This is a genomic window from Blastococcus sp. KM273128 (genome assembly GCF_021698975.1).
In the GTDB taxonomy this organism is placed as follows: domain Bacteria; phylum Actinomycetota; class Actinomycetes; order Mycobacteriales; family Geodermatophilaceae; genus Blastococcus.
The window spans coordinates 1-115,343 of record NZ_SSXA01000014.1; the positions used below are offsets into that span (position 1 = coordinate 1).

At 74.2% G+C, this 115,343-nt stretch carries 100 protein-coding genes, 2 tRNA genes and 3 pseudogenes (1 of these 105 running past the window's edge); 70 read left to right on the forward strand and 35 right to left on the reverse strand.

What is annotated here, in order from left to right:
• The first annotated feature begins 166 nt into the window (after window positions 1-166).
• Window positions 167-1,636 (forward strand): NAD(P)/FAD-dependent oxidoreductase, encoded by a 1,470-nt coding sequence (locus E9529_RS06220; RefSeq protein WP_236830257.1) that lies wholly within the window; start codon window positions 167-169, stop codon window positions 1,634-1,636.
• Between the two features lie 109 nt (window positions 1,637-1,745).
• Here E9529_RS06220 and E9529_RS06225 read toward each other — a convergent pair whose 3' ends face one another.
• A complete protein-coding gene (locus E9529_RS06225) occupies window positions 1,746-2,627 on the reverse strand; it encodes a hypothetical protein (protein WP_236830258.1) in 882 nt (293 codons plus the stop codon).
• 189 nt (window positions 2,628-2,816) lie between these two features.
• Between E9529_RS06225 and E9529_RS06230 the strand changes: the two genes are divergently transcribed.
• The 3 genes from E9529_RS06230 to E9529_RS06240 all read left to right on the forward strand — a co-directional run bounded on the left by E9529_RS06230 (window position 2,817) and on the right by E9529_RS06240 (window position 6,081).
• Window positions 2,817-3,332 (forward strand): MarR family winged helix-turn-helix transcriptional regulator, encoded by a 516-nt coding sequence (locus E9529_RS06230; RefSeq protein ID WP_236830259.1) that lies wholly within the window; start codon window positions 2,817-2,819, stop codon window positions 3,330-3,332.
• A 39-nt stretch (window positions 3,333-3,371) separates the two neighbouring features.
• The gene (locus tag E9529_RS06235; protein ID WP_236830260.1) at window positions 3,372-5,051 is read left to right on the forward strand and encodes a methylmalonyl-CoA mutase; all 1,680 of its coding nucleotides are present in this window, start codon (window positions 3,372-3,374) and stop codon (window positions 5,049-5,051) included.
• A 67-nt stretch (window positions 5,052-5,118) separates the two neighbouring features.
• Window positions 5,119-6,081, forward strand: a complete 963-nt coding sequence (locus E9529_RS06240; RefSeq protein ID WP_236830261.1) for a tetratricopeptide repeat protein — start codon at window positions 5,119-5,121, stop codon at window positions 6,079-6,081.
• Window positions 6,082-6,090: 9 nt separating this feature from the next.
• On the opposite strand, the gene E9529_RS06245 is transcribed toward E9529_RS06240, so the two are convergent.
• The 5 genes from E9529_RS06245 to E9529_RS06265 form a co-directional block, all read right to left on the reverse strand.
• Window positions 6,091-7,482, reverse strand: a complete 1,392-nt coding sequence (locus tag E9529_RS06245) for a hypothetical protein (protein WP_236830262.1) — start codon at window positions 7,480-7,482, stop codon at window positions 6,091-6,093.
• 118 nt (window positions 7,483-7,600) lie between these two features.
• Complete coding sequence (gene glgB, locus E9529_RS06250) at window positions 7,601-10,453, reverse strand: 1,4-alpha-glucan branching protein GlgB (protein WP_236830263.1); 2,853 nt, start codon at window positions 10,451-10,453, stop codon at window positions 7,601-7,603.
• A 52-nt stretch (window positions 10,454-10,505) separates the two neighbouring features.
• On the reverse strand, window positions 10,506-11,888 hold the full coding sequence (locus tag E9529_RS06255) for a hypothetical protein (protein WP_236830264.1): 1,383 nt from the start codon (window positions 11,886-11,888) through the stop codon (window positions 10,506-10,508).
• The gene (treS, locus tag E9529_RS06260; protein ID WP_236830265.1) at window positions 11,885-13,702 is read right to left on the reverse strand and encodes a maltose alpha-D-glucosyltransferase; all 1,818 of its coding nucleotides are present in this window, start codon (window positions 13,700-13,702) and stop codon (window positions 11,885-11,887) included. The genes E9529_RS06255 and treS overlap by 4 nt, the downstream gene beginning before the upstream one ends.
• A gap of 94 nt (window positions 13,703-13,796) precedes the next feature.
• Window positions 13,797-15,830, reverse strand: coding sequence for an alpha-1,4-glucan--maltose-1-phosphate maltosyltransferase (locus E9529_RS06265; protein WP_236830266.1), 2,034 nt, complete (start codon window positions 15,828-15,830; stop codon window positions 13,797-13,799).
• Between the two features lie 148 nt (window positions 15,831-15,978).
• Between E9529_RS06265 and glgP the strand changes: the two genes are divergently transcribed.
• The 3 genes from glgP (at window position 15,979) to E9529_RS06280 (ending at window position 20,197) form a co-directional block, all read left to right on the forward strand.
• Window positions 15,979-18,528, forward strand: a complete 2,550-nt coding sequence (gene glgP / locus E9529_RS06270; protein WP_236830267.1) for an alpha-glucan family phosphorylase — start codon at window positions 15,979-15,981, stop codon at window positions 18,526-18,528.
• A 122-nt stretch (window positions 18,529-18,650) separates the two neighbouring features.
• A complete protein-coding gene (locus E9529_RS06275) occupies window positions 18,651-19,604 on the forward strand; it encodes an FHA domain-containing protein (RefSeq protein ID WP_236830268.1) in 954 nt (317 codons plus the stop codon).
• Window positions 19,605-19,684: 80 nt separating this feature from the next.
• Window positions 19,685-20,197, forward strand: a complete 513-nt coding sequence (locus E9529_RS06280) for a hypothetical protein (protein WP_236830269.1) — start codon at window positions 19,685-19,687, stop codon at window positions 20,195-20,197.
• On the opposite strand, the gene glgX is transcribed toward E9529_RS06280, so the two are convergent.
• Window positions 20,198-22,348: a glycogen debranching protein GlgX gene (gene glgX / locus E9529_RS06285; protein WP_236830270.1), complete on the reverse strand. Its 2,151-nt coding sequence runs from the start codon at window positions 22,346-22,348 to the stop codon at window positions 20,198-20,200.
• 70 nt (window positions 22,349-22,418) lie between these two features.
• Between glgX and E9529_RS06290 the strand changes: the two genes are divergently transcribed.
• From E9529_RS06290 to ligA, 11 genes are all read left to right on the forward strand, one after another.
• Window positions 22,419-23,225 carry an ABC transporter ATP-binding protein gene (locus E9529_RS06290; RefSeq protein ID WP_236830271.1) on the forward strand — a complete coding sequence of 269 codons (807 nt, stop codon included), beginning with the start codon at window positions 22,419-22,421 and terminating at the stop codon, window positions 23,223-23,225.
• A 10-nt stretch (window positions 23,226-23,235) separates the two neighbouring features.
• Window positions 23,236-24,024 (forward strand): enoyl-CoA hydratase/isomerase family protein, encoded by a 789-nt coding sequence (locus E9529_RS06295; RefSeq protein WP_236830272.1) that lies wholly within the window; start codon window positions 23,236-23,238, stop codon window positions 24,022-24,024.
• Between the two features lie 5 nt (window positions 24,025-24,029).
• Complete coding sequence (locus E9529_RS06300) at window positions 24,030-25,142, forward strand: PLP-dependent cysteine synthase family protein (protein WP_236830273.1); 1,113 nt, start codon at window positions 24,030-24,032, stop codon at window positions 25,140-25,142.
• A gap of 117 nt (window positions 25,143-25,259) precedes the next feature.
• The gene (locus E9529_RS06305; RefSeq protein WP_236830274.1) at window positions 25,260-26,039 is read left to right on the forward strand and encodes an electron transfer flavoprotein subunit beta/FixA family protein; all 780 of its coding nucleotides are present in this window, start codon (window positions 25,260-25,262) and stop codon (window positions 26,037-26,039) included.
• Window positions 26,040-26,073: 34 nt separating this feature from the next.
• Window positions 26,074-27,036, forward strand: coding sequence for an electron transfer flavoprotein subunit alpha/FixB family protein (locus E9529_RS06310; protein WP_236830275.1), 963 nt, complete (start codon window positions 26,074-26,076; stop codon window positions 27,034-27,036).
• A gap of 166 nt (window positions 27,037-27,202) precedes the next feature.
• Window positions 27,203-28,618 carry an MFS transporter gene (locus E9529_RS06315; RefSeq protein WP_236830276.1) on the forward strand — a complete coding sequence of 472 codons (1,416 nt, stop codon included), beginning with the start codon at window positions 27,203-27,205 and terminating at the stop codon, window positions 28,616-28,618.
• On the forward strand, window positions 28,615-29,820 hold the full coding sequence (locus E9529_RS06320; RefSeq protein ID WP_236830277.1) for a cysteine desulfurase family protein: 1,206 nt from the start codon (window positions 28,615-28,617) through the stop codon (window positions 29,818-29,820). The genes E9529_RS06315 and E9529_RS06320 overlap by 4 nt, the downstream gene beginning before the upstream one ends.
• Entirely contained in the window at window positions 29,817-30,902 is a 1,086-nt protein-coding gene (gene mnmA / locus E9529_RS06325; RefSeq protein WP_236830278.1) for a tRNA 2-thiouridine(34) synthase MnmA, read from the forward strand. Before E9529_RS06320 ends, mnmA begins: the two co-directional genes overlap by 4 nt.
• Window positions 30,903-31,046: 144 nt before the next feature.
• Window positions 31,047-32,900 carry a bifunctional UDP-sugar hydrolase/5'-nucleotidase gene (locus E9529_RS22600; protein WP_236830279.1) on the forward strand — a complete coding sequence of 618 codons (1,854 nt, stop codon included), beginning with the start codon at window positions 31,047-31,049 and terminating at the stop codon, window positions 32,898-32,900.
• A gap of 50 nt (window positions 32,901-32,950) precedes the next feature.
• Entirely contained in the window at window positions 32,951-33,961 is a 1,011-nt protein-coding gene (locus tag E9529_RS06335; RefSeq protein WP_236830280.1) for a methionine synthase, read from the forward strand.
• Window positions 33,962-34,021: 60 nt separating this feature from the next.
• Window positions 34,022-36,160: an NAD-dependent DNA ligase LigA gene (gene ligA, locus E9529_RS06340; protein WP_236830281.1), complete on the forward strand. Its 2,139-nt coding sequence runs from the start codon at window positions 34,022-34,024 to the stop codon at window positions 36,158-36,160.
• Window positions 36,161-36,228: 68 nt separating this feature from the next.
• Here ligA and E9529_RS06345 read toward each other — a convergent pair whose 3' ends face one another.
• Complete coding sequence (locus tag E9529_RS06345) at window positions 36,229-38,541, reverse strand: HNH endonuclease signature motif containing protein (RefSeq protein ID WP_236830282.1); 2,313 nt, start codon at window positions 38,539-38,541, stop codon at window positions 36,229-36,231.
• Window positions 38,542-38,660: 119 nt separating this feature from the next.
• Window positions 38,661-39,335, reverse strand: coding sequence for an ACT domain-containing protein (locus E9529_RS06350; protein WP_236830283.1), 675 nt, complete (start codon window positions 39,333-39,335; stop codon window positions 38,661-38,663).
• Window positions 39,336-39,506: 171 nt separating this feature from the next.
• Between E9529_RS06350 and gatC the strand changes: the two genes are divergently transcribed.
• The 5 genes from gatC to E9529_RS06375 are packed head-to-tail and all read left to right on the forward strand — an operon-like array spanning window position 39,507 to window position 43,581.
• Window positions 39,507-39,824, forward strand: a complete 318-nt coding sequence (gatC, locus tag E9529_RS06355) for an Asp-tRNA(Asn)/Glu-tRNA(Gln) amidotransferase subunit GatC (RefSeq protein WP_236830284.1) — start codon at window positions 39,507-39,509, stop codon at window positions 39,822-39,824.
• Complete coding sequence (gatA, locus tag E9529_RS06360; RefSeq protein ID WP_236830285.1) at window positions 39,821-41,347, forward strand: Asp-tRNA(Asn)/Glu-tRNA(Gln) amidotransferase subunit GatA; 1,527 nt, start codon at window positions 39,821-39,823, stop codon at window positions 41,345-41,347. The genes gatC and gatA overlap by 4 nt, the downstream gene beginning before the upstream one ends.
• Window positions 41,344-41,538, forward strand: a complete 195-nt coding sequence (locus E9529_RS22605) for a hypothetical protein (protein ID WP_236830286.1) — start codon at window positions 41,344-41,346, stop codon at window positions 41,536-41,538. The genes gatA and E9529_RS22605 overlap by 4 nt, the downstream gene beginning before the upstream one ends.
• A complete protein-coding gene (gatB, locus tag E9529_RS06370) occupies window positions 41,535-43,034 on the forward strand; it encodes an Asp-tRNA(Asn)/Glu-tRNA(Gln) amidotransferase subunit GatB (RefSeq protein WP_236830287.1) in 1,500 nt (499 codons plus the stop codon). The genes E9529_RS22605 and gatB overlap by 4 nt, the downstream gene beginning before the upstream one ends.
• A 10-nt stretch (window positions 43,035-43,044) precedes the next feature.
• Window positions 43,045-43,581, forward strand: coding sequence for a GNAT family N-acetyltransferase (locus tag E9529_RS06375; protein WP_236830288.1), 537 nt, complete (start codon window positions 43,045-43,047; stop codon window positions 43,579-43,581).
• Between the two features lie 3 nt (window positions 43,582-43,584).
• On the opposite strand, the gene E9529_RS06380 is transcribed toward E9529_RS06375, so the two are convergent.
• Entirely contained in the window at window positions 43,585-44,715 is a 1,131-nt protein-coding gene (locus E9529_RS06380; protein WP_236830289.1) for a sorbosone dehydrogenase family protein, read from the reverse strand.
• Between the two features lie 62 nt (window positions 44,716-44,777).
• Between E9529_RS06380 and E9529_RS06385 the strand changes: the two genes are divergently transcribed.
• The gene (locus tag E9529_RS06385; RefSeq protein WP_236830290.1) at window positions 44,778-45,722 is read left to right on the forward strand and encodes a 2-hydroxyacid dehydrogenase; all 945 of its coding nucleotides are present in this window, start codon (window positions 44,778-44,780) and stop codon (window positions 45,720-45,722) included.
• Here E9529_RS06385 and E9529_RS06390 read toward each other — a convergent pair.
• Both E9529_RS06390 and E9529_RS06395 read right to left on the reverse strand, forming a co-directional pair.
• Window positions 45,716-46,102 (reverse strand): PH domain-containing protein, encoded by a 387-nt coding sequence (locus E9529_RS06390; protein ID WP_236830291.1) that lies wholly within the window; start codon window positions 46,100-46,102, stop codon window positions 45,716-45,718. The genes E9529_RS06385 and E9529_RS06390 overlap by 7 nt on opposite strands.
• Window positions 46,103-46,125: 23 nt before the next feature.
• The gene (locus E9529_RS06395; RefSeq protein ID WP_236830292.1) at window positions 46,126-46,944 is read right to left on the reverse strand and encodes a helix-turn-helix transcriptional regulator; all 819 of its coding nucleotides are present in this window, start codon (window positions 46,942-46,944) and stop codon (window positions 46,126-46,128) included.
• Window positions 46,945-47,038: 94 nt separating this feature from the next.
• Here E9529_RS06395 and ilvD point away from each other — a divergent pair, with 94 nt between their 5' ends.
• From ilvD to ilvC, 5 genes are all read left to right on the forward strand, one after another.
• Window positions 47,039-48,763: a dihydroxy-acid dehydratase gene (gene ilvD, locus E9529_RS06400; RefSeq protein ID WP_236830293.1), complete on the forward strand. Its 1,725-nt coding sequence runs from the start codon at window positions 47,039-47,041 to the stop codon at window positions 48,761-48,763.
• A gap of 63 nt (window positions 48,764-48,826) precedes the next feature.
• Window positions 48,827-51,664: a bifunctional diguanylate cyclase/phosphodiesterase gene (locus E9529_RS22610; protein ID WP_236830294.1), complete on the forward strand. Its 2,838-nt coding sequence runs from the start codon at window positions 48,827-48,829 to the stop codon at window positions 51,662-51,664.
• Between the two features lie 234 nt (window positions 51,665-51,898).
• Complete coding sequence (locus E9529_RS06410) at window positions 51,899-53,782, forward strand: acetolactate synthase large subunit (protein ID WP_236830295.1); 1,884 nt, start codon at window positions 51,899-51,901, stop codon at window positions 53,780-53,782.
• A gap of 96 nt (window positions 53,783-53,878) precedes the next feature.
• Window positions 53,879-54,406 carry an acetolactate synthase small subunit gene (gene ilvN, locus E9529_RS06415; RefSeq protein WP_236830296.1) on the forward strand — a complete coding sequence of 176 codons (528 nt, stop codon included), beginning with the start codon at window positions 53,879-53,881 and terminating at the stop codon, window positions 54,404-54,406.
• A 67-nt stretch (window positions 54,407-54,473) separates the two neighbouring features.
• Entirely contained in the window at window positions 54,474-55,502 is a 1,029-nt protein-coding gene (gene ilvC / locus E9529_RS06420) for a ketol-acid reductoisomerase (RefSeq protein WP_236830297.1), read from the forward strand.
• 55 nt (window positions 55,503-55,557) lie between these two features.
• Here the strand turns inward: ilvC and E9529_RS06425 are convergent, their stop codons facing one another.
• Window positions 55,558-56,124, reverse strand: coding sequence for a hypothetical protein (locus tag E9529_RS06425; RefSeq protein WP_236830298.1), 567 nt, complete (start codon window positions 56,122-56,124; stop codon window positions 55,558-55,560).
• A gap of 118 nt (window positions 56,125-56,242) precedes the next feature.
• Window positions 56,243-56,992: a hypothetical protein gene (locus E9529_RS06430; RefSeq protein WP_236830362.1), complete on the reverse strand. Its 750-nt coding sequence runs from the start codon at window positions 56,990-56,992 to the stop codon at window positions 56,243-56,245.
• A 176-nt stretch (window positions 56,993-57,168) separates the two neighbouring features.
• Between E9529_RS06430 and E9529_RS06435 the strand changes: the two genes are divergently transcribed.
• Complete coding sequence (locus E9529_RS06435; RefSeq protein ID WP_236830299.1) at window positions 57,169-58,191, forward strand: 3-isopropylmalate dehydrogenase; 1,023 nt, start codon at window positions 57,169-57,171, stop codon at window positions 58,189-58,191.
• A 1-nt stretch (window position 58,192) separates the two neighbouring features.
• Here the strand turns inward: E9529_RS06435 and E9529_RS21865 are convergent, their stop codons facing one another.
• Window positions 58,193-58,318, reverse strand: coding sequence for a hypothetical protein (locus E9529_RS21865; RefSeq protein WP_255708408.1), 126 nt, complete (start codon window positions 58,316-58,318; stop codon window positions 58,193-58,195).
• A 481-nt stretch (window positions 58,319-58,799) separates the two neighbouring features.
• On the opposite strand from E9529_RS21865, the gene cimA reads away from it, so the two are divergent.
• Window positions 58,800-60,395, forward strand: coding sequence for a citramalate synthase (gene cimA / locus E9529_RS06440; protein WP_236830300.1), 1,596 nt, complete (start codon window positions 58,800-58,802; stop codon window positions 60,393-60,395).
• Window positions 60,396-60,419: 24 nt separating this feature from the next.
• Here the strand turns inward: cimA and E9529_RS06445 are convergent, their stop codons facing one another.
• The 3 genes from E9529_RS06445 to E9529_RS06455 form a co-directional block, all read right to left on the reverse strand.
• Complete coding sequence (locus E9529_RS06445; RefSeq protein WP_236830301.1) at window positions 60,420-61,142, reverse strand: glutamine amidotransferase; 723 nt, start codon at window positions 61,140-61,142, stop codon at window positions 60,420-60,422.
• Between the two features lie 4 nt (window positions 61,143-61,146).
• The gene (locus tag E9529_RS06450; RefSeq protein ID WP_236830302.1) at window positions 61,147-61,473 is read right to left on the reverse strand and encodes a putative quinol monooxygenase; all 327 of its coding nucleotides are present in this window, start codon (window positions 61,471-61,473) and stop codon (window positions 61,147-61,149) included.
• Between the two features lie 224 nt (window positions 61,474-61,697).
• Window positions 61,698-62,078 (reverse strand): VOC family protein, encoded by a 381-nt coding sequence (locus E9529_RS06455; RefSeq protein ID WP_236830303.1) that lies wholly within the window; start codon window positions 62,076-62,078, stop codon window positions 61,698-61,700.
• Between the two features lie 42 nt (window positions 62,079-62,120).
• Between E9529_RS06455 and E9529_RS06460 the strand changes: the two genes are divergently transcribed.
• The 7 genes from E9529_RS06460 to galK all read left to right on the forward strand — a co-directional run bounded on the left by E9529_RS06460 (window position 62,121) and on the right by galK (window position 68,233).
• A complete protein-coding gene (locus tag E9529_RS06460) occupies window positions 62,121-62,933 on the forward strand; it encodes a fumarylacetoacetate hydrolase family protein (RefSeq protein WP_236830304.1) in 813 nt (270 codons plus the stop codon).
• Window positions 62,930-64,405: a glutamate--tRNA ligase gene (gene gltX / locus E9529_RS06465; RefSeq protein WP_236830305.1), complete on the forward strand. Its 1,476-nt coding sequence runs from the start codon at window positions 62,930-62,932 to the stop codon at window positions 64,403-64,405. Before E9529_RS06460 ends, gltX begins: the two co-directional genes overlap by 4 nt.
• Window positions 64,406-64,636: 231 nt before the next feature.
• Entirely contained in the window at window positions 64,637-65,605 is a 969-nt protein-coding gene (locus tag E9529_RS06470; RefSeq protein ID WP_236830306.1) for a CPBP family intramembrane glutamic endopeptidase, read from the forward strand.
• A gap of 78 nt (window positions 65,606-65,683) precedes the next feature.
• Window positions 65,684-65,755: transfer RNA gene (locus E9529_RS06475), tRNA-Gln, on the forward strand.
• Window positions 65,756-65,790: 35 nt separating this feature from the next.
• Window positions 65,791-65,863 (forward strand) — tRNA-Glu (locus E9529_RS06480).
• 130 nt (window positions 65,864-65,993) lie between these two features.
• Window positions 65,994-67,079 (forward strand): galactose-1-phosphate uridylyltransferase, encoded by a 1,086-nt coding sequence (gene galT, locus E9529_RS06485; protein ID WP_236830307.1) that lies wholly within the window; start codon window positions 65,994-65,996, stop codon window positions 67,077-67,079.
• Window positions 67,076-68,233, forward strand: a complete 1,158-nt coding sequence (gene galK, locus E9529_RS06490) for a galactokinase (RefSeq protein WP_236830308.1) — start codon at window positions 67,076-67,078, stop codon at window positions 68,231-68,233. Before galT ends, galK begins: the two co-directional genes overlap by 4 nt.
• 12 nt (window positions 68,234-68,245) lie before the next feature.
• Here galK and E9529_RS22615 read toward each other — a convergent pair whose 3' ends face one another.
• The 3 genes from E9529_RS22615 to E9529_RS06505 are packed head-to-tail and all read right to left on the reverse strand — an operon-like array spanning window position 68,246 to window position 70,301.
• Window positions 68,246-69,040, reverse strand: coding sequence for a M23 family metallopeptidase (locus E9529_RS22615; RefSeq protein ID WP_236830309.1), 795 nt, complete (start codon window positions 69,038-69,040; stop codon window positions 68,246-68,248).
• A complete protein-coding gene (locus tag E9529_RS22620) occupies window positions 69,037-69,555 on the reverse strand; it encodes a helix-turn-helix domain-containing protein (RefSeq protein ID WP_236830310.1) in 519 nt (172 codons plus the stop codon). Before E9529_RS22620 ends, E9529_RS22615 begins: the two co-directional genes overlap by 4 nt.
• Window positions 69,556-69,599: 44 nt before the next feature.
• Window positions 69,600-70,301, reverse strand: coding sequence for an IclR family transcriptional regulator (locus E9529_RS06505; protein ID WP_236830311.1), 702 nt, complete (start codon window positions 70,299-70,301; stop codon window positions 69,600-69,602).
• Window positions 70,302-70,374: 73 nt separating this feature from the next.
• Here E9529_RS06505 and leuC point away from each other — a divergent pair, with 73 nt between their 5' ends.
• The gene (gene leuC, locus E9529_RS06510) at window positions 70,375-71,781 is read left to right on the forward strand and encodes a 3-isopropylmalate dehydratase large subunit (RefSeq protein WP_236830312.1); all 1,407 of its coding nucleotides are present in this window, start codon (window positions 70,375-70,377) and stop codon (window positions 71,779-71,781) included.
• Between the two features lie 3 nt (window positions 71,782-71,784).
• Complete coding sequence (gene leuD / locus E9529_RS06515) at window positions 71,785-72,390, forward strand: 3-isopropylmalate dehydratase small subunit (RefSeq protein WP_236830313.1); 606 nt, start codon at window positions 71,785-71,787, stop codon at window positions 72,388-72,390.
• Here leuD and E9529_RS06520 read toward each other — a convergent pair.
• Genes E9529_RS06520 through cofC form a run of 3 tightly spaced genes read right to left on the reverse strand, consistent with a single transcriptional unit; the run spans window position 72,387 to window position 76,021 of the window.
• Window positions 72,387-73,313, reverse strand: coding sequence for a bifunctional NUDIX hydrolase/histidine phosphatase family protein (locus E9529_RS06520; RefSeq protein WP_236830314.1), 927 nt, complete (start codon window positions 73,311-73,313; stop codon window positions 72,387-72,389). The genes leuD and E9529_RS06520 overlap by 4 nt on opposite strands.
• Window positions 73,297-75,369 carry an RNA degradosome polyphosphate kinase gene (locus E9529_RS06525; protein ID WP_236830315.1) on the reverse strand — a complete coding sequence of 691 codons (2,073 nt, stop codon included), beginning with the start codon at window positions 75,367-75,369 and terminating at the stop codon, window positions 73,297-73,299. The genes E9529_RS06520 and E9529_RS06525 overlap by 17 nt, the downstream gene beginning before the upstream one ends.
• A gap of 4 nt (window positions 75,370-75,373) precedes the next feature.
• Entirely contained in the window at window positions 75,374-76,021 is a 648-nt protein-coding gene (gene cofC / locus E9529_RS06530) for a 2-phospho-L-lactate guanylyltransferase (RefSeq protein WP_236830316.1), read from the reverse strand.
• A 115-nt stretch (window positions 76,022-76,136) separates the two neighbouring features.
• Between cofC and E9529_RS06535 the strand changes: the two genes are divergently transcribed.
• Genes E9529_RS06535 through E9529_RS06545 form a run of 3 tightly spaced genes read left to right on the forward strand, consistent with a single transcriptional unit; the run spans window position 76,137 to window position 79,086 of the window.
• Window positions 76,137-76,946: a 1-acyl-sn-glycerol-3-phosphate acyltransferase gene (locus E9529_RS06535; RefSeq protein WP_236830317.1), complete on the forward strand. Its 810-nt coding sequence runs from the start codon at window positions 76,137-76,139 to the stop codon at window positions 76,944-76,946.
• Window positions 76,943-77,938, forward strand: coding sequence for an NAD(P)H-dependent glycerol-3-phosphate dehydrogenase (locus E9529_RS06540; protein WP_236830318.1), 996 nt, complete (start codon window positions 76,943-76,945; stop codon window positions 77,936-77,938). The genes E9529_RS06535 and E9529_RS06540 overlap by 4 nt, the downstream gene beginning before the upstream one ends.
• Window positions 77,939-77,952: 14 nt before the next feature.
• A complete protein-coding gene (locus tag E9529_RS06545; RefSeq protein WP_236830319.1) occupies window positions 77,953-79,086 on the forward strand; it encodes a cystathionine gamma-lyase in 1,134 nt (377 codons plus the stop codon).
• Here the strand turns inward: E9529_RS06545 and E9529_RS06550 are convergent.
• Window positions 79,057-79,857 (reverse strand): phosphatidylcholine/phosphatidylserine synthase, encoded by an 801-nt coding sequence (locus E9529_RS06550; protein WP_236830320.1) that lies wholly within the window; start codon window positions 79,855-79,857, stop codon window positions 79,057-79,059. The two genes, E9529_RS06545 and E9529_RS06550, sit on opposite strands and share 30 nt — an antisense overlap.
• Before the next feature lie 98 nt (window positions 79,858-79,955).
• Between E9529_RS06550 and E9529_RS06555 the strand changes: the two genes are divergently transcribed.
• Both E9529_RS06555 and E9529_RS06560 read left to right on the forward strand, forming a co-directional pair.
• Window positions 79,956-81,092 (forward strand): D-alanine--D-alanine ligase family protein, encoded by a 1,137-nt coding sequence (locus E9529_RS06555; RefSeq protein ID WP_236830321.1) that lies wholly within the window; start codon window positions 79,956-79,958, stop codon window positions 81,090-81,092.
• Complete coding sequence (locus E9529_RS06560) at window positions 81,089-81,763, forward strand: hypothetical protein (protein ID WP_236830322.1); 675 nt, start codon at window positions 81,089-81,091, stop codon at window positions 81,761-81,763. Before E9529_RS06555 ends, E9529_RS06560 begins: the two co-directional genes overlap by 4 nt.
• A gap of 14 nt (window positions 81,764-81,777) precedes the next feature.
• Here the strand turns inward: E9529_RS06560 and E9529_RS06565 are convergent, their stop codons facing one another.
• A complete protein-coding gene (locus tag E9529_RS06565; RefSeq protein ID WP_236830323.1) occupies window positions 81,778-82,341 on the reverse strand; it encodes a DUF3515 domain-containing protein in 564 nt (187 codons plus the stop codon).
• A gap of 11 nt (window positions 82,342-82,352) precedes the next feature.
• Window positions 82,353-82,586, reverse strand: coding sequence for an Lrp/AsnC ligand binding domain-containing protein (locus tag E9529_RS06570; protein WP_236824589.1), 234 nt, complete (start codon window positions 82,584-82,586; stop codon window positions 82,353-82,355).
• 92 nt (window positions 82,587-82,678) lie between these two features.
• On the opposite strand from E9529_RS06570, the gene E9529_RS06575 reads away from it, so the two are divergent.
• From E9529_RS06575 to E9529_RS06585, 3 genes are read left to right on the forward strand one after another with little or no spacing between them, the layout of a single operon-like run.
• Window positions 82,679-83,719, forward strand: coding sequence for a thiamine-phosphate kinase (locus E9529_RS06575; protein ID WP_236830324.1), 1,041 nt, complete (start codon window positions 82,679-82,681; stop codon window positions 83,717-83,719).
• On the forward strand, window positions 83,703-84,227 hold the full coding sequence (locus E9529_RS06580; RefSeq protein ID WP_236830325.1) for a GNAT family N-acetyltransferase: 525 nt from the start codon (window positions 83,703-83,705) through the stop codon (window positions 84,225-84,227). The genes E9529_RS06575 and E9529_RS06580 overlap by 17 nt, the downstream gene beginning before the upstream one ends.
• Window positions 84,215-84,841, forward strand: a complete 627-nt coding sequence (locus tag E9529_RS06585) for an AAA family ATPase (protein WP_236830326.1) — start codon at window positions 84,215-84,217, stop codon at window positions 84,839-84,841. The genes E9529_RS06580 and E9529_RS06585 overlap by 13 nt, the downstream gene beginning before the upstream one ends.
• 327 nt (window positions 84,842-85,168) lie before the next feature.
• Here E9529_RS06585 and rpmB read toward each other — a convergent pair whose 3' ends face one another.
• Window positions 85,169-85,360, reverse strand: coding sequence for a 50S ribosomal protein L28 (gene rpmB / locus E9529_RS06590; RefSeq protein WP_104523111.1), 192 nt, complete (start codon window positions 85,358-85,360; stop codon window positions 85,169-85,171).
• Between the two features lie 172 nt (window positions 85,361-85,532).
• Between rpmB and E9529_RS06595 the strand changes: the two genes are divergently transcribed.
• The 12 genes from E9529_RS06595 to smc all read left to right on the forward strand — a co-directional run bounded on the left by E9529_RS06595 (window position 85,533) and on the right by smc (window position 97,977).
• Window positions 85,533-87,131 (forward strand): DAK2 domain-containing protein, encoded by a 1,599-nt coding sequence (locus E9529_RS06595; protein WP_236830327.1) that lies wholly within the window; start codon window positions 85,533-85,535, stop codon window positions 87,129-87,131.
• 1 nt (window position 87,132) lies between these two features.
• A complete protein-coding gene (recG, locus tag E9529_RS06600; RefSeq protein ID WP_236830328.1) occupies window positions 87,133-89,319 on the forward strand; it encodes an ATP-dependent DNA helicase RecG in 2,187 nt (728 codons plus the stop codon).
• Window positions 89,316-89,870, forward strand: coding sequence for a 16S rRNA (guanine(966)-N(2))-methyltransferase RsmD (rsmD, locus tag E9529_RS06605; protein ID WP_236830329.1), 555 nt, complete (start codon window positions 89,316-89,318; stop codon window positions 89,868-89,870). The genes recG and rsmD overlap by 4 nt, the downstream gene beginning before the upstream one ends.
• Window positions 89,867-90,352 carry a pantetheine-phosphate adenylyltransferase gene (coaD, locus tag E9529_RS06610; protein ID WP_236830330.1) on the forward strand — a complete coding sequence of 162 codons (486 nt, stop codon included), beginning with the start codon at window positions 89,867-89,869 and terminating at the stop codon, window positions 90,350-90,352. The genes rsmD and coaD overlap by 4 nt, the downstream gene beginning before the upstream one ends.
• On the forward strand, window positions 90,349-91,029 hold the full coding sequence (locus E9529_RS06615; RefSeq protein WP_236830331.1) for a hypothetical protein: 681 nt from the start codon (window positions 90,349-90,351) through the stop codon (window positions 91,027-91,029). The genes coaD and E9529_RS06615 overlap by 4 nt, the downstream gene beginning before the upstream one ends.
• A 150-nt stretch (window positions 91,030-91,179) precedes the next feature.
• The gene (locus E9529_RS06620) at window positions 91,180-91,806 is read left to right on the forward strand and encodes a DUF177 domain-containing protein (RefSeq protein WP_236830332.1); all 627 of its coding nucleotides are present in this window, start codon (window positions 91,180-91,182) and stop codon (window positions 91,804-91,806) included.
• Between the two features lies 1 nt (window position 91,807).
• Window positions 91,808-91,987: a 50S ribosomal protein L32 gene (rpmF, locus tag E9529_RS06625; protein ID WP_014377519.1), complete on the forward strand. Its 180-nt coding sequence runs from the start codon at window positions 91,808-91,810 to the stop codon at window positions 91,985-91,987.
• 14 nt (window positions 91,988-92,001) lie between these two features.
• Window positions 92,002-92,781: a ribonuclease III gene (gene rnc, locus E9529_RS06630; RefSeq protein ID WP_236830333.1), complete on the forward strand. Its 780-nt coding sequence runs from the start codon at window positions 92,002-92,004 to the stop codon at window positions 92,779-92,781.
• Window positions 92,782-92,785: 4 nt separating this feature from the next.
• Window positions 92,786-93,661 (forward strand): bifunctional DNA-formamidopyrimidine glycosylase/DNA-(apurinic or apyrimidinic site) lyase, encoded by an 876-nt coding sequence (mutM, locus tag E9529_RS06635; RefSeq protein WP_236830334.1) that lies wholly within the window; start codon window positions 92,786-92,788, stop codon window positions 93,659-93,661.
• Window positions 93,658-93,927, forward strand: a complete 270-nt coding sequence (locus tag E9529_RS06640) for an acylphosphatase (RefSeq protein WP_236830335.1) — start codon at window positions 93,658-93,660, stop codon at window positions 93,925-93,927. Before mutM ends, E9529_RS06640 begins: the two co-directional genes overlap by 4 nt.
• Before the next feature lie 149 nt (window positions 93,928-94,076).
• On the forward strand, window positions 94,077-94,268 hold the full coding sequence (locus E9529_RS06645; protein WP_236830336.1) for a hypothetical protein: 192 nt from the start codon (window positions 94,077-94,079) through the stop codon (window positions 94,266-94,268).
• Window positions 94,269-94,410: 142 nt separating this feature from the next.
• Complete coding sequence (smc, locus tag E9529_RS06650) at window positions 94,411-97,977, forward strand: chromosome segregation protein SMC (RefSeq protein WP_236830337.1); 3,567 nt, start codon at window positions 94,411-94,413, stop codon at window positions 97,975-97,977.
• 73 nt (window positions 97,978-98,050) lie between these two features.
• On the opposite strand, the gene E9529_RS21885 is transcribed toward smc, so the two are convergent.
• The 3 genes from E9529_RS21885 to E9529_RS06660 form a co-directional block, all read right to left on the reverse strand.
• Window positions 98,051-98,176 carry a hypothetical protein gene (locus E9529_RS21885; protein ID WP_255708411.1) on the reverse strand — a complete coding sequence of 42 codons (126 nt, stop codon included), beginning with the start codon at window positions 98,174-98,176 and terminating at the stop codon, window positions 98,051-98,053.
• Between the two features lie 424 nt (window positions 98,177-98,600).
• Entirely contained in the window at window positions 98,601-98,927 is a 327-nt protein-coding gene (locus E9529_RS06655; protein WP_236830338.1) for a hypothetical protein, read from the reverse strand.
• A gap of 74 nt (window positions 98,928-99,001) precedes the next feature.
• Window positions 99,002-99,457: an ISAs1 family transposase gene (locus tag E9529_RS06660; RefSeq protein WP_236830339.1), complete on the reverse strand. Its 456-nt coding sequence runs from the start codon at window positions 99,455-99,457 to the stop codon at window positions 99,002-99,004.
• 32 nt (window positions 99,458-99,489) lie between these two features.
• Here E9529_RS06660 and E9529_RS06665 point away from each other — a divergent pair.
• From E9529_RS06665 to E9529_RS22950, 4 genes and pseudogenes are all read left to right on the forward strand, one after another.
• A pseudogene (locus E9529_RS06665) lies at window positions 99,490-100,047 on the forward strand (transposase); the annotation flags it as partial.
• Between the two features lie 582 nt (window positions 100,048-100,629).
• Window positions 100,630-101,367, forward strand: a complete 738-nt coding sequence (locus E9529_RS06670; protein WP_236830340.1) for a hypothetical protein — start codon at window positions 100,630-100,632, stop codon at window positions 101,365-101,367.
• Window positions 101,368-101,424: 57 nt separating this feature from the next.
• Complete coding sequence (locus tag E9529_RS06675; protein WP_236830341.1) at window positions 101,425-102,435, forward strand: hypothetical protein; 1,011 nt, start codon at window positions 101,425-101,427, stop codon at window positions 102,433-102,435.
• Window positions 102,428-103,081 (forward strand): ABC transporter ATP-binding protein, encoded by a 654-nt coding sequence (locus E9529_RS22950; protein ID WP_374201315.1) that lies wholly within the window; start codon window positions 102,428-102,430, stop codon window positions 103,079-103,081. The genes E9529_RS06675 and E9529_RS22950 overlap by 8 nt, the downstream gene beginning before the upstream one ends.
• 1,483 nt (window positions 103,082-104,564) lie before the next feature.
• On the opposite strand, the gene E9529_RS06680 is transcribed toward E9529_RS22950, so the two are convergent.
• Window positions 104,565-105,992 carry an IS1380 family transposase gene (locus tag E9529_RS06680; RefSeq protein ID WP_236830342.1) on the reverse strand — a complete coding sequence of 476 codons (1,428 nt, stop codon included), beginning with the start codon at window positions 105,990-105,992 and terminating at the stop codon, window positions 104,565-104,567.
• Between the two features lie 149 nt (window positions 105,993-106,141).
• Between E9529_RS06680 and E9529_RS22955 the strand changes: the two are divergent.
• Window positions 106,142-106,324 (forward strand): annotated as a pseudogene (locus E9529_RS22955) (hypothetical protein); the annotation flags it as partial.
• Here the strand turns inward: E9529_RS22955 and E9529_RS06685 are convergent.
• Window positions 106,291-106,491, reverse strand: a complete 201-nt coding sequence (locus E9529_RS06685; RefSeq protein WP_236830364.1) for a hypothetical protein — start codon at window positions 106,489-106,491, stop codon at window positions 106,291-106,293. The pseudogene E9529_RS22955 and the gene E9529_RS06685 overlap by 34 nt on opposite strands.
• A gap of 76 nt (window positions 106,492-106,567) precedes the next feature.
• Here E9529_RS06685 and E9529_RS06690 point away from each other — a divergent pair.
• Window positions 106,568-107,210, forward strand: a pseudogene (locus tag E9529_RS06690) (integrase core domain-containing protein); the annotation flags it as partial.
• On the opposite strand, the gene E9529_RS06695 reads toward E9529_RS06690, so the two are convergent.
• Both E9529_RS06695 and E9529_RS06700 read right to left on the reverse strand, forming a co-directional pair.
• Window positions 107,207-108,007 (reverse strand): endonuclease/exonuclease/phosphatase family protein, encoded by an 801-nt coding sequence (locus E9529_RS06695; protein WP_236830343.1) that lies wholly within the window; start codon window positions 108,005-108,007, stop codon window positions 107,207-107,209. The pseudogene E9529_RS06690 and the gene E9529_RS06695 overlap by 4 nt on opposite strands.
• A 12-nt stretch (window positions 108,008-108,019) precedes the next feature.
• Complete coding sequence (locus E9529_RS06700) at window positions 108,020-109,699, reverse strand: alkaline phosphatase D family protein (RefSeq protein WP_236830345.1); 1,680 nt, start codon at window positions 109,697-109,699, stop codon at window positions 108,020-108,022.
• A gap of 86 nt (window positions 109,700-109,785) precedes the next feature.
• On the opposite strand from E9529_RS06700, the gene ftsY reads away from it, so the two are divergent.
• From ftsY to E9529_RS06720, 4 genes are all read left to right on the forward strand, one after another.
• On the forward strand, window positions 109,786-111,000 hold the full coding sequence (gene ftsY, locus E9529_RS06705) for a signal recognition particle-docking protein FtsY (protein ID WP_236830347.1): 1,215 nt from the start codon (window positions 109,786-109,788) through the stop codon (window positions 110,998-111,000).
• 223 nt (window positions 111,001-111,223) lie between these two features.
• Window positions 111,224-112,558, forward strand: a complete 1,335-nt coding sequence (locus tag E9529_RS06710; RefSeq protein ID WP_236830349.1) for an ammonium transporter — start codon at window positions 111,224-111,226, stop codon at window positions 112,556-112,558.
• Entirely contained in the window at window positions 112,555-112,893 is a 339-nt protein-coding gene (locus E9529_RS06715; protein ID WP_026856120.1) for a P-II family nitrogen regulator, read from the forward strand. The genes E9529_RS06710 and E9529_RS06715 overlap by 4 nt, the downstream gene beginning before the upstream one ends.
• Before the next feature lie 100 nt (window positions 112,894-112,993).
• Window positions 112,994-115,343 carry the 5' portion of a [protein-PII] uridylyltransferase gene (locus E9529_RS06720; protein ID WP_236830351.1) on the forward strand. Its footprint extends 23 nt past the window's final position, so only the first 2,350 of its 2,373 coding nucleotides appear in the window; its start codon is at window positions 112,994-112,996; its stop codon lies beyond the right edge, outside the window.

Here is a 115,343-nt window from a genome sequence, read left to right on the forward strand (position 1 = left end):
GGTTGGGAACGGCGACGTCAAGCACCGCCACTCCTGCCGGAGGTCTCCGCCGTGATCAAGCCACCACGCCGACTGTCAACAACGTCCCTGGTCGCTACATCTAGCCGCTGACCGAGCAGGTCGGGCGCCCACCGGCCAGGATGGGACGGGTGAACGGACTGCGGCAGTGAACGGCACGCCGGACGCCGTCGTCGTCGGGGCCGGGCCCAACGGGCTGGCCGCCGCGCTGCGCCTGACCGCCGCGGGCCTGCGGGTGCAGGTGGTCGAGGCGGCCGGGCGGCCCGGTGGCGGGATGCGCACCGAGGAGCTGATCCGCCCGGGGTTCCACCACGACGTCTGCTCGACGGTGCAGCCGCTGGCCGCCGCGGCCCCGTTCTTCCGCGAGTTCGACCTGCAGGCTCGCGGGGTGCGCCTCGTCCACCCGGACGTCAGCTTCGCGCACCCGCTGGACGGCGGCCGGGCGGCGGTCTCGCACCGCTCCCTCGAGCGGACCGCGGCCGGGCTCGGCGCGGACGCCGACGCCTACCGCCGGTTGTTCGAGCCGCTGGTCGAGCGCGGCGGCGACATCGTCGACTTCTTCCTCACCAGCCGGCTGCGCAGCCTGCCCACGCGCAGCCCCCTGCAGATCGCCCGGTTCGGGCTCACCGGCCTGCCCGACGTCCGCTGGCTGGCGCACCGGTACTTCGACACCGACGAGGCGCGGGCGCTGCTGGGCGGTGCCGCGGCCCACGGGATGCTCGACCTGCGCCGCCCGCTGACCTCGGCGCTGGGCATGCTGCTCGCGATGCTGTCCCACCACGTCGGGTGGCCGCTGGTCGAGGGCGGGTCGCAGAAGCTCGCCGACGCGATGGTCGGTGCCCTCGAGGAGCAGGGCGGCGAGGTCGTCACCGGGCACCTGGTCACCGACCTGCGCGAGTTCGAGGGCGTGCCCGCCGTCCTGCTCGACACCACGCCCGACGCGTTCGTGGCGATGGCCGGCGACCGGGTGCACGAGGGCTACCGCCGCTGGGTGCGGCGCTACCGGCACGGCGCCGGCGTCTTCAAGATCGACTGGATCCTCTCGGAGCCGGTGCCGTGGGCGAACGCCGACACCCGCCGCGCCGGGACCGTCCACGTCGCCGGCACCCTGGCCGAGACGATCGAGGGGGAGCGGGCACCCAACGAGGGGCGGGTCACCGACCGGCCCTACGTGCTGGCCGTGCAGCCGACGGTGCCCGACCCCAGCCGCGCACCGGACGGTGGGCACGTCTTCTGGGCCTACGTGCACGTCCCGCACGGCTCCGACGTCGACATGACCGACGCGATCGAGCGGCAGATCGAGCGGTTCGCACCCGGGTTCCGCGACACCGTCGTCGACCGCCACACCAAGAACGCCGTCCAGATGGAGCAGTGGAACCCGACCTACCTGGGCGGCGACATCTCCAACGGGCAGACCACCCTCCGGCAGATGCTGGCTCGGCCGGTCCCGCGCTGGAACACCTACAAGACGCCGGTCCCGGGGGTGTACCTGGCCTCGTCGGCGACCCCGCCCGGCCCCGCCGTGCACGGCGCCTGCGGTGACCAGGCCGCGCGCGTCGCCCTGCGCGAGGTGTTCGGGGTGCGGCACGTCCCGCCGCTGCGCCCGCCGCTCCGCTGAGCCCGCCGCTCTGCTGAGCCCGCCGCTCTGCTGAGCCCGCCGCTCTGCTGAGCCCGCCGCTCCGCTGAGCATGCGGATGTACGCGGTTATCGCGCCCGCAGAACCGCGGTCAGACGTATCGCTGTGTCCGCAGCGCGGCCCAGATGCGGCCGACGAGCGCAGCCGGGTCTCGCAGATCCGCCGCCGTCACGAAGACGACCGTCCATCCGGCCGCGGTCAGCCGGTTCAGCCGTCGTCGGTCCTTGCCCACCTGCTGGGCCTCGCCGTGCCACACGCCGTCGTACTCGAGGGGGACCCTCTGCGCGGGCCACCCGAACGGAAGGACCTCGCTGCCCCCCACCACTCGCAGGCTCGCCGTGGGACCCTGCAGGAAGGCCGTGCGCTGCAGCAGCAGGCGCAGGCGCGTCTCCTGGGGGGACTGCGCGAGCCCGTCGGCGCGGTCGACCGCCCGGCGGACCAGGCGGCACCCGGGACCGGTCGCGCCTGCGGCCGCAGCGCGGAGCTCGGCCAGGGTGACCAGCCCGGTCTGCAGGAACTGGTCGACGCGGACCACCGCCTCGTCCGCCGGTTCGGTGCGGGCCAGGTCCAGCGCCGTCCGCAGGGGAGTCGTGACGAGGACGCCGTGCCGCTGGACGACGGCGTCGTCGGGCAGGTGGCGGCGGCTGACCAGGACGCCGCGGACGGCGCCGCAGCGCCGGTCCGGAGCCAGCGTGCACTCGACCGGGTCGTCCCTCGCCGCCGCGTCGGCTCCCCAGAGGACGGCGGCGCTGCGCCCGCTGAGCACCGCGCCGGGGAGCAGCAGCCGGGCCACCGCCCGCGCGCGGCGGTGGTGGGTGATCGGCAGCGAAGCGCAGGCGTACACGTCCGGGAACAGCCGCTGCCACGCCGAGCTGCGCAGCTGGGCAGGAGTCAGGACGCCGGCGCGGACCTGCTCGGAGCCGCGGAACATCGTGCCGCGGAGGGCCGGTGGGCGGGCAGGGGTGCGGGTCACCGGGGCACTGTGCCGCGGGTGGGCGCCGGCGCGCGGACGTCGTCCACAGGCCTGCTCCGCCCGGCGACGCCCGCGTGCGCACGGCCGTCGTTCTGCGGGCCGGATACCGACGTCCGTGCGCGTGCCGGCGGCGCGGCGGACCGGCCAGGGGCCGGATCGGCGGGGCACCGCCCCGGTACCGTGCCGCGCATGGTCCGACCGCTGGGGCTGCCGTTCGACCCGATCGAGCGCGCCGGGGAGAAGTGGGAGAAGCACTTCGGCCCGTCGTCGGCGATGCGGGCGGCGACGTCGGTGTTCCGCGTGCAGCAGATCCTGCTGGCCCGCTTCGACGAGGTGCTGCGCCCGCTGGAGCTGACCTTCGCCCGCTACGAGGTGCTGGTGCTGCTCACCTTCAGCCGGTCGGGCGAGCTGCCCCTGAAGGTCATCGGCAGCCGGCTGATGGTGCACCCGACCAGCATCACCAACGCCATCGACCGGCTGGCCGCCGCCGGGTACGTCGACCGCCGCCCGAACCCGGCCGACGGGCGCGGTGTCCTCGCCGCGATCACCGACCGGGGGCGCGCCGTGGTGGAGGAGGGGACCCGGGCGCTGACCGTGCTCGACTTCGGGCTGGCGGACCTCGCGGTGGACGAGCAGGAACTCCTGTTCACGACGCTGCGCCGTGTCCGGCTGGGGGCCGGGGACGTGGCCGACGACGTCCCGTGACGCTCGACACATGATAGTTGGACGTCCTAGCATCTCGGCATGAGCGACGACGCCCGTCAGCGGTGGCAGCAGCGGTACGACGCGGCGCTGGCCGCGGGCCGGGTCCGCGACGCGGACTTCACCACGCTCTCCGGGGTGGAGGTCGACCCGGTGTACGGCCCGGCCGTCGAGAGCGCCGTCGAGGGCTTCGAGCGGATCGGCTACCCGGGCGAGTTCCCGTTCACCCGGGGCCTGCACGCCACCGGCTACCGCGGCCGGGCCTGGACGATCCGCCAGTTCGCCGGCTTCGGCAACGCCCGGCAGACCAACGAGCGCTACAAGATGATCCTGGCCGAGGGCGGCGGCGGGCTCAGCGTGGCCTTCGACATGCCCACGCTCATGGGGCGCGACTCCGACGACCCGCGCAGCCTCGGCGAGGTCGGGCACTGCGGCGTGGCCGTGGACACCGCCGTCGACATGGACGTGCTCTTCGACGGCATCGACCTCGGGGCCACCACGACGTCGATGACCATCAGCGGCCCCGCCGTCCCGGTGTTCTGCATGTACCTGGTCGCCGCCGAGCGCCAGGGCGCCGACATCGGCCGGCTCAACGGCACGCTGCAGACCGACATCTTCAAGGAGTACATCGCGCAGAAGGAGTGGCTCTTCCCCCCGGAGCCGCACCTGCGCCTCATCGGCGACCTCATGGAGTACTGCGCCGAGAACATCCCGGCGTACAAGCCGATCAGCGTCTCCGGTTACCACATCCGCGAGGCCGGCTCGACGGCCGCGCAGGAGCTCGCCTACACGCTGGCCGACGGCTTCGCCTACGTGGAGCTCGGGCTCTCCCGCGGCCTGGACGTCGAGCAGTTCGCCCCCGGGCTGTCGTTCTTCTTCGACGCGCACATCGACTTCTTCGAGGAGATCGCCAAGTTCCGCGCCGCCCGCCGCATCTGGGCCCGCTGGCTGCGCGATGTCTACGGGGCGACGACGGAGAAGGCGCAGCAGCTGCGGTTCCACACCCAGACCGCCGGGGTCAGCCTCACCGCCCAGCAGCCGGACAACAACATCACCCGGACGGCGGTGGAGGCGCTCGCCGCGGTCCTCGGTGGCACCCAGTCGCTGCACACCAACGCCCTCGACGAGGTGCTGGCGCTGCCCAGCGCCAAGGCCGCCCAGATCGCGCTGCGCACCCAGCAGGTCATCGCCGAGGAGACCGGCGTCATGAACGTCGCCGACCCCCTCGGCGGCTCCTGGTACGTCGAGGCGCTCACCGACGAGCTGGAGCGCCAGGCGGAGGAGATCTTCGCCCGCATCAAGGACATGGGCACCGACGGGACGATGACCAGCGGCATCCTGCGCGGGATCGAGGACGGCTGGTTCACCGGGGAGATCGCCGAGGCCGCGTTCGTCTACCAGCGGGCCCTGGAGAAGGGCGACAAGAAGGTCGTCGGCGTGAACACGCTGGTCGGCTCGGTGGACGCCCACGACAAGCTCGACATCCTCCGGGTGAGCCACGAGGTGGAGGTCGAGCAGAAGGCCGAGCTGGCCGGCCGCCGGCAGCAGCGGGACGACGACGCCGCCCGTGCCGCGGTCGCGCGCATGGTGGAGGTCTCGCGGACCGACGCGAACATGGTGCCGGCGATGCTCGACGCCGTGCGCGCCGAGGCCTCCCTCGGCGAGATCTGCGACGCCCTCCGCACGGAGTGGGGCGGCTACACCGAGCCCGCCCGCTTCTGAGGGGGCCGGGTGGAGCGCTGAGCCCCGCCCCGGACGCACCCGGACCTGCGGTGGGATGATCGAGGTCATGCAGCCCACCCGCCCCGGACGTCCCGACCCGCGCGCGCAGGCCCAGCAGGCGCAGATGGCCGCCGCCATGGCCGGCGCCGTCGACCTCGCCGCCGTCAAGGCGCGCTCGGAGGCCGCCGCGCGCGCCCAGGCCGCCCCGCCGCCGAGCGCCACCGCGCCGGCCGGTGCCCCCGGTGGTGCGGTCGTCGACGTCACCGAGGCGACCTTCCAGGCCGAGGTGCTGGACCGGTCGTTCCAGGTGCCGGTCGTGCTCGACCTGTGGGCCGAGTGGTGCGGGCCGTGCAAGCAGCTCTCCCCGGTGCTGGAGCGGCTGGCCGTCGAGGGTGGCGGCTCGTGGGTGCTGGCGAAGGTCGACGTCGAGGCGAACCCGGCGCTCGCGCAGGGGCTGCGCGTCCAGGGCATCCCCGCCGTCAAGGCGGTGTGGCAGGGGCAGCTGGTCGCGGAGTTCACCGGGGCGATCCCCGAGGAGCAGGCGCGGCAGTTCGTCACCGAGCTGGTCCAGGCCACCACCGGCGGGGCCGTCCCCGGCGCGGAGCCGCAGGCCGAGGTGGAGGACCCTCGCCTCGACGCCGCCGAGGCCGCGCTGGAGCGCGGTGACCTGGCCGCCGCGGAGGCCGCGTACCAGGCGATCCTCGCCGAGGAGCCCGACCACCCCGACGCCGGCATCGCGCTGCGCCAGGTGCAGCTGTTCCGGCGGGCCGAGGAAGCCGGCCCCGATGCGCTGGCCGCCGCGGACGCCGCGCCCGACGACGTCGCCGCGCAGACGCGGGCGGCCGACTTCCTCCTCGGCACCGGCGACATCGAGGGGGCGTTCGACCGGCTGCTGGACGTGGTCCGCCGCACGGGGGGAGAGGACCGGGACGCGGCCCGCAAGCACCTCGTGGAGCTCTTCGCGGTCGTCGGTGACGCCGACCCCCGCGTGGCGACCGCCCGCCGCCAGCTCACCGCCGCGCTCTTCTAGGCGGCGGGGTCAGCCGCCGATCCCGCAGGCCACCCCGCCGTCCAGGAACCCGTTGCGGAAGGCGCCGACCAGCTCGAAGCCCGAGGCGTCGGTGCCGGGGAAGACGTCGTCCTCGACGCCGTACCGCAGCAGGAACTGGACGGCCTCGTCGAGGTCGCCGGGGCTGATCTCGGCCCCGACGACGTCGGTGAACTCGGCGTTGTACCACTGGGCCTGGTACCAGCCGGTGAGGCAGACCGCCGAGCGGATCGCCTCGCCGTCCTCCACCGAGAGGCCGGCCTGGTCGCGCACCGCCAGCGCGTACGGCAGGGCCACGGCCGTGGCGAGCGCGAAGTCGCCGATCTCGTCGTAGGCGGGCACCGCCAGGTCGGTCTCGTCGATGTAGACGGTGCGGTCCTCGGCGCAGTAGCCGAGGTCCCGGCCGTCGAACCCGGCACAGCCCGGCGCGGAGCCGTCGAAGCCGGCGATCCCGGGCTCGTCGAACTCCCCGCCGAACGCGACCGGGTAGACCTCGCCCCAGAAGGCCGGCAGCGTGGCGCCGACCCAGTCGACGATGTCGTCGAACGCGGCGTTGCCCTGGTCCAGGTCGTAGGGGGTGAACTCCGCGGCGGTGAACAGCCGGTCCTCGCCGAAGGCGTCGCGGCAGGTGTCCAGGCCGCGCTCGAAGCCGTCGTAGAACGCCGAGACCCGGTCGAAGTAGGAGCCGTGCGCCTCGACGTCGTCGGGATCGCTGCCCACGTCGTCGCGGAGCAGGAGGAACCCGCGCACGACGTCGTCGAGTTCGGGCTCGCGCAGCGAGAGGTGGGTGGCCTGCCCGTCGGCGACCCAGCGCGTCCACGCGCCGGCCAGGCAGTCGGCCTGGGTCTCGTCCTGGATGCTGCGCCCGGACTCGGCGAACCCGAAGCGGCCCTGCATGGCGTGCCCGAACTCGTGCGCCATGACCACGGGCACCAGGAAGCGGCCGTAGTCGTCGGAGAGCTCCTGGAGCAGGGCGCGGTCGTAGGCGATCACGTCGCAGGCGGGGTCGTAGAACGCGTTGCCGGCGACCTCCTCCGGCGCGGTGTAGGAGTCCTCGCAGCCGATCCCGGTCTCCGGGTAGGCGCTCTCGTCGAGGCCCTCGGAGTCGACCGAGAAGTAGCCGCCCCGCAGCGGCGTGAACTCCTCGCCGAAGTGCTCCGGGTAGGCGTCGGTCCAGAAGTCGACGAGGTCGGCCAGGGCGTTGCGGGCGAACTGGTCGATCGGCTCGTCCCCGGCCCCGGTGACGGCGAACCCGTCCTCCGCGACGTCGACCGGCCCGCCGTCCGGCGGGGTCGCCTGCCCGCGCACGGTGGCGGTGGCGCAGCCGGTGAGCACGAGCCCCGCGACGACCGCGGGGGCCACCCGGTGCAGCAGGCGTCTCATCGGGTGGTTCCTCCACGGGCGGGCGGGCGTGCGCCGCACAGCATGCCCGGTGCGCCCGCGGACCGGCCACCACCCCGGCCGCACCGGAGCGGCGCGGGCCGGGTGGGTCGGCGTGGGATCAGCCTTCGTGCAGGAACCAGACGGTGCCCAGCGGCGGGGCGGAGATCGTCGCCGAGTACGGCTGGCCGTGCCACGGCTCGGGCTCGGCCTCGACGCCGCCGTAGTTGCCGACGCCGGAGCCGCCGTACCCCTCGGCGTCGGTGTTGAGCACCTCTCGCCAGTGGCCGGGGCGGGGCAGCCCGATCCGGTACTCGTGGTGCGGGGAGCCGGAGAAGTTGACGACGCAGGCCAGCACCGAGCCCTCCGCGGCTCCGGCGTCCTGCGTGGCCTCGGTGGCCTCGGCGGTGCCGGCGGCCTGCGGAGCGGCGCCGTAGCGCAGGAACGAGAGCACGTTGCCCGATGCGTCGTTGGCGTCGATCCACTGGAACCCGGCCGGGTCGACGTCCTGCGACCAGAGCGCGTCGCACGCCTTGTACCGGCCGTTGAGGTCGGTGACCAGCTGCAGCATGCCGCGGTGCGCGGGGTCGTCGAGATGCCACCAGTCCAGCGACCGGCTCTCCGCCCACTCCGAGTCCTGGGCGAACTCCGAGCCCATGAACAGCAGCTGCTTGCCGGGGTGGGCCCACATGTAGGCCAGGTAGGCGCGCAGGTTGGCCAGCTGCTGCCACCGGTCCCCGGGCATCTTCCGGAGCATCGAGCCCTTGCCGTACACGACCTCGTCGTGGCTGATCGGCAGGACGTAGTTCTCGCTGTACGCGTAGTGCATCGAGAACGTGAGCTGGCCGTGGTGGTAGCTGCGGTAGATCGGCTCGCGCTCCACGTAGGAGAGCGAGTCGTGCATCCAGCCCATGTTCCACTTGAAGCCGAAGCCCAGGCCGCCCAGGTGGGTGGGCCGGGTGACGCCCGGCCACGCGGTGGACTCCTCGGCGATCGTCATGACGCCGGGGACCTCGCGGTAGACGGTGGCGTTGAACTCCTGCAGGAAGGCGACCGCCTCCAGGTTCTCCCGCCCGCCGTACTTGTTGGGCACCCACTCGCTGCGCGAGTAGTCCAGGTAGAGCATCGAGGCCACCGCGTCCACGCGGATGCCGTCGACGTGGAATTCCTTGCACCAGTACAGCGCGTTGGCGACGAGGAAGTTGCGGACCTCGGACCGGCCGAAGTCGAAGACGTAGGTGCCCCAGTCCAGCTGCTCGCCCCGGCGCGGGTCGCCGTGCTCGTAGAGCGACGTGCCGTCGAAGCGGGCCAGCGCCCACTCGTCCTTGGGGAAGTGGGCGGGCACCCAGTCGACGATGACGCCGATGCCGGCCTGGTGCGCCCGGTCGATCAGGTAGCGCAGGTCGTCCGGGCTGCCGTAGCGGGACGTCGGCGCGTAGTACGAGGTGACCTGGTAGCCCCAGGAGCCGCCGAAGGGGTGCTCGGCGAGCGGCATGAACTCGATGTGGGTGAAGCCGGCGTCGCGGACGTAGTCGACGAGCTGGTCGGCCATCTCGCGGTAGCTGAGGCCCTGGCGCCAGGAGCCGGCGTGCACCTCGTAGACGCTCATCGGCCGCTGGTGCCACCCGGCCTCGGCGCGCTGCTCGAGCCAGGCGTCGTCGGCCCACTCGTAGCTGGACTCGGTGACGACGGAGGCGTTCAGCGGGGGGACCTCGGTGGCGAAGGCGAGCGGGTCGGACTTCTCCCGCCACGTGCCGTCGGCGCCCAGGACGTGGTAGCGGTACCGGGTGCCCACCTGCACGCCCGGGACGAAGATCTCCCAGACGCCGGAGGAGCCGAGCATCCGCATCGGGTAGGCGCGGGCCTCCCAGTAGTCGAAGTCGCCGGTGACCTTGACGCCCTGCGCGCCGGGCGCCCAGACGGCGAAGGAGACGCCCTCGACGGTGCCGCGCGGGGTCTCGTAGCGCCGCACGTGCGCGCCGAGCACCTCCCACAGCCGCTCGTGGCGCCCCTCCCGGATCAGGTGCTCGTCGACCGGCCCCAGGGTGGGCATCCAGCGGAAGGGGTCGTCGACCGTGTGCGTCGTCGTCCCGCCCTGGCCGTCGCCGTAGACGACCTCGATCCGGTAGTCCCCGGGCTGGCGGAGGAGGGCGGCCTCGTAGATGCCGCCGCCGTGGACCTGCTCGGCCTCGTGGCGGCTGCCGTCCTCGTCCAGGACGGCGACGCTGACCGCGTCCGGGCGCAGCGTGCGCACCGCCCAGCCGTCGGCGGTGCGGTGGGCGCCGAGGATGCGGTGCGGGTCGCGCGACCAGCCCTCGACGATCGCCCGCAGGTCCTCCTCGTCGAACTCCTCGACGCCGCTGTCCCCGGCCGCACCGGCGGTGGTCCCGCCGGCGGGCGCGGCGTCACCGGTGGGCGCGGCTACGCCGACGGGGGCGACCGGAGCCGCGGGGGCGACCGGCGCTGCGGGCTCCGCGGAGCCGTCCGAGCCGGCCCGGTCCTCGTCCGGCGCCTGCGGCGTGGGCGGCGTCGCGGGGTCGGGGTCGGGCGCCTCGGGCTGACCGGCCGGCGCGCCGGAGGGGGAGCCGGGCTCCGCGATCGGCGCGGGCGCGACCACCGGGTTGGCGGTGACCGGCGTGTCCTCGCCGCCCTGCTCGGGGGTGGCCTCGGTGGCGGTGGGCACGGCGGCGACCTTCTTGGCCGTCGCCCGCTTCGCAGCGGCGGGCTTGCTGTCGGCCGCGGCCTTCGCCGGAGCCGCCTTCTTCGCCGGGGCAGCCTTCTTGGCGGCCGCGGTCTTCTTCGCGGGCGCTGCCTTCTTGGCCGCGGCGCGCTTCGTCGTCTTCTTGGCCGGCTCGGCGTTCACCGGCGGTTCGCTGCCCGCGGCCGCCTCCGCCTGCGCCACCTTCTCCTCCACGGCGCGCTGCAGATCGTCCTTGCCGGCCACGGGGCTGTCGCCTCGGTCGTCGGTCGTCATCGTCTCGCCGTCCTCGTCGCTTCTCGGTGCTCTGGTCCGTCGGTTCGGGGGCTCAGTCGTGGCCGGCGAGCCGGGCGATCGACTGGAGCGGGATCATCAGCCAGTGCGGACGGTTCCTCGCCTCGTAGACGCATTCGTAAACCGCCTTGTCGGCCTCGAACGCCCGAAGGAGTGGTGAGTCACCGCACGGGTCCATCCCGCTCGCCTCCGAGTAGCCCGCGCAGAACGCCGCCCGGTTGCGGGCCGCCCACTCCTGGGCCCGGTACTCGCGCTGGGAGTCCTCCGGCAGCTCGACGAGCAGGTGGCGGGCGGCGTAGTCGAAGCTGCGGAGCATGCCCGCGACGTCGCGCAGCGGGCTGTCGAGCTCGCGACGGGCGGCCAGCGGGCGGGCCGGCTCGCCTTCGAAGTCGAGGATGATCCAGCCGGTGGCGGTGCGCAGCACCTGCCCGAGGTGGAGGTCGCCGTGCACGCGCTGGCGCACCACCGGCTCCTCGCTGCCGGCGACGGCGGCGTACACCTGCCGCAGCGCGTCGGCGTGCTCCCGCAGCTGCGGCACGATCTCCACCGCGGCGTCGAGCCGGTCCGACATCTGCTGGGCGGTGGCGCCGAGCCAGCCCGGCTCGGCCTGCTCGGTGGGCAGGACCCGCGCCAGGTCGGCGTGCACCGAGGCCGTCGCGGCGCCCAGCCGCTCGCTGTCGGCCGCGAAGTCGCCGCCGACCTCGTCGGCGTGCAGGTCGCCCTCGGCGTAGAGGTCGCGGACGCTGGCGGTGGCCAGCCGCCAGCCGTCGCTGGCGTTGGGGACGAAGGTCTGCAGCATCGCGACCGTGGCGGGGGCGCCGCCCTGCGGGTCGTCGATCTCGATGTGGCCCAGCAGCGCGGCGATGTGCGGGTTGTCCGCCTGGCGCAGCGCGTCGTGGATCTCGACGTCGGGGTTGAGCCCCGGCTCCAGCCGGCGGAAGAGCTTCATGATCGCCTCCTGGCCGTAGACCAGCGAGGTGTTGCTCTGCTCGGTGGAGACGATGTCGCCCGGGAGGCCCTCGGGGATGTCGCCCTCACCGGCCGGCGTGAACCGCATCGGCCCGATGGCCGAGCCCTGCGCGAGGTGGATCAGCCACGGTGCGGTGGACTCCCGGTCGCGCATGGCGTCGTAGGCGTAGGTCTCGGTGCCCTCGTTGGAGACCGCCCCGACCAGCGCGGTCTCCAGGTCCTCGGCCGGGTGGTCGCGCCAGGACAGCGGCACCAGGTAGGTCTCGACGACGTCGTCGGTGTACCGGATGCGCACCCGGTGCACCGAGAGGACCGGGTTGCCGCGGTCGAGGAAGAAGCCGTCCTCGGTGACCTCGGCCCACTCGCGGCCCTTCCCGCCGAACCACCGCTGGTGCGGGATCCAGTCGCGGAACAGGTCGGTCAGCGCGGTGCGGGAATCGGCGCTCATCGGGGCGCTCCGGACTCGTCGGACGGCTCGTCGGCGGCGCTGACCACGCCCGCGGCCAGCAGGGTGTCGGCCACCGCGCTGGACGTCGCGCTGGCCCAGTCCTCGTGCTCGTCGGGAGCCGGTTCGGTCGGCTTGGAGAGCTCGAACCAGTAGAAGCCGTGCCCGGCGAGGGTGAGCATGTACGGCAGGACGCCGATCTGCGGGAACTCCACCCGCCCGGTCAGCTCGACCGGCGTGTAGCCCTCGAACTCGCGCAGGTCCAGCTCCACCGGCTGCGGGAAGCGCGACAGGTTGTTGACGCACAGCACGATGTCGTCGCCGAACCTGCGGACGAAGGACAGCACCGTCGGGTTGCGGGAGCCGACCTCCTCGAAGGTGCCCAGGCCGAAGGTGGGGTGCTGGCCGCGGACCTGGATCATCCGCCGCACCCACTGCAGCAGCGAGTTGGTGTTCCGGAGCTGCGACTCCACGTTGGTGACCTGGTAGCCGTACACCGGGTCCTGGTTCAGCGGCAGGTACATGCGCTGCGGGTCGGCGGTGGAGAAGCCGCCGTTGCGGTCCGGGGTCCACTGCATCGGCGTCCGGACGCCGTCGCGGTCACCGAGCCAGATGTTGTCGCCCATGCCGATCTCGTCGCCGTAGTACAGGACCGGCGACCCGGGCAGCGACAGCAGCAGCGCGTTGAACAGCTCGAGGGTGTTGACGTCGTTGTCCAGCAGGGGGGCCAGCCGGCGGCGGATGCCGATGTTGGCCTTCATGCGGGGGTCCTTGGCGTACTCGGCCCACATGTAGTCGCGTTCCTCGTCGGTGACCATCTCGAGGGTCAGCTCGTCGTGGTTGCGGAGGAAGACACCCCACTGGCAGTTGTCGGGGATGTCCGGCGTCTGCGCCATGATCTCCGAGATCGGGAACCGCTGCTCCCGCCGCACGGCCATGAACAGGCGCGGCATCACCGGGAAGTGGAAGGCCATCTGGCACTCGTCGCCGTTCTCGCCGAAGTACTCGACGACGTCGGCGGGCCACTGGTTGGCCTCGCAGAGCAGCACGCGGTCGGGGTAGTCCGCGTCGACGACCTTGCGCACCTCCTTGAGGAACTCGTGGGTGCGCGGCAGGTTCTCGCAGTTGGTGCCCTCCTCCTCGAAGAGGTAGGGCACGGCGTCCAACCGGAAGCCGTCGATGCCGAGGTCGAGCCAGAAGCGCAGGGCGTCGACGATCGCCTCCCGCACCTTCGGGTTCTCGAAGTTGAGGTCGGGCTGGTGGGAGAAGAACCGGTGCCAGAAGTACTGCTTGCGCACCGGGTCGAAGGTCCAGTTCGAGCTCTCGGTGTCGACGAAGATGATCCGCGCGTCGGCGTAACCGCTGTCGTCGTCGGCCCACACGTAGAAGTCGCCGTAGGGGCCGTCGGGGTCGCTGCGGCTGGCCTGGAACCAGGGGTGCTGGTCCGAGGTGTGGTTCATGACGAAGTCGATGATCACGCGCATGCCGCGGGCGTGGGCCTCGTCGAGGAACTCCTTGAAGTCCTCGATGGTGCCGAACTCGGGCAGCACCGCGGTGTAGTCGCTGACGTCGTAGCCGCCGTCGCGCAGCGGGGAGGCGAAGAACGGCGGCAGCCAGAGGCAGTCGACGCCGAGCCACTGCAGGTAGTCGAGCTTGTCGCGCATGCCGCGGAGGTCGCCGACGCCGTCGGCGTTGCTGTCGGCGAAGCCGCGGACGAGCACCTCGTAGAAGACGGCGCGCTTGTACCACTCGGGGTCGGTGCCCGGCGGGGGCAGGGCGGAGCGGCTCGCGGGTGCGTCGGGGACGGGAACGGACATCGGGAGCGGGTTCCCCTCTCGGTGGGAGGACCCCGTCGTCCCACCCCTCGGAGGCTCGGGGTGGGACCCGGGACGGGGCCGGAGATCGATCTCGCTAGGCGACGGGCGGGGGGAACTGGACGGAGCGCGGGAAGCTCAGCGCGAACACGTGCGCCGGCTCCCGGTAGGGGTCGAGCTCCACGTAGTTGAACTGGCCCCAGTCGTACCGGGCGCCGGTCAGCTCGTCGGTGACCCCGAAGCGCTCGTGCCAGTCCAGGCCGAGCGACGGGAGGTCCAGCGACGTCGTCCCGATCTGCGTGTCCCTGCTCGACAGGTTCACGACGACCAGGACGGCGTCGTCGGACGCCGGGTCGGTCTTGGAGAAGCAGAGCAGGTTGGGGTTGTCGACCTGGTGGAACCGCAGCGTGCGCAGCTGCTGCAGCGCCGGGTGGGCCCGCCGCACCTCGTTGAGCCGCCGCAGGTACGGGGCCAGGCTGCGGCCCGACGCCTCGGCGCCGGCCCAGTCGCGGGGGCGCAACGAGTACTTCTCGCTCTCGTAGTACTCCTCGCTGCCGGGCTTCACGGCCACGTGCTCGAAGAGCTCGAACCCGGAGTAGACGCCCCAGGTGGGGCTCATCATCGACGCAAGGACGGCTCGGATCTTGAACATCGGCGGGCCACCGAACTGCAGCGACTCGTGGAGGATGTCCGGGGTGTTCACGAAGAAGTTCGGCCGCATGTAGTGGCTGTTGGACGCCAGCTCCCGGCCGTACTCCTCCAGCTCCTCGCGGCCCGTGCGCCAGGTGAAGTAGGTGTAGGACTGCGTGAAGCCGAGCCGGGCGAGCTGGTGCATCATCGCCGGCCGGGTGAAGGCCTCGGCGAGGAAGAGCACGTCGGGGTGGCTCTGCTTGACGTCCCAGATCAGCCAGTGCCAGAAGTTCAACGGCTTGGTGTGCGGGTTGTCGACGCGGAAGATCTTCACCCCGGCGTCGATCCACACCTGGACCACCCGGCGGCACTCGGCGTAGATGCCCTCGGGGTCGTTGTCGAAGTTGACCGGGTAGATGTCCTGGTACTTCTTCGGCGGGTTCTCCGCGTAGGCGATCGTGCCGTCGGGCTTGGTGGTGAACCACTCGGGGTGCTCGGCCACCCACGGGTGGTCCGGGGCGGCCTGCAGCGCGAAGTCCAGCGCCACCTCCATGCCCAGCTCGCGGGTGCGGGCGACGAAGGCCCGGAAGTCGTCCATCGTCCCGAGCTGCGGGTGGACGGCGTCGTGCCCGCCCTCGGCGCTGCCGATCGCCCACGGCGAGCCGACGTCGTCCGGGCCGACCTCGTGCGGGTTGCCGCCGGGGAACTGGCTGGAGTTCGGGCCCTTGCGGTTGACCGTGCCGATCGGGTGGATCGGCGGCAGGTAGACGACGTCGAAACCCATGCCGGCGACGGCGGGCAGCCGGTCGGCGGCCGTGGTGAAGGTGCCGTGGGTCGGCCTCCCGGCCACCACCGGGCCCTCCGACCGCGGGAAGAACTCGTACCAGGAGCCGAACAGCGCCTCCTTGCGGTCCACCCAGACCTCGTAGGGCTGCGAGCGGGTGACCAGCTCGCGCACCGGGTGCTCGTGCAGGTAGCGCTGCAGGCCGGCGGCGAGCGCCGGGGCGATCCGGACGGTGAGCTCCTGCGAGGTGTCCCGCAGAGCGGCGGCGGCGGCCTCGACGCGGCCGCGCCAGTCCTCCTCGGCCTCGGCGGCCACCCGGTCGAGCAGCCGGGCGCCCTCCTCGAGGTCGTTGGCCAGCTCGTCGGGGCCCTGCCCGGCTTCGACCTTCACCTCGACGTGGTGCCGCCAGGTGGCCAGCGGGTCGCTCCACGCCTCGATGCGGAAGGTCCACAGACCCTCGCGGTCGGGCACGACGGTGGTCAGCCACCGGTCGGGCTCCGGCGGCAGCTTCGCCATGCGGAGGAAGGGCCCGGTCGCCTCGTCGCCGCCCGGCGGCGTCCAGACGACGTTGGCCGCGACGGCGTCGTGGCCCTCGCGGAAGACGGTGGCCGTGATCGGCACGTGCTCACCGATCACGGCGCGGGCGGAGAAGGACCCGCAGGACACGACGGGGGCGACATCGGTGATGCCGAGGCGGAGATCAGCGCGGCCAGTCATCGCCGACCACGCTACTGAGCTGCCGCCTCACCAGCATCTCGGCGGCCGATCCGGCCCCCGCGGCTCACCCGTCCGGGCTGGGGGGTGGGCCCGCGCGGCCGTGCGCGACGCACCTGCCGGTGGGCCCGGGACTGGTTAGGCTCGCCCGGTGCGAGCACTCCGCCGGTTCACCGTCCGCGCGGCTCTGCCGGAGCCGCTCCTCCCGCTGTCCCAGCTGGTGTCGAACCTCCGCTGGTCCTGGCACGCGGAGTCCCGCGACCTGTTCGAGGCGCTGGACCCCGACCTGTGGCGCCGCTGCGGCGGCGACCCGGTCAAGGCGCTCGGCGAGGTCTCGGCCGAGCGGCTGGCCACCCTGGCCAAGGACCGGCGCTTCGTCCGCCGGCTCACCGACGCCGTCGACGACCTGCAGGAGTACCTCTCCACGCCCCGCTGGTACCAGTCGCTGGGCGACGAGGCGCCGCGGAGCATCGCCTACTTCTCCGCCGAGTTCGGCATCACCGAGGTCCTGCCGCAGTACTCCGGCGGGCTCGGGATCCTCGCCGGTGACCACCTCAAGGCCGCCTCGGACCTGGGGGTCCCGCTGATCGGTGTGGGCCTGCTCTACCGGGCCGGCTACTTCAGCCAGGGGCTGTCCGCCGACGGCTGGCAGCTCGAGCACTACCCGTCGCTGGACCCGCACGGCCTGCCGATCAAGCTGGTGCGCCAGGCCGACGGCTCGGCCGTGGTCATCACCGTGCCGCTGCCCGAGGGGCGCACGCTGCACGCGCACGTCTGGCGGGCGCAGGTGGGGCGGGTGTCCCTGCTCCTGCTCGACAGCGACATCGAGGAGAACGCGCCGGCCGAGCGGCTCGTCACCGACCGGCTCTACGGCGGCGACGAGGACCACCGCCTCCGCCAGGAGATGCTGCTGGGCATCGGCGGGGTGCGGGCGGTGCGCGCCCACTGCTCGCTGACCGGCACGCCGCAGCCGGAGGTCTTCCACGCCAACGAGGGCCACGCCGGCTTCCAGGGGGTCGAGCGCATCCGCGAGCTCAGCGAGGCGCACGGCCTGGGCTTCGGCGAGGCGCTCCAGGCCGTCCGCGCGGGCACCGTCTTCACCACGCACACCCCGGTGCCGGCGGGCATCGACCGGTTCCCCAAGGCGCTGATCGAGCGCTACTTCGCCGGGTTCGGCGTCCCGATGGACCAGCTGCTGCCGCTGGGCGCCGAGGACGACCCGGCGAAGTTCAACATGGCGCACATGGGGCTGCGCCTGGGCCAGCGGGCCAACGGCGTCAGCCAGCTGCACGGGCACGTCAGCCGCGGCATGTTCAAGGACCTGTGGCCCGGGTTCGACGAGGGCGACGTGCCGATCGGCTCGATCACCAACGGGGTGCACGCCCCCACCTGGACCGCGCGCGAGCTGGTCGAGATGGGCACGCAGACCTCCAGCCAGGGCGACCCGGTGGAGGTGGACGGCGAGGTGCACTTCGACGGGGTCGACCGCATCCCGGCCGCGGAGCTGTGGGGCACCCGCAGGATGCTGCGCGCCCGCCTGGTCGAGGAGGTGCGCCGCCGCGTCCGGGAGACCGCGCTCTCGCGCGGGGCCACCGAGGCCGAGGTCGGCTGGACCGACCACGTCTTCGACCCCGACGTGCTCACCATCGGCTTCGCCCGGCGGGTGCCCTCCTACAAGCGGCTCACCCTGATGCTGCGCGACCCCGCGCGGCTCAAGGCGCTGCTGCTGGACCCCGAGCGGCCGGTCCAGCTGGTCATCGCCGGCAAGAGCCACCCGGCCGACGACGGCGGCAAGAAGCTGATCCAGCAGATGGTCACGTTCGCCGACGACCCGGAGATCCGGCACCGCATCGCCTTCCTGCCCGGCTACGACATCGGCATGGCCCGCTACCTCTACTGGGGCTGCGACGTCTGGCTGAACAACCCGCTGCGCCCGCTGGAGGCCTGCGGCACCTCGGGTATGAAGGCGGCGCTCAACGGGGGGCTGAACCTCTCCATCCGCGACGGGTGGTGGGACGAGTGGTTCGACGGCCAGAACGGCTGGGCGATCCCGACCGCCGACGGCGTCGCCGACCCCGACCGCCGCGACGAGGTCGAGGCCCGGGCGATCTACGACCTGCTCGAGACCCAGGTGCTGCCGCGGTTCTACGGGACCGACCACGACGGCATCCCGGGGCGGTGGGTCGAGATGGTGCGGCACACGCTGCGGGAGACCGGCCCCCGGGTGCTGGCCACCCGCATGGTGCGCGACTACGTCCGCGACCTGTACGTGCCGGCCGCGGGCTCGGCCCGGGCGATGGCCGCGGAGGGGTACGCGCCGGCGCGCACCGAGGCCTCATGGCGGGCGCACCTGCTGGCCCACTGGCACGACGTCCGGGTCGCGCACGTGGAGGCCACCGGCGCCGGCGACACCCCGGAGATCGGCTCGACGCTGGCGCTGCGCGCGGAGGTGGAGCTGCCCGGGCTGCAGCCCGACGACGTCGAGGTGCAGGCCGCCTACGGCCGGGTCGACGACGCCGACGGGCTGCACGAGGTGACCACGGTGCCCATGAGCCACGAGCACACCGACGGTTCGCGGCACTGGTTCACCGCCACGCTGCCGCTGGAGCGGACGGGTGCCTTCGGCTACACGGTGCGGGTGCTCCCGCACTCCGAGCACCTGGCCGACCCGGCGGAGCTCGGCGTGGTCAGCACCGCCTGAGGGGGAACCAGCGGGCACTCGGGCCACGCCGGTCACAGTGACCTCGTGTGACGTCGTCGCGCCCCGGCGTGGCGGTGGCCCGCGGCCAGCCAGAACGCTCGGGCATCACTAGGCTGGACGCCATGCCCGACCGCTGTGAAGTCCTCCCCGGAGATGCCGTCGTCGCTCGCCGTGGCGGCGGCCTGCTGTGGGTCGACGCTCCCGGCTCGCCCGCCCTCGTGTCGGCCCTGCACGCCTGCCTGGGTGTGTCGGGCCCCGGGGCCGACCGGGTGCTGGCCGCCGTGGCCGGTGAGGTGAGCTCCCTGGCCTCCGGCGGCGCCTCGTTCGCCCTCGTCCTCACCTCCGACTCCGGCACCGGCGTCGCGCTGTGGGCGGGCAAGGGCCAGCCGGCCGTCGACGGCGTCCCGGTCTCCGGCTCGTCGATCGAGGGGGGCACCCTCGCCACCGGCTTCTCGCTGGGGCAGTCGCTGTACGTGGGGCCCGGCCAGTCCGCGCCGCGCACCCCGCCGGGCGTGAGCTTCGACCTGGTCGAGGGCACCGTGCCCGGCGGTGGTGCCACGCTGCACCTGGCCGGCGCGGCGCCCGCCGCCGCTGCTGCGACGGCGGCCCCGGCCCCGGCGCAGTCGTTCTCGGCGAGCACGGACTCCGGCTTCGGCGCCGGCCGGGGCTCCTCCGCGGCCCGCCCCGACTCGGGCGAGCAGACCGCCTTCTGGCGGCCCGAGGCGAACGAGGCGGCGCCGATCCTGCGCTTCGACGACGGCATGGTCGTCACCATCGACGAGGACCTGGTGCTCGGCCGGCGTCCCGACAACCACGAGATGGTCTCCAGCGGCTCGGCCCGCGCGGTGCCGATCGCGGACACCCAGAACGTCCTCTCGTCGGCCCACGCGGCGCTCACCCGCAACGGCCGCGAGGTGTCGCTGGTGGACCTGGGCTCGCTCAACGGCACCCACGTCGCCGGCCCGGAGGCCACCGAGTGGACCCAGCTCGAGCCGGGGGTGGCCCACCCGCTCTCCGACGGCGACCGTCTCCTCCTCGGCTGGACCGTCATCACCTTCGAGCAGCCCCAGGACTGACGCGGAGCGTTGCACGCCGGAGGCCCGGAACCGACCAGGTTCCGGGCCTCCGGCGTTCAACGGTGCCGGACAATCACGGCGTGCACCTGGACTCCGCCCACGAGCTCGCGCTCAGCTCGCCCACCCGGCTCCCGGCAACCGCCCGCCGGCTCTCGCAGACGGTCCTGCTGGTGCTGCTGTCGGGGCGGATGTGGGTGCGGGACACCAGGGGGCGACGCCGCGACATCACGGGACCGACGTGGGTGGTCTGGTACCCCGGCGAGACGCTGGAGTACGGCGCCCACGGTGCCACGGTGCACTGGCTGTTCGCCGCACCGACCGGGCCGGTGCCGCCCGGATCGCCGCGACCGGGGTCGTCCGTGCGGCTCGCCGGCGACGGCGGGGAGGTCGAGGACGCACGGCTGATCCACTACCTGGACGACTCCCCGGACGGGTCCGGTCCGCTGTCCCTGGTCGCGGACGCCGCCGGCAGCGGCATCGGGATCAACGCCCTCACCGACGTCGTCGAGGTCGTGGAGGAGTCAGACGAGGACCTGTACCCCTGGGACTTCGGCCCGGGCCTGGACCACCCCGTTCGCCTGGGCCCGCGCTGATCAGGGACGGCGCTCGACCCGCAGCAGCCAGACGCACCGGCCGGGCAGCTCCACCGGCCCCGGGGGCAGGAAGGTGAGCGCCGGCGGGGTGCCACGGGCGTACTCCGTGGCGACCACCAGCTCGTAGCCGTCGGCCCACGGCGGGCCGGGCAGCTCGACGGTCACCGGGTCGGGCCCGGCGTGCAGCTCCACCAGGTAGGAGTCGTCGACCACCGGGTGGCCGTGCTCGTCGCGGTGCCGGATGCCGCGGCCGTCGAGGTACATGCCGATCGTCTGCAGCCCGGTGTCGAACCAGTCCCCGGTGGTCAGCTGGCCGCCGCCGGGGGCGAACCACGCCAGGTCCCGCGTGCCGCCGGTGCCCGCCAGCTCGTGCCCCTCGAAGAACGCTTCCTGCCGCAGCACGGGCGCCCCGCGGCGCAGCCGGACCAGCCGGGTGACGAAGGCCAGCAGGTCCTCGTCGGTGGCCGCCCAGTCCAGCCACGAGATCTCGTTGTCCTGGCAGTAGGCGTTGTTGTTGCCGCCCTGCGTCCGGCCCAGCTCGTCGCCGGCGGTGAGCATCGGCACCCCGGTGGACAGCAGCAGCGTGGCCAGCATGTTGCGCACCTGACGGGCCCGCAGCGCGACCACCTCGGGGTCGTCGGTGGGGCCCTCGACGCCGCAGTTCCAGTTCCGGTTGTGGCTCTCGCCGTCCCGGTTCTCCTCGCCGTTGGCCTCGTTGCGCTTGTGCTCGTAGGTGACGAGGTCGGCCATGGGGAAGCCGTCGTGCGCCGTCACGAAGTTGATCGAGGCGAACGGCCGCCGGCCGTCGGAGCGGTACAGGTCCGAGGAGCCGGTCAGCCGGTAGGCGAGGTCACGGACGCCGACGTGTGCTCCCGACCAGACGTCGCGGACGGTGTCGCGGTACTTGCCGTTCCACTCCGTCCACGGCGGCGGGAAGTTGCCCACCTGGTAGCCACCGGGGCCGACGTCCCACGGCTCGGCGATCAGCTTCACCTGGCTGACCACCGGGTCCTGGTGCACGACGTCGAAGAAGGCCGACAGCCGGTCGACGTCGTGCATGGAGCGGGCCAGCGCGGAGGCGAGGTCGAAGCGGAAGCCGTCGACGTGCATCTCGGTGACCCAGTAGCGCAGCGAGTCCATGAGCAGGCCCAGCACGGCCGGCCGGCGCACGTCGAGGGTGTTCCCGCAGCCGGTGTAGTCGGTGTAGCGGGCGGGGTTGCCGCCGTCGAGCCGGTAGTAGCCGGGGTTGTCGATGCCCTTGAACGACAGCGTCGGGCCGGTGTGGTCGCCCTCGGCCGTGTGGTTGTAGACGACGTCGAGGACCACCTCGATCCCCGCGGCGTGCAGCTCCTTCACCATCGTCTTGAACTCGGTGACCTGCTGGCCGCCGCTGCCCGAGGCGCTGTAGGCCGCGTGCGGCGCGAAGTAGCCGAGCGTGTTGTAGCCCCAGTAGTTGGTCAGCCCGCGGCGCAGCAGGTGCGGCTCGCTGACGAAGTGGTGCACCGGCAGCAGCTCCACCGCCGTCACCCCCAGCGCCAGCAGGTGCTCGACGAACGCCGGGTGCGCGAGGCCGGCGTAGGTGCCGCGCAGGTGCGGCGGCACGCCGGGGTGCCGGGCGGTGGCGCCCTTGACGTGCACCTCGTAGACGACGGTGTCCGACCAGGAGCGCCGGAGCGGGCGGTCGCCGTCCCAGGGGAACGGGTCGTGGACGACGACGCCGCGGGGCACGTGGGGCGCGGAGTCCTGGTCGTCGGCTACGGCGGAGTCGGGGTGGTCGAACGGGTGCCCGAACAGCGCGGGGTGCAGCCGCAGCTCACCGTCGACGGCCCGCGCGTAGGGGTCGAGCAGCAGCTTCGCGGGGTTGTACCGGTGGCCGGAGGCCGGGTCGTAGCCGCCGTGCACGCGGTAGCCGTAGCGCTGCCCCGGGCCGACGCCCGGCAGCCGGCCGTGCCACACCTGGTGGGTCGTCTCCTCCAGGCGGTGCCGGTGCTCGGTCCCGTCGGGGTCGAACAGGCACAGGTCGACGGCGGAGGCGCCGGCCGACCACAGCGCGAAGTTCGTCCCGCGGCCGTCCCACACCGCGCCGAGGGGGGCGGGCGCGCCGGGCAGCACGTCGGGGACCAGGTGTCCGGCCGCTGCGTGTTCGGTCACCGGGCGATCGTGCCTGGTCCTGGCCCGGAGCGGGCGCACCGACCGGCGCGGGGGTTGGTTGGATGGGGGCGTGCCGAATGCTGACGCCCTCGCGGGGGCGGTCGTACGGATGACCGGCGTCGACGTCGTGCGGGGCGGGAACCACCTGCTCCGCGGCGTGGACTGGGCGGTGGAGGGGGACCACCGCTGGGTGGTGCTCGGCCCCAACGGGGCGGGGAAGACCACGCTGCTGCAGCTCGCCGCCGCGCAGCTGCACCCGACGCAGGGCGAGGTGCGGCTGCTGGGCGAGACGCTCGGCGCCGTCGACGTCTTCGAGCTGCGGCCGCGCATCGGGCTGACCAGCGCGTCGCTCGCCCAGCGCATCGGGCCGGCGGAGAAGACCGGTGACGTCGTCGTCTCGGCCGGCTACGCGGTGGTCGGCCGCTGGCGGGAGCGCTACGACGTCCACGACCTGACCCGGGCCGGGATGCTCATGGCGCAGTGGGGCGTCGCCCAGTACGCGCACCGGCCGTTCGGCACCCTGAGCGAGGGCGAGCGCAAGCGCACCCAGATCGCCCGCGCGCTGATGCCCGACCCGGAGCTGCTGCTGCTCGACGAGCCCGGCGCCGGGCTGGACCTCGGGGGGCGCGAGGACCTCGTCTCCCGCCTGTCGGACCTGGCCCGCTACCACTACGCGCCCGCGCAGGTGCTGGTCACCCACCACGTCGAGGAGATCCCGCCGGGCTACACCCACGCCCTGCTCCTGCGGGAGGGCGAGGTCGTCGCCTCCGGCGCGGCCGACGACGTCCTCACCGCCGGGCACCTGTCGGACACGTTCGGGCTCCCCCTCGAGCTGACCCGCACCGACGGGCGGTTCACCGCACGGCGGGCTCGCTAAGGTGCGCTCCATGGCATCGACGCCCGAGTTCGTGACCCTGCAGGTGGCCGACGGGGTGGGCACGATCCGCCTCGACCGGCCGAAGATGAACGCCATCGACGAGCAGCTGCACCTGGAGGTCCGGGCGGCGGCGCTCGAGGCCGGCGAGCGGGCCGACGTGCGCGCCGTCGTCCTCTACGGCGGCGAGCGGGTCTTCGCCGCGGGCGCCGACATCAAGGCGATGTCGCAGCTGGACGGCCGGTCGATGGTCGCCTGGGGCCGCGAGCTGCAGGACTCCTTCCGCGCGGTGGCGCGCATCCCGAAGCCGGTCATCGCCGCGGTCACCGGCTACGCCCTCGGTGGTGGCTACGAGCTCGCGCTGTGCGCGGACTTCCGGGTGCTCGGCGCGGGCGCGAAGGTCGGCCAGCCCGAGATCCTGCTCGGCGTCATCCCGGGTGCGGGCGGCACGCAGCGGCTGGCCCGGCTGGTCGGCCCGGCCCGGGCCAAGGACCTGGTCTTCACCGGCCGCCACGTCGGTGCGGAGGAGGCCCTGGAGATGGGGCTGGCCGACGCCGTCGTCCCCGACGCGGAGGTCTACGACACCGCGCTGGCCATGGCGCGCAAGCTCGCCGCCGGCCCGCCGCTGGCCCTGGCCGCCGCCAAGCGCGCCATCGACGAGGGGCTCGACCTGTCGCTCGACGAGGGGCTGGACCTGGAGAGCCGGCTGTTCGCCGAGCTGTTCGACACCGAGGACCAGAAGGCCGGCATGCGCTCGTTCCTGGACAGCGGTCCGGGCCAGGCCGAGTTCTCCGGCCGCTGACCCCGGTGGACGACGTCGTCGACCGGTCCGACCCGGGCGGGCGGGAGTGGGTCGACCGGGCGGTCGCCGTCGTCGAGGCCGACGCCCGGCGCAGCGCGGACACCCACCTGCTGGTCTACCCGCTGCCGCCCGAGTGGGGCGTCGACCTCTACCTCAAGGACGAGTCGACCCACCCCACGGGCAGCCTCAAGCACCGGCTGGCGCGGTCGCTGTTCCTCTACGGGCTCTGCTCAGGGCAGATCACCGAGGGCAGCACGGTCGTCGAGGCCTCCAGCGGGTCGACGGCGGTGAGCGAGGCCTACTTCGCCCGGATGCTCGGCCTGCCGTTCGTCGCGGTGGTGCCGCGCTCGACCAGCCCCGAGAAGGTCGCGCTCATCGAGTTCCACGGCGGTCGCTGCCACTTCGTCGACCGGGCGCCCGACATCTACGGGGAGGCCCGCCGGCTGGCCGCCGAGTGCGGGGGCCACTACCTCGACCAGTTCACCTACGCGGAGCGGGCCACCGACTGGCGCGGCAACAACAACATCGCCGAGTCGATCTTCGAGCAGCTCTCCGCCGAGCCGCACCCGGTGCCCGAGTGGGTCGTGGTCGGGGCGGGCACCGGCGGCACCAGCGCCACCATCGGCCGCTACCTCCGCTACCGGCGGCACCCGACGCGGCTGGCCGTCGTCGACCCGGAGAACTCCGCCTTCTTCCCCGGCTACGCCGCGCTCGATGCCGGCTGGACGACCGGCACCCCGTCGCGCATCGAGGGCATCGGGCGGCCGCGGGTGGAGCCCTCGTTCGTGCCCACCATCGTCGACCGGATGGTCGCCGTGCCCGACGCGGCGTCCCTGGCCGCGATGCGGCACCTGGAGCGGGTCACCGGGCGCCGGGCCGGGGGGTCCACCGGGACCAACCTGTGGGGCGCGTTCGGGCTGGTCGCCGAGATGGTCGCCGCGGGGCGCCGCGGGAGCGTCGTCACCCTGCTGTGCGACGGCGGGGAGCGGTACGCCCGGACGTACTACTCGGACGACTGGGTGGCGGCCCAGGGCCTGGACCTCGCGCCGTACGCGGCGACGCTCGAGCGGTTCGCCGCGACGGGGGAGTGGGCGGCCCCACCGATCCCACGGGCGTGACGTGCCTCACCCGCCCCTCGCACCCCGGCGGCGTTACCCCGCAGTAGCCTCCATCCTTGGAGCCAGGCGGGCCCGCGTGCCCGCATCCTGAACGCGTCCTGAGGAAGGTTCAGCGCGATGAACATCGTCGTTCTTGTCAAGCAGGTCCCGGACTCGGGTAGTGAGCGGAAGCTGGACCCGGCCGACAACACCGTCGCCCGGGCCGCCGCCGACAACGTCATCAACGAGATGGACGAGTACGCCATCGAGGAGGCGCTCACCATCAAGGAGGCGCAGGGCGGCGAGGTCACCGTGCTCACGGTCGGCCCCGACTCCGCCACCGACGCCATCCGCAAGGCGCTGTCCATGGGCGCCGACAAGGCCGTGCACGTCGTCGACGACGCCATCCACGGCTCGTGCGCGGTGCAGACCTCCGCCGTCCTCGCGGCGGCGCTGGGCCAGATGGAGTACGACCTGGTCATGTGCGGCGCGGAGGCCACCGACGCGCAGCTGTCGGTCATGCCCGCCCTGCTCGCCGAGCGCCTCGGCATCCCGCAGCTCTCCGGTGCCCGCAAGGTCACCATCGAGGGCGGCACCGCGAAGGTGGAGCGGCAGACCGACGGCGGCTTCTGGGCCCTGGAGGCCCCGCTCCCGGCGATCATCTCGACCTGGGACACGATCAACGAGCCGCGCTACCCCTCGTTCAAGGGGATCATGGCCGCGAAGAAGAAGCCGGTCGAGACCAAGACGCTGGCCGACATCGGCGTCGACGCGGGCAGCGTCGGCCTGGCCACCGCCACCAGCAAGGTCCTCGACTTCGCCGGCCGCCCGCCGAAGGGCGAGGGCGTCAAGGTGACCGACGAGGGCGACGGCGCGCAGAAGTTCGTCGACTACCTCGCCGGCCAGAAGATCGTCTGACCCCCGCCCGGATCGAAGGAAGAGGAGAACACCCATGGCAGAGGTCCTGGTCCTTGCCGAGCTCAACCCGGCCGGCGGCGGCGTCCGCAAGACCACCCTGGAGGCCCTGACCGCGGCCCGCGCGCTCGGTGAGCCGTCGGCCGTCGTCCTCGGCGCGCCCGGCACGGCCGCCGGCGTCCGCGACCAGCTCGCGGAGTACGGCGCCGCGACGGTCTACGTCGCCGAGTCGGCCGACATCGACGACTACCTCGTGGCACCCAAGGCCGAGGTGCTGGCGCAGCTGGTGGCCGAGAAGTCGCCCGCCGCCGTCGTCATCCCGTCCTCCCCGGAGGGCAAGGAGATCGCCGCCCGCCTGGCCGTCAAGACCGGCAGCGGCTTCCTCACCGACGTCACCGAGATCGCCTCCGACGGCACCGCCACCCAGGTGGCGTTCGCCGGCGCGACGATCGTGCACTCGCAGGTCACGGTCGGCACCCCGATCTACACGCTGCGCGGCAACTCGATCGCCGCCGAGCCGGCCCCGGCCGCCGGTGCCGAGCAGACCGTGGACGTCGCCGTGAGCGACGCCGCCAAGCAGGTCCGCGTCGTCGAGCGCGTCGTCGAGCAGAAGAGCAGCCGCCCCGAGCTCACCGAGGCCTCGATCGTCGTCTCCGGTGGCCGCGGCGTGGCCAGCGCCGAGAACTTCTCGATCATCGAGGGCCTGGCCGACTCGCTCGGTGCCGCCGTCGGCGCCTCCCGCGCCGCCGTCGACTCCGGCTTCTACCCGCACAGCTTCCAGGTCGGGCAGACCGGCAAGACCGTCTCGCCGCAGCTCTACGTGGCCGTCGGCATCTCCGGTGCCATCCAGCACCGCGCCGGCATGCAGACCAGCAAGACGATCGTCGCCATCAACAAGGACCCCGAGGCGCCGATCTTCGAGCTGGCCGACTTCGGCGTCGTCGGTGACCTGAACACCGTCGTCCCGGCCGCCACCGAGCAGATCAACGCCCGCAAATAAAACACCCCGTCCCCCTCCAGCCTCGCTCCGCTCGCCCGGAGCCTCTGGACGGGGCCGGCTGAGCGGAGACACTCCGCGCAGGTCGGACCAACGTCTGAGCGCCGGTCCCCGGGAGGGGGTCGGCGCTCGACGCATGTCCGGGAGCGGGAAGCAGCCGGGAGCGCGGGTGGTTGAGCACCGCGTGGACACCGTCGCGCCCCCGGCGCTGTTCGACCGGGCGCACCGGCTCACCACCGCCGGCCTGCTGATGCTGGTCACCTTCGTCGCCTTCGAGGCGATGGCGGTGGCCACGGCGATGCCGACCGCGGTCGCCGAGCTGGACGGGCTGGCCTGGTACGCGTGGCCGTTCAGCGCCTTCCTCGTCGCCTCGGTGGTCGGGATGGTGGTCGGCGGCGACCTCGGTGACCGCCGCGGCCCCCGGGTGGCGCTGCTGACCGGTGTGGCGGTGTTCGCGGCGGGGCTGCTGGCCGCCGGCGTCGCGGGCGACATGGCGCTGTTCGTCGCCGCCCGGGCGCTGCAGGGCATCGGCGGCGGGGCGATCGCCGTCGCCCTGTACGTCGTGGCCGGGCAGGCGTTCGCACCCGGGCTGCGGCCGCGGCTGTTCGGCGCGTTCGCCGCCGCGTGGGTGCTGCCGGCGCTGGTCGGCCCCGTCGTCGCCGGGCTGGTCACCACGCACCTCACCTGGCGGCTGGTCTTCCTCGGCCTGCTGCCGCTCATCCTGCTGGGCCTCGGTCTGGTGCTGCCCGCCGCCCGGGCGCTGCCGCGGCCCGCCGCGCCCGCGGTGCCCGCCTCCGCCCGCCGGTGGTGGGCGCTGCTGGCCGGCGTCGGGATCGCCGCGCTGCAGTACGCCGGCCAGCGCCTGGACCTCCTGGCGGCCGGGATCGCCGTCGCCGGGCTGCTGACCCTCGTCGCCGGCCTGCGCCCGCTGCTGCCCCCGGGGACCGCCGTCGCCCGCCCGGGGCTGCCCGCGGTGGTCGCCGGCCGCGGCCTGCTGGCCGGCGCCTTCTTCGGCATGGACGCGCTGCTGCCGCTGGCCCTCACCGAGCTGCACGGCTACTCGGCCACCGCCGCCGGCGTCCCGCTCACCGCGGGTGCGCTGGGCTGGGCCACCGCCTCGCAGCTGCAGGGCCGCAACCCGCAGTGGTCGCGGGTGCGGTTGCTGCGGCTCGGGTTCGGCGTGCTCACCGCCGGGCTGCTGGCCACGGCCGCCATCGCCGTCCCCGGGATCGGCGGCTGGCCCGCCTACGCGAGCTGGGCGGTGGCCGGTCTCGGCATGGGGCTGGGCATGCCGAGCCTGAGCGTCCTCCTGCTCGAGCGGTCCTCGGACGAGACCCGTGGCGCGGACTCCGCCGCCTTCCAGATCGCCGACGTCACCGGTGCCGCCGCCTGCGTCGGCGTGGTCGGTGTGCTCGTCGCCGCCGCGGCCGGCGGAACGCTGTCCTTCCCGGTCGCGGTGCTGGCCGGTGTGGTGCTGCTCTCGGCCGTCGCGGTCGCGGGTGCGGTGCTGGCCCCACGGGCGGGTGGTGCTCCGGCGGCGGCAACCGGCCCCGCCGTCCCCGCGACTACCCTGAGCGCGTCATGACCTACTCGGATCCGGTCTACCTCGACCACGCGGCGACCACGCCGATGCTGCCCGAGGTGCTGGCGGCGATGACCGGCCAGCTCGGCCGCGTGGGCAACGCCTCGTCGTTGCACGCCAGCGGCCGGGCGGCGCGCCGTGCGGCCGAGCAGGCCCGCGAGCGGCTGGCCGAGGCGCTGGGCGCGCGCCCGTCGGAGGTGCTGTTCACCGGCGGCGGCACCGAGAGCGACAACCTGGCCGTCAAGGGGCTGTTCTGGGCCCGGCGCGCGGCCGACTCCCGCCGCCGCCGCATCGTCGTCAGCCCGGCCGAACACCACGCCGTCCTGGACAGCGTCGAGTGGCTGGCCAAGCACGAGGGCGCCGAGGTGACCTGGCTGCCGGTGGAGCCCTCGGGGCGGGTGACCCCGGCCGCGCTGGCCGAGGCGCTCGGCGACGGCAGCGACGTCGCCGTCGCCAGCGTCATGTGGGCCAACAACGAGATCGGCGCGGTGAGCGACGTCGCCGCGCTCGCCGCGGTGGCGCACGACGTCGGCGTGCCGTTCCACACCGACGCCGTGCAGGCGGTCGGGCAGGTGCTGGTCGACTTCGGCGCCAGCGGCGTCGACGCCCTCACCATGACCGGGCACAAGCTGGGCGGCCCGATGGGCGCCGGCGTCCTGCTGCTGCGCCGCGACGCCGAGTGCACGCCCCTGCTGCACGGCGGCGGACAGGAGCGGGACGTCCGCTCCGGCACGCTGGACGTCGCCGCCATCGTCGGGCTCGCGGTGGCGGCCGCAGCGGCGGTGGACGGGCGCGTCGAGCGGGCCGCCGAGCTCGCCCGGCTGCGCGACCGGCTGGTGGCCGGGGTCGTGGCGCAGGTGCCCGACGCGCAGCTCAACGGGCCGGCTCTGGACGACGTCGTCCGCTCGGGGCCCGGCCGGCTCCCCGGCAACGCGCACCTGTCGTTCCCCGGCGCCGAGGGCGACGCGCTGCTCATGCTGCTCGACGCCAAGGGCATCGAGTGCTCGACCGGTTCCGCCTGCAGCGCGGGGGTGGCCCGGCCGAGCCACGTGCTGCTGGCCGTGGGCGCCGACCCGGAGCGGGCGCGCAGCTCGCTGCGGTTCAGCCTCGGGCACACCAGCACCGACGCCGACGTCGACGCGCTCCTCGCCGTCATCGCCCCCGTGGTCGAGCGGGCCCGGCGGGCCGGGACGGGGCGCCGGTGAGGGTCCTGGCGGCGATGAGCGGGGGCGTCGACTCCGCCGTGGCCGCGGCCCTGGCCGTCGACGCCGGGCACGACGTCACCGGGGTGCACCTGGCGCTCTCCCCGGACCGGCAGGCGCTGCGCAGCGGGGCCCGCGGGTGCTGCAGCGTCGAGGACGCCCACGACGCCCGGCGGGTCGCCGACGAGCTCGGCATCCCCTTCTACGTGTGGGACCTGGCCGAGCGGTTCACCGAGGACGTCGTCGACGACTTCGTCGCCGAGTACGCCGCCGGGCGCACCCCCAACCCGTGCCTGCGCTGCAACGAGAGGATCAAGTTCTCGGCGGTGCTGGACCGCGCGCGGGCGCTGGGCTTCGACGCCGTGGTCACCGGGCACCACGCGCGGCTGGCCGACGGCGAGCTGCGGCGCTCGGTCGACGCCGCCAAGGACCAGTCCTACGTGCTCGGGGTGCTCACCGCCGAGCAGCTGTCGGCGGCGGCGTTCCCGCTGGGCGGCATGACCAAGGACCGGGTGCGGGAGATCGCCGCCGAGCGCGGCTTCGGCGTCGCGGCGAAGCCCGACTCGCACGACATCTGCTTCATCCCCGACGGCGACACCCGCGGCTTCCTGGCCCGCCGGCTGGGCAGCCGCCGGGGCCCGGTCGTCGACGCCGCCACCGGCGCGACCGTCGGCGAGCACGAGGGCACCTACGGCTTCACCGTCGGCCAGCGGCGGGGGCTCGGGGTCACCGCCGGCGACTCGCGGCCCCGCTACGTGCTCGGCATCGAGCCGGTGAGCCGCACGGTGACCATCGGCACCGCCGACCTCGCCGGGGTGTGCTGCGTCGTCACCGCGGCGCCCACGTGGACCGGGACGGCGCCGGCGCTGCCGTTCCGGGCGGAGGTGCAGCTGCGCGCCCACGGCACCCCCGTGCCCTGCGAGGTGACCGGGGACGACGCCGGCGGGCTGCGCATCCTGCTGGACGAGGACCAGCGCGGGGTGGCCGCCGGGCAGTCCGCGGTGCTCTACGCGCCCGACCCGCTGCGCGGCGACCTCGTCCTGGGCCAGGCCGCCGTCCGCAGCGCCACCGCGACGCGCGGCTGAGACCCCCCACCGGCCGTCGGACCTCCCGCACACGGGCCGGTGAACACCCGCCGACGACGGCGTGGCCGCGACGGCTCCGAGTGGCGGGCCGCGGGGAGCCGTGATCACCTCGCAGGGACCTGGTTCCGAGGAGCGGGAGGTGCCGTGCCCCGGGTCCGTCCTGCCCGAGCGGCCCTGGCGGTGGTGCTGCTCCTCGTGCTGGCCGCCTGCCGCGCCGGCGCCGCACCCGGGGACGACGGGCCACCCGCGCCGGAGGCCGTGCCCGCCGCCCCCACGGACACCGAGGTCCAGGTCCTCGCGATCAACGACTTCCACGGGCAGCTGCGCCCGCCCCGCGGGCCCGCCGGCACCCTCGAGACGGGCGTGCCCGGCCCGGGTGCCGACGGCCGGCCGGGCACCGAGGACGACGGTCCGCAGCTCGTCGGTGGCGCGGCGCACCTGGCCCGGACCCTGGCCGACCGGCGGGCCGACTTCGGCGGGGAGCCGCAGGACTCGCTCACGCTGGGCGCCGGGGACATGGTCGGCGCCTCGCCGTTCGTCTCCGGTGCCTTCCGGGACGAGCCCGCGGTGGAGGTCCTCGACGCGCTCGGGCTGGACTTCTCCGCCGTCGGCAACCACGAGTTCGACCGCGGGGTGCAGGAGCTGCTGCGGCTCTCGGCCGCCGGTGACGGCAGCTTCTCGGACGACGTGGAGGCGTGCGCCGGTGTCGTCGCCGAGGAGACCGGGTGCTTCGCCGACAGCACCGGTGAGCCCTTCAGCGGGGCGGCGTTCGGCTACCTGGCCGCCAACGTCGTCGACCAGCGGACCGGCGACCCGGTCCTGCCGCCCTACGCGGTGGTGCAGACCTCCGGCGGCGTCGAGATCGGCATCGTGGGCGTCGTGACCGCCGACACCCCCGGGATGGTGCTGCCGTCCGGGATCGCCGGCTTCGAGTTCGGCGACGAGGCCGAGGCCGCGAACCGCTACGTGGCGGAGCTGCAGGACCGCGGGGTGGAGGCGATCGTGCTGCTGGTCCACGAGGGCGGGGCGCAGAGCGGTGGCTACGACGAGTGCGCCGGCGACCTGGCCGGCACGGCCATCGAGGAGATCAACGCCGCCGTGGCACCGGCCGTGGACGTCGTCGTCACCGGTCACACCCACGGCGCCTACGACTGCCGGCTCCCCGACCCGGACGGTTTCCCGCGTCCCGTCGTGCAGGCGGGCCCGCACGGGACCTCGGTCGTCGACCTCCGGTTCGTCGTCGGTGCCGACGGGGACGTGCGGCGGGACACCGTCACCTCGACCGCCGTGCCGGTGCTCCGGTCGGAGCCGGACCCGGAGGTGGCCCGGATCGTCGAGCACTGGACCGCCCGGGCGGAGGACGAGGGGGGCGACACCCCGGTCGCCGTGCTGACGGGCGACGTCCGCCGCGGCCCCGGCCCGTCGTCGCCGCTGGGCGTGCTCGTCGGGGACGCGATGCTGGCCGCGGCGACCGCCGAGGTCGCCGGGCCGGCGCCGCTCGCCGCCTTCACCAGCAGCGGCAGCATCCGCGCCGACCTGGTGGCCCGCGAAGACTCCGGCGAGGTCCGGCGCCGGGACGTGTACGCCGTCGTGTCGCTGCCGTACACCGTCGACGTCGTCACCGTCCCCGGGGCGACGATCCGGCAGGCGTTCGAGCAGCAGTTCACCGAGGACGGCGGGCTGGGGCCGTTCCCGCTCGAGGTCTCCGGCGGGGTCGCCTACTCGTACGACCCCGCGCGCCCGCCCGGCGATCGCGTCGACCCGTGCTCCCTCGTCCTCGGCGACCAGCGGGTCGACCCCGCGGGGAGCTACCGGATCGCCCTGACCTCGCACCTGCGGGTGGGGAGCGACGGGTACACGGCCTTCGCCTCCGGTGCCGGGGCGGTCCGCGGGCCGGACCTGTCCGACGCCTTCGTGGAGCACCTCGCGGCCCGGTCGCCGGTCGACCCGCCCGCGCCGGCCCGGGTGGTGGCCACCGCGGAGCGCCTGGCCTGCTGACCCGGCCGACCGTCGTCCGGGGCGTCCGACCGGCGGGCTAGCGTCGTGGCATGGCTGCATCGACCGAGAGCGGGCGTCCGGCACCCGGGACGTGGGGCCCCGCCACCGGTGTCGGGTCGTTGCCCGGCAGCGACGCCGCCGAGGCGGTGCGCACCGTGGTGGGGGAGCTGCCCGAATTCGCCCACCTGCCCGAGCTGCCCGGCCGGGGCGCCGGGGCCGACATGCTCGGCCGCAGCGCCGCCCTGCTGGTCGACCTCGCCGTCGACCTCACCCCGGCGGGCTGGCGGCTGGTGCCGCGGCCCGGCATCGACCAGCAGCGGGCCGAGGAGTTCCTCGCCCGTGACCTCGACGCCCTGCACGACCTGGCGGACGGCTGGACCGGGCCGTTCAAGGTGCAGGCGACCGGACCGTGGACCCTCGCCGCGGGGCTGGAGCGCACCCGCGGCGACCGCGCGGTCGTGGACCCGGGCGCCCGCCGGGACCTGGGCCAGTCGCTGGCGGAGGGGCTGACCGCGCACGTGGCGGCCGTGCAGGCCCGGCTCCCCGGGGCGCGGGTGGTGGTGCAGCTCGACGAGCCGTCGGTCCCCGCCGTCCTCCAGGGCGCGCTGCCGACGGCGAGCGGGTTCGGGAAGCTGCCGGCGGTCGCCGCGGACGTCGTGGAGCAGGAGCTGGCGGCCGTGGTGCGCGCGCTGCCCGGGCCCGTGGTCGTGCACTGCTGCGCGCCCCGGATGCCGCTGGGGCTGTTCCGCGCCGCCGGTGCGGCCGGGCTCTCGTTCGACCTGGGCCTGGTGCAGGACCTCGACGCGGTGGGGGAGGCGGTGGACGCGGGGGTGCACCTGCTGCCCGGCGTCGTCCCCGGCACCGATGCCGCGCTGCCCGCGCCCAGGGCGACGGCGACGCGGGTGCAGGCGTGGTGGCGGGAGCTCGGCTTCGCCGCCGACCGCCTGCCGGACGCGGTGACGCTGACCCCCGCCTGCGGGCTGGCCGGTGCGACGCCGGCCTACGCCCGCGCGGCCATGCGCCAGGTGCGCGAGGCCGCGAAGTACCTGCAGCCCGGCTGACCGCACCACCGGACGGGTGAGCGCCGGTTGACCGTCGTACCCGCCGGATACCGTTCGACCGTGAGCACCGACGCCGACCTCGTCGAACCGTCCGTCACCCCGGTGGCCGACCGCGAGGACCTCACCGAGGTCCCCGACGACGTGCGCACCCGGCACCGCGACCTCTCCGAGGAGCTGGACCGGTACGCGTTCGCCTACTACGTGCGGGACGAGCCGCTGGTCAGCGACGGCCAGTACGACGAGCTGATGGCGCAGCTGAAGGAGATCGAGGCCGCGCACCCGGCGCTGGTCACGCCCGACTCGCCCAGCCAGAAGGTCAACGGCGGCTTCACCGCCACCTTCGCCCCGGTGCAGCACCTGGAGCGGATGCAGAGCCTGGACAACGCGTTCAGCAGCGACGAGCTGTCGGCGTGGGCGGCGCGGGCCGAGCGGGAGGGCGCGGCCGGGGGCAGCTACCTCTGCGAGCTCAAGGTCGACGGCGTGGCCGTCGACCTCGTCTACGAGAAGGGCCGCCTGGTCCGCGCCGCCACCCGGGGTGACGGCGTGACCGGGGAGGACGTGACGGCCAACGTCCGGACGATGCGCGACGTCCCGCAGCAGCTCGCGGGGGAGGACGTGCCCGAGCTGCTCGAGGTCCGCGGTGAGATCTACTTCCCGGTGGCGGCGTTCGCCGACGTCAACGCGGCCATGGTCGAGCAGGGGCGGCCGCCGTTCGCCAACCCGCGCAACGCCGCGGCCGGCTCGCTGCGCCAGAAGGACGCGAAGGTCACCGCGTCGCGGCCGCTCCGGCTGGTCGTCCACGGGCTGGGTGCGCGCACCGGGTTCGAGCCGGAGCGCCAGTCGGAGGCGTACGAGGGGCTGCGGGCACTGGGCCTCCCGGTGAGCGACCGCTTCGAGGTGGTGGCCGACCTCGAGGGCGTCTGGGCCTTCATCGAGCGCTACCGCGAGCAGCGCCACTCGGTGGAGCACGAGATCGACGGCGTGGTGGTGAAGGTCGACCAGGTGGCGCTGCAGCGCCGGCTGGGGTCGACCTCGCGGGCGCCGCGCTGGGCGATCGCCTTCAAGTACCCGCCGGAGGAGGCGACGACGCGGCTCGTCGACATCCGGGTCAACGTCGGCCGGACCGGCCGGGTGACGCCGTTCGCGTTCATGGAGCCGGTGAAGGTGGCCGGGTCCACGGTGCAGCTGGCCACGCTGCACAACGCCAGCGAGGTCAAGCGCAAGGGCGTGCTGATCGGGGACACGGTCGTCATCCGCAAGGCCGGTGACGTCATCCCCGAGGTGCTGGGGCCGGTGGTCGCCGCGCGCACGGGTGACGAGCGCAAGTTCGTGATGCCGAGCCACTGCCCCGAGTGCGGCACGGAGCTGCGGCCGGAGAAGGAGGGCGACGCCGACATCCGCTGCCCCAACGCCCGGTCGTGCCCGGCGCAGCTGCGGGAGCGGGTCTTCCACGTGGCCGGGCGCGGTGCCTTCGACATCGAGAACCTCGGCTACGAGGCGGCGGTCGCGCTGCTGCAGAGCCGGCTGCTCACCGACGAGGGCGACCTGTTCTTCCTGGACGAGGAGCAGTTGTGCCGCAGTGCGTTCTTCACGCGGAAGAACGGCACCCTGTCGGCCAACGGCGCCAAGCTGCTCGCCAACCTGCAGACCCGCAAGGACGTCCCGCTGTGGCGGGTGCTCGTCGCGCTGTCGATCCGGCACGTGGGGCCCACCGCCGCGCAGGCGCTGGCCCGCGACTTCCGCTCGATGGACCGGATCACGGCCGCGACGGAGGAGGAGCTGGCCGCGGCCGACGGGGTCGGCCCGACGATCGCCCGCTCCGTGCGCGACTGGTTCTCCGTCGACTGGCACCGCGACGTCGTGGAGAAGTGGCGGCAGGCGGGTGTGCGGATGGCCGACGCCGCGGAGGACGCGCCGCCGGGTCCGCTCACCGGCGTCACCGTCGTCGTCACCGGCTCGCTGCGGGACTTCAGCCGTGACCAGGCGATCGCGGCGATCCAGGAGCGCGGCGGCAAGGTGACCGGGTCGGTGTCGAAGAAGACCGGTTTCGTCGTGGTGGGCGCCGACCCCGGCAGCAAGTACGACAAGGCCGTGCAGGTGAAGGCGCCGATCCTCGACGACGACGGCTTCCGCGTGCTGCTGGAGCAGGGCCCGGACGCTGCCCGCGAGGTAGCGACCATCGGTGACGGCACCGAGTAGCCGACGTTTCCTCACCACGCCCGCGCGGTGACGTCTGCGGCGGCCCGTCTGGCGAAGCGCTCACCGGGTCAGTAGGGCGGGGGAGTCGTGGTCGCGACCAGTCCGGTGGGGGTGGTCACCGTCAGCTGCCCGTCGGTGGCCAGTTCGTACCGCCAGCCCGGCGCCTGGTGCTTGCCCCGGTGGTGACCGGTGCAGAAGCCGACGAGGTTCTCCGCGCTGGTCGGACCCTCGGGCCAGGGGCGGTCGTGGTCCAGCTCCCCGCCGAGCGGCACGCGCCGGCGGCAGCCGGGGAAGCGGCACCGGCGGTCGCGGGCACGGAGGTACCGGTCGAGCGCGGCGCCGGGGCGGTACCCGTCGGTCGGGCCGGGCGGGCCGAGCCCGGGGCGGCCGGTGAGGTCGTGCGGGCAGCGGGCCCGCGCTCGGCGGCAGGCGGCGTCGTCGCAGCGGGCCAGGCGGCGGAGCTCACGGCTGTCGGTCAGCGCGAGCAGTGCGCCGGTGAGCTCGTCGACCACCGCGATCCGTGGCCGGTCGACCAGCGCCCCGCCGGCGCTGGCATCGAGCAGCGCGGCGAGGGCTGCGCGGCGGGACTCCCCGGCGGCGGCGCACGCGTCCAGGTCGCTCGGCGCACCGGTGACCCGACCCGAGGGACTGCGCAGCCACGTGTCCTCGTCGTCGCGGTCGGCGCGCTGCGCGTCGGCCTGTGCCCGCCGGGCGCGACCGATCGCCCGGTCCAGGTCGAGAAGGGCATCCGCGGCGGCTTGCAGTGACTCATGAGCGCCGGCCCAGCGCGCGTCGCCGTCCCCGTCGTCCATCGCGGGTGCCGGCTCCGCCACGGGCCGGTGGCCAGGTGCTGGTCCGGGATCGGCAGGGGAGGCGCACCACGAACCGGGGTGGGGGTCGGTGCGGCCGGAGGAACCGGGAGCGGGGTCGGGGCGACCCGACGAACCGGAGCTGAGATCAGGGTGGCTTCCTGGTCCCGAGCCGGCATCGGGGTCAGCGGCGGGCGCGGGATCGTCGAAGGCGCCGACGCTCTCGAGCCAGGCCACGTAGGGCGCTTCCTCGGCCCATCGCCGGAACAGTTCCTCCTCCGGTGTGTACTCGGCGCCGCCCCACTCACCCCGGAGAGCACGCGCTTCGACCTCCGCCCACCACCGCTCGTCGGCCTCCCGCCACTCCGTGGGCCAGGTGTCCATGGGCCAGCCGTCGGTGGGGCAGAGCTCGCCCGGCCCGGCGTCAGCTGAGCGAGCGTCGGCAGGCGTGGCGGCGTCGGTGGGGCAGAGCTCGCCCGGCGTGGCGCCGGCGGTAACGGTTCCCGGTCGGTCGTCGGCGCGAGGGTTCGCTGCCGGCGCGCGGTCGGGTGCGGGCGCATCCCCGGTGCTCTCGCAGCCATCCGCCGGCGATCCGGGGAGCAGGCCCAGGGCCCGGGCGAGCGCACGGACGACCTCGGCCGGCACCGGTTCGCCGCCGATCTCACCGGGCTGGTCGCCACCGAGCAGGCTCCGCACCCCGGCCACCACGGTGAGCTGCGCTTGCACGGCGGGGAGGTCGTTCTCCCCGGGCCGCAGCACCAGGTCGAGCAGGCAGTCGGCCATCTTCTGGCCACGGGTACGGGGGTCCTCCGGCTCGTCCAGTGCGTCGGCGTACCGGCCCAGCGCGTCGAGCAGCGCCTGCGCCTCGGGCACCGTGAGCAGTGCGCCGAAGGCCGCCATCCCCTCGCGTCGATCCGACCGCACCGAGACGCCCCGCTCCTGCAGCGACGCGGCCAACCGTGCGGCTTCGTCACGTGCGTCCCGGGCCAGGCCGAGGCGGCGTGCCTTGGCGCCCAGCTGCGCAGGGGTGGTCACCCGGCCGGACATCCACGCGAGCAGATCGCGCTCGACGGCGGCCCGCCGCGCCGCGTCGGCGATGGTCGCCACCCGCTCCAGCATCGGCCACAGGTGCCCGGGGTGGATCTCGCCGCGCTCCAACGCGTCCAACGTCGCGGGGAGCCGGTGCACCAGCGTGAGCGACCGGGTGAGCAGTTGCTCGGCGGCCTGGGTGGAGAGGGACAGCGCCACCACGAGTTCCTGCGCCGCCCACTCGCTGACCTCGGCCAGCACCTCCGGACGTGCGGCGCGGCGTTCCTCGCTCATCGCCCCTGGCTGACCCGCCGGCCGGTCGGACGCCGCGGGACGGCTCGCGGCGAACTCGGCGACCGCCCGGGCGCGCAGGGCCGTCTGGCGGGCGATCTCGCGGTCGGCTGCCTGCACTGCGCCGAGCGGGCCGGTCGCCCACCCGGCAGCCGGCGGGACCACCGCTGGTCGGGTCGGTGCGGTGCAGGTGGTGGCGCACCGGGGCGCGGCCGGGCTGCTCGCTCCCATGTGCTCCGCGACCTGCGCCATGCGTTCGATCATACGTTCGAACACCTGTCGCGGCAAGGCGGCTCGGTGCGGAAGTGCAGGTCAGCGGCCCCGGCGCGCGGTTTGGCGTCGAGCGGCAGGACTCAGGTGGGCGGCAGGGCTCAGCCGGGCGGCAGCTGTGCCACCGTCCTCGCGATGCCGGTGAAGTGCGCCAGCCGCAGCAGCTCCGACCGGCGGTAGGCCGGGCCGCCGGAGCGCCCGAGGACGATGGCCCGACCGGCCCCGTAGGGCACCGCCATCATCTCGATGGCCATCTCCTGCCACCGCTCGGGCAGCCACGGCTCGTCGCTGGGCAGCAGCCGCGGCCCCGCCAGCGGGAGCCACGGCAGCGTCAGGGAGGCAAAGGACGGCGCCGCCTCGGACGCGGCCAGCACCGCGCCGTCGGCGAGCGGGGCCGGCTGCCCCGAGTCGTCCAGGATCACCACCCACCCGCTGTGGAACACCCGTGGCAGCGACTCGGTGAGCAGCGCGGTCGGCGGGCGGTCGCCGCGGGCCAGCGCGTCCAGCAGGTCCAGCTCCCGGTGGGTGTCCAGCGGGCCGGCGAAGGGGCGCAGCGACTCCACCTGCACCCCGGGCACGGTCCGGACGGCGGTGATCAGGCTGTCGGGCAGCCGGTCGCCGGGGAGGTCCACGACGACGTCGTCCACCGCGATGCCGTGGCCGCGCTCGAGCACGTCGAGCGAGACGATGTCGACGCCGGCCGTGCCGAGCGCCGTCGCGACGGCGCCGAGGATGCCGGGGCGGTCGGGCAGGACCAGGCGCAGGAGATAGGACACGGTTCCTCCGGGGGACTGCTCGCCGGTTCGGGCCGATCTCCGTCGATCGCGGTCGGGAGGGAGCCTCTCACGCTGACCAGGGCCGGGGGGCCGCCACGTAGAGTGGCCCGGTCACGTCCCGGGTGCCAGAGCTGGCCGCCGGGCACTGCCGAAGTGGAGTTCCGCCGCAGCATGAGCACCCCCTCCCCGAAGGGCCAACTGACCCGCGACGAGGTGGCCCACCTGGCGCACCTGTCCCGGCTCGCGGTGAGCGACGAGGAGCTCGACCTCTTCGCCGGCCAGCTCGCCGCCGTGCTGGACGCCGTCGCGCAGGTCGGCAAGGCCGACGTCGCCGACGTGCCGCCCACCACGCACGCGGTGCCGATGACCAACGTCATGCGTCCCGACGTCGTCCGGCCCAGCCTGCCCCGCGACGTCGTCCTCGACGGCGCGCCGGCCGCGGAGGACGACCGCTTCAGGGTGCCGCGGATCCTGGGGGAGGAGGCGTGAGCGACGTGACCGCCACCGACATCACCACCACCAGCGCCGCCGCGCTCGGCGAGGCGCTGCGCGCCGGTGAGCTCAGCTCGGTCGAGGTGACCCGCGCCTACCTGGACCGCATCCAGGCCGAGGACGCGACCATCGGCGCCTACCTGCACGTCGACGCCGAGGCCGCGCTGCGGGCCGCCGAGCAGGTCGACGCCGCCCGCGCGAAGGGGGAGGAGCTCGGCCCGCTGGCCGGCGTCCCTCTCGCGCTCAAGGACGTCGTCGTCACCGAGGGCGTGCCCACGACCAGCGGCTCGAAGATCCTCGAGGGCTGGCGGCCGCCGTACGACGCCACCGTGGCCGCCCGGCTGAAGGCCGCCGGCACGGTGCTGCTCGGCAAGACCAACATGGACGAGTTCGCGATGGGCTCCTCCACCGAGAACTCCGCCTACCGGGTCACCCGCAACCCCTGGGACACCGACCGCATCCCGGGCGGCTCCTCCGGTGGCTCGTCGGCCGCGGTCGCCGCCGGCCTGGCCCCGTGGGCCATCGGCACCGACACCGGCGGTTCGATCCGCCAGCCCGCCGCCGTCACCGGCCTGGTCGGGCACAAGCCCACCTACGGGTCGGTCTCCCGCTCCGGGCTCATCGCGTTCTCCTCCAGCCTCGACCAGGCCGGCCCGATGACGCGCACCGTGCTGGACGCCGCGCTGCTGCACGAGGCGATCGGCGGGCACGACCCGCTCGACTCGACGAGCATCGACGCGCCCGTCCCCGTGCTCGCCGAGGCCGCCCGCCGCGGTGCCGGTGGCGACCTGTCCGGCCTGCGGGTCGGCGTCGTCACCGAGCTGGGCGGCGACGGCCACACCGACGGGTACGAGCCCGGCGTGCTGGCGCGCGTGGCCGAGGCGGTCGCACTGCTGGAGGGCATGGGCGCGGAGGTGCGGCAGGTCTCCTGCCCGGCGTTCGACCTGGCCCTGCCGGCGTACTACCTGATCGCCCCGAGCGAGGCGTCGTCCAACCTGGCCCGCTTCGACGGCGTCCGGTACGGCCTGCGGGTCGGCGACGACGGCAGCCGCGACCTCGACGAGGTCATGGCGCTCACCCGCGAGCAGGGCTTCGGTCACGAGGTGAAGCGCCGGATCATCCTCGGCACCTACGCGCTGTCCAGCGGCTACTACGACGCCTACTACGGGCAGGCGCAGAAGGTCCGCACGCTGATCACGCGCGACTTCACCAGCGCCTGGGACGACGTCGACGTGCTGGTCAGCCCGACCAGCCCGACGGTGGCCTGGCCGATCGGCGCCCGCGTCGACGACCCGATCGCCATGTACGCCGCCGACCTGTGCACGCTGCCGGCCAGCCTCGCGGGCATCCCGGCCATCTCCGTGCCGTGCGGGCTCTCCGAGGGCCTGCCGGTCGGCTTCCAGATCATGGCGCCAGCGCTGGCCGACGACCGGTGCTACCGCGTCGCGGCCGCCCTGGAGGCCGCGCAGGACGCCGCCCGCGGGCACGCCCTGCTCGACGCCATCGGGGGCCGGGCGTGAACGGCCCGCTCAAGGCCGCCTGGGCGCTCACCGCGTTCGTCATCGTCGCCGGCGTCGTCGGCTGGGCCGTCACCGGCGAGGCCGTCTTCGCCGTGTTCCTGGTCCTCGGCGTGCTGACCGCCGTCGGCGCCGTGGTGACCGGCCGCCAGCAGCCGGGCCCGGCCGCCCCGAAGGAGGACGACCCCTCGTGACCGACACCCTCGTGGACCTCGACGAGGTCCTGACCCGCTACGAGCCGGTCATCGGCCTGGAGACCCACGTCGAGCTGGGCACCGCGTCGAAGATGTTCTGCGGCTGCTCGACGACGTTCGGCGCCGAGCCCAACACCCAGACCTGCCCGGTCTGCCTGGGCCTGCCGGGCTCGCTGCCGGTGGTCAACGCCGACGCCATCGAGTCGACGATCCGCATCGGCCTGGCGCTCGGCTGCCGGATCGCGTCGTGGTCGCGCTTCGCCCGGAAGAACTACTTCTACCCGGACATCCCCAAGGGCTTCCAGACCAGCCAGTACGACGAGCCGCTGTGCACCGCCGGCCACCTGGACGTCGAGGTGGACGGCGAGACCTACCGCGTCGAGATCGAGCGGGTGCACATCGAGGAGGACACCGGCAAGAACCTGCACGTCGGTGGCGCCACCGGCCGCATCCACGGCGCCGACCACTCGCTGGTCGACTACAACCGCGCCGGGATCCCGCTGGTCGAGATCGTCACCCGGCCGATCCCCGGCACGGGAGCCAGGGCCCCCGAGGTGGCCCGCGCCTACGTCACCGAGCTGCGCGAGATCCTGCTCGCGCTCGGTGTCTCCGAGGTCCGCATGGAGCAGGGCAACCTGCGCAGCGACGTCAACACCTCGCTGGCCCCGATCGGCAGCCTCGAGTGGGGCACCCGCACCGAGACCAAGAACGTCAACTCGCTGCGCTCGGTGGAGCGCGCGGTGCGCTACGAGATGCGCCGCCAGGCCGCGGTCCTCGACGCCGGTGAGCGCGTGGTGCAGGAGACCCGGCACTTCCACGAGGACACCGGTTCGACGTCGGAGGGCCGCAGCAAGGAGGAGGCCACCGACTACCGGTACTTCCCCGAGCCCGACCTCGTCCCGATCGCGCCCGACGAGGAGTGGATCGAGAAGCTCCGGGCCGCGCTGCCCGAGCTGCCGGCCGCCCGCCGCGCCCGGCTGCAGGAGGAGTGGGGGCTCTCGGCCACCGAGATGGCGTGGATCGTCAACGCGGGCGCCCTCGGCCTGGTGAGCGAGACCGTCGCCGCCGGCGCCACCCCGGCGGACGCGCGCAAGTGGTGGCTGGGCGAGCTCGCCCGGCGGGCGAACGACGCCGGCGTCGAGCTCGCGGAGCTGCCGGTCACGCCGCGGCAGGTCGCCGAGCTGGCGGGCCTCGTGCAGGCCGGCACGGTCAACGACCAGCTGGCCCGCCAGGCGCTGGACGGCGTGCTCGCCGGCGAGGGTGACCCCGCGGCGGTCGTGGAGTCCCGAGGCCTCGCGGTCATGGGCGAGTCCGACGAGCTGGTCGCCGCCGTCGACGCCGCGATCGAGGGCAACCCCGACGTCGCCGAGAAGGTGCGCGGCGGCAAGGTCCAGGCGATCGGGGCGCTCGTCGGCGCGGTCATGAAGACCACCCGCGGCAAGGCCGACGCCGCCACCGTGAAGCGGATGCTGGAGGAGCGGCTGACCGGCTCCTAACCTCTGCCGCGTGGGGTCGCCCGAGGTCGAGCTGCGCCCGCTGCGGCGCGCCGACCTGCCGCTGCTGGCGCGCTGGCTGGCCGAACCGCTGGTGCGCCGCTGGTGGAACGACGACCCCGCCGCGGTGGAGGCGCAGTACGGCCCGAGCATCGACGGGGACGACCCCACCGCCGTGGACCTCGGGGTGCACGGCGGTGAGCCGTTCGGCTTGGTGCGGGTCTACCGGTTCGACGACGAGCCGGAGTCGGCGGCCGAGTTGCGGGGGGTCTGCCCGGTCCCACCCGGGGCGCTGGGCATCGACTACCTGGTGGGGGAGCCGTCCGTGCGCGGCCGCGGCCTCGGCGCCGGGATGATCGCGGCAGCCGTGGCCCGGAACTTCGCCGACCACCCGGACGCCACCGAGGTGCTGGTGCCGGTCGTCGCGGTCAACGAGGCCTCCTGGCGCGCCCTGCGCCGGGCGGGCGCCACCTCGTACGCCGACGGCGAGATGGAACCGGACAACCCGGTGGACTCCCGGCAGCACGTCGTCCACCGGTTCGTGCGCTGACTCCTAGAGCGGGGAGTTCGGCTGGCCGCCGGGCGGGCGGATACGCAGCACCTTGTCGTCGTCCTCGGCGGGGGAGCCGGCGCCGTCGCGGTTCGACGTCGTCACCCAGAGCGCGCCCTGGGCGTCCAGGACGACGGTGCGCAGCCGGCCGTACCGGTCGGTGAGCACCTCGTCCACGGCGCCGTCGACCGGGACGCCGTTCTCGTCGAGGGTGATGACGTGCACCCGCTGCCCGTCCCGGGCGCCCAGGAAGACGGTGCCGTTGGCCACCGCGCAGCCGCCCAGCCCGCCCTCCCCGGCCGGGACGGTCAGCAGGGGGACGCCCTCGCCGTCCTCCTGGACCAGGTCGACCTCGTCGGGCCCCTGGCGCGACTCGTCGGTGGCGTACAGCCGCTCCCCGTCCTGGCAGAGCGCCGTCACGTCCCGGTACCCCCGGCTGTGCACCGGGGTGAGGCTCTGCACCGGACTGCCGAAGACGTCGATGCGCAGCACCTTGCCGGCCAGCGACCCGGGGTCCGCCGCGAGCGCCGGGTCGCCGGTGTCACCGGTGCCGACGTAGAGGTTCCCGTCCGCGCCGGTCAGCAGCGCGCCGCCGTTGCCGGTCTCCCCGCGCGGGATGCCGGTGAGGACCGGGTTCGGCGTCCCCCCGATCGGGAAGCGCACCACGCGGTTGTCCGTCGCCGTGGTGATGTAGGCGAAGAGCAGCCCGTCCTCGAGGAAGGTGGGGGAGAGCGCGAGCCCCAGGAGCCCGCCGTCGCCGCTGGTGTCCACCCCCGGCACGGTCATGAGCTCCACCGCGGGGGACCGGTCGGGGAAGACCTGCAGCAGGCGCCCGGTCTCCCGCTCGCCGACCACGGCCGTGCCGTCGGGCAGCAGCACCAGGCCGGTGGGCACGTCCAGCCCGGTGGCGACGACGTTCGGGTCGCTCTCCTCCTCGCCCGAGCCCGGCTGCGCCGGGTCCGCGGGCGGCGGGAGGGTCGCCGTGGGCGGCCCCACCTGCGGCGGCGGACCCTCGGGCAGCGGCCGGAAGGGGCCGGCGGGCTCGTAGCCGCCACCGCCGCAGCCGGTCAGCAGCGCACCGGCGAGCAGGACGGCGGCCGCGCGCGGTGCGCCCCGCGCCCTCGTCGGCCTCACCCGGCCCAGGGTACGTGCGGCCGCCGTGCGCGCGCGGGCGCGCCGCTGGCTAGCGTGGGGCGGTGACGACCCTGGAGCTGGCGGCGGACGAGACGCTGCACGTGCTGGTCCCCTCCCGCCGGCTGGCCGAGGCGGTGGAGGAGCTGTCCCCGCGGGTGCGGGCGCACCGGGTGGTGCCCGCCGAGGGGCCGCCGCGGGGCGAGCCGGCGCAGGCGCAGGTGTGGGTCGCCGGCGGCGGCTCGGCCCCGCCGCCGGAGGGCTTCCTGGACGCGCTGCCGCGGCTGCGGCTGGTGCAGCTGACCAGCGCCGGCGCCGAGGGCTTCGCCGGGCGGATGCCCGAGGGCGTCGTGCTGTGCAACGCCCGCGGCGCGCACACCCCCGCCACCGCCGAGTGGGTCGTGGCGGCGACGCTCGCGGCCCAGCGCGGGCTGCCGTCCTTCGTCCGCGAGCACGACGCCGGCCGGTGGTCGTTCGCCACGCAGCGCTCGCTGGTCGGCGCCCGGGTGCTGGTCGTCGGCGCCGGTGACATCGCCGCGACGGTGGGCCGCATGCTCGCCGGCTTCGACGTGCGGCTCACCTACGTGGCGCGCCGGCCGCGGGAGGGGGTGCGCACGGTGGCCGAGCTGCCGGAGCTGCTGCCCGAGGCCGACGTCGTCGTCCTGCTCGTGCCCCTGACCCCCGAGACCACCGGGATGGTCGACGCGCGGTTCCTCGCGGCCATGCCCGACGGCGCCCTCCTGGTGAACGCCGCCCGCGGTCCGGTGGTCGACACCGGGGCGCTGCTGGCCGAGCTCACCTCGGGGCGTCTCCGCGCGGCGGTCGACGTCACCGACCCGGAGCCGCTGCCGGAGGGCCACCCGCTGTGGCACGCGCCCGGCCTGCTGCTCACCCCGCACATCGGCGGCGAGGTGCCGGCGACGCGGGAGCGGGCGACGGCGGCGGTGACCGAGCAGATCGGCCGCATCCTGGCGGGGCAGCCGCTGGCGAACGTCGTCGACGCCTACTGACCGGCCGGGCGGGCCGTGGGGTCGGCGAGGCGCCCGCCCGAGACGGCGGCGAGGCGGGGCAGGTCGCGCACCCGGAGCACCGGCAACCGCACCTCGGTGCCGCCCGTGGTCACCAGCCACACCTCGCCGCGCCCGCCCAGGCGGAGGCCGGAGAGCCCGGACCACGGCACGGTGCGGGAGCCCAGCAGGGAGCGGGCGGTGATGCCCTGCTCGCCGACGTCGACCCCGGCCCGGAGCACCCACGCGGCGACGGCGGCGGGCACCAGCAGCAGGAAGAGGCCCCACGGGCTGACCAGGGCGGTGGGCAGGACGCAGAGCGCGAGGATGACCACGGGCAGCAGCGCGCTCCGGGTCGTGCGGAAGCGGGCGGGAGGGGTCACGGACGTCGATCCTCCCAGACCGCTCAGCCGGCGAGCCGGGCCAACCGGGCGGCGCTGTCCGCCTGGGCCGCGGTGTAGACGACCAGCTGCAGACCCGGGGCGTCGGCCGGGGTGAGCTGGTGGTGCTCGAGGACCAACGTGCCCACCTCCGGGTGCTCGAACCGGCGCTCGGTGGACGTGAACCGGTCGACGTCGCGGCTCGCCCACCCCTCGCGGAACGCCGTGCTGGCCGCCTGCAGCCGCGTCACGAGGTCCGCCACCTCCGGGTCGGCCAGCCGAGGACCGACCTCCGCGCGGAACTGGGCGAGGAAGCGCCGGCTGTCGGTGGTCCAGTCGCCGAGGAGCCGGCGCACGGCCGGATCGGTGAAGACCAGCCACAGCAGGTTCCGGTCCCCGGCCGGCACCCGGGCCACTCCCGGGTAGAGGCGGGCGTACGCCGCGTTCCAGCCGGCGATCGACCAGCGCGAGGTGATCGCGTACGCGGGGGAGGGGCCGAGGGAGTCCAGCAGCCGCTGCAGGTGGGCCGGCATGGCGTCGACCGACTCGTGGGAGCGCACCGGGTCGTTGCCGGAGAGCCGCAGGACGTACTCGCGCTCGGCCGCCGACAGCTGCAGCGTGCGGGCGAGGGCGTCCACGACCTGCGGGGACGGCCGGATGTCGCGCCCCTGCTCCAGCCACGTGTACCAGGTGTGGCTCACCCCGGCGAGCAGCGCCACCTCCTCCCGGCGGAGGCCGGGAGTACGCCTGTTCGCGCCGGCGGGGAGGCCGACCGCCGCCGGGGCGAGCTGCCGCCGTCGCGAGGTGAGGAACTCGCCCAGCTCACGGCGTGCGGCGACGGTCATGCGCTCCCCGTTCGGTCCCGGCTCGGTGGTGGTGCCGGTACTAGTACCACGGCAGTCTCCGGGACGCCGGACCCGCGGCCTAGCATCGCTTCCCGTGACGATCGGCGAGGACCTCATCCCAGGGAACGAGCCCGCGGGCGCGACCCACAGCCCGCTCAAGCCCCGCAGCCACGAGGTGACCGACGGCCTGGCCAAGGCCCCGGCGCGCGCGATGCTGCGGGCGGTCGGCATGGGGGACGAGGACTTCGCCAAGCCGCAGATCGGCGTCGCGTCGTCGTGGAACGAGATCACGCCGTGCAACCTGTCGCTGGACCGGCTGGCCAAGCGCGTCAAGGAGGGCGTGCACGCCGCCGGCGGCTTCCCGCTGGAGTTCGGCACCATCTCGGTCTCCGACGGCATCTCCATGGGGCACGAGGGCATGCGGGCTTCGCTCGTCTCCCGCGAGGTGATCGCCGACTCGGTGGAGACGGTCATGTTCGCCGAGCGGCTGGACGGCTCGGTCCTGCTCGCCGGCTGCGACAAGTCCCTGCCGGGCATGCTCATGGCCGCCGCGCGGCTGGACCTGGCCAGCGTGTTCCTCTACTCGGGCTCCACGCTGCCGGGCAAGCTCGGCGACCGGGACCTGACGATCATCGACGTCTTCGAGGGCGTCGGCGCGTGCGCCCGCGGGCTCATCACGCAGGACGAGCTCGACGCGATCGAGAAGGCCGCCTGCCCGGGCATGGGCTCGTGCGGCGGCATGTACACGGCCAACACGATGGCCAGCGTCGCCGAGGCGATCGGGATGGCGCTGCCCGGCAGCGCCGCGCCGCCGGCCCCCGACAGCCGGCGCGACGCCTACGCGGTCGCCTCCGGCGAGGCCGTGGTCAACCTGCTGCGCAAGGGCATCACCGCCCGCCAGATCATGACCAGGGAGGCGTTCGAGAACGCCATCACCGTCGTCATGGCCCTGGGCGGCTCGACCAACGCCGTCCTGCACCTGCTCGCGATCGCGCACGAGGCGCAGGTGGAGCTCACCCTCGACGACTTCAACCGCATCGGTGACCGCACCCCGCACCTGGCCGACGTGAAGCCCTTCGGCAAGTACGTCATGACCGACGTCGACCGGGTCGGCGGGGTGCCGGTCGTCCTGCGCGCCCTGCTCGACGCCGGGCTGCTGCACGGGGACGCGCTGACCGTGACCGGGAAGACGATGGCCGAGAACCTGGCCGAGATCGCCCCGCCGGACCTCGACGGCACGATCGTGCACGCGATGGACGACCCGATCCACCGCACCGGCGGGCTGAGCATCCTGCGCGGGTCGCTGGCGCCCGAGGGCGCGGTCGTGAAGTCGGCCGGCTTCGACGCCGACGTCTTCGAGGGCACCGCCCGCGTGTTCGACGGCGAGCAGGGGGCCATGGACGCCGTCACCGACGGCACCCTGCAGCCCGGCGACGTGGTGGTCATCCGCTACGAGGGCCCCCGCGGCGGGCCGGGGATGCGCGAGATGCTCGCGGTCACCGGCGCGATCAAGGGCGCCGGCCTCGGCAAGGACGTCCTCCTGCTCACCGACGGCCGGTTCTCCGGGGGCACCACGGGTCTGTGCATCGGGCACGTCGCACCGGAGGCGACCGACGGTGGCCCGATCGCGTTCGTGCGCGACGGCGACCGGGTCCGGCTGGACCTGACCACGCGCACCCTCGACCTGCTGGTCGACGACGCGGAGCTGGCGCGGCGGAAGGACGGCTGGGAGCCGCTGCCCCCGCGCTACACCACCGGCGTGCTCGGCAAGTACGCCAAGCTGGTCGGGTCGGCGGCGCAGGGCGCGATCTGCGGGTGAGCCATCCGTCCGGGTGACCCCGGGGCGGCCGTGCCTCAGCGCGGCCGCCCCGGTGCCGATCTGGTGGCCGTGGATCCCTGGCCGGAGGAGACCGGCGGACGGCAGGTCGCCGTGCCGCCGCGCACCTGGCTGCGCCCTGCCCCGCGGCTGCCCGTCGCGCTGCCGGTCCCGGCCGCGCGCGAGGACGCCCGCGCCCGGCGGGAGTCGGCCACGGTCCTCGTGGTCCTGGGGGTGCTGGCCGCGCTGACGGTCGCCCTCCAGCTGCTGGCCGGCCCCCTCGCACAGCGGACCACCCCGCTGCTGCTCGCGCTCTCCTCGGCGGTCGCGGCGGTGGCCGTCGTCCGGCACGGTGACCGGCTCGACCGCCGGTCGCGCCGGCCCTGGCGCGCCCTCGCCCTCGTCGCCGCGCTCCTGGTGTGCGGGCAGCTGGTGTCGGTCGCCGACCCCGGCGGCGCCCACGCGCAGAGCGGCTGGGCCCACCTGCCGCAGGTCCTCGCCGTCCCCCTCGCGGTGGCGAGCTGCCTCTCGCTCCTCCCGCCCCGCATTGTCCGCCGGCTGGGCGTGCGTGAGCTCCTCGACGGGGCCGTCGTGCTCGTGGCGCTGGTGCTCGTCGCCTCGCTGGTGCTCTCCGGTGCCGTCGCAGGCAGCCGCGGTGCGGTCGGCGCGCTGCTGACCGTCGGCTACCCCGTCTCCGGCGCGCTCCTCTGCGGGGTCGCGCTGATGACCGTCTCGCGCGTACCGCGGTCGCGCCGGCGCTCGGCGGTCTGGCTGCTGGTCACCATGGTCGCCCTCGTCGTCGTCGCGATCGCCGGCGCGCTCGCCAACGTGCTCGGTGGCACCGCCTCCGGCGTGCTCACCGTGCTGGCGTGGTCGGGCATGCTGACCGCCGCCGTCCGGGCCGTCGACGACGACCCCGGCCTGCCGGCCGACGACGCCGTGGAACCGGCCGTACCGGTGCTCCTCGGTGTCGTCCTGGGGCACCTCACCAGCTACGGCGTGGCCGGCATCGTGGTGGCGCTGCTCAGCACCGGGCACTCGTTCACCCGCCTCGAGCAGGTGCTGGTGGTGGTGCTCGTCCTGCTCATGACGGCGCGCGGGCTGCTCTGGGCTGCCGACGACGCACGGCTGACCCGCCGGCTGGTGCAGACGGAGGCGTACTTCCGCGCCCTGGCCGCCAGTGCGGAGGACGTCACCGTGGTGCTGGACGGCGACGGCCGGGTGCACTGGGTGTCCGGCGCCGTCGACGGCCAGCTCGGCTGGTCCGAGCGCGAGCTCACCGGACGCCGGCTGGCCGACCTGGTCGACGCCGACGACCGCGCGGTGCTGGAGGCCGTCGTGCGCGAGGGTCTGCCCGCCGAGCCCGGCGCCCTGCCGCCGACCGTGCGCCTGGCCACCCGCGGCGGTGACCGGCGCGACGTCGAGCTCTCCGGCGCCGCCCGCGCCGGGGTGCCGGGGAGCGCCCTGCGGTCGGGGCTCGTGCTCCACCTGCGGGACGTCACGGCGCACCGCTCCACCCAGCGCGAGCTGGAGCGCATGGCCTGGACCGACTTCCTCACCGGGCTGCCCAACCGGGCCCGGTTCCTCGCCGCGCTCGAGGAGGCGCACGACCGCGCCGCCGCGGGCCGCGCGAGCTGCGTGCTGCTGGTCGACCTCGACGGGTTCAAGGCCGTCAACGACGTCGCGGGGCACGAGGCCGGTGACGAGCTGCTCACGCAGGTGGCCCACCAGCTGCGCACCGGCGCCCGCGAGCAGGACCTCGTCGCCCGGCTGGGCGGCGACGAGTTCGCCCTCCTCGTGCCGGGCGGGATCGAGGAGGCCACCGGGCTGGCCGAGCGGCTGGTGGTGGCCCTGGACCGCCCGTTCCGGGCCCCGTCGCCCGACGGGCAGGGCGTCGGCCCGCGGTTCGCCGTCTCCGGGAGCATCGGGCTGGCCGAGCTGGACCCCGCCGACGACCCGTCGGCCACCGTCCGGCAGGCCGACCTGGCCCTGCGCGCGGCGAAGGCCGCGGGCAAGCGCTGCGTGCGCTCCTCGGGGGAGGCCGTCGACGCGGCGGTGGGCCGGCGCACCCGGCTGGCCCGGGACCTGCCCGCGGCGATCGCCGAGGGTCAGCTGCGCGTGCTGTACCAGCCCGTCGTCGGCGTGCACGACCGCCGCGTGCTGGGGCTGGAGGCGCTGGTGCGCTGGGAGCACCCGCTCCTGGGCACCGTGCCGCCGGACGAGTTCATCCCGCTGGCGGAGGAGGACGGCCTGATCGTCCCCCTCCAGCGCTGGGTGCTCCGGGTGGCGACCGAGCACGCGGCCGTGCTCCTGGCCGACGGCTGGGACGTGCAGACCGGCGTCAACATCTCGCCCCGCCACCTGCAGGCCGGCTGCCTCGCCCCGGACGTCGCCGCGGCGCTCACCGCGGCGCAGCTGCCCGCGGGCAAGCTGGTCCTGGAGATCACCGAGTCGGTGCTGCTGGACGCGCACGAGGGGGCCCTGGGTGACCTGAGGACGCTGCGCGGCATGGGCGTCGTGCTCTCGCTGGACGACTTCGGGCGCGGCTGGTCCTCGCTGGCGTACCTCGCCCGGCTGCCGGTGCAGATCCTCAAGATGGACCGCGAGTTCGTGGCCGGCATCGACACCGACCCGCGCGGCCTCGCCCTGGTGGCCAGCGTCGTCGAGCTCGGCCGGTCGCTCGGCATGGACGTCGTCGCCGAAGGCGTGGAGACCGAGGCCCAGCTCGCCGAGCTGCAGGCCATGGACTGCCGCTACCTGCAGGGTTACCTCTTCGGGCGGCCGATGCCCTTCGCCGAGCTGCGCGCGCTGCTGGCGGGCTTCGACGGCTCGGTGCTGGACGTCACGGACCTCGCGACGTCGGAAATGGACCGAGGTGTCCACCTGGTGGGACGGGACGGTTGACGCCGGGCGGGCCGCGGGCGCACAGTGTCCCCGTGCCTCGCACCCGCATGCTCGCCGACGCCCGCACCTCCGGCGTCCTCGTACTCGCCTAGCGCGTCCGGTCACCGACCGACGCGCTGACCCTTCGTGCCTGCGGCACGAGGGGTTTTTTGTTGGCCGTGACCTGCCGCACAGCGAGCACGCCGCCCGTCGCACCAGCCCGTACCACGCCGCAAGGCACAGGAGATCCGCGCGATGACCAGCACCCCCCACGAGGCCCCCGGCTCCGAGGCCGCCACCCGCGAGGCCGCGGCGGCGCTGACCGGCGTCGAGACCACGGCCCGCTCCGTGGCCGAGGCCGCCGCCCAGCCGGCGGCCGGCATCACCGGCGCGCAGAGCCTCGTCCGCTCGCTCGAGGCGGTCGGCGTCGACGTGGTCTTCGGCATCCCTGGCGGGGCGATCCTGCCGGCCTACGACCCGCTCTTCGACTCCCACGTCCGCCACGTGCTGGTGCGCCACGAGCAGGGCGCCGGTCACGCCGCCACCGGGTACGCCCAGGCCACCGGCCGGGTCGGCGTCTGCATGGCGACGTCGGGCCCCGGCGCGACCAACCTGGTCACCCCGCTGGCCGACGCCTACATGGACTCGGTGCCGGTCGTGGCCATCACCGGGCAGGTGCCCAGCGCCGCCATCGGGACCGACGCCTTCCAGGAGGCGGACATCCGCGGCATCACGATGCCGATCACCAAGCACAACTTCCTGGTGACGCACGCCGAGGAGATCCCGCAGCGGATCGCCGAGGCCTTCCACCTGGCCGCCACCGGCCGCCCCGGCCCGGTCCTGGTCGACATCCCCAAGGACGTGCTGCAGGCGACCACCGACTTCGCCTGGCCCCCGCGGCTGGACCTGCCCGGCTACAAGCCGACCACCCGCCCGCACGGCAAGCAGGTCCGCGAGGCCGCGGGGCTGATCGCCGGGGCCCGCCGGCCGGTCCTCTACGTCGGCGGCGGCGTGCTCAAGGCGCGGGCGACCGAGGAGCTGGCCGCGCTCGCCGCGCTGACCGGCGCCCCGGTGGTCACCACCCTCATGGCCCGGGGTGCGTTCCCCGACAGCAGCCCCCAGCACCTGGGCATGCCCGGCATGCACGGCACGGTGGCGGCGGTGACCGCGCTGCAGAAGGCCGACCTCATCGTCGCCCTGGGCGCGCGGTTCGACGACCGCGTGACCGGCCAGCTGTCCAGCTTCGCGCCCGAGGCGCTGGTGGTCCACGCCGACATCGACCCGGCCGAGATCGGCAAGAACCGCAAGGCCGACGTGCCGATCGTGGGCGACGCGAAGGAGACCATCGCCCAGCTCGTCGAGGCCCTGCGCGCCGAGCACGAGGCCGGCCGCACCCCCGACCTCACGGCCTGGTGGGCCCAGCTGGACGACTGGCGCCGGCGCTACCCGCTCGGCTACGACTGGCCCGAGGACGGCACGCTGTCCCCGCAGTACGTGATCGAGCGGCTCGGGGCCATCGCCGGGCCCGACGCGATCTACACCTCCGGCGTCGGCCAGCACCAGATGTGGGCCGCGCAGTTCATCGCCTACGAGAAGCCCGGCACCTGGCTCAACAGCGGCGGGCTGGGCACGATGGGCTACGCCGTGCCGGCCGCGATGGGCGCCAAGTACGGCTGCCCGGAGACGACCGTGTGGGCCATCGACGGCGACGGCTGCTTCCAGATGACCAACCAGGAGCTGGCCACCTGCGCCATCGAGGGGATCCCGGTCAAGGTCGCCGTCATCAACAACGGCAACCTCGGCATGGTCCGGCAGTGGCAGACCCTGTTCTACGAGGGCCGCTACTCCAATACCAGGCTGCACGCCCGGAACGCCGACGGCACCCCGAAGCCGGTGCGCATCCCCGACTTCGTGGCGCTGGCCGAGGCGCTGGGCTGCGTGGGGCTGCGGTGCGAGACCAAGGAGGAGGTCGACGCGGTCATCCAGAAGGCGATGGAGATCGACGACGCCCCGGTGGTCATCGACTTCGTGGTCGGGGCCGACGCCCAGGTGTGGCCGATGGTGGCCGCAGGGGCGAGCAACGACGACATCCTGGCCGCGCGCGACCTGCGCCCGGTCTTCGGCGACGGGCAGGTGTAAGGACCCCGCTTCCCCCCACCACCTCGCTCCGCTCGGCGGCGGGCCCCTGAAGCGGGGCCGACGGCTGATGGCGGTGCGCACGAAAGGAACGTTGCGATGTCACGGCACACGCTCTCGGTGCTGGTCGAGAACAAGTCCGGGGTGCTGGCCCGCGTCTCGGCGCTGTTCAGCCGCCGCGGCTTCAACATCGAGTCCCTCGCCGTCGGGCCGACCGAGAACCCCGACCTCTCCCGCATGACGATCGTCGTCGACGCGGAGAGCCAGCCGCTCGAGCAGATCACCAAGCAGCTGAACAAGCTCGTCGAGATCATCAAGATCGTCGAGCTGGACGGCGGGGCCGCCGTGCAGCGGGAGCTGCTGCTGGTGAAGGTGCGCGCGCCGATGGCCGAGCGCACCCAGGTCCTGCAGACCGCCGAGCTGTTCCGCGCCCGCGTCGTCGACGTCAACCCGGACACGGTGACGCTCGAGGCGACCGGGACCCCCGACAAGCTGCAGGCGCTGCTGGCGGTGCTCGCGCCGCTGGGCATCAAGGAGATCGCCCAGTCGGGCACCGTCGCCCTGGGCCGCGGCCCGCGGGCCATGTCCGGCGCCGGTACCTTGCGCCCGGTCGAGCGCACCGCCTGATCCGCACCACCCCCCTCGGGCGGTTTGTGCACAAACCGCCGGACCGAAAGAAGGAGAGCACCACAGCATGGCCGCCGAGATCTTCTACGACGACGACGCCGACCTCTCGATCATCCAGGGGCGCACCGTCGCCGTCCTGGGCTACGGCAGCCAGGGGCACGCCCACGCGCTGTCGCTGCGCGACTCCGGCGTCGACGTCCGCGTCGGCCTGCCCGAGGGCAGCAAGAGCCGGGCCAAGGCCGAGGCCGAGGGGCTGCGGGTCGTCACCCCCGCCGAGGCGGCCGCCGAGGCCGACCTGATCATGATCCTGGCGCCGGACCACGTGCAGCGGCACCTGTACACCGAGTCGGTCGAGCCCAACCTGCAGGACGGCGACGCGCTGTTCTTCGGCCACGGCTTCAACATCCGGTTCGGCTACATCAAGCCCCCGGCCGGCGTGGACGTCGCGATGGTCGCCCCGAAGGGCCCCGGCCACCTGGTGCGCCGCGAGTTCGAGAACGGCAAGGGTGTGCCCTGCCTCGTCGCGGTCGAGCAGGACGCCAGCGGCAGCGCCCTCCCGCTCGCGCTCTCCTACGCGAAGGCCATCGGCGGTGCCCGCGCCGGCGTCATCAGGACGACGTTCGCCGAGGAGACCGAGACCGACCTGTTCGGCGAGCAGGCGGTGCTCTGCGGTGGCGCCAGCGCGCTGATCACCGCCGGGTTCGAGACCCTGACCGAGGCCGGCTACCAGCCCGAGGTCGCCTACTTCGAGTGCCTGCACGAGCTCAAGCTGATCGTCGACCTCATGTACGAGGGCGGCATCGCCAAGCAGCGCTGGTCGGTGTCCGACACCGCCGAGTACGGCGACTACACCTCCGGCCCGAAGGTCATCGACGCCCGCGTCAAGGAGTCGATGAAGGAGGTCCTCGGCGCGATCAAGGACGGCTCGTGGGCCGCGGCGTTCATCGCCGACCAGGACGCCGGGGCGCCGGACTTCAAGCGCCGCCGCGCCGAGGCCGAGGCACACCCGATCGAGGAGACCGGGCGCAAGCTGCGCGGTCTGATGAGCTGGGTGTCGGCGTCCGACGACTACACCGGCACCGCCGCCCGGAGCTGAACGACGACGGCCCCCGCTGCCGGGCAGCGGGGGCCGTCGTGCGTCCGGCGGGAGGTCAGACGGACTGACCGCGCGCGGCGAAGTACTGCCGTGACTGCTCGGTGCGCAGCAGGACGACGATGAGGATCGGCAGCACGAAGCCCAGCAGGCCGGTGAAGACGAAGCCCTCGTCCTGGACCAGGCCCCAGAGCAGGTACAGCAGCTGCAGGGCGATGGACGCGTAGCTGCCGAGCAGCAGCAGTCGCGGCTCCTGCCCGCGCAGCACCTGGATGCCGCCGACGAGCAGGACGACCGCCGACGCGAACGACAGCAGCGCCAGGATGCCCAGCAGGGCGTCGATCTCGAAGACGGCGCCGATCGCGAAGAGGGTCAGCAGCCCGCCGAGGGTGCCCAGCCCGCCGATGACCACGCCGATGACCGCCGCCGCGGTGACCTGACCCGGGCGCTGACCGCCGGGCGCCTGGCCGTAGCCGGCCGGCGCGTTCGGGTAGCCGTACCCCTGCCCGTACTGCTGGGGCGGCTGCTGCTGGCCGTACCCGGGCCCCGGCTGCTGGCCCGGCGGCGGCGCCCAGCCCGGCTGGCCCTGCGGACGGTCGGGATCGGGACCGGTGGGGCTGGTCATCGCGGTTCCTCCTGCCTGGGGTCCCCGTCGCGACCGACGGGGAGGTCGGTAGTGATCGTCACACCGGGGCCGGGCCGGGGCAGCCCCGACAGGGAGCGGCCGGCCGGAACCACCCGGTTCAGCGACCGGTGCGGCGGTAGCGGTGGGCGGCGAAGAACTGGGTGGCCGGCCGCAACGACAGCAGGACGACGATCGCCAGCGCCGCGAGCCAGAAGAGCAGGTTGACCACGAGGTCGCCGGAGGTGCCGTCGACGAGGCTGCCGAGCAGGCCGATGGTCGTGAACGCGAGCGCGATCGAGCCGCCGACGAGCAGCAGCACCCGGCTGCGGCCGGTCAGCGCCCACACCGAGCCCCAGACCATCACGACCGTCCACGCCAGGGCCAGCACGCCGACGGCGATCAGCGCCCCGCCGATGGCGCCGCTCACCGCGCCGAACCCGGGGATCTCCTCGTCCAGGCCGCCACCGGCGCCGCTGGCGGCCGCCCCGAAGACCAGGAGGAAGAAGGTCACCAGCAGCCCGATCGCGCCGTAGACGAAGCCGAGCACGGCCGCCGTGACCACCCCGCCCGGCTTCGCCGGCACGCCCGGGTCGCCGTACCCGCCGTAGGGCTGGGCGTACTGCTGGCCGTAGGGCGAGGGCGCCCCGTACTGCTGGCCGTACCCCTGCTGGCCGTAGGGCGAGGGCGCCCCGTACTGCTGCTGGCCGTACTGCGGCTCGCCCTGCTGGCCGTACCCCTGCTGGCCGTACCGCGGCTGCCCGTACTGGCCGTACTGCTGCTGCTCGTAGGAGGGCTGGCCGTGCTCCTGACCGCTCCCGCCGCCGTACGGCTGGGACTCGGAACGACGCTCGTCGTCGGACTGGCTCACTGTTCTCCTCCGTCGGGGCCGGGCTGCGCCGGCGTCCCGGTCAGGATGTCGGTGCCGCCGGGCGGGAGCAAGGACCGCCGCGGCAGCCGGCGCGCGGTGCCGGTGGAGCCGTCCCACCGGTGCGTCGGCGGCCCGGACGGCAGGCCCGGGCCCCCTCTGACCTAGTGTCCCTTCCCATGCGCCTGGCAGTGATCCCCGGAGACGGCATCGGGCCCGAGGTCGTGGCGGAGGGGCTGAAGGTCCTCCGCGCGGTCGCCCCCGACCTGGAGACGACCCCCTACGACCTGGGGGCCGCGCGCTGGCAGCGCACCGGCGAGCTCCTGCCGGACACGGTGCTCGACGAGCTCCGGCAGCACGACGCCATCCTGCTCGGCGCCATCGGGGACCCCGGTGTCCCGCCGGGCATCCTCGAGCGCGGGCTGCTGCTGCGGCTGCGCTTCGAGCTCGACCACCACGTCAACCTGCGCCCCGCGAAGCTGTTCGACGGCGTCCGCAGCCCGCTGGCCGACGCCGGCCCGATCGACATGCTCTGCGTCCGCGAGGGGACCGAGGGGCCCTACGTGGGCAACGGCGGCGTGCTGCGCAAGGACACCCCGCAGGAGGTCGCGACCGAGGTCAGCCTCAACACCGCCTTCGGCGTGGAGCGCGTCGTCCGCTACGCGTTCGAGCGCGCCGTCGCCCGACCGCGCAAGCACCTGACCCTCATCCACAAGACCAACGTGCTCACCCACGCCGGTGGGCTCTGGTCCCGGGTCGTGGAGGAGGTGTCGGTCGAGTTCCCCGAGGTCACCGTCGCCTACCAGCACGTCGACGCCGCCTCGATGTTCTTCATCACCGACCCGGGCCGCTACGACGTCATCGTGACCGACAACCTGTTCGGCGACATCGTCACCGACGTCGCCGCGGCGGTGACCGGGGGCATCGGGCTGGCCGCCAGCGGCAACCTGGACGCCTCGGGCACCAACCCGAGCATGTTCGAGCCGGTGCACGGCTCGGCCCCGGACATCGCCGGCCAGGGCGTCGCCGACCCGACCGCCACCGTGCTGTCGGTGGGCCTGCTGCTCGAGCACCTGGGCCGCAGCGAGCAGGCCCGCAAGGTCGAGGCCGCCGTCGCCTTCGACCTGTCCACGCGGGACCCGCGGGCGGCGATCCGGACGGCGGAGGTCGGCGACCGGCTCGCCGCGCTCGCCGGCGGCTGAGTCACCCGGGCGGCTCCGCCACCAGCAGGTCGCCGACCGGCACCGGGAGCCGCGCCCGGCCCGTCTCGCCGGGCGCAGGCCACTCCGGCCGCACCGTGCAGCCGTCGGGGGAGGACTCCACCAGCACGACCGGCTGCCAGCTCCAGTCCCGGGCGGGCCGGTCGGCCGGCAGCGTGCCGGAGGGGAGCCGTCCGGGGAGCCGCGCCCACCAGCGGCGGTCGAGGGCGGCCAGCCCGCGCGCGCAGCAGCACGACGGCGTCGTCGCGCGGCATCGCCGCGGCCAGCGGCGCGCCGGTGAGGAGCACCGGGCGGGCCAGGTCGCCCTCGGGCGCCAGCCATCCGGTGAGCTCGCCGTCCGCACGGTGCACGGCGGTCCACCCGGGTGGGATCACCGCCGGACCCTCGCACGCTGACCGGGACCGGTCACACCGTTTTCCGGCGGCGGGCTGGGGCCGGCCGGGCGGCAGTGGTTTACTCCTCCGTGATGAGCACCACCGGCCGGATCATCATCGCCTAGCGCGCAGTCACCTCCCCGACTGCGCGCAGACCTCCCGTACCCGGGGGGTCTTTTTCGTGTTCGGGCCGACACCACCGCCCCGGGAGACCCCATGACCAGCACCGACTTCCACGTCTTCGACACCACGCTGCGCGACGGCGCCCAGCGCGAGGGCATCAGCTACTCGGTCGCCGACAAGCTCGCGGTGGCCCGGCTGCTCGACGAGATCGGGGTCGGCTACATCGAGGGCGGGTGGCCCGGGGCCCTGCCGAAGGACACCGAGTTCTTCGCCCGGGCGCGCACCGAGCTGCAGCTCAAGCACGCGCAGCTCGTGGCGTTCGGGGCGACCCGGAAGGCCGGTGTCGCCGTCGAGGACGACCTGCAGGTGCGCGCGCTGCTGGACGCCGGGACGCCGGTGGTGTGCCTGGTCGCGAAGTCCGACGTCCGGCACGTGCGCGACGCCCTGCGCACGACGCTGGAGGAGAACCTGGCGATGGTGGCCGACACCGTCGCCTTCCTCGTGGCGCAAGGCCGCCGGGTGTTCCTCGACTGCGAGCACTTCTTCGACGGGTACGCGGCCGACCGCGACTACGGGGTGCGCGTGCTGCAGACGGCGTTCGACGCGGGGGCCGAGGTCGGCGTCCTGTGCGACACCAACGGCGGCATGCTGCCGATGGGCGTCGGCCGGGTGGTGGCCGACGTGGCGGCCCGCGTGGACGGCAAGCTCGGCATCCACTGCCAGGACGACACCGGGTGCGCCGTCGCCAACACGCTGGCCGCGGTCGAGGCCGGCGTGACCCACGTGCAGGGGACGGCGAACGGCTACGGCGAGCGGGCCGGCAACGCCGACACGTTCGCCCTGATCGCCAACCTGGTCACCAAGATGGGCGTCCCCGCGGTGCCCGCCGAGTGCCTCCCGGAGCTGCAGCGGGTCAGCCACGCCATCGCCGAGCTGGCCAACATCGCCCCCGACGACCACCAGCCCTACGTGGGCGCCTCGGCGTTCGCGCACAAGGCCGGGCTGCACGCCAGCGCGATCAAGGTCAGCCCGGAGCTCTACAACCACCTGGACCCCGCCGTCGTCGGCAACGACATGCGCATCCTGGTGACCGAGATGGCCGGCCGGGCCTCGGTCGAGCTCAAGGGTCGGGAGCTGGGCGTGGACCTCGCCGGCCAGTCCGACGCGATCGGCCGGGTGGTCGACCAGGTGAAGGTGCTGGAGGCCGACGGCTGGTCGTTCGAGGCCGCCGACGCCTCCTTCGAGCTGCTGCTGCGCGGGCAGCTGCCGGAGGCGCCGCCGCCGCTGTTCGAGCTGGAGAGCTACCGCACCTCCGTCGAGCACTGGGGGAACGGCGTCGTCGTCAGCGAGGCGACGGTCAAGGTGCACCTCCCCAACGACGACGGGACGGCTGAGCGGATCATCAGCACCGGCGAGGGCAACGGCCCGGTGAACGCGCTCGACAACGCGCTCCGCCAGGCGCTGGTGCACCGCTACCCCCAGCTGGCCGAGGTCTCGCTGGCCGACTACAAGGTGCGCATCCTGGGCTGGAAGGGCGGCACCAGCGCCACCACCCGCGTGCTCATCGACACCACCGACGGGGTGGGGGAGTGGACCACGGTCGGCGTCCACGCCAACATCGTCGAGGCGTCGTGGCACGCGCTGGTCGACGCCCTCACCTACGCCGTGCTGCGCCGTCCGCAGCCGTAGCGGTGCCCCAGCCGTAGCGGCGCCTCAGCCGTAGCGGGCGACGAAGTTCGCCAGCAGCCGGCCGGGCGCGGTCACCACCGCCGGGGTCAGCCGCGCGACGACCGCCTCCACCTCGCTGGGCGCGAAGTAGCCGGCGTGCTGGTAGATGCGCACCCGCGCGACGATCGATGCGACGTCGAGCTCGGGGTGGAACTGGGTGGCGTAGACGTTCTCCTTCACCTTGAACATCTGCACCGGGCAGGTCGCCGACGAGGCCAGCAGCACCGCGGTGGGTGGCAGCACGCGGCAGGCCTCCTTGTGGCCGACGAACGCGGTGAAGCGGTCGGGCACCCCGGCCAGCAGCGGGTCCACCCGGCCCTCCGGGGTCAGCCCCACCTCCACCGCGGACACGGGCTCGCCGAACGTCCGGTCGACGACGCCGCCCTGGTGGGTGCCCAGCGTGCCGATGCCGTAGCAGGCGCCGAAGAAGGGCAGGTCCCGGTCGACGACCTCGTCGAGCAGGCCGGCGACGTCGCGCTCGACCCGCACCTGGACGTCGGACTTCTCGGCGTCCGAGGAGTTGAACGGCCCGCCGCCGAGGAACACCCCCGCGTAGTCGTCGAGGTCGAGCGCCGGCAGCGGCCCGGCCTCCATCCGGATGCGGTGCAGCCGGTCGGCGGGCAGGGCGGTGCAGCGCAGGAACGAGGCGTGCTCCTCGTCCGCCGCCTCGTCCTCGGGGCGCGAGGAGAGCAGCAGGAACGGCTTCACCCGGTCAGCGCGGCTGGATCTCGCCCATCGGCCCCCAGCCGGGGACCTCGGGGGCGTCGACGTAGATGATCTGCGGCTGGGCGGAGACGAGGTCGGGGGCCTGCTCGACGAACCGCTTGAAGGCGTCGGTGGCGACGTGGGCGGCACCCGCGTCGGAGTCCCGGAAGCCCTCCACACAGACGAAGGTGTTCGGCTCCTCGAGGCTCCGCGACCACTCGAAGAACAGCGAGCCCTCCTCGGCGTTCACCGCGCGGGCGTAGTCGGCGGCCAGCGCGGTCCACTCGTCGGCGCGCTCGGGACGGACGGGGAACTTCACGACGATGAGGATCACCGTGACATTGTCGGCCTCCGGCCGACACCGCGGCCAGTTGCCGTCCCCCGGTCGCGCGGCACCCTCCGGGCCTCCTCGCCGCGACAACGCGGCCAGTCGCCGTCCCCCGACCGTCGGTCGCGGGAGTCGGCAGGGGTGTCCAGCGGTAGTCGTCCCCCGCCCACGTCGGCGGGGCAGAGAGCGACTATCCCGGGGGGAGACGTGTGCGGCCCGGCGGCCGCGGGTCAGACGGGATCCAGCCGGCGCCGGAGCAGGCAGAACTCGTTGCCCTCCGGGTCGGCCAGGACGTGCCAGGTCGCCTCCTCGGACTGGCCGACGTCGGCCGGGGTCGCGCCGAGGTCGAGCAGCCGCCGCAGCTCGGCGTCCTGGTCCCGGTCGGTCGGGCTGACGTCGACGTGCAGGCGCACCTTCCCCGGCGTCGGGTCGCCGACCGGCACGAAGACCAGCGTGGGGGCGGGCCCGCCGAAGCCCGCCTCCGGGCCGATCTCGACGGCGCCGTCGTCCTCCCGCCCCAGGACCCGGTAGTCGAGCACCGCCGCCCAGAAGGCGGCGAGGGACTCGGGGTCGCGGCTGTCCACGACCAGCTCGCTGAACCGGCAGGCCATGGGTGCACGGTAGTCAGGAAGGGGCGCGGCTAACCTCGGCTCGTGCGCATCGTCCGTTTCGCCAGTCCCCAGGGCATGTCCTTCGGCGTCCTCGACGGAGACGGCCAGGTGGCCCAGATCGAGGGCCACCCGTTCGGCCAGATCTCCTTCACCGGCGCCCGGTTCGCCCAGGCCGACATCCGGCTGCTCTCGCCGATCCTGCCGAGCAAGGTGGTGTGCGTCGGCAAGAACTACGCCGAGCACGTGAAGGAGATGGGCACCGGTGACGCGCCGGGGGAGCCGCTGCTGTTCCTGAAGCCCTCCACGTCGGTCATCGGCCCCGGGGACGCGATCCGCATCCCGCCGGGCAGCACCAACGTGCACCACGAGGTGGAGCTCGCCGTGGTGATCGGCGCCCGCGGGGCCCGCAACGTCAGCCCCGAGCAGGCGCTGGGCAGCGTCTTCGGCTGGACCATCGCCAACGACGTCACCGAGCGGGACATGCAGAAGAGCGACGGCCAGTGGACCCGCGCCAAGGGCTTCGACTCCTTCTGCCCCCTCGGCCCCTGGATCGAGACCGACCTGGCCGGCATCGGCCTGGACGCCGCCGACCTGGAGATCACCTGCGACGTCGACGGCGAGCGCCGCCAGAGCGGGCGCACCAGCCAGCTGCTCTTCGGCGTCCCGACCCTCATCTCCTACATGTCGCAGGTGATGACCCTGCTGCCCGGCGACGTCGTGCTGACCGGCACCCCGTCGGGAGTCGGCCCGATCCGCCCCGGCCAGAGCGTGGCGTGCAGCATCCAGGGCCTGGGCACGCTGACCAACACGGTGACGTCGGCCGACGCCGTCTCGACCGCCGGCGGCGCCCGGTGACCGTCCGCACCCGCTTCTGCCCGTCGCCCACCGGGCTGGTCCACGTCGGGCTGATCCGCACCGCCCTGTTCAACTGGGCGCACGCCCGCCACCACGGCGGCACCTTCGTCTTCCGCATCGAGGACACCGACGCCGCCCGCGACTCCGAGGAGTCGTACCGGCACCTGCTGGACAGCCTGCGCTGGCTGGGCCTGGACTGGGACGAGGGGCCCGAGGTCGGCGGGCCGCACGGCCCGTACCGGCAGTCGGAGCGGCACGAGGTGTACCGCGAGGTGGCCGCCAAGCTGCTCGAGTCCGGGCACGCCTACGAGTCCTTCTCGACCAACGAGGAGGTCGACGCCCGGCGGCGGGCGGCGGGCGAGGACCCCAAGCTCGGCTACGACAACCACGACCGGTTCCTCACCGACGCCCAGAAGCAGGCGTTCCGCGACGAGGGTCGGTCACCGGTGCTGCGGCTGAAGATGCCCGACGAGGACCTGTCCTGGACCGACCTGGTCCGCGGCGAGGTGCGCTTCGCCGCAGGTGCGGTGCCCGACTTCGTCCTCGTGCGCGGCAACGGCGTCCCGCTCTACCCCTTCGTGAACCCGGTGGACGACGCCCTCATGGGCATCACCGACGTGCTGCGCGGCGAGGACCTGCTGCCCTCCACCCCGCGGCAGCTGGCGCTGTACGCAGCGCTCACCGACATCGGCGTCGCCCAGGGCACCCCGCGCTTCGGGCACCTGCCGCTGGTGACCGGCGAGGGCACCAAGAAGCTGTCCAAGCGCGACCCCACGTCCAACCTCGACGTCTACCGGGAGCGCGGCTTCCTGCCCGAAGGCCTGGTGAACTACCTGGCGCTGCTGGGCTGGTCCATCGCCGAGGACCGCGACATCTTCTCGGTGGCGGAGCTGGTGGAGGCCTTCGACGTCACGAAGGTCAACGCCAACGCCGCGCGCTTCGACCTGAAGAAGGCGGAGGCGATCAACGCCACCCACCTGCGGGCGCTGCCGGTCGAGGAGTTCACCGCCCGCGTGGTGCCGCACCTGGCCGCCGCCGGGCTGGTCTCCGAACCGCCGACCGCCGAGCAGGAGGCGGTGCTGCGCGCCATCGCGCCGCTGGCGCAGGAGCGCATGGTGGTGCTGTCGGAGGCCGTCGGGCTGCTGGGCTTCCTGTTCGTCGACGACGTGGAGATCGACCCGGCCGCCGCCCAGAAGCAGCTCGCCGGCGACGCCGCCGTGGAGGTCCTGGACGCCGCGTCCGCGGCGCTGGGGGAGCTGCCGGAGTGGACCACGGCGGCCATCGAGCAGGCGCTGAAGGAGTCGCTGGTCGAGGGGCTGGGCCGCAAGCCGCGGCAGGCGTTCGGCCCCGTCCGCGTCGCCGTCAGCGGGCGCACGGTGTCCCCGCCGCTGTACGAGTCGATGGAGCTGCTCGGCCGCGAGCGGACGCTCGCCCGGCTCGCCGCGGCCCGCACGGTGGCGTCGGCGGGATGAGCTCGCCGGCGGCCGGCGGGGGGGCCGGTCGACGAGCCCTACGCCGGGCCGCCGCCCACGCTGCGGCCGGCGCCGGGGCGCTTCCCGGTGCTGCCGTGGCCGCAGGCCACGGGTCCCCACCCGCCGGGGCCCTACCCGCCGGCGGCGTTCCCACCGGGGCTCTTCCCACCGGGGCTCTTCCCACCGGGGCCCTACCCACCGGCACCGTGGCCGCCCGCGCCGTTCCCGCCGGTGCCGCCGGCCGGGTGGGCGCTGCCCCCGGGGACGCCGCCGCACGACGAGCCGACGTCGTTCCTGCACGCGATGCGGGCCCGCGACTGGGCCTGGTGGCGGCCGCTGCTCGGGCTCCTCCTGCTCGGCGTGGTCTTCCTCGTGGCCGGGGCGCTGCTCGGCGTGCTCGGCATCCTCACCGGGATCAGCCCCGACCTCGCCCTCGTCGAGCTCACCGACCCCGGCACGCTGCTGGTCACCAACGCGACCCTGGCCGTCGGCATCCCCGTGGTGTGGCTGGCCTGGGCCGTCGCGCACGGCATGCGCCCGGGCTGGTCGTCGTCGGTGCTCGCCCGGTTCCGGTGGCGGCTGCTGCCGAGGCTCACCGTGCTCGCGCTGCTCTCGATCGGCGTCGTCATCGGGCTGTCGGTGCTCCTGGCCGTCGCCTCGGGGGAGGTGGAGATCACCGGGCCGGTGCCCTCGTGGGGCTGGCTGCTGGCCGTCGTCCTGCTCACCACGCCGCTGCAGTCGGCGGCGGAGGAGTACCTGTTCCGCGGCTACCTCAGCCAGGCGATCGCCGGCTGGATCCGCGCCCCGCGCACCGGCGCGGTGGTGGCCGCGGTGGTGACCGGAGCGCTCTTCTCGCTGGCGCACCTGCCGCCCGACCTCGCCACCTTCCTCGACCGCTTCGCCTTCGCCCTGGCCGCCTCGGCGGTGGTGTGGCTGACCGGCGGGATCGAGGCCGCGGTGGTGCTGCACGCGGTCAACAACGTGGTGCTGTTCCTGCTGGTCGCCCTGCTGGGGGACGCGGTGACCACCGACGTCGTGCCCGCCGGGCTGGCGCCCGTGTCGCTCGCGCTCACCGCGGCGGGTTTCGGCGGCTTCGTGCTGCTCGTGGCCAGGTGGCGGCGCCGGGCGCGGCCGGAGGTGCGCACCCCGGCCCTGGACCTCCGCCGGCCGCCGGGAGCGGCGCCCGCGCCGGCGCGCTGACCGGCCGTCCGGGGGGTGGTGCGACCCGCCCCCGGGACGTCGGGTACAGTTCTCTCCGGCGCCGCGAGGTGCTACCCATGGGGTATGGGGTAATTGGCAGCCCGACGGTTTCTGGTTCCGTTAGTCTAGGTTCGAGTCCTGGTACCCCAGCGAGGAAGCCTGGTTCCTCTCGCACCACCCAGCACGGCCCCGTCGTCTAGCGGCCCAGGACGCCGCCCTCTCACGGCGGTAGCGAGGGTTCGAATCCCTTCGGGGCTACGCGACCGAGAGCCCCCGACCACGGCGGTAGCGAGGGTTCGAATCCCTTCGGGGCTACGCGACCGAGAGCCCCCGACCAGCTGGTCGGGGGCTCTCGCCGTTCCAGGTGTCAGCGGGAGGCGGTCGAACGGTGTTCCGGACGAGGCGTGACCTGGCCGACGGCCGGGAGATCCTCTACTTCGACGCGGAGCCGGTCCGACGCGATGCCGGGGACGGCCGCGACCTGCCCGCCGTCGTCACCCGCTCGCAGCTCCGGTTCGACCCGCTGCTGGACGAGTGGGTCGTCGTCGCCGCGCACCGGCAGACCCGCACCTTCCTGCCCCCGGCCGACCAGTGCCCGCTGTGCCCCTCCCGGCCGGGCCGGCCCACCGAGGTGCCCGAGGCCGACTACCAGGTGGTGGTCTTCGAGAACCGGTTCCCCTCCCTGGCCACCGACGTCGACCGGGACGTGCCGCCTGCGGCTCCCGGCAACCCGCTGGCGGAGCTGCGGCCCGGGTCGGGCCGGTGCGAGGTCGTCTGCTTCACCAGCGAGCACAACCGCGTGTTCGCCGAGCTCGGCCCCGACCGCGCCCGCCTGGTCGTCGACGTCTGGGCCGAGCGCACCGCGGAGCTGTCCACCTTAGAGGGCGTCGAGCAGGTGTTCTGCTTCGAGAACCACGGCGAGGAGATCGGGGTCACCCTCAGCCACCCCCACGGGCAGATCTACGCCTACCCCTTCCTGCCGCCGCGCGTGGCGAAGGTGCTCGGCTCGGTTCGCCGGTACCGCGGGGCCACGGGTCGTGATCTGTTCGCCGACGTGCTCGAGGCCGAGCGGAGCGGCCCGCGGGTGGTGGCCGCCAACGAGCACTGGACGGCGTTCGTGCCGGCGGCGGCCCGCTGGCCCTACGAGGTGCAGCTGTTCCCCACGCGCCGGGTGCCCGACCTGCCCGCCCTCGACGACGCCGAGCGGGACGCCCTCGCCGAGGTGTACCTGGACGTCCTGGGCCGCTTCGCCCACCGCTTCGACACCCCGATGCCCTACATCGCCTCGTGGAACCAGGCGCCCGTGCACGAGGGCCGCGAGGAGTGGTGGCTGCACCTCCAGCTGTTCTCGTTGCGCCGGGCGCCGGGGAAGCTGAAGTACCTGGCCGGGTCGGAGTCCGGCATGGGCGCCTTCATCACCGACACCAACCCCGAGGACGTCGCCGACCAGCTGCGCGCCGTGGTCCTGCCGTGAGCGGCGCCGCCGCGGCAGCCGAGGCCTTCGCGGGGCGTTTCGGCTCCGCGGCCGAGGGGGTCTGGGCCGCCCCCGGACGGGTCAACGTCATCGGCGAGCACACCGACTACAACGGTGGGCACGTGCTGCCGATCGCCCTGCCGCACACGACGCGCGCCGCCGTCGGCCGGCGCGACGACGGGCGGCTGGTGCTGCGGTCGCTCCAGCACCCGGACGCCGACTCCGACGTCGCCGTCGCCGACCTGCGCCCGGGCACCCCGTCCGGCTGGGCCGGCTACGCGGCGGGGATCGTGCACCAGGTGGCCGGCTCGGTGCCGGGCGGGCTGAGCATCCTGGTCGACGGCGACGTGCCGGCCGGGGCGGGGCTCTCCTCGTCGGCGGCGCTGGAGTGCGCCGTCGCCCTGGCCCTGCGCGACCTGCTGGACCTCGACCTCGCCCCCGGGGACCTGGTGGACGTCGCGCGGCGGGCGGAGAACGACTTCGTCGGGGCTCCCACCGGGATCCTCGACCAGTCGGCCTCGTTGCTGTGCACCGAGGGGCACGCGCTGTTCCTGGACACCCGCGACCGCAGCAGCGAGCAGGTGACCTTCGACCTGGCCGGCGCCGGTGTGGCGCTGCTCGTCGTCGACACCGGCACGACGCACGACCACGCCGCCTCCGGCTACGGGGACCGCCGCCGCGAGTGCGAGGAGGCGGCCGCCCGGCTGGGGGTCGGCCTGCTGCGCGAGGTGGCCGACGTCGCCGCGCTCGGCGTCCTCTCCGACGGCAGCGCGGCGGGGGACCGGCTGCACCGCCGCGCCCGGCACGTCGTCACCGAGGAGGCCCGCGTGCACCGGGTCGTCTCGGTGCTGCGCTCCGGCGCGGACCCCAGGTCGATCGGCCCGCTGCTCACCGAGGGCCACGCCTCCCTGCGCGACGACTTCGAGGTCTCGGTGCCGCTGCTGGACGCCTGCGTCGAGGCCGCGGTGGCCGCCGGCGCCCACGGTGCCCGCATGGTGGGCGGCGGGTTCGGCGGCAGCGCGATCGCCCTGGTGGACGCCGACGCCACCGACGCCGTCACCACCGCCGTCGCCGACCGGTTCGCCCGGGAGGGCGCCGCCGCACCGCGCGTCTTCTCCGCGGTTCCCTCCGCGGGTGCCCGCCGGCTTCTCTGACCGGCGGGGCGGTCACCGCGCGCCCAGCAGCTCCTGGTCGGCCGGGAGCCCGTCGGCGCCACCGGGTGCGCCGCCGCGGAACGCCATCGGCCGGCCGCAGGACCCGGCCACCCAGGCCGAGTCGGTGAGCTGGACGTGCAGGTGCGGTTCGCTGCTGTTGCCCGAGTTGCCGCACTCGGCGACCTGCTGGCCGGCGGCGACCCGCTCGCCCACGGCCACCCGCACCGAGCCGCGGCGCAGGTGCGCCAGCACGGCGCAGGTGCCGTCATCGGTCTCGACGACGACGTGGTTGCCCAGCATCCAGCGGGCGCCGGCGACCTGGCGCACGAAGCCCTCCACGGTGAGCAGGTAGACCAGCGACAGCCAGCCGCTGCGGGCGCGGTGGTCGCTGCGGCGGTCGTGTGCCCGGACGACCCGGCCGGCCACGGGGGAGCGCACCGGCAGGCCGAACGCCGGGTAGTCGGTGACCGGCCGCCACTGACCCCCGGACCCGAACGCCGGCCGCGTGCCGTCGGCGGGTTCGGCGACCAGGTCGAGCGCCCAGGTCTGCCCCAGGCCGTGGGTGCCGTGGGAGGGCACCTTCGTCGCCGGGGAGTTCAGCGCTCGCCAGGCGCCGTCGACGGGCGGTTCGACGACGCGCACCGGTGCGGGCGGCGGTGCGACCCGGTCCAGGACGACGAACCCGACGATCAGCAGGAAGCCGAGCAGCGGGCCGGCGGGAAGGCCCAGCCCGTCCGAGGCGATGAGGAGCACGCCCGGGGCCGGCAGGAGCGGGCGGACCCGGGCAGCAGCGCGGCGGGGGCTCACGCCGCACCCGCCGCGAGCACCACGTGCAGCGGGACCACCCGTTCGGCGGGAACGGCGTAGCTGCCGCGCGCGGTGGTGCGCAGCCAGCCGGCGGCGGTCAGCTGGCGCAGGTGGTGGTGCAGCTGCCCGGTGGTGCCCAGGCCCGGCAGCTCGGCCAGCGCCCCGGTGGTCGTCGTCCCGGTCAGCACCTCGCGCAGCAGCCGCAGCCGCACCGGGTGGGCCAGCGCGGCCAGGGTGGCGGCCGTGGCGGCGTCGGCGTCCTCCCCTCCGCGGGCCTCCTCGGCCGGGTGGGTGCGCTGCCAGGCGTACTCCTCACCCGTGGGCAGGGTGACCCGCCCGGCGTAGAGGACCGCGCCACCGGGCAGCGCCGCGGCGTCCTCCGCGAGCCCGTCGAGGGCCCAGAAGCGCTCGGGCTGCGGCGCCGGTCCGCGGTCCTGCAGGACCGCCTCCAGGGCGGTGAGCCGCTCCTCGATGCGGGCGAGCCGCGCCTCGTCGCCCACGGGGTGGTGTGCCACGGAACGATCCTACGGAAGAACGTAGGAGCGTTCCAATTCCGTGGTCAGCGTGCGGCGCGGGAGATGGCCGCCGCCGCGTCCAGGACGGCGCCGACGACGTCGGGACTCGGCCGGCGACCCAGCCGCTCCACCGGCCCGGAGATGGACACCGCGCCGAGCACCGCGCCCGTGGCGTCGCGGACCGGCGCCGACAGGGAGGCGACGCCGGCCTCGCGTTCGGCCACGCTGTGCGCCCAGCCGCGCCGCCGGACGTCGAGCAGGGTGCGCGCGGTGAAGCTCGCCGAGGGCAGCAGGCGGGTGACCTCGTCGGCGGGCATGAACGCCAGGAGGGCGTGCGCCGCGGAGCCCGCCGTCATGGGCAGCCGGGCACCGACCGGGACGGTGTCCCGCAGGCCGCTGGTGCGCTCCGCGGCGGCGACGCACACGCGGGTGGCGCCGTCGCGCACGTAGAACTGCGCGCTCTCGCCGGTCGCGTCGCGCAGCGTGACCAGGTGGCGCGCGGCGATCTCGCCGACGTCGGCCGTGCCCCGCCCCAGCTCGGCCAGCGCCGGCCCCGGCGCCCAGCTGCCGCTGTCGGTGCGCCGGACGAGGCGGTGCCCCTCCAGCGCGACGGCCAGCCGGTGGGCCGTCGCCCGGGGCAGGCCGGTACGCGCGACGAGCTCGGCGAGGGTGGCCGGTTCGTGCGCGACGGCGTGCAGGATCGACACCGCTTTGTCCAGAACCGCGACCGGGTTAGGCTGTCCCACACAGCAATACTCGCATCCCGAAGAGTGAGATGGTCAACTCGGGAGCGACCAGTCACCCGGAGGGGACGAGCCCGTGCCGAAGACCCTGGCCGAGAAGGTCTACGACGCCCACGTCGTGCGCAGCACGCCGGGGGAGCCCGACCTCCTCTACATCGACCTGCACCTCGTGCACGAGGTGACCAGCCCGCAGGCCTTCGACGGCCTCCGGGCGGCCGGTCGCACGGTGCGCCGTCCGGACCTCACGATGGCGACCGAGGACCACAACGTCCCCACGCTGGACATCCTCGCCCCGATCGCCGACCCGGTCAGCCGGGCGCAGGTCGAGGCGCTGCGCCGGAACGCCGCCGAGTTCGGCATCCGGCTGGCCCCCATGGGCGACCGCGACCAGGGCATCGTGCACGTCATCGGCCCCCAGCTGGGGCTCACCCAGCCCGGCATGACCATCGTGTGCGGCGACAGCCACACCTCCACCCACGGCGCCTTCGGGGCGCTCGCCTTCGGCATCGGCACCAGCGAGGTCGAGCACGTGCTGGCCACCCAGACGCTGCCGCAGTACCGGCCGAAGCAGATGGCGGTCACCGTCGAGGGCGAGCTGGCACCCGGCGTCTCGGCGAAGGACGTCATCCTCGCCGTCATCGCGCAGATCGGCACCAACGGCGCCGCCGGCCACGTCATCGAGTACCGGGGCAGCGCCATCGAGGCGCTGTCGATGGAGGCCCGCATGACGATCTGCAACATGTCCATCGAGGCCGGTGCCCGCGCCGGGCTGATCGCCCCCGACCGGACCACCTTCGAGTTCCTCCGGGGCCGCCCGCACGCGCCGCAGGGCGCCGACTGGGACGCCGCGGTGGAGTACTGGTCGACGCTGCGCACCGACGAGGGCGCGACCTTCGACACCGAGGTCGTGCTGGACGCCTCCACCCTCACGCCGTTCGTCACCTGGGGCACCAACCCGGGCCAGGGCCTGCCGATCAGCGAGCGCGTGCCCGACCCGGCGGACATGGCGGACGAGGGGGAGCGGCGGGCCGCCGAGCAGGCGCTGGCCTACATGGGGCTGACCCCGGGCACCCCGCTCACCGAGATCGAGGTCGACACCGTCTTCCTGGGCTCCTGCACCAACGGCCGGATCGAGGACCTGCGGGTCGCCGCCGAGATGCTGCGCGGCAAGAAGATCGACCCGGGCACCCGCATGCTGGTCGTCCCCGGCTCGGTCGGGGTGAAGGACCAGGCCGAGGCCGAGGGGCTCGACCGGGTCTTCGTCGAGGCCGGGGCGGAGTGGCGCGGCGCCGGGTGCTCGATGTGCCTGGGCATGAACCCCGACCAGCTCAAGCCGGGGGAGCGCTCGGCCTCCACCAGCAACCGCAACTTCCAGGGCCGGCAGGGCAAGGGCGGGCGCACCCACCTGGTCTCGCCGTCGGTGGCCGCCGCCACCGCGCTGACCGGCCGCCTGACCGCCCCCGCCGACCTGATCGGAGCCTGACCCGTGGACGCCTTCACCACCCACACCGGCACCGTCGCCCCGCTGCGCCGCAGCGCCGTCGACACCGACCAGATCATCCCGGCCGAGTACCTCAAGCGGATCACCCGCACCGGGTTCGAGGACGGACTCTTCGTCGCCTGGCGCACCAACGAGCCGGACTTCGTGCTCAACAAGCCCGAGTTCGCCGACGCCTCGATCCTCGTCGCCGGGCCCGACTTCGGCACCGGCTCTTCCCGCGAGCACGCCGTGTGGGCGCTGATGGACGGCGGCTTCCGCGTGGTCATCAGCTCGCGGTTCGCCGACATCTTCAAGAACAACTCGACCAAGGCGGGGCTGCTCACCGTCGTCCTGCCCCAGGCCGAGGTGGAGGCGCTGTGGGCGGCCGCGGAGGCGGACCCGACCACGCAGGTGACCGTCGACCTGGTGACCAAGCAGATCACCTACGGCGCGACGACGGTGCCGTTCGAGGCCGACGACTACACCCGCTGGCGGCTGCTGGAGGGGCTGGACGACGTCGGCCTCACCGAGCGGCACCTGGCCGACGTCGAGGCCTACGAGGCCGAGCGCCCCGCCTGGCTGCCGAAGGCGCTGCCCTCGCTCCCGGCTTAGCGGGGGGCGTCGGGGTCGGGCTGGAAGTCGGGGTAGTAGTCGGCCGCCAGCGCGCCGGGCCGGCCGCCCAGGGCCCACACGCTGCCCTTGGCGGCCGGCGGCGGCAGCCCGGGGACGCCGTGGCCGTGCACCCCGAGCGCCTGCAGCAGCGACGGGATGGCCCCGCCCTGGCTGCACACCACCGCGGCCCCCGCGTCCGGCCCGGCGTCGAGCAGCCGCTCCAGACCGGTGAGCGCCGCCTGCGGGTCCTCGGCGAAGCACTCCTCGCCGAACTCCGGCCGCTCGTGCACGGCCAGGCCCAGCTCCTCGGCCAGCGGCTCCACCGTCGAGCGGCAGCGCAGCGGCGGCGCCGAGGCCACCGTGGCCGGGGAGAAGAGCGGCAGCGCGCCGGCCAGCTGCTGCGCCTGGCGCAGCCCCTTGGTGTCCAGCGGCCGCAGGTCGTCGGGGCCGTCGAACTCCTGCTTGCTGCCCGCGCGCCCGTGGCGCACCAGCAGCACGGCCACCTCGCGGGGGACGTCGGTGCGGGCGGCGTCGGCGACCACCAGCCGGTCGTGGTCGTGGGTGAGCTGCGCGGCGGCCTCGTCGGGGGGGAGCCAGCGCAGCTCGTCGACCTCGTCGTTGGCCGCGAAGTCGCCCCCCACGCAGCGCATGGCCCAGTAGTCGACCCGCTTGGGTGCCCCGTCGACGACGTAGCGCGTGGTCGGGCAGCGGCGCCCGGCGACCACGTCCAGCCCCGTCTCCTCGAGCACCTCCCGGCAGGCCGCCTGCAGGGGGTGCTCCCCGGCGTCCAGCTTGCCCTTGGGCAGCGACCAGTCGTCGTAGCGCGCCCGGTGCACCACGGCGACCTCGATCCCGTCGCCGGCCGGCCGCCAGACCACGCCGCCCGCGGCGACGACGGTGCGCGGCTCAGCCGGCGAGCTCATGGACCCGCCGCATGAGCTCCGCCTGGTGGTCGCGGCCCTCCAGCCGCGCCCAGCCCCCGTCGCTGCGCAGCTCCCAGCAGCGGACGCCGGGGGCCATCGCCGGCTCGAGCGCCTCGCGCAGCTGGGTGCGGGCCGCTTCGTCGCAGACGCGCAGCAGCACCTCCACGCGGCGGTCGAGGTTGCGGTGCATGAGGTCGGAGCTGCCGATCCACCACTCCGGGTCCCCGCCGTTGTGGAACGACATGACCCGCGAGTGCTCGAGGAAGCGGCCGACGATCGAGCGCACGCGGATGGTCTCCGACAGGCCCGGCACCCCGGGCCGCAGCGCGCAGATGCCCCGGACGAACAGCTCCACCGGGACGCCGGCGCGCGAGGCCTCGTAGAGCGCGTCGATCAACCGCTCGTCGACGATCGAGTTCGCCTTGATGCGGATGCCCGACGGGCGACCCTCGGCGGCGTGGCGGGCCTCGCGGCGGATCTTCTCGATCAGCCCGGTGCGGATGCCGTGCGGCGCCACCAGCAAAGTGCGGTAGTTGGTCTGCCGCGAGTAGCCGGTGAGCACGTTGAACAGGTCGGTCAGGTCCGCGCCCACCCGCGGGTCGGCGGTGAGGATGCCCAGGTCCTCGTAGATGCGGGCGGTCTTGGGGTTGTAGTTGCCCGTGCCGATGTGGCAGTACCGGCGGATGACGCCCTGCTCGCGGCGCACCACCAGGGCGGTCTTGCAGTGCGTCTTGAGCCCGACCAGGCCGTAGACCACGTGGCAGCCGGCCCGCTCCAGCGAGCGTGCCCAGCTGATGTTGGCCTCCTCGTCGAAGCGCGCCTTGATCTCGACGAGCACGACCACCTGCTTGCCGGCCTCGGCCGCCTCGATCAGCGCGTTGACGATCGGGGAGTCGCCGGAGGTGCGGTAGAGCGTCTGCTTGATCGCCAGCACGTGCGGGTCGGCCGCCGCCTGCTCGATGAAGCGCTGCACGCTCGTGGCGAACGAGTGGTAGGGGTGGTGCACCAGGACGTCGCCCTCGCGCAGGGTGGCGAAGACGCTCTTGGGCGTCTCGCCCTCGGACAGCCGCGGGTGCGTCGCCGGCACGAACGGCTCGTCCTTGAGCTCGGGCCGGTCGAGGTCGTAGAGCGCCATCAGCGAGGCGAGGTCCAGCAGGCCGGGCACGTGCACGACGTCGTCGGGGTAGACCTCGAGCTCGGAGATGAGCACCTCGAGGATCCGCGGGTCCATCGGCTCGGCCACCTCGAGCCGGACGGCCGGGCCGAAGCGCCGCCGGGCGAGCTCGCGCTCCAGCGCCTGCAGCAGGTCCTCGTCGCGGTCCTCCTCGACCTCCAGGTCGGCGTTGCGGGTGACCCGGAAGAAGTGGTGGTCGATCACCTCCAGGCCCGGGAAGAGCTGGGCGAGGTGGGCCGCGATGAGGTCCTCCAGCGGGAGGAACGTGGCGATCGAGTCGGCGGTCTCCACCGCGACGAACCGCGGCACGTTGTTGGGCACCTTGAGCCGGGCGAACCGCGGGGCGCCGGTGTCGGGGTCACGCACCGACACCGCCAGGTTCAGCGAGAGCCCGCTGATGTACGGGAAGGGGTGCGCGGGGTCGACCGCCAGCGGGGTGAGCACGGGGAACACCTGGTCGCGGAAGTAGTCGCGCAGCCGGCGGGTGTCCTCGTCGGCGAGGTCCTCCCAGTGGACGATCCGGATGCCCGACTCCTCCAGCTGCGGCAGCACGTCCTTGTTGAAGACGTCGGAGTGGCGCTGCACCAGTTCCTTGGTGCGCGCGGTGACCAGCTCGAGCTGCTCGCGGATGGTCAGCCCGTCGGGGGAGCGGACGGTGAGCCCGGTGCTCTGCCGGCGCTTCAGGCCCGCGATGCGCACCATGTAGAACTCGTCGAGGTTGCTGGCGAAGATGGCGAGGAACTTGACCCGCTCGAGCAGCGGCAGGGAGTCGTCCTCGGCCAGCTCGAGCACGCGGGCGTTGAAGTCCAGCCAGGACAGCTCGCGGTTCAGGTAGCGGTCGGCGGGCAGGGGATCGGTCCGGGGAGCGCTCTCTTCGGCCACCCCCTCATCGTGCCGTACCGATCCGGTTCGCGAGCACCGGCGAGGCCACCACCAGCCCGGTCGTGCGCGGCCCGGCCCCGAGCCCGAGCGCGGCCCGCAGGTCGTCCGGGAGATCGACGTCGCGCCGCAGGCCGGGCCACGTCCCGGTCAGCCGCACCGCACCCCCGGCCTCGTGCGCCGCGGCGGAGCCGCGCCCGAACCGCGGGTGCAGCGGCACGCCGACGGCGGTCAGCAGCGTGGTGCCCGTCCCCTGGGCGTCGGCCACGAAGCAGCGGGGGGCGGCCTCGGCGGCCACCAGCGCCTCGGCCAGCTCCTCGGGACGCAGCGCGGGCAGGTCGGAGGAGAGCGCGGCGACGTGCGCGCTCCCGGTGCGCCGGGCGCCGTGCTCCAGCGCGGGGTTGAGGCCGCGGTCGGGCTCGTCGGCCACGGTGGTGGCGCCGAGGTCGCGCACCAGCTCCGCGGACGCCGGCTCGTCGGTGACGACGACGACCGACCCCACCCGCGCACAGGCCAGCGCGGCGGCGACCGTGTCGGCGAGCAGCGCGAGGACCAGGGCGCCGTGGTCGCCGTCCGGGCCGGCGGTGAGCGGGCGCAGCCGCGTCTTGGCCGCGGCGAGCCGCTTCGCCGGGACGACGACCGACCACCTGGACACGGCACCACAATGTCAGCACCCGGTCCGGGCGGAGCCCCTCGGACCGGACCCGGTGGTCCGCGACGGGCGGGCCGGGTCGATCATGGGGCGGCTCACAGCAGAGGGAGGCGGGTCGGTGACCGACGAGACGTCCGCGCGCGGTGGGGGACCGGTCGCCCGGCCCGAGGGCAGGTGGCGCACCCGGGGGCACATCCCGTTCCCCCTCTGGCTGTGCATCCTGGTCGTGTACCCGGTGGCGTCCCTGCTGTTCCGGCTCCGCTACCGCCACATCGAGCGCATCCCGGTGCGCGGGCCGGTCCTGCTCGTGGCCAACCACGTGTCGGTGCTCGACCCGCTGGCCTGCGCCCGGCTGGTGTTCGACCGCGGGCGCATCCCGCACTTCCTCGCCAAGGAGACCGTCTTCAAGGGGCTGGCCGGCACGATCCTGCGCGCGGCGGGGCAGATCCCGGTGGCCCGCTACTCGTCGACGGCCCGGGGTTCGCTCGACGCGGCGCGGGCCGACCTGCAGGCCGGCAACCTGGTGGTCATCTACCCCGAGGGTTCGGTGACGCGGGACCCGGCGTGGTGGCCCATGCAGGCCCGCACCGGCGCGGCGCAGCTGGCGCTCACCACCGACGCCGTCGTCGTCCCCGTGGCCCAGTGGGGGCCGCAGCGGGTGCACGACTACCACAGCAAGAAGCTGCACCTGCGGCTGCGCACGCCGGCCGACTACCTGGTCGGCGAGCCGATCGACCTGTCGGCCCTGCGCGCCGAGATCCGGTCCGGCCGGCCGCTGGACACCCCTCTGCTGCGGGAGACGACCGACCTGATGATGACCCGGGTGCGCCACCAGCTCGCCGAGCTCCGGGGCGAGCCCGCCCCGGCCGCCGTCCACCCGGGGCCGGGGCGCTCGCGCCCCGACGGCATCGCGGGGAGCGCCGCGTGACGCGGGCGGCGGTGCTGGGCGCCGGCTCCTGGGGCACCACCTTCGCCAAGGTCCTCGCCGACGCCGGCTGCGAGGTGCGGCTGCACGCCCGCCGGCCCGAGCTCGTGCACGCCATCGGTGAGCGGCGCGAGAACCCCGACTACCTGCCCGGCGTGCGGCTGCCCGACCGGCTGCGGGCGACCGCCGACCCCGCCGAGGCGCTGGCGGACGCCGAGGTCGTCGTGCTGGCGGTCCCCTCGCAGTCGCTGCGCGGGAACCTGACCGCGTGGCAGGAGCTGCTGCCGGCGGACGCCACGCTGCTGTCGCTGATGAAGGGTGTCGAGCTCGGCACCACGAAGCGGATGAGCGAGGTGATCTGCGAGGTCACCGGCGCCGACCCGGCCCGGGTGGCGGCGCTCTCCGGGCCGAACCTGGCCCGTGAGATCGCCGAGGAGCAGCCGGCGGCCACCGTGATCGCCTGCGCGGACAGCGGGCGCGGCGCGCAGCTGCAGGCGGCCTGCCACACCCGCTACTTCCGGCCCTACACGAACCCCGACCTCGTCGGCTGCGAGCTGGGCGGCGCGGTGAAGAACGTGATCGCGCTGGCCGCCGGCATCGCCGAGGGGCTGGGCTTCGGGGACAACACCCGGGCCTCGCTGATCACCCGCGGGCTGGCCGAGACCGCCCGGCTGGGCCTCGCGCTGGGCGCCGAGCTGACCACCTTCGCCGGGCTGGCCGGGCTGGGCGACCTGGTGGCCACCTGCAGCTCGCCGCTGTCGCGCAACCGCACCTTCGGCGAGAAGCTCGGCCGCGGCATGAGCGTCGAGGAGGTGCAGCGGAGCACCCGGCAGACCGCGGAGGGCGTGAAGAGCTGCCGCTCGGTGCTCGACCTCGCGCGGGCCCACGGCATCGACGTGCCCATCACCGAGGCCGTCGTGCGGGTCTGCCACGAGGGCGAGGCGCCGGCGCAGATGGTGCGCGAGATCATGTCGCGGGAGGCCAAGCCCGAGTGATGGAGTAACCGGTCGTGGACGACGTGTGGGGCGACGGGACCAGGTCGGTGCGCGCCGGGGAGGACCCGGCGGTGCCCGGTGCGCCGCTGCGGCCCTCACCGGTGTTCGCCGCGCCCTTCCACCTCGGCGACCAGCCCCCGCGCTCCGGCGGCGCCGACGCCTACGCGCGGACCGAGCAACCCACGCTGCGGCACTTCGAGGACGCCGTCGGGGAGCTCGACGGCGGCCGCTGCCTCTCCTTCGCCACCGGCATGGCGGCGCTCACCGCCGCCGTCCTGGCCTGCGTCCGCAGCGGGGACCGGGTGGTCCTGCCGTCGGACGGCTACTACGCCACCCGCATGCTGGCCGCGCAGGAGCTGACCCGGTTCGGCGTCGAGGTGCAGTACGTGGCGACGCCGGAGATCGAGCGGGTGGCGGCCGGTGGCGGGCTCGCCGGCGCCCGGATGGTGCTGCTGGAGACGCCCAGCAACCCGCAGCTCGACGTCTGCGACATCGCGGCCGTCGCCGCGGCCGCGCACGCCGCGGGCGCCCTGGTGGCGGTCGACAACACCACCGCGACGCCGCTCGGCCAGCGGCCGCTGGCGCTGGGTGCCGACCTCACCGTCGGCAGCGACACCAAGGCGCTCACCGGGCACAGCGACGTGCTGCTCGGGCACGTGTCGGTCACCGACGACGAGCTGCACGCCGCGGTGAAGGGCTTCCGCGACCGCACCGGCAGCACGCCGGGCCCCTTCGAGGCCTGGCTGGGGCACCGCTCGATGAGCACCCTGGACCTGCGGCTGGCCCGCCAGGCGGAGAACGCGGCGGCGGTGGCCGAGCTGCTCGCCGGGCACCCCGCCGTCACCGGGCTGCGCTGGCCGTGGCGGGCGGACGACCCGGCGTTCGCGCTCGCCTCCCGGCAGATGCTCCGCCCGAACGGCGTGGTCTCCGCGGAGCTGCCCGACGAGGCCGCCGTCTCGCGGCTGCTGGGCGCCAGCCGGCTGTGGGCCGCGGCGACGAGCTTCGGCGGCGTGCACAGCACCATCGACCGGCGGGCACAGTGGGGTGGCGACGCCGTCCCCGCGGGCTTCGTGCGGTTCTCCTGCGGCATCGAAGACACCGCGGACCTGGTCGCCGACCTATCCCGCGCGCTCGACGCCGTCGGCTGACGCGGGCCGGCGGCGCGCGCCGGCCACGGTGAGCCAGATGCTGACGCCGAAGTAGTAGGCCAGGTAGACCATGCTCAGCACGACGACCAGCGGCTCCGGGTCGGGGTACTGGGCGATCAGCACGGCGAAGGCGACGAGCCAGACCGCCGCCAGCCCCAGGTTGAGCCCGCGCAGCAGCTTGGTGCGCGAGGGGTAGACGTACTTGACCGGCACGAACACCAGCACGGTGAGGACGGCGAGCGTCACGCCGACGCCGGTGGGGCCGACGTCGAGGACGATCGCGTAGAACGCCGCCACGTTCCAGTAGCTGGGGAAGCCGAGGAAGTAGTGGTCCTCGGTCTTCGCGTCGACGCGGCAGAACTGGTAGCAGGAGGCCAGCAGCGGCAGCGCGGCCAGCACCCAGCCGAGCGCGCCGCCGGGCATCCGGTCGGTCGTCCAGAGCAGCACGACGGGCGCGAAGACGTAGGTCAGGTAGTCGACGATGTCGTCCATCCGGGCGCCGTCGAACCAGGGGATCGTCTCCTTGACGCGGAACCGCCGGGCCAGCATCCCGTCGGTGCCGTCGACGAACAGCGTCGCGAGGATCAGCCACAGCGCGGTCTCCACCGCGCCGTCGAAGGCGGCCAGGACGATGAGCAGGCCGAGCACCGAACCGCTGGCGGTGTACAGGTGCACCGCGGCGCCGGCCAGGCGCAGCCCCAGCGGGTGCCGGGGCCCGTCGGTGGTGCGCGCGGCCCCGGGTGCGGTCAGGTGGGCTGGGTCGTCGTGCACGGCGACGAGGCTGCCACACCCGGGCCGGCCCGGCGGACCGGCGTGTGCACCGGCGACGCGGCGGAGGCCGGGTCAGGCCCTCGGTTAGGGTCGCCCCGATGAGCGGACAGCAGGGCAGGGTGCGGGTGGCGGTCGTCTTCGGCGGGCGCAGCGAGGAGCACGCCATCTCCTGCATCTCGGCCGGGAGCGTGATGGCCGCGCTGGACCCCGAGCGCTACGAGGTGGTGCCGGTCGGCATCGCCAAGGACGGCCGCTGGGTGCTGCCCGACCCCGGCCAGCGGCTCGCCCTCACCGACGGCGCGCTGCCCGAGGTCACCGGCGGCACCGCGGTCTCCCTCGTCGGCGACCCCGAGGCCCGCGGGCTGGCCGTCCTCGAGCCCGGCGCGGCGGTCGGGCGGGCGCTCACCGAGGTCGACGTCGTCTTCCCGGTGCTGCACGGGGCCTTCGGCGAGGACGGCACGGTCCAGGGCCTGCTGGAGATGACCGGGCTGCCCTACGTGGGCTCCGGGGTGTTCGCCAGCGCCGCGTCCATGGACAAGGAGTTCACCAAGAAGCTGCTCGCCGCCGCCGGACTGCCGCAGGGCGACCACGTCGTGCTGCGCGACGAGCACGGCGCGGTGTGCGCGGACGCCGCCCTCCTCGGCGAGGCCGAACGCGAGCGGCTGGGCCTGCCGGTGTTCGTCAAGCCTGCCCGCGCCGGCTCCAGCATCGGCATCAGCAAGGTCACCGACTGGGCGCAGTTCCCGGCCGCGGTCGCCGCGGCCGCGGCGGTCGACCCGAAGGTGATCGTGGAGGCCGCCGTCCCCGGCCGGGAGATCGAGTGCGGCGTGCTCGCCGCGCGCGGCGGGGGCCTGCCGGAGGCGAGCCTGCCCGCCGAGATCCGGCTGCGGCCGGGCGTGGACTGGTACGACTTCGCCGCCAAGTACCTCGACGACGCCGCGGAGTTCGACATCCCGGCCGACCTCACGCCCGGGCAGCTCGCCGCGGTGCAGGACACCGCGCGCCGCGCCTACCTGGCGCTGGACTGCCGCGGGCTGGCCCGCGTCGACTTCTTCCTGGCTCCCGGGCCCGACGGCGCGGACCGGCTGGTGGTCAACGAGGTCAACACGATGCCCGGCTTCACGCCGATCTCGATGTTCGCCCGCATGTGGGCGGCCAGCGGGGTGGAGTTCGCCGAGCTCGTGGACCGCCTGGTGAGCGGGGCGCTCGCCGGCGGCGCACGGCCGGGCCGGTGACCGCCGGGCGGCCGGGCCGTGGCGGAGCCGCCACCGGCTCCCGGGTCGCCCCGGCGGTCCTCCTCACCGCCTGCCTGCTCGCCGCCTGCGGGCGCGCGGTCGAGGGCGTCCCCACCGCCGCCCCGCCCTCGGACCGGCCCTCCTCGCCGCAGGAGCTGGAGGAGCTCGTCGTCCGGAAGGTGCCCTCGGGCCTGCCGCGGCTGCCCGACGACGAGCTGGAGCCGCCGGCCGGCGCCAAGCGGCTGGAGGACGTCGCCGCGTACGCGCCGGACCCGGAGCGCGAGCTCGCGGTGCTCGACGACTACGGCTACCGCTACGGCTGGGAGCGCTTCTGGGGGCGGGAGTCCGGCCCGATGACCGGCGTCTTCGTCGACCAGTTCCAGCAGCGCGCCGGCGCCGGCGCCTACGCCGAGGCGCTGGCCCGCAACGACGCCGAGCTCTACGGCGGCGTGCTGAGCGTGGACCCGCCCGAGCTGCCGGCGAACTGCCGGCTGCTCACCGTGGAGACGCCCGTGCCGGAGGCCGGGTTGGTCGACCCCGCGGCGTTCGCGTGGTGCTGGCACGGCGTGTTCAGCGTGTCGGTGACCGCCGTGGCCGGGTCGGTCCCGGCCGCCGTCGAGGAGGTCGGCGCCGTCCTCGAGGAGCAGCTGGCGCTGCTGCCCCCGGCGTGAGCGCGCGCGGGCGCTCAGGGGCCAGGCGCCGGCTCCTGGTAGGGGAGGGCCTCGGCCAGCGGCACGGTCAGCGCCGTCACCGGGGCGCTGTCGACGCCGGCCGGCAGCCGCACCTCCACGTAGACGGGCCGGTCGACCGCCGTCCACACCGTCGCGTCGGGGTCGCTGGTGTCGACGTGCCACTGCACGCCGTTGATCTGGATGGCCGACGCCTCGACGGTCCACCCGGCCGGCCGGTCGACGCCGCAGGTGAGCACGACCGGCGGCTCGCCCCAGGCGTAGACGTTGGCGCGCTCGGAGCGCACCCGGCGCGAGGGCTCGCCGGCCAGCTCCAGCGGCAGGTTGCCCATCAGCGTGGTGCAGGCCTGCTCGGCCTCCGGGCCGAGCTCGGGGCTGTCCAGCTCGAGCGTCGGCAGGTCCTCGGGGCGGACCGGCGTGACCCCGTCGACGGCGGCCGGCCCCTCGGCCGCCGGGGCGGGCTCCTCCCCGCCGCGCACGTTGACCAGCACGACGAGCGCGACCACCACCGGGAGGGTGACCGCCGTGATCAGGATCGCGGCCCGGCGCAGCGGGTCCACGGGGCGAGCGCTCAGATGTTGACGACCGGGCAGGTCAGCGTCCGGGTGATGCCGTCGACCGACTGCACCCGGGCGACCACGAGGCGGCCCAGCTCGTCGACCGTGTCGGCCTCGGCGCGCACGATCACGTCGTACGGGCCGGTGACGTCCTCGGCCTTGGTGACGCCGCTGATCTCGCTGATCGTCTTGGCGACCTGGGCGGCCTTGCCGACTTCGGTCTGGATGAGGATGTAGGCGTGGACCACGGGAGATCCTTCCTCCGGCAACAGTGCCGAGACGTCGTCCCCGCCGGCTGGCGGACTCGTCGGCAACCTACCGCAGCGACTGGAGAGCATCGATGAGTCGACCCCGCCCCCTGGTCCCGCGCGGCGATCCGGCCGACACCGTGCGGGTCGTCGGCGAGTTCGGCGTCATCGCCCGGGTGCTGGCCCGGTCGGGCACCGCGGCGGCCGCCGACGTCGGCCCGGGCGACGACGCGGCGGTGGTGCGCACCCCCGACCGCCGGGTCGTCGCCACCACCGACGTGCTGGTCGAGGGGCGGCACTTCCGGCGGGACTGGTCCTCGGCCGAGGACATCGGCCACAAGGCGGCCGCCGCCAACCTCGCCGACGTCGCGGCGATGGGCGCCCGGACGACGGCGCTCGTGGTGGGGCTGGCCTGCCCGCCGGACACGCCCACCAGCTGGCTGGAGGGGGTCGCCACCGGCCTGGCCGAGGAGTGCGCACCCCAGGGGGCCGCCGTGGTGGGCGGGGACACCGTGGCCGCCGCACCCGGCAGCACCGCCGTCGTCCTGTCGGTCACCGCCCTGGGCGACCTGGCCGGCCGGGCGCCCGTCCTGCGGTCGGGCGCGCGACCCGGTGACGTCGTCGCGCTGGCCGGGCGGCTGGGGTGGTCGGCCGCCGGGCTGGCGGTGCTGCGCCGCGGGTTCAGCAGTCCGCTGGCCGTGGTGTCGGCGCACCGGCGCCCCACGCCGCCGTACGCGGCGGGGCAGGTGGCGGCCGACGCGGGCGCCACCGCGATGTGCGACGTGAGCGACGGGCTGCTCGCCGACGCCGGGCACATCGCGGAGGCCAGCGGCGTCGTGCTCGACCTGGACCGGGCGGCGTTGGCGCAGGCGTGCCTGGAGCCGGTCGGCCCGCTGCAGCAGGTCGGCTCCGCGCTAGGGGTGGACCCGATGGCGTGGGTGCTCACCGGCGGGGAGGACCACGCGCTGCTGGCCACCTTCCCGCGCAAGGTCCGCCTCCCCGAGGGCTGGACGCCGGTCGGGCTGGTGCGGCCGGGCAAGCGGGGGCCCGGCGTGCGGGTGGACGGCGTGGACGCCGCCGACGCGCTGGCGGCCGTGGGCGCGGAGAGGGCGGGGCATGTGCACTTCGGCTGAGCAGCTGCTGCGGGACGGGGCGGTCGTGCGGCTGCGGGCGCTGCCCTACGAGGACCCCCTGGCGCAGGAGCTGGTCGAGGCGGTGCAGCAGGAGTACGTGGTGCGCTACGGCGGCCGCGACGAGGCCGTCGTCGACCCGGCGGAGTTCCGGCCACCGGCCGGGCTGTTCCTGGTCGCCGAGGTCGCGGGGGAGCCCGCCGGCTGCGGGGCGTGGCGGGCGCACCCGGACGGGGGTGCGGAGATCAAGCGGGTCTACGTGGCGCCGGGCTTCCGGCGGCGGGGGCTGGCGCAGGTGCTGATGGCGGAGCTGGAGGCGACCGCGGCCCGCGCCGGGCACCGGTCGGTGGTGCTGAACACCGGGGAGCGGCAGCCCGAGGCGGTCGCGCTCTACCGGGAGCTGGGGTACGGGCCCGTGCCGGGCTACGGCGTGTACGCCGGCTCGCCGGAGGCCGTGTTTCTGGGCAAGGAGCTGCTCGTGCACGAGGAGGAGCCGACGTGGGCATCGTGACGATCTCGGCCCCCTATGGCGCCGCGGGGGCCGAGGTGGCGCCGGCGGTGGCCCAGCGGCTGGGGCTGCCCTTCCACGACCGCGCGATACCCGCCCAGGTCGCCGGGCGGCTCGGGGTGCCGGTCGAGGAGGCCGAGGCCAACGACGAGACCGTGGTGCGCGGGCTGTGGCGGCTGGTGGCGTCGCTGGGCACCATGCCCGACCCGGTGGGCGGGGTGGTGCCGGGGGCGCCGCTGCCCGACACCCGGGCCTACCGGGAGCAGACCGAGCGGGTCCTCGCCGAGATCGCGACCGGCGACGGCGGCGTGGTGCTCGGCCGGGCCGCGATGGTGGTGCTGGCCGACCGCGCCGACGCGCTGCACGTCCGGCTGGACGGGCCGCGGGAGCGGCGGCTGGCCGCGGCGGTGGCCCGGTCGTGGCGCCCCCGCGAGGAGGTGGCGCGGGAGCTGGCGGCCAACGACCGCGCGCGCGAGGCCTACGTCCGGCACTTCTACCGCCGCGACCCGGCCGATCCCCGCCTCTACCACCTGGTCATCGACGCGACGGCGTTCCCGGTGGAGACCGTCGTGGACCTCGTGGTGACGGCGGCGCGGGGGCGTGGCATCGGCCGCTGAAGCGCTGCGTAGACCACTGGCGTCACCGTTCGGCCCGCCATCGGCGGCACTCAGCCCTTCGATCTCGCCCGCATCCACCTGATGACGAGGTATCCGCCGAGCCCGCCCGACAACAGGCCGATCAGCATGTAGCCGATGATCTCCACGGGCCCCCTCCGGTCACCGGCCGTGCTGCTGACAGCTGTTCGCAGCACGGTGCCACAGGCAGAGCGGCACCGACGCGGGCGGTTCCGGTCGCCCCGGCGTACGGGCGCATGCGAGGAGCCCCGGAGGTCGGTGACCTCCGGGGCTCCTCGCTGTGCTCGCGCCCCTCATGGGGCGCCGGCGTCAGGCGCGGACGACCTTACCGGCGCGGATGCACGAGGTGCACGCGTTGATCCGGCGACGGTTGCCGGGGGCGATCAGCGCCCGCACGGACTGGATGTTCGGGTTCCAACGGCGCGGCGTGCGGCGGTGCGAGTGCGACACCGACATACCGAAACCGGGGCCCTTGCCACACACATCGCAGTTGGCAGCCACGGTTGATCACTCCCAGAAGATTCGTTCGCAGACGGCGGGGCGAGGGCGCACCCGCATGAAGACCGTCCAGCAGTCTAACCGCTCGGCGGAGGTGGTGCCGCAGCGCCCTCCGGGCCGGGTCCCGCGGCCCGCGCGGGCGGGGCGTGTCGGCGCCCCTGGGTAGCCTGCTCCCGTGCTGACGGCGCTGGACGACGCCGCGGTCGGACAGTGGTGCCGGGCCGCGGTCGAGGCGCTGTCCGACTTCCGGGCGCGGCTCGACGACCTCAACGTCTTCCCGGTCCCCGACGGGGACACCGGCACCAACCTGCTGCACACCGCGGAGGGCGCGCTGGCGGCGCTGGACGAGGCGGCGCCCGGGGAGCCCACCTGGGCGGTCGTGGCGCGCGGCGCGGTGCTGTCCGCGCGCGGCAACTCCGGCACGATCCTGGCCCAGTTGCTGCGCGGCCTGGCCGATCAGCTGGTCGACCAGCCCCCGGCCGACGGGCCGGTGCTGGCCACCGCCGTGCGCAAGGCCGCCGAGAGCGCCTACACCGCCGTCGCCGCTCCCGAGGAGGGCACCTTCCTCACCGTCGCCCGCGCCGCCGGCGAAGCAGCTGTCGCCGCCGTCGACGAGGGGCGGACGACGCTCGCCGACGTCGTCGGGGCCGCGGCCGACGGCGCGCACCGCGCGCTGGAAGGCACGCCCGACCAGCTCGCCGCGCTGCGCGAGGCCGGGGTGGTCGACGCCGGCGGCGCCGGGCTCTCCCTCGTCCTGGACGCCCTGGTGCGCACGGTCACCGGCGTCCAGCCGGTCCGCCCCGCGCTCACCCGCCGCGCGCACCCCCCGCACGACCACGTGCACGCCCCGCACCAACCGCCGCCCGGCCCGGGCAGCGAGGTCCAGTACCTGCTCGCCGACGCCGACGAGGGCTCGGTCGCCCGGCTGCACGAGCGGCTGGCCGGGCTCGGCGACAGCCTCGTCATCGTGGGCGTCGACACCCCGACCGGCCGCGAGTGGAACGTGCACGTGCACGTCGCCGACGTCGGCGCCGCCATCGAGGCGGGCATCGAGGCCGGCCGCCCGCACCGCATCACGGTCACCCCGCTGGCGCCGGTGCCCCCGGCGGCGCCGGTCCCGGGGGTGCGTGCGGTCGTCGCGGCGGTGCACAGCGAGGGCCTGGCCGAGCTGTTCCGCGCCGAGGGCGCCCGCGTCGTCGTCTGCGAGCCCGGCGGCATCACCGAGGACGACCTCTACGACGAGGTCGTCGCCGCCGGCGCCCAGGAGGTGGTCGTCCTGCCGAACGACGCCGGCCTGCACGCCGCCGCGTCCCGGGCCGCGGAGCGGGCGCGCGAGGCCGGCCGCGAGGTCGGCGTGGTGCCCACCCGCTCGCCGGTGCAGGGGCTGGCGGCGCTGGCCGTCGCCGACCCGCAGCGCCGTTTCGGCGACGACGTCATCGGCATGGCGGAGGCGTCGGCCGCCACCCGGTGGGCCGAGCTCGCCGTCGCCGACCAGGAGGCGCTGACCACCGCAGGTCTGTGCCGGCCCGGCGACGTGCTGGGCTCCGCCGAGGGTGACGTCGTCGTCATCGGCGCGGAGCACGCCGCCGTCGCGTGCGACCTGCTGGACCGGCTGCTCTCCGCGGGCGGGGAGATGGCCACGCTCGTCGTCGGCCCGGACGAGGCGCTCGGCGACGCCGTCTGCGCGCACCTGTCGTCGGCGCACCCCACCGTCGAGGTGGTGCGCTACGGCGGCGGCCCCGGGTCGCTGCCGCTGCAGATCGGGGTCGAGTGACGTGGCGGTGACCCTGGAGACCCCGCTGGCCAAGGTGCTGGGGCCCAAGACCGCCACCGGCATGGCCGACCAGCTCGGCCTGCACACGGTGCGCCACCTGCTGCGCCACTACCCCCGCCGCTACGCGCGGCGCGGCGAGATGGCCCGGCTCGACGACCTGCAGCCCGGCGACCGGGTGACGGTGCTCGCCCAGGTGAAGAACGTGAGCACCCGGCCCATGCGGCAGCGGCGCGGCACCCTCACCGAGGTCACCGTCGGCGACGGCGCGAGCACCATGAAGCTCGTCTTCTTCAGCCACCGGCACGCGCGTCTGGCGCCGGGGGTGTGGGGCATGTTCGCCGGCACCGTCGGCACCTACCAGGGCAAGCTGCAGTTCACCCACCCCGACATGCACCTGCTCAGCGGCGACGACGATGACGACGACTGGGCCCGCGAGCTGGTGCCGATCTACCCGGCGAGCAAGGACGTCTCCAGCTGGGTGATCCAGAAGTCGGTGAAGCTGCTGCTCGGCGGGGCGGGCAACCTCGCCGACCTGGTCACCGACCCGCTGCCCGAGGAGATCCGCACCCGGCACGGCCTGCTCTCGCTGCCGGCGGCGCTGCTGGACATCCACCGGCCCACCACCGCCCAGGACGTCGAGCGCGCCGAGCACCGGCTGAAGTGGGACGAGGCGCTCACCCTGCAGCTCACCCTCGCCGCCCGCCGCCGCGCCGCCGCGCTCGAGCCCGGCACCGCGCGCCCGCGGAAGCCCGGCGGCCTGCTCGACGCGGTCGACGCCGCGCTGCCGTTCGCGCTCACCGACGGGCAGCGCGCGGTGGGGGAGGAGCTCGCCGCCGAGCTCGACCGCGACCAGCCGATGCACCGCCTCCTGCAGGGCGAGGTGGGCTCGGGCAAGACGGTGGTCGCCCTGCGCGCGATGGCGCAGGTCGTGGACGCCGGCGGCCAGGCCGCCCTGCTCGCCCCCACCGAGGTGCTCGCCGCCCAGCACGCCCGCGGGATCCGCGCCCTGCTCGGCCCGCTCGGCCGTGCCGGGGAGCTCGACGGCGACCCCGCCGGCACCCGGGTCACCCTGCTCACCGGCTCGCTCAAGGCCGCGCCCCGCCGCGCGGCCCGCGCCGAGGTCGCCGAGGGGCGGGCCGGCATCGTCGTCGGCACGCACGCGCTGTTGCAGGAGGGCGTGGACTTCGCCGACCTCGGGCTCGTCGTCGTCGACGAGCAGCACCGGTTCGGCGTCGAGCAGCGGGACGCGCTGCGGGCCAAGGGCAGCCGCCCGCCGCACGTGCTGGTGATGACCGCGACGCCCATCCCGCGGACCGTCGCCATGACCGTCTACGGCGACCTCGAGGTCTCCACCCTGCGGCAGCTGCCCAGCGGGCGCGGCGGCGTGGCCAGCTCGGTGGTGCCGGTCGTGGAGAAGCCCGGCTGGCTCGACCGCGCCTGGGAGCGGCTGCGCGAGGAGGTCGCCGCCGGCCGGCAGGCCTACGTCGTCTGCCCCCGGATCGGCGACGTGCCCGGGGACGAGCCCGAGGACGCCGACGGCGCCCCGCCGGAGGACGAGGGGCGCAGCGACCGTCGGCCCCCGCTCGCCGTCCTCGACGTCGCCGAGGCGCTGCGCGCCGGCCCGCTGGCCGGCCTGCGGCTGGACGTCCTGCACGGGCGGATGACCCCCGAGGAGAAGGACGGCGTCATGCGCGCCTTCGTCGACGGGGCCACCGACGTGCTGGTCGCCACCACCGTGGTCGAGGTCGGGGTCGACGTGCCCAACGCCACCGTCATGGTGATCATGGACGCCGACCGGTTCGGCGTCAGCCAGCTGCACCAGCTGCGCGGCCGGGTCGCGCGCGGGAAGCACGCCGGCCTGTGCCTGCTGGTCAGCGAGGCCCCGACGTCCTCGCCGACCGGGCAGCGGCTGGCCGCCGTCGCCGCCACCTCCGACGGCTTCGAGCTGGCCCGCCTGGACCTGGAGACCCGGCGGGAGGGCGACGTCCTCGGTGCCGCGCAGTCCGGCCGCCGCTCGGGCATCAAGCTGCTCTCGCTGCTGGAGGACGAGGAGCTGATCGCGCAGGCGCGGGCGGAGGCGACCGCGCTGCTGGCCACCGAGCGCGGCCTGGCCGACCACCCGGGGCTCGCCGCCGAGGTCGCCGCCCTGGCCAGCGACGAGCGCGCCGAGTGGCTCGAGAAGGCGTGACCCGGATCATCGCGGGGGTCGCCGGTGGCCGGCGGCTGCAGGTGCCATCTGCCGGCGTCCGGCCCACCGGTGACAAGGCCCGCGGCGCGCTGTTCAACTCCCTCGGGTCGCTGGTCGACCTCGAGGGGGCCGCGGTCCTCGACCTCTACGCCGGGTCGGGCGCGCTCGGCGTGGAGGCGCTCTCCCGCGGCGCGGCCACCGCCGTCTTCGTCGAGTCCGGCCCCCGGGTGCTGCCGGTGCTGCGGGCCAACCTGGCGGCCCTCGGGCTGCCCGGCGGTCGGGTCGTGGCCGGCTCCGTGCCCACCGTCGTCGCCGGCCCGGCGCCGCAGGCGTTCGACGTCGTGCTCGCCGACCCGCCGTACGACGTCCCCGCCGAGCAGGTGCACGAGGTGCTCCGGGCGCTGGTCACGGGGGAGTGGCTGGCCTCCGGCGGCGTCGTGGTGGTCGAGCGGCCCAGCCGGGAGCGGGCGTGGGAGTGGCCGACACCCCTGGAAGGTCTGCGCGAGCGGCGCTACGGCGAGGCCGTGCTCCGGTACGGTCGGCGTCCGTGAGGCGTGCCGTCTGCCCAGGTTCCTTCGACCCGGTGACCAACGGGCACGTCGACGTCATCAACCGGGCGGCCGGCCTCTACGACGAGCTGGTCGTGGCCGTGCTGGTGAACCCCGGCAAGGCGGGGCTGTTCTCCGTCGCGGAGCGCATGGAGCTGATCCGGGAATCCGTCGCCGACCTGCCCAACGTGCGCGTGGACAGCTTCCAGGGGCTGCTGGTCGACTACTGCCGCAGCCAGAACATCCCGGTCATCGTCAAGGGCCTGCGCGCGGTCAGCGACTTCGAGTACGAGCTGCAGATGGCGCAGATGAACCGCGAGCTGGCCGCCATCGAGACGCTCTTCGTGCCCACCGCGCCGCAGGTCGGCCATCTCTCCTCCAGCCTGGTGAAGCAGATCGCCGGCTTCGGTGGCGATGTCTCGCGGCTGGTGCCCAAGGCCGTCGACGACCGGCTGCGCGAGCGGGCCCGCGAGGGGCGGTCGTGACCCGGCCCGGGCGCGGCCACACCACCGAGGTCGTCTACCGCCTCTACGAGACCGTCGACGAGCTCACCACGGTCATCGAGAACGCCCGCAGCGTGCCGATGTCGAGCTCCTGCATGGTGCCCCGGGACCACGTGCTCGACCTGCTCGACGACCTGCGCGAGTCGCTGCCCGAGGACGTCCAGGCCGCCGGCGCGATCGTCGAGCAGCGCACCGAGATCCTCCAGCAGGCGCAGGCCGAGGCCGAGCGCCTCACCGGGCGGACCCGCGCGGAGAGCGAGCAGCTGCTCGTCCAGGCCAAGCGGCAGCGCGACGAGATCATCGGCACGGCCCGGCGGCAGCGCGACGAGCTGCTGGCCCAGGCCCGGGCCGACGCCGAGCAGCTCCTGCTGGACGCCGAGGCCGAGGCCCAGGCGCTGGTCGACGAGGGGCAGCAGCACCGGGCCGCGCTCGTCGCCGACGGCCAGGCCGAGCACGAGCGGCTGATCACCGAGACCGAGGTCTACCGCACCGCCGTCGCCCGGGCCGACGAGCTCGGCGAGCAGTCGCACGCCGAGGCGGCGCAGATGCGGGCCGAGGTCGACGAGTACGTCGACAGCCGCCTCGCCGAGTTCGGCGCGACCCTGGAGCGCATGCTGCGCTCGGTCGACAAGGCGCGCAGCAACCTCCGGGACGGCTGAGACCTCCCGCACCGTCAGGCCCCCGGACGGTTGCCGTCCCGGTCCCTCACCTCGGTGGGTGGTGGCGATCGGGTAGTCTCGACCACCGGTCCGGCCCTCGGCGTCCCGCCCGGCCGACCACCCCTCCCGCACCCGACCGCGAGTACCGACATGCCTGCTGCTCCCCGGAACCACCCCGGCGCCGCCTCCTCCGAGGACCGGCGCCCCTCGGCCAACCCCTGGAAGGTCGACCTCCGGGAGCTGGGCCGGCGCGCGGGCAGCCTGCACGAGCTCGACCGCACGGCGCCGGCGCCCGACGGCTGGGGCCTGGAGCTGATCCGGGTGCCCGGCGGCGCCGACGTCCACCTGCGGCTCCGGCTGGAGTCGGTCATGGAGGGCGTGCTGGTCTCCGGTGACCTGGAGGTGCCGGTGGTCGGCTCCTGCGCCCGCTGCCTCGAGCCCCTGGAGGACACGCTGGCCCTCGACGTCCAGGAGCTGTACGCCTACGCGGGCAGCACCACCGAGGCCACCAGCGAGGAGGACGAGGTGCGCCGGGTCGAGGGCGACTTCCTCGACCTCGAGCCCCTGGCGCGGGACACCATCGTGCTGAGCCTGCCGCTCTCGCCGGTGTGCACCGAGGACTGCGGCGGCCTCTGCGTCGGCTGCGGCCAGCGGGTGGACGACCTGCCCGAGGACCACACCCACGAGGTGACCGACCCCCGCTGGGCGGCCCTCGCGGAGAAATTCGCTTCCTCGCCGGGCACCCCCGGCGAACCCACCACCCCAGAGGAGAACTGACGTGGCCGTTCCGAAGCGGAAGATGTCGCGGGCCAACACCCGCATGCGCCGGTCGCAGTGGAAGGCCACCGCGCCGACCCTGTCGCCGTGCCCGAACCGCGCCTGCGGCGAGCTCAAGCCGCCGCACCAGGCGTGCCCGACCTGCGGGCAGTACGACGGCCGCCAGGTCCTCTCGGTCTGACCTCCCGCACCGCCATGGGGACGACGGCCGCCGCTCCGCATCCTGACCGGGATGCCGCGGACGGCCGCGTCCCGGCGGAGCCCCCGGGCGGGCCGGAGCACGCCGAGCGGGCCGCCGGCTGGCTCTTCGACGCCCTCGGCGTCGCGCTGCCGGGCGGGCTGCTGCCGCTGGCGCTGACCCACCGGTCCTTCGCCTACGAGAACGGCGGCCTGCCGACCAACGAGCGCCTGGAGTTCCTCGGCGACTCGGTGCTCGGCCTGGTGGTCACCGACGAGCTCTACCGCAGCCAGCCGGACCTCCCCGAGGGCCAGCTGGCCAAGCTGCGTGCCTCCGTGGTCAACATGACCTCGCTGGCCCGCGTCGCCCGGCGCCTCGGGGACGCCGGGCTGGGTCCGCACCTGCTGCTGGGCCGCGGGGAGGAGGCCACCGGCGGCCGCGAGAAGGACTCGATCCTCGCCGACGCGCTCGAGGCGCTCATCGGCGCGCTGCACCTGGGCTGCGGGCTGGACACCGCCGCGGAGATCGTCCACCGGCTGTTCGACCCGCTGCTGGCCGAGGCGGCCACGCGCGGCGCCGGCCTGGACTGGAAGACCAGCCTGCAGGAGCTCGGTGCGGCGCAGGGGCTCGGGGCGCCGGTCTACCAGGTGGACGACGAGGGGCCCGACCACGCCAAGACCTTCCGCGCCGACGTGCTGCTCGCCGGGATCGTCCGCGGCACCGGCACGGGGCGCACCAAGAAGGCCGCCGAGCAGGAGGCCGCCGAGGCCGCCTGGCGCGCGCTGTCGGAGGAGTAGACCCGTGCCGGAGCTACCCGAGGTCGAGGTGGTGCGCCGGGGGCTGGAGCAGTGGGTCGCCGGCCGCACCGTCGCCACCGTCGAGGTGCACCACCCGCGGGCGGTCCGCCGGCACCTCGAGGGCGCCGACCACTTCGTGGCAGCGCTCACCGGGCGGACCGTCACCGCCGCGCACCGCCGCGGGAAGTACCTCTGGCTGCCGCTGGCCGAGCCCGACGGGACGCCGTCCGGGCGGGCGCTGGTCGGGCACCTGGGCATGAGCGGGCAGCTGCTCGTCGAGAAGCCGTCGGCGCCCGACGAGACCCACCTGCGGGCACGGATCACCTTCACCGACCGCGGCCGCGAGCTGCGCTTCGTCGACCAGCGCACGTTCGGGGGGCTGGCGGTGGAGGAGGCCGCCGGGGAGGCGATCCCCGACCGGCTCGCGCACATCGCCATCGACCCCCTCGACCCGTCCTTCGACGTCGAGGCGTTCAGCGCGGCGCTGCGCCGGCGCCGCACCGAGGTCAAGCGCGCCCTGCTGGACCAGACGCTCATCGGCGGGGTGGGCAACATCTACGCCGACGAGTCGCTGTGGCGGGCCCGCCTGCACGGCGCCCGCCCCACCGACCGCCTCACCCGGGCACAGGTGGCCGACCTGCTCGACGGCGTCCGCGACGTCCTGGGCGAGGCGCTCGCGCAGGGCGGCACCTCCTTCGACTCGCTGTACGTCGACGTCAACGGGCAGAGCGGGTACTTCTCCCGGTTCCTCGCCGTCTACGGGCAGGAGGACCGGCCGTGCCCCCGTTGCGGGACGCCGATCCGCCGGGAGCAGTTCATGAACCGCTCCAGCTACAGCTGCCCCTCCTGCCAGCCCCGGCCGAGAGCGCGGCGGGCGTGACCGTCCGGGTCGAGGCGCTGGTCTCCGGTCGTGTCCAGGGCGTCGGGTACCGCTACTTCGTGCGCGGGCTCGCGCAGCGGGCCGGGCTCGCCGGGCACGCGCGCAACCTCCCCGACGGGCGGGTCGAGGTGGTCGCAGAGGGCCCCGAGCCGGCGGTGCGCGAGCTGGTGGCCGCCCTCCACGGGCCGGACGCGCCGGGACGGGTGAGCGGCGTCGACGTCCGCTCCGCGCCCCCACAGGGGCTGGCGGGCTTCACCACGGCGTGACGAACGCGACATCCCCCCGACACGGGAGCCCTGCCCCCGTGCCGTTGACCAGCGTGTCGGGGGCTGTCACCCTGGGAACATCCGGCCCGCGCCGACCGTCCACCGGGGCGGCGGGCACACCCTCTCGCTCTCGAAAGGCCGTCACAGCCATGGCCAAGGCCCTGTTCGGTTCGGTCGTCACCCCCGTGGAACTCCGGGTAGCCGAGGAGAACGCCGCACTGCGGGCCCGGGTGCAGCGGCTCGAGCAGGAGCTCGCCGAGCTGCGCGCCCAGCGCGACGCCGCCATCGCCCACGAGCTGCTCTCGATGGCGGGCGACACCGCCGAGCCCGCGCTCGCCTGAAGAAGGACCCTCTTCCCCCCGCCCCGCGCACGCTCGGGGCGGTGCCCGGAAGGGGCCGCACCCGGAACCGCTCGGTCACAGGCGCACCACCGGCCTCGCAGGCACCCAGCAGCCCGGGATCCCGGGCTAGAGTGCTGATCCCGTGCACCTCTCCAGCCTGACGCTCAAGGGCTTCAAGTCCTTCGCGTCCGCCACGACGCTCCGGCTGGAGCCCGGCATCACCGCCGTCGTCGGCCCCAACGGGTCGGGGAAGTCCAACGTCGTCGACGCCATCTCCTGGGTGCTCGGCGAGCAGGGCGCCAAGAGCCTGCGCGGCGGCAAGATGGAGGACGTCATCTTCGCCGGCACCGCCGGCCGCCCGGCGCTCGGCCGGGCCGAGGTGACGCTCACGATCGACAACGCCGACGGCGCGCTGCCGATCGAGTACACCGAGGTGTCGATCACCCGCCGCATGTACCGCTCCGGCGAGAGCGAGTACGAGATCAACGGCGACAAGGTGCGCCTGCTCGACGTCCAGGAGCTGCTCAGCGACTCGGGCATCGGCCGCGAGATGCACGTCATCGTCGGCCAGGGCCAGCTCGACGCCGTCCTCTCCGGCCGCCCCGAGGACCGCCGCGCCTTCATCGAGGAGGCCGCCGGCGTCCTGAAGCACCGCAAGCGCAAGGAGAAGGCGCTGCGCAAGCTCGACGGGATGCAGGCCAACCTCGACCGGCTGGCCGACCTCACCGCCGAGCTGCGCCGCCAGCTGAAGCCGCTGGGCCGCCAGGCCGAGGTCGCGCGCCGCGCCGCCGGCGTGCAGGCCGACCTGCGCGACGCCCGGCTGCGGCTGCTCGCCGACGACCTGGTCCAGTTGCGCGACGCCCTCGACCGGGACGTCGCCGACGAGACCGCGGCCCGGCAGCGGCGCGCCGTCGTCGAGCGCGAGCTCTCCGCCGTCTCCCGGCGGGAGGGCGAGCTGGAGAGCGAGCTGGCCGCGAGCGCGCCGCGGCTGCAGGCCGCCTCGGACACCTGGTACCGGCTCTCCGCGCTGGGCGAGCGCTTCCGCAGCGTCGCCCAGCTCGCCGCCGAGCGGCACCGGCACCTCTCCGCCGCGGCCCCGTCGGCCGCGACCGGGCGAGACCCCGACCAGCTCGACGCCGAGGCCGACCGCGTCGCCGCGACCGAGGCCGAGCTCGCAGCGGGCCTGCAGGCCGAGCGGGAGCGCCTCGCCGCCGTCGTCGCCGGCCGGGCGGAGCTCGAGACGGCGCTGGCCGCCGCCGAGAAGGCGTGGGTCGCCGCCGCCCGGGCGCTCGCCGACCGCCGCGAGGGGCTGGCCCGGCTCTCCGGGAAGGTGGCGGCCGCGCGTTCGCGGGTGCACGCCGGCGAGGCGGAGATCGAGCGGCTCACCGTCGCCGCCGCCGAGGCCGCCGACCGCGCCGAGGCCGCCGACGAGAAGCTGGCCGACCGGCGGGGCCAGGTCGCCGATCAGGACGACACCGACCTCGCCCTGGTCGCCGCGCACGAGGACGCCGTCGCCGCGCACACCGCCGCCGCCCGCCGGGTGACCGAGCTGGCCGAGACCGAGCGGGCCGCGGAGCGCGACCGCGCCTCCTGGCAGGCCCGCCGCGACGCCCTCGCCCTCGGGCTCACCCCCGCCGACGGCGCGGCCGCGGTGCTCGGGGCGGGCCTGGCGGGCGTGCTCGGCCCGGTCACCGAGCAGCTCACCGCGACCCCCGGCGACGAGGTCGCCGTGGCCGCCGCGCTGGGCGGGATGTCCGACGCCGTCGTCGTCTCCGGTGTCGCCGAGGCCGCCGCGGCGCTGCAGCACCTCACCCGCACCGACGGCGGGCGCGCCGGGCTGCTGGTCACCGGGGGCCTGCCGCCGGTGCCGCGGGACGGCTGGCCGGAGCTGCCGGACGGCGCCCGCTGGGCGCTGGACGCGGTGCGGGCGCCCGAGGCGCTGCGCCCCGCGCTGGCCCGGGCGCTGGAGCGGGTGGCCCTGGTGCCCGACCTGGACGCGGCCGTCGCGCTGGTGCGCACCCACCCCCGGGTCCGGGCGGTCACCGCCACCGGCGACCTCCTGGGCGGGGACTGGGCGCTGGGCGGCCAGACCGACGCCCCGTCCAACCTCGAGCTGCGCGCCCGCGTGGACGAGGCGGCCACCGAGCTCGCGACCGCGACGGAGCGGGCGGCCGGGCTCGCCGAGGAACTGGCCGCGGCCCGTGAGACGGCCCGCGCGCGCTCGGCCGACGTCGACACCGCGCTGGCCGCCCGGCAGGCCGCCGACCGCAGCCGCTCGGCGGTCGCCGCGCAGCTGGCCGAGCTCGGTGCCGCGGCGCGCTCGGCCGCCTCGGAGGCCGAGCGCTCGCTGGCCGCCCGGGTGCGCGCCGAGCAGGCGCTGGAGCAGGCGCAGACCGCGCTGACCGGGCTCGAGCAGCAGCTCGCGGAGGCCGAGGCCGCGCCCGTGGCGGAGGAGCCGCCGACCGAGGAGCGCGACCGGCTGCGTGCCGAGGTGGCCGCCGCCCGGCAGGCCGAGACGGAGGCGCGCCTCGCCGTCCGCACCGCCGAGGAGCGGGCCCGCGCCCTGCAGGGGCGGGCCGAGTCGCTGCGCCGGCAGGCCCGGCAGGAGCGGGCGGCCCGCGAGCGGGCCGCGGCCGCGCGGGTCGCGCGGGAGCGCGGTGCCGCGGTGGCCGACCGGGTGCGCCGGGACGCGGGGACGGCGCTCGCCGCCCTCGAGCGCTCCCTCGTGCGCGCGGCCGCGGAACGGGACGCGCTGGCGTCGTCGCGGAGCGGCGCGGAGGCCGAGCTGCTGGAGGTGCGCAGCCGGGTGCGTGCGGCCACCGCGGAGCTCGACCGGCTCACCGACGAGGTGCACCGCGACGAGGTGGCGCGCACCGAGCAGCGCTACCGCATCGAGTCGCTGGAGACCCGGGCGGCCGAGGAGTTCGGCGTCGACCTGCCCACGCTCATCGGCGAGTACGGGCCGGCGGCCCCGGTGCCGCCCTCGCCGCAGCAGGTGGCCGAGGCCGAGGCGAAGGGGGAGCCAGCGCCGGAGCCGGTGCCCTACGACCGCGCCGTCCAGGAGCGGCGGGTGGCCCGGGCCGAGCGGGACCTGACCACGCTCGGCAAGGTCAACCCGCTGGCGCTGGAGGAGTTCGCGGCGCTGGAGGAGCGGCACACCTTCCTCGCGACCCAGCTCGAGGACCTCAAGACCACCCGCAAGGACCTGCTCACCGTCGTCCGCGAGGTCGACGGCCGCATCCACGACGTCTTCGCCGCGGCGTTCGCCGACGTGGCGCGGGAGTTCGAGCAGGTCTTCGCCACCCTCTTCCCGGGCGGCTCGGGCCGGCTGGTGCTCACCGACCCGGAGAACATGCTGACCACCGGCGTCGAGGTGGAGGCGCGGCCGCCGGGCAAGAAGGTGAAGCGGCTCTCGCTGCTGTCGGGCGGGGAGCGCTCGCTGACGGCGGTCGCGATGCTGGTGGCGATCTTCCGCGCCCGGCCCTCGCCGTTCTACGTGCTGGACGAGGTCGAGGCGGCGCTGGACGACGTCAACCTCGGCCGGCTGCTGGTGCTGGTGGAGCAGCTGCGGTCGACGTCGCAGCTGATCATCATCACCCACCAGAAGCGGACGATGGAGATCGCCGACGCGCTGTACGGGGTGAGCATGCGCGGGGACGGGATCACCGGCGTGATCAGCCAGCGGCTGCGCGAGCTCGAGACCGCCTGACTCACCGACAGAAGAACTCCCAGGAGCATTGCAAAGCCGCGAGATGGCGGTTGACCAGGGAGGACGCCGTTAATCATGCTGCGGTGACGGCGGCGAGGGCGGCGCCGGGTGTCCAGCTGTAGTGCCGCTGCGCGGCGGCGATGTTGGTGCGGCCGGCCAGCCGGGCGATGGTGATCGCGGTGTTGCGCAGCAGGGCCATGTTCTGCGGTCCGGATCCGCCAGTGCCCGCGTAGCCAGGTGGCCAGCAGCACCGCGTCGGCGTACCGGTGACCGAGGGAGGTAATCGCGTAGACGGTCTCGGTGGAGGTCTTGCCGGTGGTGTGGTCGGTGCGCCGGCGGACGACCTTGAGCGCGCGGGCCGCGCCGGGAAACAGGGTTGCAGCGGGCGTGCCGGCCAGGTCGATCACGGTCACCGTGCGGATCTCGTCGCGGCCGTGCCGCCGCGGGGCACCAGGATCGGTGTCCTTGCGCGCGGCGGTCCAGGGCAGGGCGGCCAGCGCCCGGTGCAGGGTCGGCTGGTTGGCCTTGACCGTGAACAGGTAGTGCCCGCCGCAGGCGAGCAGGTAGTCCGCGTGCGAGCGCTGGGCGTGCAGTGCGTCGGCGGTGACCAGCCATCTCCGCAGCTAGGGCAGGGTGTCCAGTGCGGTGACGAAGGCGGCGATTTCGTGGCCGGCCACGACTTCGGTCTGGGTCAGCATTAGGCCGCGGCGGTGATCGATCACGGCCAGCAGCTTGACCTGAGCCCCGTCGGGCCCGCGGCCCAGTCCCCAGGGTCGAGGCAAAGTCGGGACTGGCGGGGTTGACCTGGCCGGACGAGTAACGATCATGCTGGCGGTGAGGCTGGCGGAGGCGCTGCCGGCGCGCCAGCCGGCTCGGCGTTGGGCGCTGGCGATGTTGGTGTGGCCGTCGAGGCGGTGCAGGTTGAGGGCGGTATGGCGCAGCACGGCCATCACCTAGGGTCCGGTGCCGGTGCCGGTGCCGGTGCCGGTGCCGGTGCGGATGCGGGAGGCGTCCTCACCCTGAGTCACATCGCGGACGTGGTGACCCGGTTCTCGATGTCCCAGTGGCCCTGCATCCAGGCGGCCAGCAGGCCGGGGTCGGCCTGGCGGTAGGTCAGCGAGGTGAGCGCGTAGACAATCTCGGTGAAGGTCCGCCCGGTGCGGTTCTCCCGGCGCCGGCGGACGACCTTGATCGCTCGGGTGGCGTGCGGGAACAGCGCGGCGGCCGGGGTGCCCTCGAGGTCGATGACCTTGATCGAGCGGGACTCGGTGCGGCCGTGGGCGCGCTGCCGGCGCCGGGATCTGGGGGCCTGGGCCCACGGCAGGACGGCCAGCGCCCGGCGCAGAGTGGGCTGGTTGCCTTTGACGGTGAACAGATAGTGCCCGCCGCGCTCGCGCAGCCAGGCGGCGTGTTCGCGCTGGCAGTGCAGCGCGTCGGCGGTAACGAGGACCTGGCACAGGTCGGGCTCGTCGGCCGCCACCCGAGCGGCTCGTGCGCCAGCCGCCGACCGCGGTGATGGACCCCTTCCACGTCGTGCGCCTGGCCGGCGACGCGCTGGACCGCTGCCGACGTCGGGTCCAGCAGGACCTGCACGGCCACCCCGGCCGCGCCGACAACCCCCTCTACCGCGCGCGACGCGTCCTGCACACCGGCGCCGGCCTGCTCACCGACCGGAGCCAGCAGCGGCTGACCGCGCTGTTCGCCGCCGACGACCACGTCCAAGTGGAGGCCACCTGGCGCATCTACCAACGCATGATCGGCGCCTACCGTGAGCCCGACCGGGCCAAGGGCCGGCAGCTGATGAGCAGCCTGATCGACGCGCTCGGCCGCGATGCCTCGGCCGCGCTGACCGAGCTCATCACGCTGGGCCGGACGCTGAAGAAGCGCGCCGCCGACGTGCTGGCCTACTTCGACCGGTCCGGCACCAGCAACGGACCGACCGAGGCGATCAACGGCAGGCTCGAACACCTCCGCGGCTCCGCGCTCGGCTTCCGCAACCTCACCAACTACATCGCCCGGAGCCTGCTCGAGACCGGCGGCTTCAGGACCCGACTACACCCTCAATCGTAAAGAGCCATCAAACTGCCGACACCTATCCCAGTCGCGATTATTGATTAGATTGTGACCTATGAAGGATGCGGGCTGCGAAGACGACGGGTGCAGCGAGGGGTTGACACGCAGGATGGGGTCTGCCAGCGTTCCCCGCAGTCCCCGGGATCGATGATGGGCGTTAGGGGTCTACGCCTGTCGGCTTCAATCAATTGTTCCGCTGCTTGACTGGTACGACCGCTCCCGCTGGAGCGTGTGGTCTCATCTCTCAGAGAGAGGAACTACCCGAGTCATGACTCAGCGACGACTTCCTATTCTCGCCGTTCTGCTTACGTCCCTTGCAATCGCCTCAACGGCGGCTGCCATGCCCGCTCAAGCCTACGGCAACTGTGCATTCCAGAACATCATCAAGACGGTCGATGACTACTCGGAGACGAAGGAACTGACAGGCTATCAGTGCTCAAGAATTGGGGCGCAACACGAGTACTGGCCCCAGGGCGGGTCGAAGTCGTACTGGACGAGTTGGAGGTACACCGAAACCCTTCGGTATGTCCGCTCCAGTCCGCAGCCCGAAATCATGAGAGGTCGGGGCGTCGGCTACTCATGACCAACGCAATCGACAAGGTGATGCGCCCTGAACCCAGCTTCCAGCTCGGGGCGCTCATCTCTGTCAGCCTGGTGCTCGTGACAGCCTGTGGAACCTATAGTAGCGCGGACTCGGGCGAGTTTACGAACGTGGAGAGCCCTGCCATCGCCACCGACACGCCGTATGACCCAAGCAATCCGCTCCGCTCGATAATCGATTCGGACGCAATGCGCGGTCTCGACTCATCCCTGCGCATCGTGGATCCTGAGCAACTCGCCGCGTCACTAACAGCTGCTGGCCTCGACTCTGCGCAAGTAGAGGCGCTCCGGGCCCAAGATTTGACACTTGAAACGTACGTTAGACTTATACAGCTCGAAGTGGCTTGCTTAAAGGAGCAAGGAATTGAGGCATCCGATCCGCAAGTTGTAACTGCTGAGTATGGCGTGCAAATTCCCGTCTACGGCTACCCCTCGACGGTGCCAGGGTTATCCGAAACGGAGATTGGATATCGACAAATCTCGTGTCAAAACCGTTTCACGGGCGCCTATCAGACCCTATACATGGCCAAGTTTCTTCCGTCCGAGGAGGAGCGGACCCGGATAGATATCGTAGCAGCCAACCGATTCCTGGCTTGCGCCCGCAGCCTTGGGGTTACGCCACCATTGGATGAAGTGCGCAACGCAGTTGAACTCAATCAATTCAACGACTGGTACATGACGCCTGAGGCGGATATTGACTGCTCCTTGGACCTTTAGGCGGAACGCTTGGCGAATCCCAGATGCTTGGGCGTGGAGGGCGGACTCTTGCGAGGCGTGATTTCGCTCGGAGCCATCGTGATAGCGCTCGTCGGTTTGACGTACGGAGCATGGAGTTCGACGGACGCGATCTCAGTGCTCGAAACGGATACGAGAGTCGAGCTAGAGTCTGCAACTCCGACGTCGGTGACCGTAACTGGGCTTAGCTCCGTAACGATCCAGTTGACGGATGTAGTGTCGCAGTCCGTGTACAGCCCGGTTGGCGGCACCGTTACATTCGTGACGGCTTCCAGTACCTTGCGCGCCGGTGACGTAATTGCCACGGTTGATGACCGTCCGATTGTGGCGTTCACCGGTGATGCGCCCCTGATTGCGGACGTCGCGCCGGGAGACCGTGGCCCCAACGTCGCGCGCGGCCTTCAGTATCTGAAGACCCTAGGCTTCTACGCTGGGGACGTAACAGTAATCGCTCCGCCGTCGTTCTCTAGGGCAGCGCAAAAATACAACATGGCAATGGGGCGGGCCAATGATGGCCAGGTCCTCGCCGCCGCTGGAACGGCTTGGATCGGGACCGAGGACGGCGCGGCGTTCGCGTCCCGAGTCATGACGGGGGACGTCATCCCGCAGCATGCACTCCTTGGTGCTGGCGCAATCGTGTCAGCCACGGCCACGGTGACTGAAGGCTCGGGTGTCGCCCCGGTGGCTCGGGGGAAGCGACTCGTCGGAACGATAGATGGAGTCGCGGTAAGTTATGAAGAGGGCAGTGGGCGTATCGAACCGGCCACTGCTAGAGCTCTCGCGGCGCTTGGGCGAACAGACTTTCTAGTCCAGCTCACACTGCCCGAATCCTTCGAAGCTTTAGCGATCCCGAGTGGTGCGCTCATCGGCTCCGGGCTCAACGTGTGTGTTGTGGAGGTCGCCTCAGGCGACATGCCGGGGAAAGTCGCGCGGGTGACTACCTTAGGCGAGCAGCCGGGATTGGTCCTGCTTGAGCACGCGCCAGGGGTGCCAAAGCGTGTCATTGCCAATCCATGGGAACTCCCGACTCAGCCGGCTTGCGATGAGTGAGGATTGGTCGCTCCGAGCCGATGCTGTGTCGGTGAGCTATCCCGGCAGAGTCATATTGAGATCGGTGAGTCTTCAATTGCAGAGTGGTCGGTCAACCGCGATAGTCGGACCGTCTGGATCCGGCAAGACGACGCTGCTCGCCGTGCTTGGCGGACTGAGACCGCCGAACTCAGGCTCTGTCCAGCTTAGGGATCCGCTGGGCGATCTGAAGCCAGTTGGAGCACATGCTTCGTGGATCCTCCAGACGACTAACGCGTTGGGGCGCCGTACAGTATTGGAGAACATTCTGCTCGGGTCCCTGCTCGATCAACGCTCGGACAGATATCGCACGAAACGAGCCATGCAGGCGATAAAGGACGTAGGGCTCGCGTCGGTTGCAGAGGCACCGGCACGAACGCTATCGGGTGGCGAGACCCAGCGGATGGCGATAGCACGCGCCCTGGTTGCCGAACGTCCTTTTGTGCTGGCGGACGAGCCAACCGGGCAGTTGGATCGCGTCACGACGGAGCATGTGCTGGATAGGCTCTTCGCCAACCCCGTGCTCGGACTCGTGGTCGCCACACACGATCCTCAGGTCTGGGAGCGATGTGATCGAATCATCCGGATCGACGAGCTGGTATGTGCGGACATCCCTCTGAGGGGCTGAAGCTTCGAAGGGCATGGCGCGAAGCATGTCACGCGTTATTATCCGGGGGACTTCGTGCTTATGCAATGGTATTTGCCATAGGTATCGCCCTGCTCGCTCCTGGCGTTGCGGACGCTCGCTATGTGCACCAGGTCGCCGTTCAAGAGGAAGCCCTGCTGCTAGCAGGAGCAACGGCCATGATTGTCGCTGGTGATGAACTTGTCAACGTGGATGCATGCGAGAAGCTGGCGGAATCGCGCGCAGTACTGGCTTCGGGAAGTGTTGCGATGAACGTAGCGACAATGGTGCGGAGTAGTGCCTCACCCCTCAGTGCTCCAGTTGCTAGCGTTAGCCCTGGCCTGCTTGAGGTATTGCATTCCTTGCGATTGACTTCATTTGCGACGGGAGGCGCGTCGGAGGAAGCCCCTGGGGCCGTCGCGTATAGTACAGATGAACTAGCCGCGCAGTTAGGGCTGGCGCCCGGGGTGAGTAGATACGAACTGCATAGTGGAGGTTCGAGCTCCCCGACTACGGTCGTTGCTCTTATTCAGTTGAGCAAGATTCTGCCGGCTTCTGCGGGGTCCGCTGCCGTCGTGCATGAGCCAAGCCGTGAAGCCGCGGATGTATGCGTCATTCTTGCAAAACCGGGCCGCGTTGCAGCGGCTGAAGCGCTAGCGGGAGTCGTCGCTCCTAACGCTGCCGCTGTCGACCGAGTGCCCAGGCCTGTGCTGTACGAATCTCAGTTCACATTCAATCCGGTGTCGACGGTTATTGAACGTCCAACGCGGCATCTCTGGGTCTTTGGAGGTATTGCCGCAGGAGCGATCTGGTGCGTTTCTCTAGGCTTTCGCCGCAGCGAGGTAGGACTTTATCTAAGTCTAGGAGTTCGACGTGTCGACGTGTCCCTAATCCGTGGGCTCGAAGGTCTTGTCACCATTGCTGCCGGCTTCTTAGTATGCGTTCCGGTGCTCATAGCGCTGAGTCTGGCGGCTCCAACAGTAGGGGTCTACATGACAGCAGTGATGGGCCCCGAAGTCGTGGCGAGTAGTGGCCTCGCAGCGATCATCGGAGGGGTACTTGGCGGGTTGACCGCTGCCATTGGTGATGCATCGGCGATGGTCAAGGATCGGTGAAACTTCCGAGCAGTCGCATATCATCTAGAAGTCGTTACGGGAGGTCGGGGCGTCTCGCACGGGAATTGTGTTGGCCGGAAATCAGGGGAACTGCATTGTCCGGAAATGGGCGGCGACCAGCCATGGCGATTGCACAGTCGGGGCGGGCGTCTGATCTGGGGTGTAGGGCAGACACGGACCGTGTGGCGAGCTGAGGGTGTTTAACCCGGATCTTTCGTGATCTTGTCCTGCTTGATCGTCGTCGGGGTTCTTGCCCTGCTGGGGTGTGAGGATCGCATCGGGGTGTGACGGTTCGCCCGATGTCGTTCGGGTGGGTGCCGGTTCCACGTTCCGGTTGAGTTCTCGGGTCGTCGGGGCAGGGGGCCGGCGGGTCAGCCGGTCGCGGCCCTCGGCGGTGGGGCGGTCAGTCGCGCGAGTGCGTCGAGCGCGGCCAGGACCAGCGCGGTGAACGGTGCGGTGGCGGCGAGGTGCAGCAGTCGGCGTCGCCCGGTGCGGGCGGCTCGGGCGGGGATGGAGAACAGCCGGAGCCGCAGCTTCTTGGGTTCCCAGCGGCGGGCGGCTTCGTGTCCGGGGTGCCCGGTCAGGGCGAGGGTCTGCATCCAGGCGGTGAGTTCGCAGGCCAGCGCCACGATGGCGCACCAGATCTGGTTCTGCGCCAGGTCGTGCAGCGGCAGGTTGGTCAGCCCGGTGTCTTTGGCAGCTCGGATGCGGTCCTCGGCCCGGGCTCGGCGGCGGTGCCGAAGCTCGAGATCGGCCAGCTGACCGCGGGTGGTGTTGGTGACGAACGCCGTCACCCGCAATCCGTCGACGTCGGTGATCCGCAGCTGCGCACCGGGGTGCGGGCGTTCCTTGCGCACGATCAGCCGCATCCCGGCCGGCCAGGAGGTCAGGTCGAACAGGTCGGTGACCTCGGCGACCCAGGCGCCGGGGCGGAGCTGGCCGTCGGCGTCGTAGGCCGGCTCCCACACGTGCTCGGGGATCGTCGCCAGCGTGGCCTGGATCGTGGCGAGGTCACCGGGCAGGGAGAACCCGACGGAGTAGGACAACCGGCGGCGGGTCAGCCAGGCCAGCAGCTCGTGGGTGCCACCGGCCCCGTCGACGCGGATGAGCACCTTCTTCCCGCGGGTGTGACCGCCGGGCAGCTGCGCCAGCGCCGCGGTGATCACGGCCTTGTGGTCGACCACGGTGTTGGACCCGGCGTTGCCCCGGCGCAGCTGGAACGCCAGCGGCTCCCCGGTGCCGGCGGCGCCGTGGTCGACGAACGCCCACAGCGGGTGGAAGCCGAACCCGCGCTTGAACGTCGGCGCCGCCGCTTCCTTCTCCGAGTGCGCGGTCACCAGCGTGGCGTCCACGTCGATCAGCACCGGCGCCGAAGCATCCGCGTCGTGGTCGGGGGCGAGCTCACCGGCCAGCGCCCACGCCTGGGCTCGCGCCTGCGCGCGGGCGGTGTTGATCGCTGCCAGCGCCGCCGGGGCGTCGGCGGCCAACGCGTCGATGCAGCGCGAGACCGTCGGGTCCGACGCCACGCGCCCGAACACCTCGGGTGCGGCGCGCAGCTGGGCGATGTCGGCCAGGCAGTCCCCGCCGATCGCGAGGCTGACCGCCAGGTCCAGGACGATCTTCGCCGGGTCGTGGATCGCCAGCGGCCGCCGCCACGGCGCCAGCGCCTTCGACAGCCCGGCCGACAGGCCGACGGTCTGCGCGGTCCGCAGCAGCAACGTCGCCCCGGCGTTCGGCACGACGCTCGCCCCGCCGCCATCCACTGTGAGCGCCGGGTACGGCCCGGTAGTCTTCTTCACCAGAAAGGTGCTCCGGTTCCTGCGAAGTTGTGACCCTAGACAAGCCACATCTTCCCAGCTCAGGAGCACCTTTCCTACGTCTGGAGCCGGACGATCACGACCCGGCGTGAAAGCCCCGGGCAAATCCGTGATCACCTGCGAGAAGGCCCGTGCCCGCGTCCTCATCTTCCCTGTCCAGGTTCATCAACGCTGTCACCGGCACCGCGGCGCCCGATGACGACCTGTCGGTAGCTCAGTCGATCAGGCTCCTTCAGGCGCTGTCGGCGATCCCTGATCCGCGTCGTCGACGGGGTCGTCGTCACAGCCTGCAATCGGTTCTGCTGGTCGCGGTCTGCGCGGTGCTGGCCGGTGCGCGCACGTACGCCGCGATCGGCGACTGGGCTGCCTCGGCCAGCAGCCCGTCGATCGCCTCTGGGGACAACATCCCGGCCAGCCGCTCAGCAGGGCCGGGGGTGCCCGACGCCGGCTCCGGCGTCGAGGCGTTGGTCATGGTGGTCAAGGGTGCTCCTGTTCCAGCTGCCGGGTCAGCCAGGACAGCTCTCTCAGGCCACGCCCCCTACACAGTTCATGAGACACGCTCTCCGCCGCTGCGCTGGACCGACCCGGCCACCGGCGTGCGGGTACGCTCCTCCCGGCCGGCGCCGCGACGCTACGAGCACGCGGCCCCGGCGACCTGGTGCACGTGGACATCAAGAAGCTGGGCCGCATCCCCGACGGCGGCCACCGGGTGCACGGCCGGGCCACCGGACGGGTCATCAAGAAGCAGGCAAGCCCGGCTACGCCTACATTCACCACGCCGTGGACGACCACTCCCGGCCGGCCTACTCCGAGATCCTCGGCGACGAGCGCCAGGAGACCGTCGCGGCGTTCTGGCAGCGCGCCAGCGCCCACTTCCTCGCCTGTAGAATCACCGTCAAGCGGGTGCTCACCGACAACGGCTTGGCTTACCGCTCTCAGCTGTTCGCCGAGACCCTCGGGGAGTCGATCACCCACTAGCCGACTCGGCCCTACCGGCCACAGGCCAACGGCAAGGTCGAGCGGTTCAACCGAATCCTGCCTGAGGAGTGGGCCTACGCCCGCCCGTACGCCAGCGAAGCCGAGTGCGTCGCGGCCTACCCGGAGTTCCTGCACCGGTACAACCATCACCGCAGGCACACCGCGCTCGGCGGTCTCTCACCCGCCGCGCGCGTCACCAACCTCTCGGGGTCCTTCAGCTAGACGCCGGAGCGGACCTCGAGGTCGACGACGACCGGCAGGTGGTCCGAGGCGCCCCCGGCGTCGAGCACGTGGGCCCCGGCGACGGCGACCCCCGGCGAGACCCACACCTGGTCGATGCGCCGGTGCGGCGAGCGCGCCGGGTGGGTGTGGCCGGCGTCGGACTGCCAGAACCGCCAGCCCGACTGGTCGTCCCGCGCCCGGGCCAGCCGCCAGGCGTCGGTGAACCGCTGGCGCAGCGCGTCGAGCTCCGGGGCGTCGGGGGCGGTGTTGAAGTCGCCGACCAGCACGCCGGTCTCCATCGAGTCGGTGTGCAGCGCGGCCAGCGCCTCGACCTGCGCCCGCCGCTCGTCCGCCGAGCGGGTGGTGAGGTGGGTCGCGGTCACCCACAGCGCCCCGCCGTCGAGCTCCACCATCGTGCGGAGCGCGCTGCGCGGCTCGCCGCTGCCGGGCAGCCGGTGCACGTCGCTGATCAGGATCGGCAGCCGCGACAGGAGCGCGTTGCCGTACTGGCGGGGCGGCTGGTCGCCGGGCCGCTCCTCGTCGATCGCCGGCCCCCAGGCCAGCTGCATGTCCAGCGCCCGCGAGAGCAGCAGCGCCTGGTCGACGTCCTCGCTGCGCGGGCCGAAGTACCGGTCCACCTCCTGCAGGCAGATGACGTCGGCGTCCACCGCGGCCAGCAGCTTGGCCAGCCGCGGCAGGTCGTGGCGCGCGTCGGCGCCCACGCCGTGGTGGGTGTTGAAGGTGACCAGGCGGACCGGGATCGGCGGCTGGTCGGGACCAGGGGCCGGCTTGCTCACGCCGCCACCTTCTCAGGCATCCGACAGCGGGGCGTCGAGGACCTCGCGCAGCCTGCCCGCCCCGCGCTCGCTCACCGACAGGACGAAGCGCGCCTCGCGGCCGTCGAGCACCAGCTCACCGATCTGGTTGCCGAAGTAGGGCCCGGCCTGCTTCTCCCACTCCAGGCCCGCGGGCTCGGCGCCGACCCACCGCGCGAGCGCTTCCGTGAGCCGCCGGGCGCGCCGGCTCCAGCCGATGCGGAACGCCACCTTGATCGGGTGCGGTGCCTGGTTGTGCAGCGGGGAGACGGTCAGCTGGTGCACGCGCGAGGTCAGCCCGCCGGGTTCGACGACCTCGGCCGCGTAGGCGTGGTGGACGTCGCCGGAGAGGACCAGCGCCGTCGCCGGGGGCCGGCCGTGCTCGCCGCGGGCGACCGACAGCAGCGCCCGGCCCAGCCGGTCGAAGGAGTGCCCGAACGCCGCCCAGTGCTCGAGGTCGGCCAGCTGGCGCACCTGCTCGGCCAGCCGGCCCCGCCACCGGCCGTGGTGGCGCACGTTCAGGGTGGCGTTCCACCGCTCGAGCGAGTCGACGGCGTGCGGCAGCAGCCACGGCAGCGAGGTGCCGACGACGAGGTGCTCGACGCCGTCCTGCACGGCCTGGGCCATCGCGGCCTCGACCCAGCCGAACTCGTCGTCGTCGAGCATGCGGCGGCCGGTCTCCTCCAGCACCCGGCCGGCGCGGCTGTCGACCATCACGAGCCGCGCGTCGCCCCAGTGCCGCACGAAGCTCCAGCGCACGCTCGCCGGGTCGGCGTCGGCACGGACGGCCATCTCCCGGAGGATCGGCTCGGCGTCGACGGGGGCGCCCCCGGCGGCGTCCACGAGGTCCTGGACGGCGTGCCACACCTTGTTCTCGGCCAGCTCCTGCGGGCTGAGGTTGCCCAGGTGCTGGTAGACCCAGTAGCTGATCAGCCCGCCGGTGATCCGGCCGTTCCACCACGGCTGGTCCCGCATCGTCCGCCGCCAGACGGCGGAGGTGTTCCAGTCGTCGACCATCTCGTGGTCGTCGAAGATCATCGACGACGGGATGGTGGAGAGCAGCCAGCGCACCTCCGGGTCCCGCCAGGACTCCAGGTAGAGGTGCGTGTACTCCTCGAAGTCCGCCACCTGCGCCTTCGGCGCCGACGCCCGCTGCCCGCGGTCGCGGCGGTGGACCAGCCGGCGGCGGGTCCGCTCGGTGAGCTCGTCGGCGTAGACCTGGTCACCGAGGAGCACCAGCGCGTCGGGCCACTCCTCCTCCGGCCGGGCGGCGAGCTGCCGGGCGTACAGGTCGAGGGCGTCGGGCGGGATGCCCTCGGACTCCTCGACGGTGCGGCCGCTGGCGTACCGGCACGACCCGAAGGCCAGCCGGAAGGGGCCGGGCCGCCCGGGGGTGCGGATGCGGCTGGTCGGGAAGCCCGAGCCGGCCTGCGGCCAGACGAGGGCGCCGTCGAGCCGCACGTCGTAGGGCGTGGTGCTGCCGGGGGCGAGGTCCTCCACGAGCACCAGGGCGAAGTGGTGGCCGCCGACGGTGAAGGTGCGCGCCCGCCGCCCGAGGACGTCGACCTCGCAGGGGCGGTCGGTCTCCACCCAGACGGTGGCCGAGACGGGGTCCACGTGCCGCAGCAGGGGGCCCAGCACGAGGGCGGGGGAGGGTGGGTCGGACGGCGGCATGGGCACAGCCTCGCGCATCCGGCCCGGCGTGCGGGTACCCGCCGTCCCGGAGGTGCTCCGGGGGGCGGTGCTGGAAGACTCGCGGCATGGAATTCGTGCTGATCGCGATCGCGATCCTGGTCGTGGCGCTGATCCTCGGGGTCAGCCTCCTCGTCGGCCGCGGCAGGCGGACCACGCGTCTCGACGACGACGCCGCCAGCGGCACGACGCTGACCAGGCCGCGGCCCCCCGCACCCCCGGCGCCGCGGCCCACGGGCGCCACCGCGTCGGGTCAGGGCCTCCAGGACCAGCCCGACGCGGTCGTCCCCGACGCGCCGCCCACGGTCGAGCTGCCCCCGGCCGAGCCCGAGCCGGGGCTGGTGTTCGACCAGCCGGCCCCCTCGGCCGGCCGGCTGGTCAGGCTGCGCTCGCGGCTGGCCCGGTCGCAGTCCTCGCTCGGCCGCGGCCTGCTCACGGTGCTGGCCCGGGAGAAGCTGACCGAGGACGACTGGGAGGAGATCGAGGAGACCCTGCTCGCCGCCGACGTGGGCGTCTCCGCGACGACCCAGATCGTCGAGCGGCTGCGCACCCAGTCGATGGTGCTGGCCACCGCGTCGGGCGCCGAGCTGCGCGAGCTGCTGGTCGACAACCTCGCCGCCGTCCTGGGCCCGGACCTCGACCGGTCGCTGGGCACGTCGCGGCACGAGGGCCGGCCCGGCGTGGTGCTGGTCGTGGGCGTCAACGGCGCCGGGAAGACCACCACCGTCGGCAAGCTCGCCCGCGTGCTCGTCGGCGACGGCAAGAGCGTGATCCTGGGTGCGGCCGACACCTTCCGCGCAGCCGCCGCCGACCAGCTGGAGACCTGGGGCGAGCGGGTGGGCGTGCTGACCGTCCGCGGCCGCGAGGGCGGCGACCCCGCCGCGGTGGCGTTCGAGGCGGTCCGCACCGGCGTCGAGGCCGAGGTGGACACCGTCGTCGTCGACACCGCGGGCCGGCTGCACACCAAGTCCGGGCTCATGGACGAGCTGGGCAAGGTGAAGCGGGTCGTGGAGAAGCAGTCGCCGGTCACCGAGGTGCTGCTGGTGCTCGACGCCACCACCGGCCAGAACGGCGTCGTGCAGGCCCGGGTGTTCACCGAGGCGGTCGAGGTCACCGGCGTGGTGCTCACCAAGCTCGACGGCACCGCCAAGGGCGGCATCGTCGTCCGGGTGCAGCAGGAGCTGGGCATCCCGGTGAAGCTGATCGGCCTGGGGGAGGGCCCCGACGACCTCGCGCCGTTCGAGCCGCGGGTGTTCGCCGAGGGGCTGGTCGGCGAGGGGTGAGCCCCTCGGTCGGTGGGTGAGGGAGGGCGTCCGGGCGGGTGCGCAACACGGACGCAACGCGAGGGCGGGACACGCGGCGAGGAGTTCACGCCCGTGAAACGCGGCGCCGACATCGTCGGAAACACGCGCCCGGCACGGTGAACGCCGCGTCGCCCCTCCCGCACGGAGGGCCCGAGCCCACCGATCCGGCCGCCCGGCCGACGACCCGACACAGGAGGTTGCCGTGGTCAACACCGGCGACACCGCCTGGATCCTCACCAGCGCGGCGCTCGTGCTGCTGATGACGCCAGGCCTCGCGCTCTTCTACGGCGGCATGGTCCGCGCCAAGAGCGTTCTGAACATGATGATGATGAGCTTCGGGGCGCTGGCGCTGATCAGCGTCCTCTGGGTGCTCTACGGCTACTCCATCGCCTTCGGCGACAGCGTCGGCGGCGCCGGCCTGCTCGGAGACCCGCTGGAGTACTTCGGATTGAACGGCCTGATGGAGGACGCCACCAGCGAGGCCGGCGGGCTGCCCGTCATGGCGTTCGTCGGCTTCCAGGCCGTCTTCGCCATCATCACCGTCGCGCTGATCTCCGGCGCCATCGCCGACCGCGCCAGGTTCGGCGCGTGGATGGTCTTCGCCGGCATCTGGGCCACCATCGTCTACTTCCCGGTCGCCCACTGGGTCTTCGCGTTCGACGGCGACGACGTCATCGGCGGCTGGATCGCCAACGACCTGGCGGCGCTCGACTTCGCCGGCGGCACCGCCGTCCACATCAACGCCGGTGCGGCCGGCCTGGCGCTGGCCCTCGTGCTCGGCAAGCGTCGCGGGTTCGGTCGCGAGGCCATGCGGCCGCACAACCTGCCCCTGGTGATGATCGGCGCCGGCCTGCTCTGGTTCGGCTGGTTCGGCTTCAACGCCGGCTCCTCGCTGGCCGCGAACAACACCGCCGCGGTGGCCTGGGTCAACACCCTCGTCGCCACGGGTGCGGCCATCCTCGGCTGGCTGCTCGTGGAGAAGATGCGCGACGGCCACTCCACGTCGCTGGGTGCGGCCTCCGGTGTCGTCGCCGGTCTGGTGGCGATCACCCCGGCCTGCAACGCGGTCTCGCCGATCGGCGCGATCATCATCGGCGCCATCGCCGGAGCGCTGTGCGCCCTGGCCGTGGGCCTCAAGTACAAGCTGGGCTACGACGACTCGCTCGACGTCGTCGGTGTCCACCTCGTCGGCGGGCTCTGGGGCACCATCGCCATCGGCTTCCTCGGCACGGCGGCCGCCCCCTCCGGTGTCGACGGCCTCTTCTACGGTGGTGGCGTCGACCAGCTCTGGCGTCAGGTCGTCGGTGCCGCCGCCGTCCTGGCGTTCTCCTTCGTCCTCACGCTGGTGATCGGCTTCGCGATCCAGAAGACGATGGGCTTCCGCCTCACGGAGGACGACGAGGTCACCGGTATCGACACCGTCGTGCACGCGGAGTCCGGCTACGACTTCGCGTCGCTCGGCGGCAGCGGCTCCACCGCCCCACTGGCCGGGCAGGCACGCGCCGAGGCCCGCAACACCGAGAGGACCCTGGCATGAAGCTGGTCACCGCGATCGTCAAGCCGTTCAAGCTGGACGACGTCAAGAACGCCCTCGAGCTGATCGGCATCGCCGGGCTCACCGTCAGCGAGGTCCAGGGCTTCGGCCGGCAGCGGGGGCACACCGAGGTCTACCGCGGCGCCGAGTACCAGGTGGACTTCGTGCCCAAGGTCCGGATCGAGGTGGTCGTCAGCGAGCTCGACGCCGCCCGGGTCGTGGACGCCGTCGTCGAGGCGGCCTCCACCGGCCAGATCGGGGACGGGAAGGTGTGGGTGACCACGATCGACGAGATCGTCCGGGTCCGCACCGGTGAGCGCGGGGACGACGCCCTGTAGGCGAGCGTTCCGCGAGCAGCTCGACGGCGTCGGCCGGGGTGGTGGGGTCACCCGCCCCCCGGCCGGCGCCTTTCCATCCGGGCCGTACCGAGGGGGAGACGTGCTGGACACCGATGCGCTGGCGGAGCTGCCGCGCGCGGAGCGGGTCGAGGCCCTGGACGCGTGGCTGGCCGGGCTGCTGGCGGACGCCGTGGGGGGCACCCCGCCCGCCCGGTCCCGGCGCGGCGGCCCGCCGCCCCGCACGGGCACCGACGGCCTGGCCCTCGTCGCCGTCGGCAGCCTCGGCCGCCGGGAGCTGCCGCCGCACGGCGACCTTGACCTGGTGCTGGTCCACGAGGACCGGCCGGAGGTCGCCGCCGTCGCCGACGCCCTCTGGTACCCGGTGTGGGACGCCGGCCTGCGGCTGGACCACTCGGTGCGGTCGGTCACCGAGGCGGTGGGCGTCGCCTCCACCGACGTGAAGGCCGGCCTGGGCCTCCTGGACGCGCGGCTGGTCGCCGGCGACGCGGGCCTCGCCGCGCGGCTGCGCACCGCCACGCTGGCCAGCTGGCGGCAGCACGCCGTCCGGCTGCTGCCGCAGCTGCGCGACCTGCGCCGCGACCGCGCCCGCCGGCTCGGCGAGCTCGCCTTCCTGCTCGAGCCCGACCTCAAGGAGGCCTACGGCGGGCTGCGCGAGGGGCAGGTGCTGCGCGCCGCGGCCGCCGCCCAGCTCGCCGACGAGCCCGCCGCCGAGGTCGAGCAGGCCTACGCGTTCCTCCTCGACGTGCGCGACGAGCTGCGCCGGCGGTCGGGGCGGGCGGCCGACGTGCTGGTGCGCCAGGAGCAGCGGGCGATCGCCGCCGCGCTCGGCCTGGCCGACGAGGACGCCCTGCTGCGCGAGGTCAGCCTCGCCGGGCGCCGGCTGGCCTTCGTCGCCGACGAGACCTGGCGGCGGGTGGAGGCCGGGCTGGTCCGGCGCCCCCGCGGCCGCTACCGCCGGGTGCGCCGCGAGCCGCTGGCCGACGGCGTCGTCCGGCAGGGCGACGAGGTGGTGCTGGCGCGGGACGCGCGCCCCGCCGCCGACCCCGGGCTGGTCCTGCGGGCGGCGGCCGCCGCGGCGCGGGCCGACCTGCTGCTCTCGCCGTACACGCTGAAGGTGCTCGCGGTGCACAGCCCGCCGATGCCCGAGCCGTGGCCGGCCGAGGCGCGGTGGTCCTTCCTGCGCGTGCTGGCCAGCGGTCGCTCGGCGGTGCCGGTGCTGGAGCAGCTGGACCAGGAGGGGCTGCTGGCGCGGCTGCTGCCGGAGTGGGACCGGGTCCGCTCGCTGCCCCAGCGCCACCCGTGGCACCGGTTCACCGTCGACCGGCACCTCATCGAGGCGGCCGCGGCCGCCGCCGAGCTCACCCGCGACGTCGACCGGCCCGACCTGCTGCTGGTCGCCTCGCTGCTGCACGACATCGGCAAGGGCTGGCCGGGCGACCACAGCGTGGTGGGGGAGCCGGTCGCGGCCGCGATCGGTGCCCGCATGGGCTTCACCGAGGACGACGTCGCCACGCTGGGCACCCTGGTCCGCCACCACCTGCTCCTCCCGGCGACGGCGACCCGGCGGGACATCGACGACCCCGCCACCATCGAGCGGGTGGCCGCCACCATCGGGCGCGACGCCTCGGTGCTCCAGCTGCTGCACGCGCTGGCCCAGGCCGACGGCGCGGCGACCAGCGCGTCGGCCTGGTCGCCCTGGAAGGCGCACCTGGTCGCGGCGCTGGTCGCCCGGGTGCAGGCCGAGCTCGGCGGCACGCCGTTGCCGGCGCCCGAGCCCGTGCTGCACCCGGCCCCCCGCGCCCAGGCGACGGTGCAGGTGCCCGGGCTCCCGGGAGCGACGCGCGGGGTGACGGTCGCCATCGAGGAGGTGGCCGACGGGCAGCAGGTGACGATCGGCGCCCCCGACCGGCCCGGTCTGCTCAGCACCTGCGCGGGTGTGCTCGCCCTCAACCAGCTCGACGTGCGGGCGGCGAAGATGACCGTGGCCGACGGGTACGCGACCGGCGTCTACTCGGTGCGGCCGCGGTTCGGCCGGGCGCCGGTGCCCGAGATCCTCGCCGACGGCGTGCGGGCCGCCCTGGACGGCACGTTGCGGCTGGCCGAGCGCCTGCGCCAGCGGGAGGCCGACTACCGCCAGGAGGCCCGGTCGGCGCCGCCGCGCATCTCCTGGCACAACCACGAGGTCAGCGGGCGGGCCACCGGCATCGTCGAGGTGCGGGCCGGTGACCGGGCGGGGCTGCTCTACCGGCTGACGGCGGCGATCGCGGCGGAGGGGCTCGACGTCACGTCGGCCCGCATCGAGACCCTCGGGGCGGACGCGGTCGACTGCTTCTACGTCGCCAACCCCTCGGGCTCCCCGGTGGACCAGGGGCAGCGGGAGCGGGTGGACGCGGCGCTCGTCGCGGCCACCCGTGGTCCGGCGGTGGCGG

Excerpts from the sequence above, each read along its gene's own strand:
- E9529_RS06335 (WP_236830280.1), top strand. The coding sequence starts at position 32,951 with ATGGCTGCATCGACCGAGAGCGGGCGTCCGGCACCCGGGACGTGGGGC.
- E9529_RS06645 (WP_236830336.1), top strand. The coding sequence starts at position 94,077 with ATGGCCAAGGCCCTGTTCGGTTCGGTCGTCACCCCCGTGGAACTCCGG.
- E9529_RS06305 (WP_236830274.1), top strand. The coding sequence starts at position 25,260 with ATGAACATCGTCGTTCTTGTCAAGCAGGTCCCGGACTCGGGTAGTGAG.
- E9529_RS06575 (WP_236830324.1), top strand. The coding sequence starts at position 82,679 with ATGAGTCGACCCCGCCCCCTGGTCCCGCGCGGCGATCCGGCCGACACC.
- ftsY (WP_236830347.1), top strand. The coding sequence starts at position 109,786 with ATGGAATTCGTGCTGATCGCGATCGCGATCCTGGTCGTGGCGCTGATC.
- E9529_RS06255 (WP_236830264.1), bottom strand. The coding sequence starts at position 11,888 with ATGAGCGCCGATTCCCGCACCGCGCTGACCGACCTGTTCCGCGACTGG.
- E9529_RS06580 (WP_236830325.1), top strand. The coding sequence starts at position 83,703 with ATGTGCACTTCGGCTGAGCAGCTGCTGCGGGACGGGGCGGTCGTGCGG.
- E9529_RS06230 (WP_236830259.1), top strand. The coding sequence starts at position 2,817 with ATGGTCCGACCGCTGGGGCTGCCGTTCGACCCGATCGAGCGCGCCGGG.
- E9529_RS06700 (WP_236830345.1), bottom strand. The coding sequence starts at position 109,699 with ATGCCGCCGTCCGACCCACCCTCCCCCGCCCTCGTGCTGGGCCCCCTG.
- E9529_RS06620 (WP_236830332.1), top strand. The coding sequence starts at position 91,180 with ATGCCTGCTGCTCCCCGGAACCACCCCGGCGCCGCCTCCTCCGAGGAC.
- E9529_RS06655 (WP_236830338.1), bottom strand. The coding sequence starts at position 98,927 with ATGGCCGTGCTGCGCCATACCGCCCTCAACCTGCACCGCCTCGACGGC.
- cimA (WP_236830300.1), top strand. The coding sequence starts at position 58,800 with ATGACCAGCACCGACTTCCACGTCTTCGACACCACGCTGCGCGACGGC.
- E9529_RS06455 (WP_236830303.1), bottom strand. The coding sequence starts at position 62,078 with ATGGCCTGCCGGTTCAGCGAGCTGGTCGTGGACAGCCGCGACCCCGAG.
- glgB (WP_236830263.1), bottom strand. The coding sequence starts at position 10,453 with ATGACGACCGACGACCGAGGCGACAGCCCCGTGGCCGGCAAGGACGAT.
- E9529_RS06395 (WP_236830292.1), bottom strand. The coding sequence starts at position 46,944 with ATGACCGTCGCCGCACGCCGTGAGCTGGGCGAGTTCCTCACCTCGCGA.
- E9529_RS06435 (WP_236830299.1), top strand. The coding sequence starts at position 57,169 with ATGCGCCTGGCAGTGATCCCCGGAGACGGCATCGGGCCCGAGGTCGTG.
- E9529_RS06245 (WP_236830262.1), bottom strand. The coding sequence starts at position 7,482 with ATGAGACGCCTGCTGCACCGGGTGGCCCCCGCGGTCGTCGCGGGGCTC.
- E9529_RS06345 (WP_236830282.1), bottom strand. The coding sequence starts at position 38,541 with ATGGCGCAGGTCGCGGAGCACATGGGAGCGAGCAGCCCGGCCGCGCCC.
- E9529_RS21885 (WP_255708411.1), bottom strand. The coding sequence starts at position 98,176 with ATGGCCCTGCTGCGCAACACCGCGATCACCATCGCCCGGCTGGCCGGC.
- treS (WP_236830265.1), bottom strand. The coding sequence starts at position 13,702 with ATGTCCGTTCCCGTCCCCGACGCACCCGCGAGCCGCTCCGCCCTGCCC.
- E9529_RS06425 (WP_236830298.1), bottom strand. The coding sequence starts at position 56,124 with ATGACCAGCCCCACCGGTCCCGATCCCGACCGTCCGCAGGGCCAGCCG.
- E9529_RS06240 (WP_236830261.1), top strand. The coding sequence starts at position 5,119 with ATGCAGCCCACCCGCCCCGGACGTCCCGACCCGCGCGCGCAGGCCCAG.
- E9529_RS06295 (WP_236830272.1), top strand. The coding sequence starts at position 23,236 with ATGGCATCGACGCCCGAGTTCGTGACCCTGCAGGTGGCCGACGGGGTG.
- E9529_RS06715 (WP_026856120.1), top strand. The coding sequence starts at position 112,555 with ATGAAGCTGGTCACCGCGATCGTCAAGCCGTTCAAGCTGGACGACGTC.
- ilvC (WP_236830297.1), top strand. The coding sequence starts at position 54,474 with ATGGCCGCCGAGATCTTCTACGACGACGACGCCGACCTCTCGATCATC.
- E9529_RS06520 (WP_236830314.1), bottom strand. The coding sequence starts at position 73,313 with ATGAGCTCGCCGGCTGAGCCGCGCACCGTCGTCGCCGCGGGCGGCGTG.
- E9529_RS06275 (WP_236830268.1), top strand. The coding sequence starts at position 18,651 with ATGCCCGACCGCTGTGAAGTCCTCCCCGGAGATGCCGTCGTCGCTCGC.
- gatC (WP_236830284.1), top strand. The coding sequence starts at position 39,507 with ATGAGCACCCCCTCCCCGAAGGGCCAACTGACCCGCGACGAGGTGGCC.
- E9529_RS06670 (WP_236830340.1), top strand. The coding sequence starts at position 100,630 with ATGACCAACGCAATCGACAAGGTGATGCGCCCTGAACCCAGCTTCCAG.
- E9529_RS06555 (WP_236830321.1), top strand. The coding sequence starts at position 79,956 with ATGAGCGGACAGCAGGGCAGGGTGCGGGTGGCGGTCGTCTTCGGCGGG.
- rnc (WP_236830333.1), top strand. The coding sequence starts at position 92,002 with ATGGGGACGACGGCCGCCGCTCCGCATCCTGACCGGGATGCCGCGGAC.
- E9529_RS06410 (WP_236830295.1), top strand. The coding sequence starts at position 51,899 with ATGACCAGCACCCCCCACGAGGCCCCCGGCTCCGAGGCCGCCACCCGC.
- ilvN (WP_236830296.1), top strand. The coding sequence starts at position 53,879 with ATGTCACGGCACACGCTCTCGGTGCTGGTCGAGAACAAGTCCGGGGTG.
- E9529_RS06310 (WP_236830275.1), top strand. The coding sequence starts at position 26,074 with ATGGCAGAGGTCCTGGTCCTTGCCGAGCTCAACCCGGCCGGCGGCGGC.
- E9529_RS06320 (WP_236830277.1), top strand. The coding sequence starts at position 28,615 with ATGACCTACTCGGATCCGGTCTACCTCGACCACGCGGCGACCACGCCG.
- E9529_RS06265 (WP_236830266.1), bottom strand. The coding sequence starts at position 15,830 with ATGACTGGCCGCGCTGATCTCCGCCTCGGCATCACCGATGTCGCCCCC.
- E9529_RS22950 (WP_374201315.1), top strand. The coding sequence starts at position 102,428 with ATGAGTGAGGATTGGTCGCTCCGAGCCGATGCTGTGTCGGTGAGCTAT.
- E9529_RS06235 (WP_236830260.1), top strand. The coding sequence starts at position 3,372 with ATGAGCGACGACGCCCGTCAGCGGTGGCAGCAGCGGTACGACGCGGCG.